Source organism: Marichromatium sp. PS1, assembly GCF_041155115.1.
GTDB lineage: Bacteria > Pseudomonadota > Gammaproteobacteria > Chromatiales > Chromatiaceae > Marichromatium > Marichromatium gracile.
Map to the genome: position 1 here is coordinate 279,930 of NZ_BAAFHB010000004.1, position 115,343 is coordinate 395,272.

Here is a 115,343-nt window from a genome sequence, read left to right on the forward strand (position 1 = left end):
GAGCGCTTCGCCAGCGGCATCGAGCAGGGTGTGCTTGCGTCCCTTGCGGCGGACACAGTGGAGTTGCTCACCCGTGGCGCCGAGCAACAGCGCACCGACCCTCAGCTCGCGCGCAGGATGGAGAAAATCGTCACTGGTGCGTTCGGGGATACCGTAGAAGAGTCCGTGCAACGCACGCAGCGCCGAACTCTTGCCCGCCTCGTTGGGACCATGGATCAGGTGCACGCCGGCATCACCCGCGCTGAGATCCAGCACCCGATCGGTGAAGGGACCGAATGCGCGCAACTCCAGTCTCAGCACCCTCATCGCGGATCGCTCTCGAGCAGGCGTGCGCGTAACAGTGCGCGCACATCATCGAGACAGGCGCGCAGCACCGCCGGGTCGGTGGGGTCGTCCTCGCCTCGCCGGAGACCGGCCGGGAGACGTGCGGCGAGCGGTTCGAAGCCCTCGGCCAGACGCGCCAGCGCCTCGGGGTCGAGTTCGAGCGTCTCGATCGCCGCGAGCAGACCACCGAGGGTCTCGTCGGCCTCGCCCCTCCTCACCTGCTGACGGGTCTGCAGACGGACCTGCTCGAGCCAGAGCCGGTCGCCGTGGACGCTGGCGAGCCCGCGACAATCGTTGACCAGCTGTTCGTGTTCGGCACGCAGCCAGGCATCGAGCGCAGTCGCACCACTCAGCGCCAGCCGCACGGCAAGCAGCCGTCCCTCGGCCTGGTCGATGACACGCTCCAGCGCACACCCGATGCGGGCATGGACGGCATCGAGATCGGTACAGCCCTCGATCTCGACAGCGAGCAGGTGCCAGCGCACCACGTCCAGCGCACGATGCTCCAGACAGACCCCTCCTGCGCGATCGATCTCCACCAGGGTCGCACCCTTGGCGCCGCACTCGCGGATATGGCGCCCCTGCAGATTGCCGGGAAAGACGATCCAGGGGGATTCGGCGAGGACCTCGCGAGCATGGACGTGTCCCAGGGCCCAGTAGTCATAGCCGTGACTGCGCAGCGCCTCGAGCCTGCAGGGCGCATAGGGGGCATGACCGGGACGCCCGTCGAGCGAGGTGTGCAGCAGACCGATGTTGAACAGACCGGAGACCGGCGGTGGATAGGCCCGACTGAGATCGGTGGTGACCGCCCGGGTGGCGAACCCCTGACCATGCACGGCCACGCCGAGCGTCTCGAAGAGCCGGGTCTCGGGGCGCTCGGTGGCGAAGACATGGACGTTGTCGGGCAGACGCAGGGTCCGGGTGATCTGGCTGGCGGCATCGTGATTGCCAGCGATCAGACAGACCGGAATGCCGGCGGCATGCAGGCGCTGTATCTGAGCGATGAAGAACAGCCCGGTGTTGTAGTCCTTCCAATCGCCGTCGTAGAGATCGCCGGCGAGCAGCAGCAGGTCAACCGACTCGGCAAGCGCCAGCTCCACCAGGTTGACGAAGGCGCGTCGGGTAGCGCCGCGCAGCGCCTCGAGCGGTGCGCCGGGATAACGCTCGAGCCCCTGTAACGGGCTGTCGAGATGAATATCGGCGGCGTGCAGGAATCTCACGCGTCCATCCCCTCCATGCGGGTACGAGTCCATCGATTTCGGGGCATTCTCGCCCTGCTCCGCGAGCAGTGTCCAACACCGTTGTCATGTTCCCCGCGATCGCGCCGTTATTCGAGGTCGGCGGATGCCCTCGAAACTTCGGCACGTTATCCTAACCATATTGAGAAAGCGCAACAGCACCGACACAACCACCCGGGGAATCCCATGATGAGCAATCCCACGCCCACCCTTCGCACCCTGGCACGCCCCCGGACCCTCTGGTTATGCGCCCTGGCCCTGACTACCCTGAGCGGTTGCACCGAATGGCCACGACTTGCCGCCAAGCCGGAACCACAGCCGGCCCCGCCTGAGCCGGCGGAGCAACAGCCGCCACAGCCACAGTCGACGCCCGTGATCCCCAAGGAACCCTCGCTCTACGAGTGGCGTGGCGAGGGACGACGGGTCTCGCACATCGTCGTCGACACCGACGACCAGAAGGCCAGGTTCTATGACGGCGACGTGGAGGTCGGCTGGGCGACCGTGGCCACCGGGGTGTCGCGTCACCCCACACCGACCGGCAGCTTCACGGTGATGGAGAAGGTCGAGAACAAGCGCTCCAACCTCTACGGTCGCTACTACGGCTCCGGGGGCAAGTTGATCCAGTCGAACGTCAAGGTCGGGCGCGACCCACTGCCCGACGGCGCCCGCTTCGTCGGCGCCAAGATGCCCTATTTCATGCGTCTGACCTATGACGGCATCGGCCTGCACGCCGGCCCCATCCCGCGTCCGGGCAGACCCGCCTCGCACGGCTGTATCCGCATGCCCGCCGAGGTTGCACCCTTGCTGTTCGCCAAGGTCGACCAGGGCACGGCGGTGACCATCGTCGGGCGAGGCCCCAGCTACGGCAACTATGCCAAGCGCCAGCGTCAACTCGCCGCAGAGCGCGCGGCCAGCGCACGGCGCGAACAGGCCGCCCGGGCGCAGAGCGCACCCGAGCCGTCGCCGCCGCAACCGGCACCGATCACCACGACGACGCCCAGGGTCACGGACACCACCGCGCCGACACCGCTCGTGCCCGCCCAGCAGCAACCGGACCAGCCGACCGCACCCGACGACGCCCCGGCGACGGTGGCGGACACGCCACAGACCGTCGCTCGTGACGAGCCTGCCCCCGCCACCGTGCAGGACATCCGTCAACCGCTCGGTAGCTCGGCGTTGCGTCTGCCCGAATCGGGCATGGTCCAGCGCCTCTCGCCCGAACCCACGACACCGACGCCGGAGGCCAACGAGGGATGAGCCTGCGCCAGCACCCACTCGCCGAGGAGTTCCCACTGGCCCCCGAGCTGTGTCACCTCAATCACGCCGCCGTCGGCCCCTGGCCGCGACGCAGCGTCGAGGTGGTGCGCCGCTTCGCCGAGGACAATGCCGCGCACGGCTCGCTGGCCTATCTCGACTGGCTGCAGGTCGAGACACGTCTGCGCGAGCGGCTCGCGCGACTCGTCGGCAGCGCCGACACGGGCAGCATCGCACTGCTCAAGAACACCTCCGAGGCGCTCTCGGTGATCGCCCACGGCCTGCCCTGGAGCGCCGGGGACAATATCGTCGGAATCGCTCAGGAGTTTCCCTCCAACCGGATCGTCTGGGAGTCACTGGCACCACGCGGGGTGGATTGGCGGGCGCTCGATCTGGAGCAGAGCAGCGATCCGGAGAGCGACCTCTGCGCCCTGTGCGACGAGCGCACCCGTCTGATCGCGGTGAGCTGGGTACAGTACGCCCGCGGCCTGCAGCTCGACCTGGCACGGATCGGCGCCTTCTGTCGCGAGCGTGACATCCTCTTCTGTGTCGATGCCATCCAGGGACTCGGCGCGCTGCCCTTCTCGCTCGCTGATAGTGGCGCCGATTTCGTCGTCGCCGACGGCCACAAGTGGATGCTCGGCCCGGAGGGGCTGGCGCTGCTCCATATCGCCCCGACCCAACTCGAGCGCCTCGCGCTGCACCAGTTCGGCTGGCACATGGTCGCCAACCCGGGGGACTTCGAACAGCGCGACTGGAGTCCGGCGCCCGACGCCAGACGCTTCGAATGCGGCAGCCCCAACCTGCTCGCCGCGCACGCGCTGGAGTCGAGTCTGTCGCTGCTCGAGGAGGTCGGCACGACAACGGTCGAGACCCTGATCAGACAGCGGACCGATTGGCTGATCGCGGCGATCGATCGTCACGGCCTCGAACTCTTGACCCCCCGCCCCCCCGAACGGCGCGCCGGGATCGTCACCTTCCGGGTCCCCGGCGTGGCGAGCGAGCATCTCTACCCGGCACTGATGCGCCATCAGGTGCTCTGTGCCCAGCGCGGCGGCGGGATCCGCTTCTCGCCACACTTCCACACCACCGAGGAGACGCTCGAGCGCGCCATCGACGCGGTCATACGGCTCTCGAGCACCCTGTAATCGCCATCGCCCTTGCCCGCTCCGGCGGGCTCGGCGCACAATGTCGCGCATTCGGTCCAACCCCGCTCAACCCCAGGAGTCGCAACGGCGTGAAGTGGTACGGAATCCTGCTGGGCGCCCTGCTCGGAACCCTCTTCGGGACCATCATCGGCTATCTGCTCGTGCCCGCCATGCTGCCCTGACTCGCCCCCGGCGTGCTGCCGTCCCCGGCGAGCGGCAACAAAGCGTGATCGACTTGCGCTTGCTCAAGGCGCAGGGTTCGGCTTTCGTGTTTATTTACCAGCCCTAAGCGGGCAATCCTCATCGGCTCGATCAGGTCCGCGAACGCCTTCCCCATCCAATCCGAGGTGCGAGATGTTCATCACCACCACACGACTGGTCGCCGTGGGCCTGATGCTGGTCGCCTGCTCGTCGTCGGCATCGCCCCACACGACGCCGCAGGAGACGACAGCGCAGGACACGCCGAGTCAGCAACGCCCCCAACGCTCCGGTCCACTCACCGGCGGCACTGCCGATCATGCCAAGTTCGAGGTGCTGCAGCAGGCCTTTGAGTCCGGCCCCGAGGTCACCGAAGCGTGTCTGAGCTGTCACACCGAGACCGGTGAGCACTTCATGCGCAACGTCCACTGGACCTGGGACTATGTCGACCCGGATACCGGTCAGCAGCTCGGCAAGCGTCACCTGATCAACAACTTCTGCACCAACGCCCGTGGCAACGAGGGGATGTGCGCCCAGTGTCACGCCGGCTACGGCTGGAAGGACGAGGATTTCGACTTCACCGACGAGACCAGGATCGACTGTCTGGTCTGTCACGACGGCACCGGTACCTATTACAAGACCCCGAACAACGAGGGCCACTCGGCCTGTTCGGTGATGTTCGAGGACATGGCCCCGCTCGATCTCGGCGAGATCGCGCGCAACGTCGCGCTACCGAGTCGGGAGAACTGCGGGACCTGTCACTTCAACGGCGGTGGCGGCGACAACGTCAAGCACGGCGATCTCTCCACCGCACTGATCGATCCTTCCCACGATCTCGACGTGCATATGGACGCTGCGGGACTCAACTTCTCCTGCACCGCCTGTCACATCACCAAGCAGCACGTCTGGGCGGGCAGCCGCTACAAGGTCGTCTCGCGCGACACCGAGGGCACCGGCCAGCCCGGCGAGCGCCGCGACGTCGCCACCTGCGAGTCCTGCCACGGCCTCTCGCCCCACCCGATCGACTCGATCCGCGCCTTCAAGCTCAACGACCATGTCTCGAGCGTGGCCTGTCAGACCTGCCACATCCCCGAGTTCGCCCGCGGCGGCGTGGCCACCATCACCGATTGGGACTGGCGCACCGCCGGCAGGACGCGCGACGGCGAGGGCTATCACGAGCACGGCTATACCCAGGGCAACGGCGAGCATCGCTACACCTACAAGTCGATCAAGGGCGATTTCGTCTATGACGAGGACATCGTGCCCGAGTACGCCTGGTTCGATGGCCAGATGCACTACACCACCATCGATACCAAGTTCGACGACAGCCAGCAGCCGATCGAGATCAACGGTTTCGACGGCTCGCGCGAGGACGCCGACTCACGCATCTGGCCGTTCAAGCGGATGCGCACCTGGATGCCCTACGACGCCGGCAACGCCACCCTGGTCTACACCCATCTCTGGGGCGTCGATGACGCCGCCTACTGGGGCAATTACGACATGGGACGGGCCATCGCCCGCGGCATGGCCGATTTCGGGCTCGACTACTCGGGCGAGTTCGGCTTCGTCGAGACCCTCTCCTGGTGGCCGATCACCCACATGGTCGCCCCCAAGGAAGATGCACTCGCCTGTCGCGACTGCCATGCCGCCGAGGGCCGTCTCGCCGGACTCGAAGGGGTCTATCTGCCCGGCCGCGACCACAGCCGCTGGCTCGACATCATCGGCATCATCGCCGTCGGCGCAACCCTGCTCGGCATCCTCATCCACGCCCTGATCCGGCTCTTCTCGAAGGGGGAACAACACTGATGGCCATGCGCAAGGTTCTGATCTTCGGACGCTTCGAGCGCTTCTGGCACTGGAGCCAGATGGCGCTGATCGTGATCCTGATGCTCACCGGCTTCGGTCTGCACGGTTTCCACGACCTGTTCGACTTCGAGGTCGCGGTGACCATCCACATGTATGCCGCGAGCGCCCTGCTGATCCTCTGGATGTTCAGCGTGTTCTGGCTCTTCACCACCGAGACCTGGCGCCACTTCCTGCCGACCGGACACGGGCTCTGGCAGGTGCTGCGCTTCTACAGCTTCGGCATCTTCAGGGGGGAGCGCCACCCCTACCGCAAGGCTTTCTGGCGCAAGCACAACCCCCTGCAGGCGCTGGCCTATCTGATGCTCAAGGTGGTGCTCTTCCCGCTGATCTGGGTCACCGGGCTGCTCTATATCTTCTACTTCCTGTGGCGCGACATCCCCCACGCCACCGGCTGGCTGGAGGCCGTGGCGATGATCCACACCGGCGCGGCCTTCGCGATCCTCGCCTTCGCCTTCATCCATGTCTACATGCTCACCACCGGACATTCCTTCCGCGAGCATGTCACCCCGATGATCACCGGCTTCGACCTGGTCGAACTCACCCCCGAGGAAGAGGCCTATCTGGAGAAGGATCAGCCGGCGATGATCCGCTGACCCGATGACGGCCAGGGATGGCCACCAATAACGCACTGATGAGGATCAGCACGACACCGCCCCACTGCGTCGGCGAGAACCGCTCGCCGAGACAGAGCACGGCACCGAGCACCGCCACCACCGGCTCGACGGTAGCCAACACCGCCGCGCGCGAGGCGTTGACCCGTCTCAGTCCACGGGTGAACAGGGCATAGGCGAGCAGGGTCCCGAGCAGGCCCATCGCCAGCAAGGCGCCCCAGATCGCCCACTCCCCCCGGTGAACAGCCACTCCTCCGAGCGCCTGCCAGGTCACGGGCAACAGGATCAGGATCAGGGCGCTGAGGATGAATCCACTGGCCATCACCGGATCCGGCCCGAGCCGTGCAATCAGGCCGCGTCCGAGCACCGGATAGAGCGCATAGCACAGGCCCGCGGCGAGCCCGAACAACACCCCGGAGAGCGCCCCCGTTCCGGTCGACAGGGTCTGGCCGAGCAACACCACCACCCCGCACAGGGCGCCGAGCGCGGCGGCGACCCCGCGTACCGTCACCGACTCGCCATCGAACAACACCGCAAAGACCAGCGCCCAGAGCGGTGCGGTATAGAGCAGCACCACCGCCACACCGACCCCGACCTTATCGATCGCCTGGAAGTAGCAGAGGTTGTAGCCGAGCACCCCGATCAGGCCATGGACCACCAACCGCGGGGACTGCGCCGCCAACACCCGCAGATCGACGCCACGCAGCAGCCAGCGCGCGCCGACGACGAGCAGCAGTGCGGCACAGAGGATCCTCAGGATGGCGACCTGCTGACCGTCGAACCCGGCGGCATTGAGGGTCACGGCGAACAGGCCGAGGAGGCCCCAGAGCGCCGCGGCGGCAAGGATCATCGACATCGCGAATCCTGGTCGTTGACGATAAAGCGCGACAGCCTAGTGCAGCAGCGCCTGCGGTGTCGTTCGGCAAACCGCGCAAAGGATTCGGAAATCGCTCACCCTGCTCCAGCCGCTGCGCGTCGGTAATCGCTCGGGGTCATCCCGAGATGCTCTTTGAACAGGCTGCAGAAGGAAGACGGATTGCGATAGCCGAGCAGGTGGGCGATGGTCGCGACCGAGTGATCGGTCTCGCGCAGCAGCCGAGTGGCGCGTGCGAGTCGCTCAGCGATCTGAGCCTGCTTGGGAGAGCGTCCATGACGGGCCCGATACAGCCGATTGAGCTGACTGACCGAGAGTCCGACGCTGGCTGCAATCTCGGCCACATTCGGCCCATCGGCACCCTCTCCGGCGAGCAGGCGTTCAGCACGCAGCAAGCGCGAGGGCGGCCTGATCTCGCCGTCGATGGCCTCGGCAGCAGGCTCGGCGAGCAATTCGCACGCCGTAGTGATCGCCGCGCGCGAGCAGAGGCGCCGTCCGCCCTGTTCCAGCTCACCGGCGAGCAGGGCGAGATAACGCGAAGCCGTGGAGCCCAGGGTTCGCACCGGCGCCGCATCATCGTCCAGACAGCGTTCGATCAACAGCGGATCGGCGAGGTCGAACACCAGGAATCGATTGCGTGCGCTGCCGCTGAAATCATGCCGGGTGCCGGGCGCGAGCACCGCGACCATACCGACGGCGAGCCGGGTCTCACGGCTGGCGATAGCGAGATCCATGGTGCCCTGCAACGGGATCACCACCTGGGCATGGGGATGGTGGTGGCGTGTCTGGCGGGGGGCGTAGTGACGCAGCTCGATCAGATAGGGTTGATCATCGCGCATGGTGTCGGGACACACCGGAGGGTCGATGAGAAACGGGCACCGTGAGGATCACGATGCCCGTCGAGCGGTCTCAGCTGGAGACTGCGACCTGCAGGGAGGGCGCGCTGGCATCGTCGTCATCGACAACGTCGGCCTGCGCGGCCCGGTCCCGCTGGAATGCCTGGTTGACGCGATCCCGGAGTTCCTTGCCTGGCTTGAAGTGCGGGACGTGCTTGCCGGCCAGGGCCACCGATTCCCCGGTCTTCGGGTTGCGACCGATACGGGGTGGACGGTAATGGAGCGAAAAGCTTCCGAAGCCACGAATCTCGATTCGTTCACCGGAGGCGAGCGCGCTGCTCATGCGCTCGAGGATCTTTCGAACCGCCTCTTCGACATCTTTGTAGGGAAGATGATCCTGCTCGGCGGCCAGAACGTCGATCAGCTCGGATTTCGTCATGGTATCGACTCCTGGAAAAGCATGCGGGGCCCGCCAGACGACGGGCCCCGGAGGGTCATGGAAGCGTCAAGCCGGCATTAGTTGCCGCGCTGGGCCTCTTCCATCTGCTCCTTGAGGATGTCGCCGAGGGTGGCGGTGCCACTGGAGGACTCGCGGGCATAACCCTTGATTGCCGCCTGCTCTTCTTCGACGTCCTTCGCCTTCATCGACAGCGACAGGGTGCGGTTCTTGCGATCGACACCGAGGAACTTGGCCTCGATCTCCTCGCCGGCCTTGAGCACGGTGCGCGCATCCTCGACGCGGTCACGCGAGATCTCGGAGGCGCGGAGGTAGCCCTCGACACCGTCGGCCAGCGCGATGGTCGCGCCCTTGGGATCGACCTCGGTGATCACGCCGGTGACGATGCTGCCCTTGTCGTGCAGCGCCACGAAGCTGGAGAAGGGATCCTTGTCGAGCTGCTTGACGCCGAGCGAGATGCGCTCGCGCTCGGGGTCGACCGAGAGCACCACGGTCTCGAGCTCGTCGCCCTTCTTGTAGCGACGCAGGGCCTGCTCGCCGGACTCGTCCCAGGAGATGTCGGAGAGGTGCACCAGACCGTCGATGCCGCCCTCGAGACCGATGAAGATACCGAAGTCGGTGATCGACTTGATCTTGCCGGTGACGTGGTCGCCCTTCTTGTGGGTCGCGGCGAACTCGTCCCAGGGGTTGAGCGCGCACTGCTTGATGCCGAGCGAGATGCGACGACGCTCCTCGTCGATGTCGAGCACCATGACCTCGACCTCGTCGCCGAGCGCGACGACCTTGCTCGGGTGGATGTTCTTGTTGGTCCAGTCCATCTCGGAGACGTGGACCAGACCCTCGACGCCCTCTTCGATCTCGACGAAGCAGCCGTAGTCGGCGATGTTGGTCACCTTACCGAAGACGCGGGTGCTCTCGGGGTAGCGACGCGAGATGTTGACCCACGGATCCTCGCCCATCTGCTTGAGGCCGAGGGAGACGCGCTGACGCTCACGATCGAACTTGAGCACCTTGACGCTGATCTCGTCACCGATCTCGACCACCTCGGAGGGGTGCTTGACGCGACGCCAGGCCATGTCGGTGATGTGCAGCAGGCCGTCGATACCGCCGAGATCCAGGAACGCACCGTAATCGGTGAGGTTCTTGACGATACCCTTGATCTCCATGCCCTCTTCGAGGTTCTTGAGCAGCGCCTCGCGCTCGGCGCTGTACTCTTCCTCGACCACCGCACGGCGCGACACCACGACGTTGTTGCGCTTGCGGTCGAGCTTGATGACCTTGAATTCCTGCTCCTTGCCTTCGAGGTAGGTGGTGTCACGCACCGGACGCACGTCGACCAGGGAGCCCGGCAGGAAGGCACGCACGGTACCGAGGTCGACGGTGAAGCCGCCCTTGACCTTGCCGTTGATCATGCCCTTGACGGTCTCGGCGGCCTCGAAGGCCTTCTCCAGGTGATCCCAGGCCGCGAAACGCTTGGCCTTCTCGCGCGACAGACGAGTGACGCCGAAACCGTCCTCGACCGCGTCCAGGGCGACCTCGACCTCGTCGCCGACGGCGACCTCGAGCTCGCCTTCGGCGCTGATGAACTGGCTGCGCGGGATCACGCCCTCGGACTTCAGCCCGGCGTTCACCATCACGTTGTCGGACGTGATTTCGATCACGGTACCAATGACGATGGTGCCCGGCTGGAGCTGGGTGGTGTTCAGACTCTGTTCAAAAAGTTCGGCAAAGCTTTCGGTCATGAGATCCAATTATCCTGAAGAACGGCGCGCGTTCCACTCCGTCCGGAGCGGTGGGTGATGAATTAAACGACAAGGCCGATGCAGCGCGCACCGACCCGACCAAGTGTCGACCCGTCCCGAGAGACGGGATCGACGTCAAGAGACCAGCTCCGGGAAGACGCGCCTTACCTCTTCCAAGACCCGATCGAGCACTTCCTGAATGGACATCGCGGTCGAATCCAGCGTCACGGCGTCCGTTGCCGGACGCAGCGGCGCGACCGCGCGGTTGCGGTCGCGCTGATCGCGCTCGCGAATATCCTTTATGAGGTCCGGGAGACTAGCATCCAACCCCTTTTCTTTCAACTGTTTATAACGCCGTTCGGCGCGCACCTCGGGGCTGGCATCGAGAAAGACTTTCAATGGAGCCTGAGGGAAGACCACGGTGCCCATGTCGCGACCATCGGCGATCAGCCCGGGCTCGCGCGCCATGCGTCGCTGCCATTCGAGCAACGCCTCACGCACCGGGGCGTGCGCGGCGGCGCGTGAGGCGGCCATGCCGGCCTGCTCGGTGCGGATCAGGTCACTGACGTCCTCGTCGGCGAGCAGCACCCGGCGCTCGACGAAGCGTAGCTCGAGTCCGGCGGCGAGCGCCGCCAGTCCATCGGCATCCTCGAGGTCCACCCCGGCGCGCCCGGCGGCGAGCCCGAGCACCCGGTAGAGTGCCCCGCTGTCGAGACAGTGCCAGCCGAGCCGTTCGCCGAGCAGCGCGGTCAGGGTCCCCTTGCCGGTCCCCGAGGGACCATCGACGGTAATTACCGGAATCATGCGCGTTGTTGCTCCTCGATCTGCAACCCGGCGCTCGCCGCCAGCCGTGGGAAGCCGGGGAAGGAGGTCTCGACGTTGGCGCAGTCGTGGATCTCCACCGGCCCGGCGGCGCGCAGTGCGGCGATGGCGAAGGACATGGCGATGCGGTGATCGCCGTGGGCCTGGATCGGCGCTCGCCCGAGGTTCGAGCCGAGCGCGCCGCCACGGATGCGGATGCCGTCGGGCAGCGGCTCGGCCTCGATGCCGAGCGTGGCCAGACCATCGGCCATCACCTGGATGCGATCGCTCTCCTTGACCCGCAGCTCCTCGGCGCCGCCGAGCCGGGTCTCGCCCTCGGCACAGGCGGCGGCGATGAACAGCGCCGGGAACTCGTCGATGGCCAGGGGGACCTGGTCGCGCGGGATCTCGATCCCGTGGAGCGGCGCATGACGCACGCGGATATCGGCCACCGGCTCGCCGCCGGCCATGCGCTCGTCGCGCAGCTCGATGTCACCGCCCATGGCGCGCAGGATGTTGATCACGCCGATCCGGGTGGGGTTGATACCGACCCCCTCGAGCAGCAGATCCGAGCCCGGCGCGATACTCGCACCGACGAGGAAGAAGGCCGCCGAGGAGATATCGGCCGGCACCACCAGCTCACAGCCCTGCAGCCGTCCGCCACCGCTCAGACAGACCCGAGCGCCGTCGCGACGCAGCCGATAGCCGAAGGCGCTGAGCATGCGCTCGGTGTGATCGCGCGTCGGCGCAGGCTCGGTCACACAGGTCTCGCCTGCGGCGAAGAGCCCGGCGAGCAGCAGGCTCGATTTGATCTGGGCGCTGGCCACCGGCAGTGCGTAATCGATCCCGGCGAGTGTCTCGACCGGGGTGATGCGCAACGGCGCGGTGCCGGTCTCCGAGGTCTCGATCCGCGCGCCCATCCGCACCAGCGGTTCGGTCACTCGGCGCATCGGACGCCGCGTCAGCGAGGCGTCGCCGACCAGGGTGGTGGCGAAACGCTGACCGGCGAGCAAACCGGCGAGCAACCGCATCGAGGTCCCTGAGTTGCCCATGTCGAGCACCGCGCCCGGGGCCTCGAGCCCATGCAGACCGACCCCGCGCACCCGGACCCTGCCCGCCTCCGGGCCTTCGATCTCGACGCCCATGCGGCGAAAGGCCGCGAGCGTGGCGAGGGCATCGGCGCCCTCGAGAAAACCGCTGATCCGGGTCTCGCCCTCGGCCAGGGCCGCGAGCATGATCGAGCGATGCGAGATCGACTTGTCGCCCGGTACGCGCAACCGCCCGGTGAGCGCCCCGCCGGGGCCGACCAGATAACGGATATCCTCAAGCTCTGCCAAGTGTCCCTCCGCGTCGTGTCGACCGGGTTTTTATGGATAAACGGTTAATTTTACGCGCCCGAGCGCAACCGGGTAAACCGCCATGTCGGGTTGAACGCGTCCCGAATCACCACTCTCAGTCGAGCAGGCGGTCGATCTCCTCGACCAGACGACGCATCTCGGCATCGGTACCGATCGAGATGCGCAGGTGCTCATGCAGACGTGGCCGATCGAAATAACGCACCAGCACCCCGACCTCGCGCAGCTGCTCGAAGAGCGCGCGGGCCCGGCCGTTCGGCACCCGCGCCAGCACGAAGTTGGTCTGCGAGGGCAGCACCGCAAAGCCGCGCCGGGTGAGTTCGGCGACCGTCCACTCGCGCGTGGCCATCACTCGCGCGATGCAGTCGCGGAAGTAGTCCTCGTCCTCCAGCGCAGCGAGCGCGCCGGCCTGCGCCAGCCGATCGAGCGGATAGGAGTTGAAGGAGTCCTTGACCCGCTCCAGACCCGCGATCAGCTCGGCCGATCCATAGGCGAAGCCGACCCGCAGCCCGGCCAGCGAGCGCGACTTGGAGAAGGTCTGCACCACCAAGAGCTGCGGGTGCTCGGCGAGCAGCGCCACCGCGCTCTCGGCGCCGAAGTCGACATAGGCCTCGTCGATCAGCACCACCCGCTCGCGGTTGGCCGCGAGCAGGCGCTCGAGCTGTTCGAGCGGCAGCGCCCGACCGGTCGGGGCATTGGGGTTGGGGAGCACGATCGGACCGCTCTCGGCGGCATAGTCGGCCGGATCGACCTCGAAGGCGGCATTGAGCGGGACGATCCGCGAGGCGATCCCAAAGAGCTTGCAATAGACCGGATAGAAACCGTAGGTCAGATCCGGGAAGCGTAGCGGCTCGGGCTGTTTGAAGAAGGCCATGAAGGCGAGCGCCAACACGTCATCCGAACCGTTGCCGATGAAGACGTTCTCCGGCGCCAGCCCCGCACGCGCGGCGAGCGCCGCCTTGAGCGCGCCACTGTCGGGGTCGGGATAGAGTCGGAGCGCGTCGACCGCCGCGTCATCGAGCACCGCACGCACCCGCGGCGAGGGCGGATAGGGGTTCTCGTTGGTGTTGAGCTTGGTCAGCTCGACATGCCTGGGCTGCTCACCGGGGACATAGGGCTGCAGGGTGTGGACCAGGTCGCTCCAGTATTGACTCATGTTCGGCGGATCGCGGGATTGGATGGACAATCGCTCAGTTTATCCGCTGGGCCGGCTCACTGTCAGGCTCACCCTGTCAATCACCGACCAACGCCCATAGCCTGGGGACCAGGGACGTCACGAGGACAAGACCATGCCGAGATCGAACATCCGGCGCGCGACGCTCGCCGCCCTGGCGCTCGCGCTGATCTTGGGCAGCATCGGAGGAGTGCTGATGGCCACCGAACAACCCGCCTATACCCTGATCGAACAACACCGCGGCTTCGAGCTGCGCCGCTATCCGCCATTGCTGGTCGCCGAGGTCGAGGTCGAGGGCACCTTCGATGCCGTCGGCGGTCGCGCCTTTCGCGTGCTCGCCGACTACATCTTCGGTAACAACCAGGGGTCACGGAAGATCGCCATGACCGCACCGGTCAACCAGCAACCGCTGGGGCGCGGCGAGCGCATCGCCATGACCGCACCGGTGACCCAGCAGCCGAGCGGTGAAGCACGCTATCGCATCAGCTTCATCATGCCCGCACACTTCACCCGCGACACCCTGCCCCGCCCCAACGACGGGCGCGTCCACATCCGCGAGATCCCGGCACGACTGCTCGCCGCGCACCGTTACTCCGGCGGCTGGGGCGAGGGACGCTATCGCGAGCATGAGTCGCAGCTGCTCGCCGCCGTGCAGGGCGCCGGCCTGAGCCCGGTCGGCACGCCGATCTATGCCCGCTACAACTCGCCCTTCTCGCTGCCGTTCCTGCGTCGCAACGAGGTGCTGGTCGAGGTCGAGCGCGCACCGACAGCGCTCGGGGACTGAGCCGATCCGAGGCGGCAGAGCGCCGCCGGGACTGCTATCATCGCCCCCCCATCGGGGCCGGTCCTGCACCGGCCCCGACCCGTTTCGCACAACACAGCCAAGGCCTTCATGAGCATCACCGAAAAACAGAAACGCTGGCTCAAGCAGCAAGCGCATCATCTCAAGCCCGTCGTCATCGTCGGTCAGCACGGCATCACCGATGGGGTGATCGCCGAGCTCGAGATCGCGCTCGATCATCACGAGCTGCTCAAGACCAAGATCAGCGCCGGCGATCGTGAGCTGCGCGACGCGGCCATCGCCGAGCTCATCGAGCGCACCGGGGCGATGCTGGTCAATCGCATCGGCAACATCGCCATCCTCTATCGCGCCAACCCGCGCAAGCGCGACCCGCTCGCCCTGCCCCGGATCTGATCAGCCGCGCCGGCGCTCGAGCAGCGCCAGCGCCGCGCGACCGACCGCGCGATCGGTCGCGCGCAGGATCGCCACCCGATCCGGGGTGTGCCGATCCTCGCTCACGCTGACCCCGAGCGCGGCCAGCGCCTCGCTCTCCTCCCCGCTCAGCGCTCGCCGACCGAACACCGAGATCACCATGCCACCGGGGACCGGCGGTGGCGGCACGAAGGGCGCGCCGTCGACCAGCGTCACCCAGGCGGGGACGAACCCCGGGCCATAGAGATCGAAGAAGCCGTTGGAGCCGCGCAGATGGATCTCCACCGGCCGCCCCCCGATCAGCTCGATGTTGCACAGCCCGGTGTAGTCGGCGAGATGGCGATCGACCAGTTGCGCCAGCTCCGGCTCGATCTCCGGAATCGCGACCCCGACCTCCCAGACGCAGGGTCGTCCCTGGTCACGCCACTGGCCGGCACGGGTGTGCGCCTGCCAGCGGATGCGTCCGGACTCGAGCAGCAGATCGCTGCTGGTCTGCTCGCCCTCCAGCCGCTCGCACCAGAAGCTCCCGGGACGCACCGGCACGGCATCGGCGCGAGACACCCCGGCCTCGAGCGCCATCCCCGCAAGGTTGACGATCGGCTTGACGAACACCGGCGTCTCCGGCGCGAGCCCGAGATCCATCGGCACGACCCCGCAGGGCGCGGCCAGCAGCCCCTCGGCCAGCGCCAGGGCGAGCTTATCGTAGACTCGACGGTGCGCCGGGTTGAGTCGCCAGGCGGCGGCATCACTCACCGCCACCGCCCGGCGCGGCTGGGGCCGGAACAGTGATTCGCGCTCGGGGAGAACACCGATAAAGGGCACGGCCTGACCTCAATCGAGCGGTCGGATCTCGCACAGCCCCGACTTGAACGGCGGGAAACCGCTGATCGGGTCGAGGTGCACATCATCGGTGAGCAGATTGACGTTGGCCTCGTTCCAGCCGTGCACACAGTGCACCACGCCCGGCTTGATGCGCTCGGTCACCTGGGCATAGAAGCGCACCTCGCCACGGGGCGAGCCGACCATCACCGCATCGCCATCGTCGATGCCGCGCACCATGGCATCCTCGGGGTGGATCTCGACCAGCGGACGGGGAATGGCCCGACGCATCCGCGCGCTGTGCTGGTGTTGCGAGTGGGTGTCGAACTTGGTGCGCGCGCCGCTGGTCAGCACCAGCGGGAAACGGCGGGCCAGCGCCGGGGTGGAGACCGGCCCCTCGGCCGGTTCGCGATAGACCGGGAGACCGTCGTGACCGGCAGCGCGCAACGCGTCCGAGTCGAACTCCACCTTGCCGCTGTCGGTGGGGAAGCCACGCAGCCGATAGAGCCGGTCGGCGTCCATGAAACCATGATCGACCAGGTCGTCGATCGCATCGGCATAGACGGTCACCCCCTCGGGGCTGGCATAGATCGCCTCGCGTACCGCCTCGGGCAGCCCCTCGGCGGCCTCCGCCCAGGAGGCCTCGAGGTCCCCGTCCCAGAACAGCGCCCCCATCCCCAGACGCACCCCGAGCTGGAGGAAGATCTCGCCGTCCGCACGGGCCTCGCCCCGCGGGGCGAGCAACGCGCGCCGATAGCGCACCTCGCCCTGATAGGCGCAGCCGGGATAGGCGATCAGCGCCGGGCGTTCCAGGTTGGTCGCCGCCGGCAACACGATATCGGCCTGACGGGTCGCAGGGTTGTGGAAGAAGTCGCTGGCGGCGAAGAAATCGAGCGCGCCGAGCGCCCGCTCCATCCGCGCCGAGTTCGGCCACATCGCGGTATTGATCCCCATCGCCAGCAGCGCGCGGATCGGCTGCGGATCGCCCTCGAGGATGCAATCGGGCAGCAGCATGCTCTGCGCCGCCGGCCAGTAGCGGGTCCAGATCGGGAAGCGCTCGCTGCCGACACGCGGCGGCAAGGCCGCCAGACAGTGATCGAAGCGCTCGATCGGCCGGGGCAGCGCCTTGTCGTTGAAGAAGCGGTTGCCGCCCTCGCGATCGAGGTTGCCGGTCACCGCGCTGAGCAGGATCAGCGCACGATGGTTCTGGAAGCCGTTGCTGTGCTGCACGGTCGCAGTCGGCGACAGGGTGATCTGCGCCGGGGCGGTGGTGGCGTAGCACTCGGCGGCGCGCTCGATGTCGGCGGCCGCCACCCCGCAGATCGCCGCCACCCGACGCGGGTCGAAGTCGCGGACATAGTCGCGGAAGGCATCCACGCCCTGCCCCCACTGATCGAGAAAGACCTGATCCTGCCAGCCGTTGGCGAAGATCAGATGATGGAAGCCGAGGGCAAGCGCCCCATCGGTGCCGGGGCGGATCTGCAGATGGACATTGGCGCGCTCGGCCAGCGGCGTGCGCCTGGGATCGACCACGATCAGCGCCCGCTCGGGGCGTGGACTGGCCAGCGGGTGCTGGTCGAAGGGCGGGATCGAGCCGCGCGGATTGGTCGACCAGATGAGATGACAGCGCGTCTTCGGCGAGACCACAGTCGAGGTGGTCTTGATCTTGTAGCCGAGGGTGAGCTTCTCGGCGACCATGGTGGCCGAGAAACAGCAGCCGCTCTCGGTCATGTAATTGGGTGAGCCGAAGCTGTGGGCGAGTCGCTGCAGCTGCGGTCGCGCCTCCTTGGTATAGCCGGCGAAGAAGCCCACCGCCGGCGCACCGTGACGTTCACGGGCACGCGTCAGCTCGGCGGCGATGGTGTCGAGCGCCTCGTCCCAGCCGATCCGCTCGAAGCGTCCACTGCCTCGTGGACCGATCCGGCGCAGCGGATGGAGCAGTCGTTCGGGGTGATCGCGCCGTTCGAGCTGGACATAACAGCGCGGGCAGTCGGGCCCGCGGACCTTTACCGGCTCGCCGGCGGTATCGAGCTCGACCTCGATCGGACAGTTGGCGTCACACTCGTAACAGGTCGTCTGCGCGCTCGGCATCTCCTTCGTCCCCGCTCGGGCTGGCATGATCCGGGGATGTGCGCCGGGCGCGGCGAATTCAACCCGAGGCCTCCTCCGGCGCGGCCAGCGCGCGCTCGATCCGCCCGCCCAGCCGGGGCGCGGCGCGCTCGATATAGCGCAGCGCCGAGCGCGCGTCACGCCAGCCGACATAGTCCATCAGCTCGCGCAGCTGCCACTGACTGGCGCTCGCCCAAGAGGCGAAGCCCCGTCTGAGCGAGTGGGCGCTGTAGCTCGCCGCATCCGCCACCCCGGCCTCCTCGAGCAATCGGCGCAGCAGCGGGATCAGGCTGTTGGGGTGCAGCCCCTGCTCGCGCACCCGCCCCCAGCGATCGATGCCACGAAACACTGCGCCGCGCTCGATCCCGGCGCAGCCGACCCAATCGGCATAGGCCGCGACCGGACACAGCCTGGAGAGCCGGGGCAGCGGATAGTCGCGGGTCTCGCCGCGCGAGGTCTTGGTGCGCGCGAGCCGGATCAACAACCCGCCGTCGTGTTCCCGGCGAACGTCCTCGACCGCAAGCCTCAGCAGCTCATCGCCACGGAAGGCCCGCCAGAAGCCGACCAGCAGCAGCGCCCGATCGCGCCGCGCGCGCAATGCCTCACTGATCCCAGCCTCGCGGATCCGCGCCTCCAGCATGGTGTCGACCCGCACCAGGTCCTCCAGCCGCAGCGCCCGCGCCTGACGCTCGCGTGCCGGGTGCAGCTCACTGATACCGCGCATCACCTGACGCACCACCGGCGCCTTGGTCGGGTCGGGGAAGCCCTGGTCACGATGCCAGCGCGCCAGTGCCGCCAGGTGCAGCCGCAGGGTATTGAGCGCGAGCTGCTCGGCGTGATCGGCCAGATAGCGGGCGACGGACTCGGCAGTCGCCGGCAACAACCCGCCCCAGGTCTCCTCGTAATGACGGATCGCCGCGCGATAGCCGCGTCTGGTGTTGTCGCGGGTGGCCGCCTCGATATAGCGCTCGATCCGCTGCATGCCCGATGTGCTCCTTCTCTTCATCGTCTCTGACGGCCCGTCTTCGATACCGGGTCCGTACCGCTTGTACCCAGCCTGCTCGGAGAGGGCCTGATTGCGGCCCTCATCTCGGTCTGACATGGGATAAGTCATATTATCCCGCCTTTTATTTTTCCTGAACACAAAAATTGACCCTCAAAAATAATACGTATATACATACTACGTAATACAGTACAAAATAAACCGGAGAACCACCCCATGGCACGCGGCGGCATCACCAAGGCACTGGTCAAACAGGCGCGCGACACCCTGCTCGCACAGGACCGACACCCCTCGATCGACGCCGTCCGCGTCGCCCTCGGCAACACCGGCTCAAAGAGCACGATTCATCGTTATCTCAAGGAGTTGGAAGAAGAAGAGGCACGCCGGATCGGCGACACCAAGGGCCTGAGCGAGCCGATCCAACAGCTCGTCGCCGAGCTCGCCCGCACCCTCGAGGGCGAGGCCGAAGAGATCGTCGCCGCCGCCGAACGCCGTCATCAGGCGCAGATACAGACTCAGCGTCAGCAGCTCGAAGAGATCGAGACAGCCCGCGATGGACTCGCGACAGAGGTCGAGGGATTGCGCCAGGGAATCGCCGCGCGCGAGACGACCCTCGCCGAGCAGGCCGCGCGCATCATTGAACTGGAGCAACGGGGTCAGGGACAGGCGATCGCCTTGGCGACCCTGGAGCAGGAAAAACTGGGACTACAGGAACGGCTCGAGGTCCAGGCGCAGCATCTCGCCTCGATCGAGGAGAAGCACCGTCATGCCCGCGAGGCGCTCGAACACTATCGCGAGGCCAGTCGCCTTCAGCGCGAACAGGATCAACGCCGCCACGACCAACAGGTTCAGCAATTACAGGCGGAACTACGCCAGCAGGCGCAGACCCTGATCGTCAAGCAGGACGAGATCACCCGGCTCAACCGTGACAACGCCACCCTCGCCGGCGAGCTGCGCGAGCGCGAACGGGACAATCAACAACAAGCGCAGGCGTTGGCGAAGCTGCACGAGACGCAGCAGAGAGGCGAACGGATACGTAATCAGCTGGAGACACAACTCGCACACAGCGAGGAGACGCGCGCAGCGCTCGACGCGCAGCACCGTCAGCTCACCGAGGCGCACGCCCAGCTCGAGGCACGACTAGGGCGCAGCGAACGGGGACGCGAACGACTCCAGACCCGACTGCTCGCCGAGCACGCGCGACGTCGCACCCTCGAACAGCAGCTCGAGCGCTTGGTTGCGCGCACGACGACCTCGGGCCAGGACGCTGAGACATCCGATCAACCCGTGTCGGACGCCGATTCACCGAGCAGGCAAAAAACGGATGAATGATGAAGGATGCGCCTGAATCAGCAGGCAGCGGGAGGAGTCGTCAGGGAGAGGGATCTTGCTGGACGAGACGACACCAGCGAGAGGGTCGATCGGCGGCGTCTCTTCGCACGGCGATCGGGGCCGGGGCCGAACGGCCCCGGCGCCCCCATGCTCAGCCCGAGAGCATCTCGACACGAATGCGGATGATCTCGCCCTGCACCGAGTCGAGCGCCTCGATCTGGGCGAGCGCGGCGTTCATCTGGCGTTCGAGCACCCGGTGGGTGAGCATCACCAGCGGCACATGGGTCTCGCCCTCGCCCGGCTCCTGCTGCTTGATCGCCTCGATGCTGATGCCGTGCTCGCCGAGGATGCTGGCGATGCGCGCCATCACCCCGGGCTGGTCGAGCGCCGAGAGACGCAGGTAGTAGGCGGTCTCGACCGCCTCCATCTCGAGCACCGGCGTATCGGCCAGCTCGTCGGGTTGGAAGGCGAGATGCGGCACCCGGTTGCTCGGGTCGGTGGTCAGCGTGCGCACCACGTCGACCAGATCGGCGACCACCGCCGAGGCCGTCGGCAGGGCGCCGGCGCCAGCACCGTAATAGAGCGTCGGGCCGACCGCATCGCCCTTGACCAGCACCGCGTTCATCACCCCGTCGACATTGGCCAGCAGGCGACGCTCGGGGATCAGCGTCGGGTGGACGCGCAGCTCGATGCCCTGCTCGCCGCGACGCGCGATCCCCAGGTGCTTGATGCGATAGCCGAGCTCGGCGGCATAGGCGACGTCGAGCGCGCCGATCTTCGAGATCCCCTCGGTGAAGCAGCGCTCGAACTGCAGCGGGATGCCGAAGGCGAGCGAGCCGAGGATGGTGAGCTTGTGCGCCGCATCGATCCCCTCGACATCGAAGGTCGGATCGGCCTCGGCATAGCCGAGCGCCTGTGCCTCCGCGAGCACGTCGGCGAAGTCGCGACCCTTGTCGCGCATCTCGGTGAGGATGAAGTTTCCGGTGCCGTTGATGATGCCGGCCACCCACTCGATGTGGTTCGCGGCCAGTCCCTCGCGCACCGCCTTGATGATCGGGATGCCGCCGGCCACCGCCGCCTCGAAACCGACCGTCACCCCGTGTTCGCGGGCGGCGGCGAAGATCTCGTTGCCGTGCAGTGCGATCAGCGCCTTGTTGGCGGTGACCACGTGCTTGCCGTTCTCGATCGCGCGCAGCACCAGCTCGCGGGCCGGCGAATAGCCGCCGATCAGCTCGATGACCACCTCGACCTCGGGGTCCTCGACCACCGCGAAGGCATCGTCGCCGATGCGTCCGACCCGCTCCAGCCCATCGATGGCATCGGCGTCATAGGCACGCGCTGCGGCATGCGCGATCTGGATCTCGCGACCGGCGCGGCGCGCAATCTCCGCGGCATTGTTGGCCAGCACGCTGACCGTGCCGCCACCGACGGTTCCCAAGCCCAAGAGTCCGATTTTCACCGGTTTCATCATAGTACCTCTTCGTCGCCCGCCCGCCGGACGGGGCGCTGTGTCCTGGTTGGAATCGGTCCGGACGCGCCCATCCATGATGGGCGCGTCACCGTGAACGGCTCAGGCGCCGGCCTGGGCGTCGTGGCGGAACATCTCCTTGATGCCACGGATCGCCTGACGAGTGCGATGCTCGTTCTCGATCAGGCCGAAGCGGACATGGGTGTCGCCGTACTCGCCGAAGCCGATACCGGGGGCCACGGCCACCTTGGCCTCGCGCAGGAGCTTTTTCGAGAACTCCAGCGACCCCATCTCGCGATAAGGCTCGGGGATCGGCGCCCACACGAACATCGTCGCCTTGGGCGGCTCGACCGCCCAGCCGGCGGCGTTGAGACCGCTGCAGAGCACGTCGCGCCGACTCTGATACATGTCGCTGATCTCGCGCACGCACTCCTGCGGCCCCTCCAGCGCGGCGATCGCCGCGACCTGGATCGGGGTGAAGGTGCCATAGTCGAGATAGGACTTGATCCGCGCCAGCGCGGAGACCAGAGTCGGGTTGCCGCACATGAAGCCGACGCGCCAGCCGGGCATGTTGTAGCTCTTGGACATCGAGAAGAACTCGACGGCGATGTCCTTGGCACCGGGTACCTGGAGGATCGAGGGGGCCTTGTAGCCGTCGAAGACGATGTCGGCATAGGCGATGTCGTGCACCACCCAGATGCCGTGCTCGCGGGCGATCTCGATGACCTTTTCGAAGAACTCGAGATCGACACACTGCCCGGTGGGGTTGCCGGGAAAGTTGAGCACCAGCATCTTGGGCTTGGGCCAGGACTCCTGGATACCGCGCCGCAGCTCCTCGAAGAAGTCCACGTCCGGGGTCAGGCGCACATGGCGCACGTCGGCACCGGCGATGATGAAGCCATAGGGATGGATCGGATAGGCCGGGTTGGGCACCAGCACCGTATCACCGGCATCCATGGTCGCCAGCGCGAGGTGGGCGAGCCCCTCCTTGGAACCGATGGTGACGATGGCCTCGGTCTCGGGATCGAGATGGACGTCGAAGCGATCGCGATACCAGTGACAGATGGCGCGACGCAGCCGCGGGATGCCGCGCGAGACCGAATAACGGTGGGTGTTGCCGCGCTCCGAGACCTCGATCAGCTTGTCGACGATGTGCTGCGGCGTCGGCTGATCGGGGTTGCCCATGCCGAAATCGATGATGTCCTCGCCCCGCGCTCGCGCCGCGGCCTTCAACTCGTTGACGATGTTGAAGACATAGGGCGGCAAGCGCTTGATGCGATGGAAATCTGACTCGGGGGCGACCACGGGGGGACCTCGTTGAAGATGAAGTTGGAAAAAGGTTCAGAGTGTACAGCCAGCGGGGAAAGAAGCAAGCCAAACGGCGCAGCCCCCCTCTGGACACCCGGCACATCGACACCGCCCTCCCCCTCGACCGACGGGCAGGATGCGGCGCTCGACAGTGCCAGCGCGATCTTCAAGGCCGTGGGTCTCGCCGCCGAGTACTTCGGTTGCGCGAACTGGGGGGAATACGTACCACGGATGCTCGAACACCTGGCGCGAGCGGCCCATGCCAGCCGCGCCTATGTCTTCGAGAACCATCTCGGTATCGACGGGATACTCTACACCAGTCAGCGTCACGAGTTCTCGGCACCCGGCGTCGCGAGCCAGATCAGCAACAGCCAACTGCAGAGCTTCCCCATCGAGACCGGCTTCGGCCGCTGGTGCCAGACCCTGCGTGGCGGCGGCGTGGTGCAGGGCTGTGTCGAGAGCCTCCCCGAGGGTGAGCGCGAGATCCTCCAGGCCCAGGGGATCAGCTCATTGGTCGTGGTGCCGGTCTTCGTCGCCAAGCACTGGTGGGGGTTCATCGGTTTCGACGACTGCACTCGCAGGCGCCACTGGAGCGAGGTCGAGATCCAGGCGCTGCGCGCGGCGGCCAACGTCCTCGGCGCCTCGGTCCAGAGCGAGCGGCTGAGTCGGCTCGAACAGCGCATGTTCCAGATGGCCACCCATGACGAACTCACCGGCCTGCCCAACCGACGCGCGCTCAACGGCTATCTGCGACTCGAGCAGGCGCGCAGCGAACGCTCGGGCAGCCCCTACTGTCTCGCGCTGTTCGACATCGACCGCTTCAAGCTGATCAACGACATCCACGGTCACAGCGCCGGCGACCACATCCTCAAGCAGGTCGCCATCGCGCTCAGACGCAGCATCCGTCAGGGCGACTGGGTGGGCCGCTGGGGCGGCGAGGAGTTCCTGGTGGTGCTGCCTGCCACCCGCATCGAGCAGGCCTACCAGGGTATCGAACGGATGCGCCAGGCCGTCGAGCGCGCGCGCCCCGAGTTCGCCGAGCGCCGCTTCGAGGTGACGGTGAGCGCCGGGGTGGCCGAGTGCACCGCCGGCCACGACAGCCTCGACGACGTCCTCGCCCGCGCCGACGCGGGTCTCTACGAAGCCAAGCTGCGCGGACGCAACCGCACCTGTGTCACCAACGCCGAGCAGGCCCACAACCTCTCCACCGCGGCCCTGGTGCAACGGGCCATCCGCGATGGCCAGCTCCACCCGGCCTATCAGAGCATCGTCGATCTCGCCAGTCGCACCCAGGTCGCCGAAGAAGCACTCGCCCGCATCGTTGCCGGCACCGAGCAGGTACTCTGCGCCCAGGAGTTCGTCGAGATCGCCGATCGACTCAACCTGCTCCACCGTATCGACGACATCCTCGGACGCCGCGCCATCGCCCGCTGCGCCGTCGAGGGCGGTCAGCGCCCCGCCATCAAGCGCTTCATCAACCTCTCCGGTGACCTGTTGCGCCGCCCCGAGCGGGTCGCCGCACTCGCCCAGCACGCCGCGGCACTGTGCCCCCGGCTCGGCCCCGGGCGACGCACCCGCGCGCTGGTCCTGCAGATCACCGAGCGCGAACCGCTCGGCCAAGCCCATCAGCTCCGCTCCACCCTCGCGCCCTTTCTCGACCAGGGCTTCCGGCTCGCCATCGACGACTTCGGCGGCGGCTATTCCTCGCTCGGCTATCTCGCCGAGCTGCCGATCTCCTTCATCAAGATCGATCGTGAACTGATCGCCCAGGTCCGCACCAGACCCAAGTCGCGCGCCCTGGTGGCCAGCATCCAGTACACCGCCGACTCGCTCGGCATCACCACCATCGCCGAATGCGTCGAGGACGAACCCACCGCCCAGGTCCTCGGCGAGCTCGGCGTGCACTGGGCGCAGGGGTATCTGTTCGCCGCACCGACGCTCGAACTGGAGCAGGCCGGATGAGTCGTCACCTCGGGATCATGGTGCTGGTCGCACTCGGTCTGCTCGGCGCCGGCTGCAGCCGGGTCTCGCTGGTCTACGACAATGCCCCCTTCCTCACCGGGGTCTATGTCGATCACCGCATCGACCTCGCGCCGCAACAGCTGCGCGGTTGGACGCGCGCACTGCAGGAGGTCCAGACACGCCATCGGCGCGAGGCGCTACCCCGGCTCATCGCCCTGCTCGACGGATTGATCCTGACGAGCGAGCGCGGCTTCGTCCGTGACGATCTCGCCTGTCTGATGCGCGCCGCCGAGCCGGTCTATCGCCAGCATGCCGAACTCTTCGTCGACGCGACAGCGCCGCTGCTCGTCACCCTCACTCCGACACAACGCCAGCGGCTCGAACGACTGTGGCGCGAGCGCGACGCCGAGCGCGCCGCACCCGCCGACCCCAAACGCGAGCGGCGCAAGCGCGCCCGGCGCTATATCCGCAACCTCGGCGACTGGACCGGACCGCTCAACGCGAGCCAGCAGCAGCTGGTACGCGAGCTGACCGCGGCGATGCCGCGCAGCCAGCCCGCACTCGACGCCTATCGCGCCAGCCAGCGCACCCGGCTGATGACACTGCTCGACGAGGGCGCCGGAGAGGCACGGATCGCCGCCTTCCTCCATGGCTGGCTGGTCGAGTTCGACGCCATGCCGGCGGCGCTGCGCCGCGACGGCGAGCGCCTGACCGAGCAGCTCGTCACCCTCGCCGCCCGGTTCGGCGCCAGCCTCGATGCGACCCAGCGCACGCGGCTGCTTGAGCGTCTCGGCGAGCTGCGCGAGACCCTGCAGCGACTGCAACGCGAACAGCGCGCGATCGTCCCCTTGCCCTGCGCCGGCTGAGCCGACGCCTCAGAACAGCTCGTCGAGCACCCGCGGCGAGCTGTCCTCGACCACCGGCGCGGGCGCCGCGCGGATCGGGTCCGGGCCGAGCAACATCAGGCGATACTCCTCGCGCACCAGCTCGGCGATACTGCCCGGCCCTCGCGACTCGATCCCGCGCGCCGGGTCGATCCGCACCCGCACCATCCCCGGCGGCGGCTTCAGCGTCGCCACCGGGCGCTCGGCGAGCGCCTGGCGCATGAACTCGACCCACATCCCCAACGCCGCCACGCCGCCGTACTCGCCGCGACCGAGCTCGGAGAAGTCGTCGAAGCCCATCCAGGCGATGGTGACGAAATCGGCCTGATAGCCGGCAAACCAGGAGTCGCGCAGGTCGTTGGTGGTGCCGGTCTTGCCGACCACGTCGGCGCGCCCGAGGGCGCGGGCACGCCGCCCGGTGCCGACCTCGATGACGTCGCGCAACATCGAGGTCATCTGATAGGCGATGCGCGGGTCGATCACCCGCTCGGCCGCGCCGCCGGTGGCGGCGAGCGCCCGGGTGCGGGTCTCGCCGCCACCACGCCGGTACCAGCAGTCGTCGCAGGCGCGCGGTGGCGCGGCGACGAAGACCTCCCGACCCTCGCCGTCCTCGATCCGGCTGATGAAGTGCGGGCGCACGTGATAGCCGCCATTGGCGAATACCGCATAGCCCTCGGCCAGACTCACCGGAGAGAGCTCCACGGTGCCGAGCGCCAGCGACAGTCCGACGGGGTTGTCGATCAGGGCGAAGCCGAAGCGCTCGAGATAGCGCTTGGCGTCCTCCAACCCGACGCTCTGCAGCAGATTGATGGTGGCGAGGTTGCGCGAGCGCGCCAGCGCCGGACGCAACCGGATCGGACCGAGCGCGCGGCGATCGGCGTTCTGCGGGTTCCAGCGCGAGCCGCGCGGCAGCTCCACCGGACCGTCGCGCACCAGGCTCGCCGGGGTCCAGCCCTCGGCGAGCGCGGCGGCATAGATGAAGGGCTTGAAGCTCGAACCGGGCTGGCGACGCATGTCGAGCGCGCGGTTGAATTTGCTCGCGGCGAAGTCGTAGCCCCCGACCAGCGCCAGCACCGCGCCGTCGCGCGGATCGATCGAGACCAACGCACCGGCGACCGCCGGGAGCTGATCGAGTCGCCAGTCGCCGTCCTCGGCGCGCGAGAGTCGCACCAGGTCGCCGACGGCGAGCACGTCGCTGACACGTCGAGGACGGCGCCCGCGCCGGTTCTCGTCGATCAGGGGCCGCGCCCAGGCGACCGCCCCGAGATCGAGCCGCGCACGCTCGCCCCGCCCGAGATAGAGTTCGGCCGCGCGCGCCGAGACCGCGGTGACCAGCGCCGCGCGCAACCCACCGAGCGGCGGGTGAGCGGCGAGCAGCGCATCGAGCGCCGACTCGGTGCGCCCGGCAAGCTCGATGCGCGCCTCGGCGCCGCGATAGCCGTGACGCCGGTCGTAGTCGTGCAGCGCCTCGCGCACCGCACCCTGCGCGGCGCGCTGCAACCGGGTGTCGATGGTGGTGAAGACCCGATAGCCGTGCCCGAGCGCGGCCTCGCCGTAGTGCTCGATGATCTCCTGGCGCGCCATCTCGGCGACGTGTCCGGCCTCCAGGTCGGGCAGGCGGCGATGCAACCGCGCCCGGTCGGGGGTGCGGATCGCCTGCTCGTAGCGCGGCGTGTCGATATAGCCGAGTGCGTGCATCCGCCCGAGCACATGGTTGCGCCGCTCGAGCGCCCGCGCCGGGTCGGTCACCGGGTTGTTGCTCGAGGGCGCCTGGGGGATGCCGGCGAGCATCGCCACCTCGGGCAGGGTCAGCGCATCGAGCGACTTGTCGTAATAGAGCGCCGCGGCCGCCGAGATGCCGTAGGCGCGATGACCGAAGAAGATCTTGTTGAGATAGAGCTCGAGGATCTGCTGCTTGGTCAGGGTACGCTCGACACGCAGGGTCAGCAGCACCTCGGCGAGCTTGCGCGCGAAGGTCTTCTCCGGCGAGAGGAAGAAGTTGCGGGTGAGCTGCATGCTGATGGTGCTGCCGCCCTGCGCCTTTTCGCCGGTCAGGGCATAGCTCAGCGAGGCGCGCGCCAGCCCCACCAGATCGACGCCACGGTGCTGGAAGAAACGGCTGTCCTCGGTGGCGAGCACCGCCTGCACCACCAGCGCCGGGACATCGCGATAGCGCACCGGACGGCGCCGCTGCACGCCGAACTCGCCGATCAGCGCGCCATCGGCGCTGTAGACCCGTAACGGCTCCTGGAGCTGGACGTCGCGCAGCTGCTCGACATCGGGCAGCTCGGGCAGGGTGAAGTGGACGAAGGCCGCGGCACCGAGCAGCCCCAGCAGCATGAGCTGCAACCCGGCGCCGAGCAGCGCGCTCGACAGGCGCAACACCCCCCCCCCTGGCGCAAGACGCCGGCGGGTGGGCGAGGCGGGTTGTTCCGGGTCGGGCTCGTTCCCGGCGGGCTGATCGGCTGCGTGTTCCAAGGGCGACTCCAGGGCGCGCGCGCCGGGCACGCCTCATCCCGATACCTCATCAGCGCGGCACCGGCGGCGACATCCTGCGCGATCGCATCGCGCCTCGCAAGGCCGCGCTCAGCGCAGCCGCTCGAGATAGGCGATACCGCCGAGCTGGCGCATCTGGGCGAGGATCCAGCCCACACGCCGCTCCCGCCGCTCGCTGGGGCGATCGAGCCGATAGCCGCGTGGATCGGGCAGCACCGCCGCGAGCCGGGCGGCGCGAGACCGCCCGAGGTTGGCCGCGGAACGGTCGAAATAGCGGCGGCTGGCGGCCTCGGCGCCATAGACCTCGGGGCCGAACTGGGCGATGTTGAGATAGACCTCGAGGATCCGCCGTTTCGGCCACAGCGTCTCGATCAACACCGTGAACCAGGCCTCGATGCCCTTGCGCAGATAGTCCCGCCCCGGCCACAGGAAGAGGTTCTTCGCCGTCTGCTGGGTCAGCGTGCTCGCACCCCGGCTGGGACCCCCCTCGCCCAGCTCGGCGAGCACCTGGCGCAGCTCGACCAGGTCGAAGCCGTGGTGCTCGGGGAAGCGCTGGTCCTCGGCGGCGATCACCGCCAGCGCCAGCTCCGGGTCGATGTCGTCGAGATCGACCCAGCGATACGCCAGTCGCGGCGCGCGGCCCTCGGTCCACAGCCCGGCGAGCCGGTGCTCGAGCATGAACGCCGAGCTCGGCGGATCGAGCCAGCGCAGCGCCCCGACCAGCACCACCGAGAGCGCCGCCAGCACCAGCGGCACCAGCACCAGCAGTCGCAACAGCCCCGAACTGCCGCGCCCTGTCGTCTTGCGGGCACTCCCCTTGCTCGTACGCCTGCGCGTTTTCCGTGCGCTCATGACCGGGCCAAGACCTCCATCATCGCGAAACCGCTGCCGATCGTCACCGACGCGCCCCTCGCGGAACCCGCCGCTGCTCCGGTCATCCATTCTGACACAGCACCAGCCTCCCGCGTATCGCACCGGCGGGGATCTCAACACCGGTTACGTCTGGACATCGACTACAGGTGCCCCGACCATGGGGACACAAGGGACAACCTGGTGCCAACGAGGAGAACAAGATGCCGACCCGAATCTATCTGGTGCGCCACGGCGCCACCGAACTCACCGCCGAGGACCGCTTCGCCGGCTCCACCGACGTGCCGCTCTCCGAGCAGGGCCGCAACCAGGTCCGGGCGCTCGCCGCACGACTGCGCTGCGACAGCCTCGATGCGGTCTTCGCCAGCCCGATGGGGCGCACCATGGAGACGGCGCGGATCATCGCCGAGTCACACGGTCTCGAACCCACCCCCGAGCCAGGGCTGCGCGAGATCGACTACGGCCACTGGGAGGGACTGACCCGCGAGCAGGTCGCCGCCGACTTCGCCGAGGAATACAGCGCCTGGCAGGAAGACCCGCTGACCAGCGCGCCCAAGGGCGGCGAGTCGGGGATCGACGTGCTCGCCCGCGCCCTGCCGGTGATGCGCCGCATCGTCCACGACCACCACGACCGCTCGGTGCTGGTGGTCGCGCACAAGGGCACCAACCGGCTGCTGGTGAGCAGTCTGCTCGGCTTCGATGCGCGAGGCTACCGCGACCGGCTCGACCAGAGCCCGGCGGGGCTGACCATCCTCGACTTCGCCAGCGAGGTGCGCGCCCGGTTGCGGCTGTTCAACGACATCTCCCACTACGAGGGGCTGCCGGCGCGGGAACTCGAACAGCGGCTCTCGCACTGGTGGAGCGACCCCTGCCACTGAGCGCGCTCAGCGCCAGCCCGTCAGCACGCGCCACCCCGCCTGGAGCGCGCTCGCGCCCCAGGCCAGCAACACCAGCACCGCCACCAGCACCGGGCCGAACGGCTGATCGAGCGCCAGCGCCAGCACGAAGGCGCCGAGATAACCAGCGACCCCGATCAGCCCCGCCACCACCCAGGTCGCGCGCCAGCCGCGCGCCACCCGGAAAGCGACCCAGGCCGGCACGAACACCAGCGCAAAGGCCCCCATCAACCCCAACGTGGCGGTGCCCACCGCCATGCCGAGCGCGGCGACGAGATCCATCCCCAGGTGGGTGCGCCAGGCCGCGCGACCATTGGCGCGGTCGAGCCGGGGCAGCAGGCGCGCGCGCAACAGCGGCCAGGCCAGCCGGGGCAACGACCACAGCAGCGCGAGCGCCAGCACCAGGGCCGCGATCAGCTCGGGCCAGCGGGCGAAGTAGAGCTGGCCGTCGATCAGCGCCTGCCCCAGCCCCTCGCCCACCGCGCTGTTGGCCGCAATCAGCAGCAGCAACGCCCAGCCGATCAGGATCATGAAGCCGTAGACACCGTTGCCACGCCGGCCCAGCGCGCCCTTGACCAGACCACCGCCGAGTGCACCGAACCCGGCGCCTGCAAGCCCCGGCGCGCCGAGCGCGAGCCCACCGAGGGCACCGGCGGCCGCCAGATGCGCCAGCCCCAGCGCCGCCAGCCACTCGTCGCGGAGCATCAACAACACCCCGATCGGCGCGAGCGCGAGGCTCGCCGCCAGCCCGGTGAGCAGCGGTACCCGGAACAACGGATCGACGAGCAGCGCGAGCCCCTCGTTCATGACCACCCCCCGGCATCGAGCGCCAGCACCCGGGTGCTCACCGCGTCGAGAAAGGCGCGCTCGTGACTGACCAGCAACACCGCCCGGTCTGCGCGCGCCGTCTCCAGCAGCGCGCGCAACGACCGCTCGGCGCCGGGATCGAGATTGTTGGTCGGCTCGTCGAGCAGCACCAGATCGACCTCGGCGCCGAGCGCGCACCACACGCAGAGCAGCTGGTACTGCCCCCCGCTGAGCCGATCGAGCCGCTGCCCGAGCAGCGCACCGAGGGGCGCCGGTGCACGGCGCGGGTCGAGCCCGGCGGCACGCAGCAGGTCGGCGCCGGTCATCGGCATGGGCTCGAGGCGCACCGGGCGCTGCTCCTGATAGCTCAGGCGCAACCCGGGCGCGCGCCGGATCGTCCCGGCGAACACCCGCGCGGCGCGGGCGATGGCGTTGAGCAGGGTCGACTTGCCGCTGCCGTTGCCGCCCCACAGCCCCAGCACCTCGCCACGCCCCAGGGCGAACGAGAGCGGACCGACCACGGGCGCGCGATGGCCCGCGACCAGTCCGTCGAGCCGCAACAGCGACTCGGTCATCGCCGCCCCGCCCCGGCGAGCGCCTCGACCCAGCGGTCGATGTGCGCCAGATAGGCCGCGCCGTCGGCCTCTCGCGCCGGCTCCAGCGCCAGCACCGCCACCGGCCAGTCGAGCGCGGCGGCGACCCGCTCGGCCGGGCGCGCCGGTTGATAGGGGGTGTGGATCACCACCCCGGCGCGGCCCCGCAACCGCTCGGTGAGCGCGCTCAGCTGCCGACCGCTCGGCGGCACCCCGGGCACCGGCTCGATGGTGCCGAGCAGCGGCACGCCGAAGCGATCGAGCAGATAGACGCCGTCGCGGTGGTGGAGCACCGCGCCCGGCGCGCCGTCGAGCCGCGCCGACCACGCCGGCAGCCGCCGCTCGACGGCGGCGGCAAAGCGCGCGGCGCCGGCGCGATAGCCGGGGCCACCGGCCGGATCGAGCCCGGCCATGCGCTCGGCCAGCGCCCGCGCCACCGTCGCCATGCGCAGCGGATCGAGGTTGAGGTGCGGGTTGCCGAGCGGGTGGACGTCACCGAGCGCGCGATCGGCCGGGGTGCCGACATCGAGCAGCGCGACCTGGGCGGCGGCCTCGAAATAGCCCGGGGTCTCGGGGCGGATCGCCGGGTTGGCGGCGCTGGCGATCGCCAGCGGCAACCAGCCGATCTCCAACTCGGCGCCGACCGCCACCACCAGGTCGGCGCGACGCAGCGCGCCGATCATGCTCGGGCGCGCCTGCAACCGGTGCAGGTCGCGCTCGGGCCCGGAGAGCACCGTCAGCGCGGTGTCCGCGCCGCCGACCGCGCGCACCAGCGCACCCATGCTCGGGCTGGTGGCCACCACCTCGAGCGCCTGCGCCGGCAGCGCGACCAGGGCCGCGAGCAGCACGCCCGCGCGGATCATCAGGGATCTGTTCATGGCGTTCCTCCGGGGCATCAGAAGGCGTGGGCGCCGTGGCTGCCCATGCTCATCAGGAACTGCAGATAGAAGGCGTCGAAGCGCTCGCGCGTGTCCTCGGCCACCAGGATGTCGTTGCGGGCGTACTGCGCGCGCAACTGGGAGAACTCCGTCAACCCCCAGGTCAGCCCCAGGGTCCAGCGCTCGGAGCTGCCATAGTCGGCATCGGCGTCGCCGCCGACGCTGTTGGTCAGGCCGAGCACGTCATAGCGCAGCCCCAGGGTCCAGCGCGGCGCGATCCCGTAGGTGAGCTGGGCGTAGAGCCCGTCGGTGGTGAAGGTGCGCCGATCGCCGAGCTGCTCGGGATGGGCGCTGGCGATGATGTCGAGGTCCTTGATCGAACGCAGATACTCGCTCTGCAGCCGCAGGTCGCCCTTGCCGCCGTAGCCGGGCGCGTCATAGGCGTAGACCAGATCGACACCCCAGAGATCGGCGTCGCCGTCGAGCGCGGTCTGGTGCACCTCGGCGTCGTGGTCGTGGGTATGGGCGTGCAGCTCCTGCTGACGGTCGCCATGGGCGAAGGAGACGCCGAACTGCAGCGCGTGCTGGTCGCCGAGGTCGGGGGCGATCTTGGCGAAGGCGGTCCACAGCCGCGGGCCGTCGCCGGCCTCGTCGAGCCCGAGCGATTCCAGGGTCTCGTCGCCGAAGGTGGCGCCGAAGCGCTCCTGATCGCCCTGCAGCGCCTCGACCCCGACCAGGGTGTAGACCGGCAGCGCCGGCAGCCAGGTCAGCTGCACCCCGGTGTCCTGCAGACCGTGCACCCCGAGCAGATTGAGATAGGGCAGGTTCTGGTCGACGAAGGCCCACTGGTGCGGGTGCTGGGCGTTGGCATAGCCGAAGCCGCTGAGGAAGCGTCCGGCCTTGACCCGCAGCCCGTGCGGCAGCGCGCGGGTCTGCAGATAGGCCTCCTCGAGTTCGACGTTGCCGTCGCTGTCGACGGCCATGTGCATGGCGGCATCGAAATAGGGGTCGATGGTCGCGGCGAAGCTCAGCTCGGCCTCACGCATGTTGAAGCCGTTGTCGAAGGTGCCGTGGCTGTGACCGGCGTGGTCGTGATCGTGATGATCACCACCGGAGGGCTGGAAGGCCTGGCCGACCAGGCCCGAACCCTCGCCGTCGAGGTCGTCGTGATAGTAGTTGCCGTCGAGGATCACCGAGATCTGCGGATTGAAGGCATTGGCCGCGCTCAGCGCGCCACGGGTCGGCGCGGGTGTCGGCGCCTGGTGCACCACGGGCGCGCGCATCGGACGCGAGCCGGTGTCACCGGGGGGGAGGGCCGCCCGTGGCGGCGTGCGCGACTCGGCCTCGGCGAGACGGCGTTCGAGCGACTGGATACGGGTCTCGTACTGGTCCTTCATCGCCTCGATCATCGCGCGCAGCTCGGCGATCTCGGCATCATCGGTCGTGGCTGTGGCACACAGCGGCAGCAGCAGCGCGAGCGCGCCCGCCCCGCCACGCAGCAGGTTCGGTGTGGACATGGCTTCGGTTCCTGATCATTGGGTGGAGCACAAGGACGCCAACGGTCACCAGCGGGTGATCGAAAACGTCACAGCGATCAACAGCGAACCGAACCGGGGGGCGCGCGAGCGCGCTGAGGCAGGAAGGAGCATGCGCCCGGCCAGACGAGTGGCGCCGAGCACAGCCGCCCGATCTCACGCGGGCGGACCTGATACAGCGACGGCGGCGCGGCCCCGAGCGGCGAGCCGATCCCGACACCCCCCAGACAGATCAGGCAGGGGCCATCGTGATCGTGGACCAGGTGCTCGAGCTGATGCGCCGCCAGCGCCGTCTGCGTCCACAGCAACACAACACCGAGCAGCAACGCAGCCAATGGGGCACGCGCACGACGGGGTTGTGGATGGACCGGAGACGGCATGGAAGAGGCGTTGACAAATCGCAAGACAGAACGCGGGACGTTATAGCATTACACTCACTGCGTGCAAGTCGGTGCGGAGATTCAAGCCGCCAGGAGATTGAACCGCAAAGCCGCAAAGGACGCGAAGAAAGCGACCAGCCTCCAGCAAGCAGCCTCCAGTGTCGGTGTGCGGTCGACCGCAACGCGACAAGACAACCCTGCCCCATCGCTGGCGGCTGGCGGCTGGAAGCCTTTCTCCATCTTCGCGCTCTTGGCGTCTTGGCAGTTCAATGAAGATAGAACCGCAAAGACTCAAAGGACACGAAGAGAGCGACCAGCCTCCAGCAAGCAGCCCCCAGTGTCGGTGTGCGGTCGACCGCAACGCGACAAGACAGCCCCGCCCCATCACTGGTGGCTGGCGGCTGGAAGCCTTTCTCCATCTTCGCGCTCTTGGCGGCTTTGCGGTTCAATCCCGCTGGTCGCTGGTCGCTGGTCGCTGGTCGCTGGTCGCTGGTCGACAGCTAGATACACGTTTCGCGACGATTGACAACCCGCAATCGAAGGGAAGATAATTAACTGTTTTTAAAGACGGTTTCCATGTCTTCCCAGCGTGCAACCGCTCAACGCGTCCGCGTCGAGTTCCTCGCCTTGATCGCCCTGGCCTGGCCGATCCTCATCACCCAGCTCTCGCACACCGCGATGGGTTTCGTCGACACCCTGATGGCCGGTCGGGTCGGGGCGCGCGATCTCGCCGCGGTGGCGCTCGGCAACTCGGTGTGGATCCCGGTCTTCCTGCTGATGAACGGGGTGCTGATGGCCACCACCCCCAAGGTCGCCCACCTCGTCGGCGCCGGGCGACTGGGCGCGACCGGGCCGCTGGTGCGCCAGGCGCTGTGGCTGGCGCTCGCGCTGGGAGCACTCGCCGCCGCGGTGCTGGCCTCGGCGCAACCTCTGCTGGAGGTGATGCGAATCGACCCCGAGCTGATCGCCCCGACCATGGGCTATCTGCAGGCGGTCGCGTTCGGCTTCCCGGCGGCGGCGCTGTTTCAGGTGCTGCGCGGCTTCTGCGACGGGCTCGGACAGCCGCGTCCCTACATGGTGCTCGGACTGCTCGGGCTGCTGCTCAACATCCCGGCCAACCATGTCTTCATCCACGGTGGCTGGTTCGGGCTGCCGGCGCTCGGCGGCGTCGGCTGCGGCTGGGCCACGGCGCTGGTGATGTGGTTCATGCTCGCCGGTTTGGCGCTCTGGATCGCGCTCGCGCCGCGCTATCATCGCTACGCCCCCTTCGCCCGGATCGAGCGCCCCGACCCCGCCACCCTCGGCGCGCTGCTCGCGCTCGGTGTGCCGATCGGCATCGCGGTATTCGCCGAGGCCAGCATCTTCGCCGTCATCGCCTTGCTCATCGGTGGTCTCGGACCGGTGGTGGTGGCCGGACACCAGGTCGCGCTCAACTTCTCCACCCTGATCTTCATGGTGCCCCTGTCGCTGTCGATGGCGACCACGGTGCGAGTCGGTCAGGCGCTCGGACGCGGCTCGATCCGGGAGGCGCGCTTCAGCACCCGGGTCGCGCTGGGCACGGCGCTGACCCTGGCCTGCTGCTCGGCCGTGCTGATCCTGCTCGGGCGCGACTGGGTCGCACGGCTCTACACCCCGGACCCGGCGGTGATCGCCGTGGCCACCCAGCTGATCGTCTATGCCGCGCTCTACCAGCTCTCCGACGCCGTCCAGGTGACCGCCGCCGGCGCCCTGCGCGGCTACCAGAACACCCGCACGCCGATGATCATCACCCTGATCGCCTACTGGGCCATCGGCCTGCCGATCGGCTACAGCCTCGCGCTCACCGATCTGTTCGGCCCGGCACGCGGACCGGCCGGTCTGTGGCTGGGACTACTCGCCGGCCTGACCGCCGCGGCGGTAATGCTCGGCATCACCCTGGTCGCCACCGCACGACGACGACAGCGGTTGGTCCCGGCCCTGCAGTAGCCGACAGCCGACAGCCGACAGCCGACAGCCGACAGCCGACAGCCGACAGGACATTGAACCGCAAAGCCGCAAAAGTGCACGAAGATGAAGAAAGGCTTTCAGTTGCCAGCCTCCAGTGAGGGGGTTGGGTTGTCTCGTCGCGTCGCGGTTGACCGTACGCCGACACTGGAGGCTGTTTGCTGGATGCTGGTCGCTTTCTTCGCGTCCTTTGCGGCTTAGCGGTTCAATCCCGCTGGTCGCTGGCCCCCCTTCTCGCCCATGCTTGTCCTGGATCACTGGTGAGTGTGATCTTTCTGGACTACGCTTAGAAATTAGCCTCTGGTGGACAGGATTCGACCAATCCGTCTCACGGGCTTGTATCTCAGTGACCTAGCGCAACTCGTCACAACTTATCCACAGGACGAACCACAGGGTCTGGGGACAAGCCCCGCGCCGCCCCCGCCCGCGCATCGAGGAGGCACCGCGCATGACCTGGAAGACGCGACACCGCTCCTTCTACTACGCCAAGGCGCCCGCACCGGAACTCCCGCCGCTCACCCCCGAGGAGACCGCGCTGCTCTGCATCGACGTGCAGAACTACGGCATGGTGCTCGCCGACGACCCCGAAGAACGCGCCCGCTGGGCCCCCTTCCAGCAACGCATGCGCGAGACCCTGATCCCCAACCTTCGCGCCCTCCAGCAACGCTTCCGCACCGCCGGGATCGACGTCATCCACGCCCGCATCGCCTGTCTGCTCGAGGACGGTCGCGATCGCTCGCTGAGCCAAAAGCTGCCGGGCTGGAACAACCTGCTGATGCCGCTCGACACCGAGGCCTCGCAGATCGTCCCCGAGCTGGCCCCGGAACCGGGCGAGATCGTCGTCACCAAGACCACCGACAGCGCCCTCACCGGGACCAACCTGCGTCTGGTGCTCAACAACATGGGCATCCGCAACGTCATCGTCACCGGCGTCTACACCGACCAGTGCGTCTCCTCGACGGTGCGCAGCCTCGCCGACGAGAGCTTCCACGTCATCCTCCTCGAGGACTGCTGCGCCGCCGGCACCGACAGCCTGCACCAGCACGAGCTGGAGATCCTCAACATGATCTACTGCCAGGTGATGCGCAGCGACGAGCTGCTCGAGGAGATGGGGCTCGGCTGAACCGCCGGCCGAAGAGATTGAACCGCAAAGGACGCGAAGGGATAAAGCGGTAAGCATCCAGTCGTCAGCTACCAGCGGGACGTCTTCTCTCGCCATCGCGGCAGTATGCACGCCACTGTCGCCAAATCATGACGTTGGCCCTCCCCACTGGAGGCTGTCAGCTGGCCGCTGGAGGCTGAAAAATGAGCGATCAGCTTTCAGCGGTCAGCCACGCTTCTCCACTGGAGGCTGTCGGCTGGCCGCTGGAGGCTGATCCAGGACGAGACGGTGCTGTCCTCAGTTACACACCATCGCCTTCTGCTCGACGGGGTCGCCGTCGTTGAAGCTGTACTTGAAGGTGCCGGGCGAGCCCCAGTTGGTCGCCACCAGCATGCCGTCCAGCCCCTCGCCGGAGAAGTCGAAGCGGATCGAGCAGGCGTCCATGGTGCACATGTAGTACCAAGGGCCGCTGATCTCGGTCTCGATCGGCGCGGAGCCCTGCACCGAGCCCCAGGTCACCTTGCCCGTGCCCATCGCCTTGTGCTCGGGCTGGGAGTCGACCACCACCTCGATGGTCAGCTCCGGCGCACCGGTCATCCCCGGCGGGATGTCGCTGCCATAGCAGGCGCGAAAGGCGTTCACCCCCTTCTCCATGTCCTCGGCGAGCGCCGCCCCCGAGGCGGTACAGACCAGGGCCATCGCCGCCACTGTGCTGAAGGTCTTCATCCCGGTTCCTCCATTGCGATCGTCGTGAGCGCCGGGACGATCCCGGACGCTGGTTGCACGGTGACAGGCCGATGGCCGTGCATCAACCCACGGGAACCGACCTGACCTGACCGGTTCTGACCAAGGCCTCAGGCCCGCATCAACGGGGTGGCGAAGGCATAGCCTACACCATGCTGGGTGAGGATGGGGCTCGGCCCAGGATGGTGGCCGGCGATCTTGCGACGGGTACGGCGCACCAGGGTCTCGAGCGCGCGCTCGGCGCTCTCGTCGCGCCGCGCATAGAGCCGGTCGAGCAGCTCACAGCGCCGCACCGCGGCACCCGCCCCGGGCGAGAGCAGGTCGAGCAGCTGACACTCGCGCGGACTGAGTTCCAGGGTGCCGGCACCGGGGATCGCCAGCGCCCGCCGATGCACCAGCAGACGCCAGCCGACGAGACGCTGCGCCGCGGCACGAAGCTGGGCATGACGCCGCGCCAGGCTGGAGACGGCGACGGCCAGCTCCTGTGCATCGACCGGCGTCTGCAGGAACAGATCGGCCCCGGCCTGATAGCAATCGACCCGGATATCGACCCCGCTGCGCGCGCCGATGGCAACGATGGCGCTGGTGGTCTGGCGTCTGGCGTAATCGATCAACACCTGTCCCGGCTGATCCGGCAACGCGAGGTCGACGACCACCACGGCGAAGCTCTGCTCGCTGAGTTGACGATAGAAGGACAGTCCGTCGGGCGCGGTTGCGACCGTACAGCCGGCGTCCCCGAGGGCATTGGCGAGGGAGGTCCGCAGCTCGGCGTCCCCCTCGACCAGGATCACGCAAGTCGGCTCAGTCATCTCGATCCTCCCTGTGTTCGATCCGTCCCGGGTACTGATACAGCTCACGGAGACTGATTGGTGATGAGGTGATCATTCATGGGGCCAGTCCCCTGATCCTCAAGCACTATCTGACCAATGACCAGACCCCGGCGCCGGCCCCGGCGAGTGGACGCAGACGCTGTCGCGCCGTCGGCGCGCTGTCGTGACGCATCAGCTCGAAGAGATCGTGCAGCAACGCCTCGGCCTGGGCGAAATAACCGTGACCGAGCAGGTCGAGGTCGAAGTCGGGCACGGCCACCGTGTCCACCCCGGGTACCACCGTATAGGGCTCGAAATAGCCCGCACGCGGCGCGCCGTGGAGTCGGGAGGAGAGGTGCACCGCACGATCGGCGGCGGAGGCATAGAGCGTGGTGCGCTCGCTGTGACGCGGATAGAGCCTGGCGAGATCGATGAAGAGATCGCGATCGACGTCGGGCGCGGCGAGGAACACCTGCGCGAAGCGCACCCCCGCCTCCCCGGCCTCTGCCGCGATCCGCTGCAACGCCCGCAACAGACCACGATTGCCCATGCTGTGCGCGACCAGATGCACCCGGTCGGTACCGCAGTCGCGGGCGAACGCGACGAGGAAGTCGGCGATCAGTCGCTCGCTCGCCTCGATCGCCGCCTCGTCGGCGGGATAGGCCGCGAGCGTACCCTGCGAGGGCCAGCTGAAGAAGGCGGTGGCCGGCACCTTGAGGTCATAGCCGATCTGCGCGGCGCGGATCGCCGCCTCCTCGAAGCTGGTGTTGTAGCCGTGCAGATAGACCATTGCCTGGGCCTGCTCGCCGGCCTCGCGCGCCGCCGCCACGGTCGCCGCGACCTCGGCGAGGCAGGCCGCGGGCGTGCGCGACTCGACGGCGCGCAGCCGCAGCCGGTCGTCGCGCAGGTCGAGACGCAGCAACCGCGTCCAGAAGCCACTACCGCTCTCGCCGAAGCGATGCGCCTCGGGGACCTGGACCAGCGCCCGACCGTAGTGGACCCGGGTGTCGCGCTCGCCGCCATAGCCGCCCGCCCCGTCCGGGCGGCGGTTGGTACCGAACCACACCGGATAGACCTCGCCGCTAGCCGGGGCGGCCGTGGTCATGGACCACGCCGGGATGCCGGCGCGCTGGGGCGCCTCCCCCCTGTCGACGACGAAGTGTCTGTCATCGGTCGCAAGCGGCCATGACGACGCGCCGAGATCACCCACCAGTCGCACGATGATGGGCGACTGTCGATCGAGGGCGGCCAGCAGCGCGCCGACCTGGCGCTCGGCCTCATCGAGCCACGCCGACTCGGCCATCAGCCGCTGACGGATCTCGAGCGCCAGGGCCTGCGCCCGCGCTCGATCGCCCCGACCGACGGCATCGGTCAGGGCCGCGAGCAATTCGGTGAGCGAGGGTTCGAGGGACGAGGGTTCCTGGTTCATGACGACCTCCTGATGCTGCCGATCCGCTGCGACACACCCCTGCACCAAGAAGCATAGTCGGACAGCGCCCGGCGACAGTCGTCAAGGCGTCGAGTCGCCACCCCGTGCTAGGGTCGCCCGTCCCTGCCAGCAACCGACGGAGCCGCCATGCATACCCATCTCGACTGTTATCCCTGCTTCCTGCGCCAGGCGCTGAGCGCGGCGCGGCGCGCCGGCGCCGATCAGGCGCTGCAGCACGCGATCCTGGTCGAGACCATGGCCGAGTTGCAGCGGCTGCCGCTCGACACCACACCGCCACGGATGGCCGAGACCATCCACCGTCTGGTGCGCACCCGCACCGGCGCCGTCGATCCCTATCTCGCGGCCAAGCAGGAGGCGACGCGCCGCGCCCTCGACCTCTACCCACGGCTGATCGCCGCCATCGCCGCCTCGGCCGATCCGCTGGAGACGGCGGTGCGCGGCGCGATCGCGGGCAACATCATCGACTTCGGGGTGTTCGAGCACTACGACCTCGAGGCCACCCTCGATCGGGTGCTGCGCCAGCCCTTCGCCATCGACGACCTGGCGGTGCTGCGCGCCGCGCTCGCGCGCGTCGACCGGGTGCTCTATCTCGGCGACAACGCCGGCGAGACGGTGTTCGACCGCGCCCTGATCGAGCAGCTCGACCAGCCGGTGACCTATGTCTGCAAGGGCGGCCCGGCGATCAACGACGCCACCCTGGAGGACGCGCGCGCTGCCGGGCTCGACGGCTGCGCCAGCCTCGTCGACAACGGCTCGGACGCCGTCGGCACCCTGCTCGATCGCTGCTCGGACGAATTCCGCGCACGCTTCGCCGCCGCGCCCCTGATCATCGCCAAGGGTCAGGCCAACTACGAGAGCCTGAGCGAGGTCGAGGCGCCCATCGTCTTCCTGCTCCAGGCCAAGTGCGGGGTGATCGCCGACGACATCGGGGTGCCGACCGGCGGGTTGATCGTCAAGGCCGCGCCCGGGCTCGCGCGCTAGGCGCCCCGGACGCGGCCCCGCTCAGCGCAGCCCGCGCCGGTACCAGAGGGCGTAGGCCGCCGGCAGCAACAGCAGGCTGAGCAGCGGCGCGGTGATCATGCCGCCGACCATGGGCGCGGCGATGCGGCGCATCACCTCCGAGCCGACCCCGGCGCCGAGCATGATCGGCAGCAACCCGGCGAAGATGGTCGCCACCGTCATCGCCTTGGGACGGATGCGCAGCACCGCGCCCTCGATCAGCCCGGCGTGGAGCGCCGCGCGGTCATCGAGCCGTCCCTCGGCGCGGCGACGCGCGAGCGCCGCGTCGAGATAGACCAGCATCACCACGCCGAACTCCGCCGCCACCCCGGCCAGGGCGATGAAGCCCACCGCGACCGCCACCGAGAGGTTGTAGTCGAGCAGATAGATCAGCCACAGCCCGCCGACCAGCGCCAGCGGCAGCGAGCCGAGCACCAGCAGCGCCCGCCCGAGCGAGCCGAAGGCAAGATAGAGCAGCACCAGGATGATCGCCAGGGTCAGCGGCAGCACCTGCGCCAGCCGCGCCTGGGCGCGCTCCATCGACTCGTACTGGCCCGACCAGTCGAGCGAATAGCCCGGCGGCAGCGCCAGCGCCTCCTGCACCCGCGCCCGCGCCTCGGCGACATAGCCGCCGAGATCACGGCCGCGGATGTCGACGAAGGTCCAGCCGGTGAGCCGCGCGTTCTCGCTCTTGAGCAGCGGCGGTCCGTCGACGATCACCACCTCGGCGACCTGCCCGAGCGCGACCTGCGCCCCGCTCGGGGTGACGATCGGAAGCTCCCGCAGCGCCTCGAGATCGGCGCGCCGATCGCGCGGGAAGCGCAGATTGACCGGATAGCGCTCCAGCCCCTCGACGGTGCGGGTGACCTCGATGCCGCCGATCCCGGCGGCCACCACCTGGTTGATGTCGTCGATGTTCAGCCCGAAGCGTGCTGCGGCCAGGCGGTCGGGGCGGATCTCGATATAGCGCCCCCCGGCGACGCGCTCGGAATAGGCCGAGACCGTGCCCTCGATCCCCATCAGGATCGGCTCCAGCGCCCGTCCCAGCCGCTCGATCTCGGCCAGATCCGGCCCCGAGATCTTCACCCCGATCGGGGTCTTGATGCCGGTGGCGAGCATGTCGATGCGGGTCTTGATCGGCATCACCCAGGCGTTGGTCACGCCGGGCACCTGGACGCGTTCGTCGAGTTCGTCGATCAGCCGCGCGAGCGTCATCCCCTCGCGCCACGCCTCGCGCGGCTTGAGATGGATGAAGGTCTCGATCATGGTCAGCGGCGCCGGGTCGGTGGCGGTCTCGGCGCGCCCGACCTTGCCGAACACCCGCTCGACCTCGGGCACCGAGGCGATCAGCCGATCGGTCTGCTGCAACAGCTCGCGCGCCTTGCCGATCGAGATCCCGGGCAGCGTGGTCGGCATGTACATCAGATCGCCCTCGTCGAGCTCGGGCATGAACTCCGAGCCCAGCCCGCGATCCCAGCCGCCGATCACCGGCAGCGCGCCGAGATGCGCGCGCCAGCCCTCGGCGAGCGCCTGTTGCCACTGCCCAACCCGGGCCTCGGCGCGTTCGGCGAGCGGGGTCTCGACCACCGCCGAGACGAGCTGGAAGGGCCATTTGAGCGGCGCGAGCAGCCCGCCCACCCCGCCGAGCGGGATCAGACAGCTGTAGAGCAGCACGCCGGCGGCCACCAGCGTCGAGCGCGGGCGGCGCAGCACCGCGCCGAGCACGGGCCGGTAGCCGGCGATCAGCGCGCGGTTGAGCGGATTGGCCTGCTCGCGCGGGATGCGGCCACGCACCAGATAGCCCATCAGCACCGGCACCAGGGTGACGGCGAGCCCCGCCGCGGCGGCCATCGCATAGGTCTTGGTATAGGCCAGGGGCGCGAACAGCCGTCCCTCCTGCGCCTCGAGCGCGAACACCGGCAGGAAGCTCAGGGTGATGATCAACAGCGAGAAGAACAGCGCCGGTCCGACCTCGGTGGCCGCCTCGCCGATCACCCGCCAGTGGGTGGCGCGGTCGATCCCGGGGCCGGCGCGTTCGAGGTGCTTGTGGGCGTTCTCCACCATCACGATGGCGGCATCGACCATGGCGCCGATGGCGATGGCGATGCCGCCGAGCGACATGATGTTGGCGTTGATCCCCTGCGCGTTCATCACCAGGAAGGCGGCCAGCACCCCCAGCGGCAGGCTGACGATGGCCACCAGCGCCGAGCGCAGATGGACGAGGAAGAGCACGCAGACCAGGGCGACGACGACGAACTCCTCAACGAGCTTGTCGCCGAGGTTGTCGACGGCGGCGCGGATCAGCCGCGAGCGGTCGTAGGTCTCGACGATCTCCACGCCCTCGGGGAGCCCGGCGGCGAGCGCATCGAGCCGCGCCTCGACGGCGGCGATGGTGGCCAGCGCGTTCTCGCCCGAGCGCATCACCACGATCCCCCCGGTGACCTCGCCCTCGCCGTCGAGATCGGCCACCGCGCGGCGCATCTGCGGCCCGATCCGCACCCGCGCCAGATCGCGCAGCAGGATCGGGGTGCCGCCCTCGGTGGCGCCCAACGGAATGGTCTCGATGTCCTCGACCCCGCGCAGATAGCCGCGGGTGCGGATCATGTACTCGGCCTCGGCCAGCTCCAGCACCGAGCCGCCGACCTCGGCATTGGCCGCGCGCAGCGCCTCGGCCACCCGCGACAGCGGGATGCCGTAGGCACGCAACCGATCGGGATCGACCACCACCTGGTACTGGCGCACCATGCCGCCGACCGTGGCCACCTCGGCCACCCCCGGGACCGCCTGCAGCTCGAACTTGAGGAACCAGTCCTGGAGGCTGCGCAGCTCGGCGATGTCGTGCCGTCCGCTGCGATCGACCAGGGCATAGCTGTAGATCCAGCCGACCCCGGAGGCATCCGGTCCGAGCCGGGGCTGGACGCCCTCGGGGAGGCTCGCGGCGGCCTGGTTGAGATACTCGAGCACCCGCGAGCGGGCCCAGTAGAGATCGGTGCCGTCCTCGAACAGCACATAGACATAGCTGTCGCCGAAGAAGCTGTAACCGCGCACCACCTTGGCGCCGGGGACGGCCAGCATGGTGGTGGTGAGCGGATAGGTGACCTGCTCCTCGACCACCCGCGGCGACTGGCCGGGGAAGCTGGTGCGCACGATCACCTGCACGTCGGAGAGGTCGGGGATGGCATCGAGCGGGATGGTACGCAGCGCCTGCGCGCCCCAGACGGCGAGCGCCAGCGCGCCGAGCAGCACCAGCATCCGCCGGCGGATCGACCAGAGGATCACGGCCTTCATCGCGACACCTCCGGGCGGTGACGGGGATCAGTGACCGGCATGATCGTGCCCTCCCTGCGTCTGGCCCGAGAGCCGGTCGAGTCCGGCGCGCAGGCTCGATTCGGAGTCGAGCAGGAACTGCCCCGAGGTCACCACGCGATCGCCCGCGTCGAGCCCGGAGAGGATCTCGACCTCGCCCTCGCGTCGCATCCCCGCCACCACCTCGACCGGGGCGAAGCGCCCGTCGTCGAGCGCGCGCACCACGCGGGTGGCGGTGCCGGTCTCGATCAGCGCCTCGGCGGGGATCTTCAGCACATCGCGCCTGGGACCGCCGTAGATCACCACCTCGGCGAACATGTTGGGGCGCAGCAGACCCTCGGGGTTGTCGAACACCAACCGCACCCGCAGGGTGCGCGTCTGCGGATCGAGCGCCGGGTAGAGATAGTCGACCTCGCCCTCCCAACTGCGTCCGGGATAGGCCGGGACCCGGATCTCGGCGCCCTGGCCGGGGGCGATCCAGTCGATCTGGTGCTCGAAGACGTCGACCAGCACCCACACCCGGCTGAGATCGGCGATGGTGTACATGGCATCGGCGGCGGTGACGTACATCCCCTCGCGCGCCTTCATCTCGGTGACCACGCCGTCGATCGGCGCCAGCACCGGCACCGTCTGGCGGGTCTCGCCGCTGCGCTCGATGGCGCGGATGTCGGCCTCGGGGACATCGAGCAGACGGAGGATGTTGCGCGCCTGATCGACCCGCACCCGGGCCACGCCCTCGGGCTGGGGCGCGAGCGCGAGCAGGAAGTCGACCTGCGCGGAGAGGATCTCCGGGGCATAGAGCTCGGCAAGCTCCTGCCCGGCGCTGACCGGCTCGCCGAGGGCGCGCACGCTCAACCCCTCGATCCAGCCCGGCGCGCGCGGGTGGAGATGCGCCAGCCGGGTCTCGTCATAGCTGATCCGGCCCGGGGTGCGGACGTACTTCCACAGGGTGCCGCGCTCGACCGTGGCGGTGCGGACCCCGAGCGTCTGCGCCAGCCCCGGGGCGAGCCGCACCTCGGGTCCGCGCCCGGCCAGGGGATCGAGCGCCTTCTCCACCAGATCCATGCCGCAGATCGGGCAGGTGCCGGGGGCATCGCGCACGATCTGCGGGTGCATCGGGCAGACATAGCGGGTTTCGAACGGTCGCGCGGCAGGCGCCTCCTCAGCGCCGTGGTCGTGCTCGGCTTGCGCCGGCGGCGGCGTGGTCGTGGGGGCGGCGTCGCAACCGGCAAGCACCACCACCAATAGCGAGATCCAGAGACCGCGCGTCGGCGCGCCGCCTCCGCGGGATGGATGACGTCGATACATGGGTCACACCTCGAGGGACACGCACCGGGCGTGCCCCGCAAACACAGAACTGAATCGGCACGGGGTCGACGGGACCCCGCGATGGATCGGGTCGGTGTCAGTCGGTCCGCGGTGGACGCAGCAGGTGTTCGGGGTCGTGCAGATAGAAATGCGCGGGGGGGCGCGGCCGATGTACCGCGCCACGGTCGGCGAGCAGCAGCGGCGGGGTCGCCGGTGGCGCCTGCAGTACGCCGAGGGTGAGCGCCAGCGCGCACTTGGCGCAGTCGAAGGGGGAGCCCCCGCCCCCGGGCGCTGCGGGTTGTCGGTCGATCCCGCCCGCAGGCTGGATGTGGCCGGGACAGGCGACCTCGGTGACGGACGCACCGAGATGGAGACAATCGAGCGCGCGCGCGGCCACCGTCTGCGCCTGGAAGGCGAGCAGACAGAGCACCAGCAGCAGGGGGAGCGCGCGTCTGGATCGGTTCATGTCGCCTAACGTATCGCTCAGGCTCGTCTTTTTCAATCTGTCCCTTTCGTATTGAGCGAACTTCGTCTGCAGGGTCTAGACTTCAAGACGCCGCCCCGATCAATCGGGACGGGTTGCGATGACCGCAGGATGCCGAACGAAAACGCAGGGAGATGGCGTTGGTGACCGGGCCCACACGCGCCGCGGTCGAAGTACACACAGACGGCCAGCAGCCGTCGCGCCGATGACGACCAGAAGGGGGCGAACAGCGGCGATCATGAGCAGGAGCCGTACCATGACGCGACAGAGATCTTCCGTGCAGCCCGGTGTCTGGGACAACACCGGCGCAACCCCTATGGAGGGCGGCGTCAACTTCTGCGTCTTCTCGCGCTACGCCGAGTCCATGGAGCTGCTGCTGTTCGAGCGCGCCGACGACACCGAGCCCGACGAGGTCATCGCGCTCGACCCCAGGGTCAACCGGACCTTCTTCTTCTGGCACGTCTTCGTCGAGGACCTGCCCGACGGCACCTATTACAACTGGCGGGTACGCGGACGCTGCGACACCCGCGAGACCGGCTGTCGGCTAGATGGCGACAAGGCGCTGCTCGACCCCTGGGCGACCACCGTCAGCGACCTGCTGTGGGATCGCACCACCGCCTGCCGACCGGGCGACAACACCGCCACCGCGATGCGCGCGCAGGTGGTGCGCGACGGCTATGACTGGGAGGGCGACCATCCGCTGCACATCCCGCTCAATGCCTCGGTGATCTACGAGATGCACGTCGGCGGCTTCACCCGTCACCCCAGCGCCGAGGTCGCGCACCCGGGCAGCTTCCTCGGTGTGATCGAGAAGATTCCCTATCTGCAGTCACTCGGCATTACCCACGTCGAGCTGATGCCGGTGATGGCCTTCGACACCCAGGATGTGCCTCCGGCGACCGCCGCGCGCGGGCTGGAGAACTTCTGGGGTTACAGCACCCACAGCTATTTCGCCCCCCACCCGGGCTTTGCCGTCGATGTCAGTCAGGCCCGCGACGAGTTCCGCAACCTGGTCAAGGCGCTGCATCGCGCCGGCATCGGGGTGATCATGGACGTGGTCTTCAACCACACCGCCGAGGGCGGCGAGGACGGCCCGGTCATCAGCTTCAAGGCGCTCGGCAACGAGATGTACTACCACCTCGACTTCATCGATCGGCGCCGCTATCGCGACTACACCGGTTGCGGCAACACCCTCAACTGCAACCACCCGATCGTCACCCGCTTTCTCATCGACTCGCTGCTCTACTGGAGTCGCGAGATGCACGTCGACGGCTTCCGCTTCGATCTCGCCAGCGCCCTGGCCCGGGGCGAGGACGGCAACCCGCAGTACCACGCGCCGGTACTCTGGGCCATCGAGCTCTCCCCGGCGCTCAATCGCGCGCACATCATCGCCGAGGCCTGGGACGCCGCCGGGCTCTATCAGGTCGGCGACTTCCCCGGCTACCGCTGGGCGGAATGGAACGGACGCTATCGCGACGTGATCCGCGGCTTCGTGCGCGGCGACCCCGGACTGGTGGCCGAGGTCGCCACCCGCATCGCCGGCTCCAGCGATCTCTACGAGAGCCGCGCCCGGCTGCCGACCAACAGCATCAACTTCGTCTCCTGTCACGACGGCTTCAGCCTCTACGACCTGGTCAGCTACGACCACAAGCACAACGAGGCCAACGGCGAGGACAACCGCGACGGCCATGACCACAACCTGAGCTGGAACTGCGGCGTCGAGGGCCCCACCGACGACCCCGCCATCCTCGCCCTGCGTCGGCGTCAGGCGCGCAACTTCATCGCCATCCTGATGCTCAGCCAGGGGGTGCCGATGCTCCACGCCGGCGACGAACTGCTGCGCACCAAGCAGGGCAACAACAACACCTACTGCCAGAACAACCCGCTCGGCTGGATCGACTGGCGCATGCACGACGACAGCGCCGCCATGCTCGACTTCGTGCGTGCCATGATCGCGCTGCGCCGCCGTCACCCGGCGCTGTGTCGCAACCGCTTCTTCACCGGCGAGCGCGCACCCGGACACGCCCTGCCCGACATCCGCTGGCATGGGGTCGGACTCGAACAGCCGAACTGGGACGCGCCCGGCAACCACGCCCTCGCCTTCACCCTCGACGGACTTGAAGAGGGCGAGTCGCCCCTGCATGTCATGCTCAACATGGGCAGTGAGCCGCTCGAGTTCGCGCTGCCGCCGATCGCCGGCATGACCTGGTACCTGGCGTTGGACACCGCCCGCGAACCCTGGGTGTTCGACCCCGGCGCACAACCGCCGATCGAACAACCGCGGCTGCGTGTGGAGGCGCACGCGGTGGTGGTGCTCGAAGGCTTCTTCCACTGATCACGACTGCCAACGGAGGCGCAACGATGCAACTCGGAATGATCGGACTCGGCCGCATGGGCGCGAACATGGTGCAGCGCCTGCTCGCCGCCGGCCACCAGTGCGTGGTCTACGATCGCGACCCGGCGGCGGTCGCCGCCCTGGTCGAGCACGGCGCGAGCGGCGCGGCGGACATCGCCGAGCTGTGCGCCCAACTCGCCGCCCCCCGCCATGTCTGGATCATGGTCCCGGCGAGCGTGGTCGACTCGGTGATCGACGTGCTCGAACCCCAGCTCGAGACGGGGGACGCGATCATCGACGGCGGCAACTCCAACTACCGCGACGACATCGCCCATGCCGCACGGCTCGCGCCTGCGGGCATCCACTTCATCGACTGCGGCACCAGCGGCGGGGTGTGGGGACGCGAGCGCGGCTACTGCCTGATGGTCGGCGGCGCCACCGAGGCCGTCGCCCGACTCGAACCCATCCTCGCCGATCTCGCCCCCGGCGTCGGCGACATCCCCCGCACCGCCGGGCGCGAGGGTCCGCCGCGCGGCGCCGAGCTGGGGTATCTCCACTGCGGACCGAGCGGCGCCGGACACTTCGTCAAGATGGTCCACAACGGTATCGAATACGCCCTCATGGCCGCCTATGCCGAGGGCTTCAACCTGCTGCGTCACGCCGGCGCCGGGCGCGCCGAGCGCGCCACCGACGCCGAGACCGCGCCCCTGGCCAACCCCGAGCACTACCAGTACGACATCGACCTGGCCGAGGTCGCCGAGCTGTGGCGGCGCGGCAGCGTGGTCTCCTCCTGGCTGCTCGATCTCACCGCCAACGCGCTCGCCGAGGACGCCGAACTCGGCAACTTCAGCGGACGGGTGTCGGACTCCGGCGAGGGACGCTGGACCAGCATCGCCGCGATCGAGACCGGCACCCCGACCCCGCTGCTCACCACCGCGCTCTACGAGCGCTTCAACTCCCAGGGCGAGGCCGAGTTCGCCAATCGCATCCTCTCGGCGATGCGCTACCAGTTCGGCGGTCACCACGAGAAGTCCGCCTGAGCGCCCGCCCATCAAGGAGCGATCCCCATGCAACAACGACTGACCTCCGACAACGCCCCGCCGGCGCCGCCGAACGTGATGATCATCTTCGGCGCCGGTGGCGACCTCACCCGGCGCAAGCTGGTCCCGGCGCTCTATCACCTCTCGCGCGGCGGGCTGCTGCCCGAGACCTTCGCGGTGCTCGGGGTCGACCGCCTCGAACTCGACGACGCGGCCTTCCGCGACCGCATGGCCGAGGCGGTGCGCAATCATGTCGGCGCGGCCTGGGACCAGGACGTCTGGGAGCGGCTGTGCGAGCGCATCCACTACATGCGCTGCAACATCACCGAGCGCGAAAGCTATGTCGCGCTCTGCGAGCGCCTCACCCGGATCGACGCCGAGCGCGGCACCGACGGCAACTATCTGTTCTATCTCGCGGTGCCGCCGGCGCTGTTCGGCGACATCACCCGGCTGCTCGGCGCCGTCGGCCTCACCACCGAGACCCCGGACGACTGGCGCCGGGTGATCATCGAGAAGCCCTTCGGCGACGACCTGGAGTCGGCCCGGGCGCTCAACCGGCTGCTCCACCAGAACCTCGACGAGGAGCAGATCTATCGCATCGATCACTACCTCGGCAAGGAAACCGTGCAGAACATCATGGTGTTCCGCTTCGCCAACGCCTTCATCGAGCCGCTGTGGAACCGCCAGCACATTGATCACGTGCAGATCACCGTCGCCGAGTCCGTCGGGGTCGAACACCGCGGCGAGTACTACGAAAAGGCCGGCGCGCTGCGCGACATGATCCCCAACCACCTGCTGGTGCTGCTCGGCTTCCTGGCGATGGAACCGCCCAACTCGTTCGACTCCGAGGCGGTACGCGACGAGATCAACAAGGTGCTCGACGCACTCCAGCCGCTCACCCCCGAGCAGGTCCTCACCCACGCCGTGCGCGGTCAGTACGGCGAGGGGCGGATGCCGAGCGGCGAACAAGTCCAGGCCTACCGCACCTCGCCCGGGGTGGCGCCCAACTCGCGCACCGAGACCTTCGCTGCGCTCAAGCTCAGCATGGACAACTGGCGCTGGGCCGGGGTGCCCTTCTATCTGCGCACCGGCAAGCGGCTCAACGCCCAGTACACCGAGGTCGTCATCCAGTTCAAGCGCGCCCCCAAGATCATGTTCAAGGACACCGATGTCGACCAGCTCGATCCCGACATGCTGGTGCTGCGCATCCAGCCCAACGAGGGCATCCAGATGAGCTTCGGCGCCAAGGTCCCCGGACCCAAGATGCGCGTCGGCACCGTCAACATGGACTTCTGCTACGCCGACTATTTCGGCAACGCCCCGGCCACCGGCTACGAGACCCTGATCTACGACTGCATGCACGGTGACGCTACCCTGTTCAAGCACGCCGACACCGTCGAGAAGGGCTGGGAGATCGTCGAGTCGGTACAGGACGTGTGGTCGGCGCTACCGGCGCGCGACTTCCCCAACTACGCCGCCGGCACCTGGGGCCCCGCCGCCGCCGGCGACCTGCTGCGCAACGACGGCCGACGCTGGCGCCGCATCCTCACGCCCGGGGCGGATCAAACGAGTTGAGCGCCAGCGCCGTAGGTTGGGCTGCCCACCGATACGCCGTTCCTGCGATGGCGCGATAGCCGTTGACCGGTGGGCAAACCAACACCCGTGCCGATCTTCTCAAGCATCGACGTCCGTCCTGAGCGCCGTAGGTTGGACTGCCCACCGATACGCCGTCCCTGCGATGGCGCGATGGCCGTTGACCGGTGGGCAACCCAACATCCGTGCCGATCTTCTCAAGCATCGACGTCCGTCCTGAGCGCCGTAGGTTGGGCTGCCCACCGATACGCCGTCCCTGCGATGGCGCGATAGCCATTGAGCGGTGGGCAACCCAACATCCGTGCCGATCTTCTCAGGCATCGACGCCCATCCTGAGCGCCGTAGGTTGGGTTGCCCACCGATACGCCGTTCCTGCGATGGCGCGATAGCCATTGAGCGGTGGGCAACCCAACACCCGTGCCGATCTTCTCAAGCATCGACGTCCGTCCTGAGCGCCGTAGGTTGGGCTGCCCACCGATACGCCGTCCCTGCGGTGGCGCGATGGCCGTTGACCGGTGGGCAACCCAACATCCGCGCCGATCTTCTCAGGCATCGACGTCCGTCCTGAGCGCCGTAGGTTGATCGGATTGGCGACGACGGTATCAGGCTCGGGCCAGGGCCTGTCACTATCGAGTGCGTGGAGCTGGACCGCCATGAGGATATGCGGCTGTAGTAAGAGGGAAATATTGCACCTGACACGGCGACCTCCGCTGTGCGTCTCGTTCGCGTCAAGAACGCAAGCAGAAGGGCCGCCTTAAAATATAAATTATTTAATATCAGTCACTTAAACACCAAACACAACGCCTTGCGGAGCAGCACACGGCACTCCTCACGCCCCACTGTTATCTCCCGGCATTGGCTCGGGTATCATCGCTTGTCAGGTCACAGAGCACACTCCAAGGAAACGCAGGATGCACCAGAGTCATCACCCCTTCGCCGCCATTGCCACCGCCGAAGCTGTCGCCGTCTGGCTCGACGGGCTCGAGCTCGGCGGGTACGCCAATGCATTCCGCGAACGCGAGTGGCACGGGGAGGCACTGCTCGATGCGTTGGACGAGCCAGGCCTCGCTGAGGTCATCGCCGATGCGGCCGACCGCGAGCGCCTGTCGGTGGCCGTCCGGCGCCTGTTACGCCAGGCCATGCGGTCTGAGCCGGCGATGAGTGCCGCACAGCTGAACGCCCCGGCCGCCGCTTGCCGCCAGCTCGGTGCCGACTGGTCGCGACAGCCTTGGCTGGCCACGCTCGTCGACACCTGGCCCGGCCCCATCGCGCACGAGGCCCACGCCCTCGGGCAGCTCCTCGCCACCGGCAATGCTGCCGCCGCACTATGGCAGTTGCGGGACCTTGCCGAGGTGCTGATCAAGCTGCCGACCGCCATCCTGGCCGCCGAGGCCGAGCGGCGAGATCCGGACGGCGCCCTCGCCGCCATCGTGCACGACACGCTGTACGGCCGCATGCCGGCCATGGGCACCTGGCGCACCCTGCTTTGCGACGAGTTGGCGCCAGGCTTGCTCGACGCCGCATACTCATCATCGGCACCGCCGGCACTGCGCCTGGTCCGGTTGGTCCTGGATGCCAAGGGCAAGCCCACACCCTTCGCCCAGGCACTGAGAGACCAGGTAGCGCTGCGCAACCGTGAGGGCCATGGCGCCTGGCGCCATGACCAGACCGAAATCGTCGCGGCCCTGCGCCACTGGCTCTTGGGTGACCTGCCCAGACAGGAGTGGGCCCGCATCGGCATGGACAAGCATCCCAAGCCGATGCCGCTGGCCGAGGGCCTGAGATTTGCCGTCGCCGAGGCTCCCTGGAGCGACCTGACCCTCGCCGTACGCATGCCGGACAGCGACAACGTTCCGCTGGTGGGCGCCCCGAGCATTCCAGACCACCGCGACGACGCGGCCGAGAACGGACTCGAGCCGGCACCGGTGCTGCTCCAACAGCGCGGCGCCGAGCCCCTGGACCTCGCGCCCCACCTTGCCGCGCGCATCTGTGCCCTGTGCGGGTATCGCGACATCTTCTTCGTCAACGGCCATGATCGCCGCGCCCACCGCTTCGACCTGCTCGACTACCGGCGCGGCCACCGCATGTCGCGCCACTGGCACCAGGTGCCGGACCTGCACCGCCACGCCGCTCGCCGCCCGCTACCACCGCTGCCCGCGGCCGACACCGGGCCACTCGCCCTCGGCCGCGCCAGCACCCTGGCCCTGTTCGACACCCTGGCCTTCGAGGCCCGCTACCTCTCCCCGGACTGGCTGCGCGCACCCCTGCGCGACTTCATCGCCGCTAACGACCGCGGCGTGCTCTGGCTGCAGGCCCCGGGCCATGTGGGCAAGAGCCTGTTCGTGCATGGTCTGCAGGCCAATCTGGACGACCAGCCATTGCTGCCCGGCGAGCCCCTGCGCGTCGCCGCCGTCTTCATCCGCCGCGAATACAGCTACGGCCCCGCTCGCCTGCTGCCGCTGCTCGAGGCGGAGCTCAAGCGCAGCCTGGATCTGGCCGACGACAACGAGAGACGCCTGCCGCGCATCGACGAGCAGGCCACAGACAAACCCGCCACCCTGGCCGCCGGGCTCGCCGCCTATCGCCAGCTCGCCCGGGCACGCACCGGCTTCGATGGGCCGCTGCTGATCTGCCTCGACGGCCTCGACGAACTGCGCCCGCCGGACGCCGATGGCAGCCTGCTGGACTTCATCCCCAGCTCGGACACCCTGCCAGAGCGCACCTACCTGCTGCTGACCTCCCGCCCCCTCGACGCGGAGGGCTGCCCGCGCTGGGTCCGCGAGCGCACCGACCAACTGCGCCGCAGTGGCCTCGAGTCGCGAGCCGCAGACCTGAACGACCCCGGCTATCGGGGGCTGCTGCGCGCCTACTTCGACCGCGAGTTCGCCACCGTCGCGGCGCACCTCGAAGCCGCGGCCCTGGCGACCGGCACCAACCCGACAGCGGCTCGCGCCACGGCCGCCGAGCGGCTCGACGCCCTCTACCAAGCCATCGTCGAGAAGGCGAACGGGCTGTTCCTCTATCTCGCCTTCCTGATCGATCGTATCCACGATCAGAGCATCCCCGCCGACCCCGCCGCAATCCACGCCCTGCCAGCACGCAGCGCGCTGTTTCACGGCTACCTCGAGCAGCTTCAGGACGAGCTCGGCCCCAAGCACGCCGACCTGGCCCTGACGCTACTGCTGACCCTCGCCGCGACCGAGCGCGCCCATGCCTGGCTCATCGCCCAGCCCGAGTGGCCGCCGGAGCTGGATCAGACCTGGCACGGCCTGGCGCTCGATGTCTTGGCGCGCCTCACCCACCAGACTGGCGCCGAGGCCGAACTACTCTACGTGGTGCTGCGCCTGCGCTCGGTGCTCGGCACCTGGCGCGCCGGGACCAGCGCCTCCGCCCACTATCGGCTCGGGGTACGGGGCTTGACCGAAGCGGTGAAGGAGCATCCGGAGTTCGGACCGCGGCTCATGGCGACGCATCGGCGCCTCGCCGACGAGGCGCTGGCGTTGGCGGCCGACGCGCCGGCGACCGTGAGCGGGGAGGCCCAGCAAGCCGTGCCAATCGAGCAATCAGAGGCCATGACCAAGGTCGAAGATGAGCCGGTCCGCACACTGCTGCTGCGACAGGCCCTCGCCCATGCCAGCCTCGGCGGCGATACGGATCAGGGCGATGCCGTGGCCGGAAACCGGCGGCTGATCGGGTTCATCCACGCCGAGGCCGAAACGAGGCACCGGGCCATGGAGCTGCCCGCCGCCATCGTCAGCAACACCTGCTGTCTGCTGCATGCACGCCACATGGCCCGTACGGGGGATGTCGTCTGGCGCAACGACCTCGCCAGCGCCTACAACAACCGCGGTAACGCCAAGCGGTCTGCCAGCGGCCACGGCCCCGCCGCCGCCATCGCCGACTATGACGCCGCCATCGCGATCGGTGAGGCCGTGCGCCAACTGCTCGAGCCCGCGGGGCACTGGGAAGTCAGTCTGCGCAACGCCCTCGCCACCGCCTACATGAACCGCGGCGTCGCCAAGCAGTCCGCCAGCGGCCACGGCCCCGCCGCCGCCATCGCCGACTATGACGCCGCCATTGCGATCATGGAGGCCGTGCGCCAACTGCTCGAGCCCGAGGGGCGCTGGGAAGTCGGTCTGCGCAACAACCTCGCCCGCGCCTACATGAACCGCGGCAACGCCAAGCAGTCCGCCAGCGGCCACGGCCCCGCCGCCGCCCTCGCCGACTATGACGCCGCCATCGCGATCGGTGAGGCCGTGCGCCAACTGCTCGAGCCCGAGGGGCGCTGGGAAGTCAATCTGCGCAACGACCTCGCCCACGCTTACAACAACCGCGGCAACGCCAAGCAGTCCGCCAGCGGCCACGGCCCCGCCGCCGCCCTCGCCGACTATGACGCCGCCATCGCGATCCGTGAGGCCGTGCGCCAACTGCTCGAGCCCGAGGGGCGCTGGGAAGTCGACCTGCGCAACGACCTCGCCAGCGCCTACATGAACCGCGGCAACGCCAAGCAGTCGGCCAGCGGCCACGGCCCCGCCGCCGCCATCGCCGACTATGACGCCGCCATCGCGATCGGTGAGGCCGTGCGCCAACTGCTCGAGCCCGAGGGGCGCTGGGAAGTCGACCTGCGCAACGACCTCGCTCGCGCCTACGTGAACCGCGGCAACGCCAAGCAGTCCGCCAGCGGCCACGGCCCCGCCGCCGCCATCGCCGACTATGACGCCGCCATCGCGATCATGGAGGCCGTGCGCCAACTGCTCGAGCCCGAGGGGCGCTGGGAAGTCGACCTGCGCAACGACCTCGCCAGCGCCTACAACAACCGCGGCACCGCCAAGCAGTCCGCCAGCGGCCACGGCCCCGCCGCCGCCATCGCCGACTATGACGCCGCCATCGCGATCGGTGAGGCCGTGCGCCAACTGCTCGAGCCCGAGGGGCGCTGGGAAGTCGACCTGCGCAACGACCTCGCTCGCGCCTACAACAACCGCGGCCTCGCCAAGCAGTCCGCCAGCGGCCACGGCCCCGCCGCCGCCCTCGCCGACTATGACGCCGCCATCGCGATCCGTGAGGCCGTGCGCCAACTGCTCGAGCCCGAGGGGCGCTGGGAAGTCGACCTGCGCAACGACCTCGCCGGCGCCTACAGCAACCGCGGCAACGCCAAGCAGTCCGCCAGCGGCCACGGCCCCGCCGCCGCCGCCCTCGCCGACTATGACGCCGCCATCGCGATCGGTGAGGCCGTGCGCCAACTGCTCGAGCCCGCGGGGCACTGGGAAGTCAGTCTGCGCAACGCCCTCGCCACCGCCTACATGAACCGCGGCGTCGCCAAGCGGTCCGCCAGCGGCCACGGCCCCGCCGCCGCCCTCGCCGACTATGACGCCGCCATCGCGATCGGTGAGGCCGTGCGCCAACTGCTCGAGCCCGAGGGGCGCTGGGAAGTCGACCTGCGCAACGACCTCGCTCGCGCCTACGTGAACCGCGGCAACGCCAAGCAGTCCGCCAGCGGCCACGGCCCCGCCGCCGCCATCGCCGACTATGACGCCGCCATCGCGATCGGTGAGGCCGTGCGCCAACTGCTCGAGCCCGAGGGGCGCTGGGAAGTCGACCTGCGCAACGACCTCGCCAGCGCCTACATGAACCGCGGCAACGCCAAGCAGTCGGCCAGCGGCCACGGCCCCGCCGCCGCCATCGCCGACTATGACGCCGCCATCGCAATCCGTGAGGCCGTGCGCCAACTGCTCGAGCCCGAGGGGCGCTGGGAAGTTGACCTGCGCAACGCCCTCGCCAACGCCTACATGAACCGCGGCATCGCCAAGCGGTCCGCCAGCGGCCACGGCCCCGCCGCCGCCCTCGCCGACTATGACGCCGCCATCGCGATCGGTGAGGCCGTGCGCCAACTGCTCGCGCCCGAGGGGCGCTGGGAAGTTGACCTGCGCAACGACCTCGCCAACGCCTACATGAGCCGCGGCATCGCCAAGCGGTCCGCCAGCGGCCACGGCCCCGCCGCCGCCATCGCCGACCATGACGCCGCCATCGCAATCGGTGAGGCCGTGCGCCAACTGCTCGAGCCCGAGGGGCGCTGGGAAGTCGGTCTGCGCAACGACCTCGCCAACGCCTACATGAGCCGCGGCAACGCCAAGCAGTCCGCCAGCGGCCACGGCCCCGCCGCCGCCATCGCCGACTATGACGCCGCCATCGCAATCGGTGAGGCCGTGCGCCAACTGCTCGAGCCCGAGGGGCGCTGGGAAGTCGAGCTGCGCAACGCCCTCGCCAACGCCTACATGAACCGCGGCACCGCCAAGCAGTCCGCCAGCGGCCACGGCCCCGCCGCCGCCATCGCCGACTATGACGCCGCCATTGCGATCATGGAGGCCGTGCGCCAACTGCTCGAGCCCGAGGGGCGCTGGGAAGTCGAGCTGCGCAACGCCCTCGCCAACGCCTACATGAACCGCGGCAACGCCAAGCAGTCGGCCAGCGGCCACGGCCCCGCCGCCGCCATCGCCGACCATGACGCCGCCATCGCAATCCGTGAGGCCGTGCGCCAACTGCTCGAGCCCGCGGGGCGCTGGGAAGTCGGTCTGCGTAACGACCTCGCCAACGCCTACATGAACCGCGGCAACGCCAAGCAGTCCGCCAGCGGCCACGGCCCCGCCGCCGCCATCGCCGACTATGACGCCGCCATCGCGATCGGTGAGGCCGTGCGCCAACTGCTCGAGCCCGCGGGGCACTGGGAAGTCAGTCTGCGCAACGCCCTCGCCACCGCCTACATGAACCGCGGCGTCGCCAAGCAGTCCGCCAGCGGCCACGGCCCCGCCGCCGCCATCGCCGACTATGACGCCGCCATTGCGATCATGGAGGCCGTGCGCCAACTGCTCGAGCCCGAGGGGCGCTGGGAAGTCGGTCTGCGCAACAACCTCGCCCGCGCCTACAGCAACCGCGGCGGCGCCAAGCAGTCCGCCAGCGGCCACGGCCCCGCCGCCGCCCTCGCCGACTATGACGCCGCCATCGCGATCGGTGAGGCCGTGCGCCAACTGCTCGAGCCCGAGGGGCGCTGGGAAGTCAATCTGCGCAACGACCTCGCTCGCGCCTACGTGAACCGCGGCAACGCCAAGCAGTCCGCCAGCGGCCACGGCCCCGCCGCCGCCATCGCCGACCATGACGCCGCCATCGCGATCATGGAGGCCGTGCGCCAACTGCTCGAGCCCGCGGGGCGCTGGGAAGTCGGTCTGCGTAACGACCTCGCTCGCGCCTACGTGAACCGCGGCAACGCCAAGCAGTCCGCCAGCGGCCACGGCCCCGCCGCCGCCATCGCCGACTATGACGCCGCCATCGCGATCGGTGAGGGCATTCGAGACCTGTTGCTGAGCCTTGGGGGCAAGCCGCCCCTCTGGTCCCCTTGGGCGCAAGTCGAGCTTGCACAATGGTATCTAGCCCGCATCCGGCTCAAGGGCGCGGGACACAGCATTCAGGATCAGGACGCGGTGCGATCCATCGCCGATGACTTGGCCGCAACCGGGCAGCAACCGCTCGCCACCGGGCTGATTTATAGGCTGGCCATGGCCAAGCTGCCGCGCCCGGTGCTGTGGGCAATCGAGCGACTGCTGCGGCCCTTCGCCGGACGGATATAGCGATGGCAGCAGCGATTGCAGTCCGAGGTCATATCGTGGAAGCGCCGAGGGTGCGGATCTGCTTCAGCGACTGCCGCCATCGATTCACCGGTCCAGCAGGCCAAACAGGTATACACGCTGGATTTCAAGCAGCAGGCGCTCAAGCGGGTGCAGTCGGGGCTCTCGCAGTATCGCCTCGGTGGCACGTGAGATGGGCCTGGTGGAGCAGACGGTACGTCACTAGGTGCGGCGCAGCCTGGTCATCGCCCCAACCGAGAGCTGGCTCAACAGCTTCAAGCACGAGTGCGTCTTCGGCGAGCGCTTCCCGACCCGCGAGGCAATGCGCGCGACGGCCTTCGAGTCCATCGAGGTCTTCTACAACCGCAAGCGATTGCACTCGACACTTGGCTATCGCTCCCCCCGTCGAGTTCATGCAACAGTGAGCGGCGAACCAGCGCCGCGACCAGACGGTCGCATGAGACCAACCCCTTGGGGGACGAAATACGTGGGAACCTCACGAATGGATTGGACCGACTTTCTGTCCGCGCTCGACACCGGCCTGAGCGTCCTGGAGCGGCGGCTTCAGGACCTGAGAGAGGGGGAGCCCGAGGCATCCCACCTCATTCCACCCGTGTGCTTCAAGACCCGTCAGGGGAGCGCGGGTGCCGATCGGTGCTATATCGGCTGCGGTGAACCGGCAGCGGGGGAAGACACGGGCCTCTATCTGAACAACAAGCTGTACGACCGCGATGCGGTGACCCGGCTGGTGCTGGATCCGGATCGCGAGCGACAGGATCGATGGCGCAGTCTGCTGGGCGCGGATGCGCCACCGGATCGTTTCTTCGACCGCTTCACCCTGGTAGTCGAGGACGCCTCGCCGGATAGCTGCCTGGGCTTGATCCTCTTTCTTGCCAGGCAAAATGGGGTGGCGGCCGACGACCTGCCCGGCGACTGGATCCGCTACACATTGCAATGGGAGCGTGGCGCCTCGCGCGTCTCCGACCCCTTGCGCGCCTGGGGGCCGCTGCTCTCGGCGCTCGCCCATGGTCATTGGTCGGTGGAATCGCTCCAGGCAGCGGCGCTCGAGGGGCGGCCAAAGAGCGTGCCGGAGGCCCTGGCTCCAGGGCAGGCGTGGCTCTCCTGTCTGCGCTTCACCCTCGCGCTCTTGCTCGCCGGTCAGGCCCCGGATCGCATCGACGAGCTGCCGAACTGCGAGGAGAGCGAGCGTGCCTATGCCTTCTTGCGCTACGAATGGCAGGTGTATCTGCAGGCCCTGGAGCACGCGGAGCGGCTCCAGCTGCTGCTGCCCATGCAGGGCGACGGCCGACGCTACAAGGTCGTGGATGCCTGTCTGCTCGACGAGATGGCCTTGTGCGGCGCCAAGAAGATCTTTCTGCGCAACGATCGCACCCACACCTATCTGGGCGACGGCTTCGGTCTGATGGCGCTCTACCGACCCGCCGAGACGGGGACGGGCAACGATATGACGATCTCGGTCGATCCGATCGCGGGTGTGCATCTGCGCGATCTCTGGGAGCGGCTGGAGCATCTGGAAGACGAGCGGTGGGAAGGCCAGCGGCCCAACGATGCCCCCAGGGCGCTCAAGAGCTATCCCGGTGGCCGCAGACCCGATGGCGCGCCGAGCCCGAATCAGCCCTGGTGGGATGATCATGGTCGCCATACCCTCATCGGCGCCCCTCGTCGCTTGGCCGACGGGCGTCTCGGGTCGCGTCTGGAGTGGTCTCCGCATGTTCTGGAGGCGCTCTGGGACTGCTACGAGCCGACTCGAAGCCAGCGCTTCATCGATGGGTCCGATGAGCTCAAGGCGCTGGCGGACTGCGTGGCCGAGCCGGTCGCCGATACCGGCAAGCGTAAGTTGAGCCTCAAATGGCCCCGCAGCGGACAGGACGGCCCCGAGGCGGGGCTCTCGCCCCAGGGATACGAACCCGCGCTCATCACCCCGACCTTCCAGCGCTGTCTCGCCGCCTGTCTCCAGCCGGGAGGGCGGGAGGCACGGCGCCTGGCGAATCTACCCTGCATCGACAGCTTCGATTTCCTTCAGGTCCCCGGTGGCTATGTGCTCATCCATGCCGAAGGGGTCCTGGTGCTGGACGATTGGCGCTCCATGCCCTTGTGCGGGGAGGCCGTCGATGCCGAGATCACCAAGGTCGCCGAGCGGCTGCACCTGCTGCGCGAGACCGGCAAGAGCGCGCGGGGTCTGTTCGAGCAGATCAACAGGCATCTGATCAAGCGGCGCTGGCGCAAGCTCGGGAGCATGACCACCCTGGACCGGCTCGTCGAGATCAAGCTGCGGATGCGCGCTGGGCTGAACCGTACCGCCCCGGTCACCGACGATGCCCACATCACCGCCTTTCGTCAGGCGCTTGAATGTCGCTGGGCGATCGCGAGCGAGATCGAGACCATCGACCGCACCATCGACGATCTGGAGCAGAGCCTGCGCAGCTACACCGAGCTACGCTCGGGCCGGCTGATCAACTTCCTGACCTTCATCGGCTTCCCGCTCGCCTTGTTCGCCAGTTTCTTCCCGTTCATCTTCGAGGGCATGCCGCGCGACTGGACGGCCCTGCTGAGCTGGATCGGGGTCGAGGACCAAGCGCCCGACACCAAGATCGTCAGCCCGCACTGGGTCGCGCTCTGGATCTATCTGGGGGTATCGATCGCCTCTATGCTGGTCATCGGCGCCGGCTGGAAGCTGTGGCGCTTATGGGAGCATCGGCAGGCCGATCGGCGTGGGTCCATGCCGTCATAAGCCCCTCCGGGACACAACAGCTATACGGCAGCCCAACCTACGGGTTCAGGTAGTTGAAGGCTGGCGGCTCGCGGACGCCGCGTGGACAATCGGGCGATCGTCCAGCCAAGGAGTTCGATACATGTCCGATCCCACCCGCCCCCGTCGCGCCCAGCGGCGTGTTCCCGCCGTGTGGATGCGCGGCGGCACCAGCAAAGGGGTGTTTTTCCACGCCGCCGACCTGCCCGCCGATCCTGCCGAGCGCGACGCCTTGCTGCTGCGCGCGCTCGGTAGCCCCGATCCCTACGGCCAGCAGATCGACGGGCTCGGCGGTGCCACCTCGAGCACCAGCAAGGTCGTGCTGATCGCCCCTTCCGAGCGCCCGGACTGCGATGTCGACTACCGCTTCGGCCATGTCTCGATCACCGACCCGGTGATCGACTACAGCGGCAACTGCGGCAACCTCACCGCCGCCGTCGGTCCCTTTGCGATCGAGGAGGGGCTGGTCCGCGCCCAGGAGGGGATGACCGAGGTGCGTATCTGGCAGGCCAATATCGGCAAGCGGATCATCGCCCGGGTGCCGGTGCGCGACGGCGAACCCGTGGTCGACGGCGACTTCCGGCTCGACGGCGTGCCCTGGCCGGGCGCGGCGGTGGAGCTGAGCTTTCTCGACCCCGGTGGCTCGGCCGAGGCACCGCTGTTGCCCACCGGTCAGGCGTGCGAGCAGATCGAGGTCCCCGGAGTCGGCGTCCTTGCGGTCAGTCTGATCAACGCCGGAAACCCCACGGTATTCGTGCGCGCGGCCGATCTCGGGCTCGACGGACGCGAGCAGCGCGCGACGATCGACGGCGACCCCGCGCTGCTCGACCGGCTCGAACGCATCCGCGCCCACTGCGCGGTACGCATGGGGTTGGGCGAGACACCCGAGGCGGTGAGCCGCGCGCGACCGGCCACCCCCAAGCTCGCCTGGGTCGCGCCCGCCGCCGATTATCGCGACTCGACCGGCGTCAGCGTTCCGGCCACGCGCTGCGACCTGCTCGCCCGCATCCTCTCGATGGGGCGGTTGCACCACGCCTTCACCGGCACCGGCGCGGTGGCGCTGGCGGTCGCCGCCGCCCTTCCCGGCACCCTGGTCAACGCCCTCACCCCCTGGGCCGGAGAGCACGGCGTGCGCCATGTGCGCATCGGGCACCCCGCCGGGGTGCTGGAGGTCGGTGCCGAGGTGGTGCCCGCGGACGCGGGTTGGACGGCGCGCCGCGCGATCATGCGACGCAGCGCGCGGCGGTTGATGGAGGGCCGGGTGCTGGTGCCCTGGTGATGGGCCAGGGCCAGTCGGGGGCTGCAGCGGCTTGGTTCGCCTCGACGGCGGGGCCGGATTCGATTGATTTGCCAGGCGCCGCTCACCGGCGCCAGCGACGGACCGAACTGCTTTCGATGGTTTCGCGCCCGATTGGTTCCGTTGCGTCCACGATCATGCGAGAACCCTTGCGGATACCGGGTCGATTGCGGTGAAATCCATGCCCTGCCGCCAGCGCGCGGCACCCATCTTCGCAACTCCATCACCGAGGTTTGACCATGATCGAGGTTCGCGAGCTCAGTCGCAATTACGGCGAGCTGCAAGCGGTCAGGGAGGTGTCGTTCTCCATCGACCGTGGCGAGATCGTCGGGCTGCTCGGCCACAACGGCGCGGGCAAGACCACCATCATGAAGATGCTGACCGGCTTCCTTGAGCCGAGCGCGGGACGGATCCGCGTCGACGGGCTCGACATCGCCGAGCAGCGTCGCGCGATCCAGCGGCGCATCGGCTATCTCCCCGAGAACTGTCCGCTGCCGCCCGAGCTGACGGTGATCGAGGCGCTCGACTACCAGGCCGCGCTGCGCGGCATCGCCACCGCCGAGCGCCCGCGGATGATTCGCCGCGCGATCGAGCGCACCGCGCTCGGCGCCAAGGCGGAGGCGACCATCGCCACCCTCTCGCGCGGCTATCGCCAGCGTCTCGGCGTCGCCCAGGCGATCCTCCACGAGCCGGGCATCCTCATCCTCGACGAGCCGACCAACGGGCTCGACCCGGCGCAGATCCAGCACATGCGCGATCTGGTGCGCGAACTCGCCCGCGAGGCGACGGTGATCCTCTCGACCCACATCCTCCAGGAGGTCGAGGCGGTCTGTCATCGGGTGCTGATCATGCACGGTGGCCGGCTCGCGCTCGACCGGCCGCTCGCCGGCATCGGCGGCGCGCCGCGTCTGATGGTCACCCTCGACCGGGGCCCCGACGAGGCGCGCCCGGCGCTCGTCGAGCTGGCCGGGGTCGAGGCGGTCGAGCACCTCGGCGGCGAGGGCGGACGCCATCGCTACGCCCTCACCACCGCCGATCCCGACGCCACCGCGCCGAGCGTCGCCGCCGCCATCACCGCGCGCGACTGGCCGCTCCACGCGCTCGCCCCCGAACGTCACGACCTCGAGGCGCTGTTCGGCGCCGTCACCCAGCGGCCCGTGGAGGTGCATCATGGCTGAGACCCTGCGCGTGGCCCGGCGCGAGCTGGCGGCCTTCTTCGGCTCGCCGGTGGCCTATCTCTTCATCGGCGGCTTCCTCGCCGTCTGTCTGTTCGTCTTCTTCTGGGTCGACGCCTTCTTCGCCCGCAACATCGCCGACGTGCGGCCGCTGTTCGAGTGGATGCCGATCCTGCTGATCTTCCTCAGCGCCGCGCTGACCATGCGGCTGTGGAGCGAGGAGCGCCGCGCCGGCACGCTCGAGACCCTGCTCACTCTGCCGGTGCCGCTCTACCGGCTGGTGCTCGGCAAGTTCCTCGCCGCGCTCGCGCTGGTCGCCGTGGCCCTGGCGCTGACCCTGCCGCTGCCGCTCACCGTCGCGCTGCTCGGCCCGCTCGACTGGGGCCCGGTGTTCGGCGCCTATCTCGCCACCCTGCTGCTGGCGGCGGCCTATCTCGCGATCGGGCTGTTCGTCTCGGCGCGCACCGACAACCCGATCGTCGCGCTGATCGGCGCGACCCTGATCTGCGCCCTCTTCTACCTGATCGGCGCCGAGACCCTGACCGGGTTGTTCGGCCACGGCGGCGGCGAGCTGCTGCGCCTGCTCGGCACCGGGGCGCGCTTCGACTCCATCACCCGCGGGGTGATCGATCTGCGCGATCTCGCCTACTACCTGAGCATCGTCGGCATCTTCCTCGCCCTCACCGTCCACAGCCTGGAGCGGCTGCGTTGGGCCGAGGACGAGGCCAACCCGCGTCATCACCGGCGCTGGCGACTCGTCACCCTGCTGGTGGTGGCCAACCTGGTGGCCGCCAACCTGTGGCTCAACGCCATCGGCAACGCCCGCGTCGACCTCACCGAGGGGCGGATCTACTCGATCTCCGAGCCCACCCGCAACTATCTCGCCCAGCTCCAGGAGCCGTTGCTGATCCGCGGCTACTTCAGCGCCGAGACCCATCCGCTGCTCGCCCCGCTGGTGCCGCAACTGCGCGACCTGCTGCGCGAGATCGAGATCGCCGGCGGCGATCGGGTGCGAGTCGAATTCGTCGATCCCAAGGACCACCCCGAACTCGAACGCGAGGCCGGCGAGCGCTACGGCATCCACCCGGTCGCCTTCCAGAGCGCCGATCGCTACCAGACCTCGGTGGTCAACTCCTACTTCGACCTGCTGGTACAGTACGGCGATCAGTACGAGACGCTCAGCTTCAAGGACCTGATCGAGGTGAAGGTGCGCGGCGAGTCCGACCTGGAGGTGCGGCTGCGCAACCCCGAGTACGACATCGCCCGCACCATCAAGAAGGTGCTCTACGGCTATCGCGGCGGCGCCGACGTGTTCGCCGGGCTGACCACGCCGGTGACGCTCGAGGCCTTCGTCTCCGCCCCAGAGCGCCTGCCCGAGCCGCTGCCGGCGCTGCGCGATGATCTGGAATCGGTGCTCGCCGAGTTCGCCGAGCGTGCCGACGGGCGCTTCGACTACCGCATCAGCGACCCGGACGCCGGCGACGGCGCCCTGGCCGAGCGCATCGCCAGCGAGTACGGCTTCGAGCCGCTGGTGGTCAGCCTGCTCGACCCGACGCCCTTCTACTTCTACATGATCGTGCGCGCCGGCGAGCAGGTGATCCCGGTGCCGCTGCCCGAGTCGCTCGACCGTGCCGGGCTCGACCGCACCATCACCGCCGCGGTCAAGCGCTTCGCCCCGGGGATGCTGCGCACCCTGGCGCTCTACACCCCGCAGCAGGGCCCCAACCGCTTCGGCATGCCCGGTGCCGGCGGCCCCGGTTACAGCCTGCTGCGCGAGCGGCTGCGCGAGGGCTTCAACCTGGTCGATACCGATCTCGGCAGCGGCCAGGTCCCCGACACCACCGATCTGCTGCTGGTGATCGCCCCCGAGTCGCTCGATGAGCGCCAGCGTTTCGCCATCGACCAGTTCCTGATGCAGGGCGGCACCGTGATCCTCGCCGCCTCGCGCTTCGACGTCGATCTCGGCGGCGGCTCGATCGGCGCCCGGCGCATCGACACCGGGCTGGAGGACTGGCTCGCCCATCACGGCATCACCCTGGAGCCGAGCCTGGTGCTCGACCCGCGCAACACCCCCTTCCCGATCCCGGTACAGCGCGATATCGGCGGCTTCCTGGTCGAGGAGATCCAGACCCTCGACTATCCCTACTTCCCCGACGTGCGCGACGACGGACTCGATGCCGACTCCGGCATCACCGCCAACCTCGGCTGGATCACCATGAACTGGACCTCGCCGATCACCCTCGATGCCGAGGCCGCGACCGGGCGGCGGGTGACGCGCCTGCTGGAGAGTTCGGACCGGGCCTGGAGCAGCGACTCGGAGGAGATGCAGCCCGACTTCGACGCCCACGGCGCGCTCGGCTTCGCCCGCGGCGAGGACCGCGGCCGCAAGCTCCTCGCCGTCGCCCTCGAGGGTCGCTTCGACTCGCCCTTCGCCGGTCGGCCCTCGCCGCTGCTCGAAGGCAGCGACGACGACACGGCGGCCGACGAGGCCGAGACCGAGGACGCCGCGCCGGTGATCTCGGGCGTGGTCGACAGCTCGCCGGCCTCGGCACGGCTGATCCTGATCGGCTCGTCGAGCTTCCTCACCGACACCGCCATCGGGCTCGCCACCGACGCCACCCAGACCCACTACCTCAAGCCGGTCGAGCTGATCCAGAACGCCGTCGAGTGGTCGCTGGAGGACCGGGGGCTGCTCGCGCTGCGCGGTCGCGGCCAGTTCAGCCGCACCCTGGCGCCGCTCGACCAGCAGGCACGGGTGTTCTGGGAGGCCATCAACTATCTCGCCGCCCTCGCCGGGTTGGCACTGGTCTATTGGCTGCATCGGATGGCCCGGCGGCGGCGCGCCCGCGCCGCGGCGGCCATCCTCGCCAGCGGAGGTGAAGCACGATGACAACGGCCATCGACATGCGTTGGCGCGCCGATCTGCGCGCGCCCGTGGTGATCGCGCTGGGCGCGTTCCTGGCGCTCCAACTGCTCCTCGCCCTGATCCTCGGGCTCGGCGGCGCCGGGGTCGGCACCCCCGCCCCGAGCGGCGCGGCGCTCTTCGACCTCGACCCCGAGACGGTCGCGCGGGTGACCATCGCAGGCCCCGACGACAGCGAGCCACTGGTGCTCGAACGCGGCGAGGACGGCTGGACCCTCGCCAGCCTCGGCGGCGTGCCGGTGCGCGAGGGTCAGGTCGCGCGCCTGCTCGACACCCTGGGCGCACTGCGCCGCACCCCGCCGATCGCCACCAGCGACGCGGCCCTGGCACGCTTCCGCGTCGCCGACGACGCCTTCGAGCGGCGGCTGGTGCTCGCCGACCAAGGCGGCGAGCCGCTCGCCACCCTCTATGCCGGCGACTCGCCCGGCTACCGTCGGCTGTTCGCCCGCCCCGCCGGGGAGACGGCGGTGCTCGACCTGCCGCTCGCCCTCGCCGATCTCTCCAACCGCGCCGAGGACTGGATCGACACCGGGCTGCTGCGTGTCGACCCGGAGCAGATCACCGCCATCGCCGGTGACGGCTGGCGGGTCGCGCGCGACGGCGAGGGCTGGCAACTGGAGGGCGCGACCGAGGGCCGCAGCGCCGACCAGCACGCCATCGACACCCTGGTGCGCAGCGTCGCCAACCTCGGCTACCGCACCCTGCTCGATGCCGGGACCGAGTCCGCGCACGGGCTCGACCAGCCGGTGCTCGAACTCGACATCAGTCTGGAGACGGGCACGCGCCACTACCGCATCGGCGCGCTCGACGACGGCGACTATGCGCTACAGAGCGACCACCTGCCCCATGTCTTCCGGCTCTCGCGCTACGACCTCGGCGAGCTGCTCGAGCTGGAGGCCGATGACCTGACGGTCGCGCCGGCAGCGCCGACACCGGCGGAGGAGCCCGCGAGCCCGGCAGCGCCGGACAGCGCGCCGCCAGAGACGCCCGCCGACCGGAGAGATTGAACCGCAAAGGCGCCAAGGGCGCTAAGAGGGCGAGACGTAGGATGGGATGAGTGACCGGGCGCGGACGCCGATCATCGGCATCGGGCCGGTCGGTCACTCACCCCATCGATCCACGCGAGAGCGCCATCCATCCTGCGGCACGCCGCACCTTGGCCAACCAGCGAGCTGGCCGATCGCTCTTTTTCCCTGCCCGAGTCAGGACCACAAGCGCCGGGGCACCATCCACCGCCCCCGCCCGTCACACCGGCATACCCTTCGGGTCGCTCACCCCGAACGAGCGACTTGCGAATGAGTCTTTTACACCCAAAGTGTAAAACCCAACAGCAACCGACCTCGACCGCCATTCCGCCGACCGACCCCGAAGGGCGACGCCCCAAGCCCCAGCGATGGCGACACCTCCCCGAGCGGGTTCGACGTCCGACTCGCTCACTCGACTGATGACGCGACATCGGGCACTGCCCCCGGGGTCGCTGACGGATCCCGGGCGGGCGTTCGTCCCTCGTCCGGCGCACGCGCGCGCAACGCAAGACCAACCAGAGGAGATTGCAGATGGCTCGATCGCAACATCCGAGGTCGTATCGCACGCATCCGAGGGGACGCCATCGGCGCGGCGCCCTGGGGCTGGGGCTGACGGCGCTGCTCGCGGTCTCGACTGCCGGTGCCGCCGAGCCGCCCAACATCCTGGTGATCTGGGGCGACGACATCGGTCAGTCGAACATCAGCGCCTACACCCACGGGCTGGTCGGCTACCAGACGCCCAACATCGACCGCATCGCCGACGAGGGCCTGACCTTCACCGACTACTACGGCGAGCAGTCCTGCACCGCCGGGCGCTCGTCGTTCATCACCGGCCAAAGCGTGTTCCGCACCGGGCTCTCGAAGGTCGGGCTGCCGGGGGCCGAGGAAGGCATGCACGAGGCCGACCCGACCATCGCCGGGCTGCTCAAGGCGCAGGGTTACGCCACCGGCCAGTTCGGCAAGAACCACCTCGGCGACCGCGACGAGCACCTGCCGACCAACCACGGCTTCGACGAGTTCCTCGGCAATCTCTACCACCTCAACGCCGAGGAGGAGCCGGAGAACCTCGACTATCCCAAGGACCCGGCCTTTCGCGAGCGCTTCGGGCCACGCGGCGTGATCCACGCCTGGGCCCTGCCCGACGGCACCCAGAAGATCGAGGACACCGGCCCGCTGACCAAGGCGCGGATGGAGACCATCGACGACGAGACCGTCGCCCGCGCGCTCGGCTTCATCGAGGAGCAGACCAAGGCGGGCAAGCCCTGGTTCGTGTGGTGGAACGGCACCCGCATGCACTTTCGCACCCACGTCAAGGACGAGCTGCGCGGCATCTCCGGGCAGGACGAGTACGCCGACGGCATGGTCGAGCACGACATGCACGTCGGCCAGCTGCTCGACAAGCTCGACGAACTGGGCATCGCCGACAACACCCTGGTGTTCTACTCCACCGACAACGGCCCGCACTACAACACCTGGCCGGACGCGGCGGCGACCCCCTTCCGCGGCGAGAAGAACACCAACTGGGAGGGCGGCTGGCGGGTGCCGGCGATGGTGCGCTGGCCGGGCCGGATCGAGCCCGGAACCTGGAGCAACGCCATCGTCCATCACATGGACTGGCTGCCGACGCTGCTCGCGATCGCCGGCGAGCCCGGCATCAAGGAGCAGCTGCTCGAGGGCTATCAGGCGATCGGGCGCGACTACCGGGTCCATCTCGACGGCTACGACATCCTGCCGCTGCTCACCGGCGAGACCGCGGACACGCCGCGCCACGAGATCTTCTACTTCTCCGACGACGGCGACCTGACCGCGCTGCGCTACGACGACTGGAAGATCCTCTTCATGGAGCAGAAGAGCCCGGGCACGCTGCGGGTGTGGATGGAGCCCTTCGTGCCGCTGCGGGTGCCGCTGATCGAGAACCTGCGGCGTGATCCGTACGAGCGCGCGACCATCACCTCCAACACCTATCACGACTGGCAGCTCGACCGCGCCTTCCTGCTGGTGCCGGCACAGGCCTATGTGGCGAACTTCCTGGAGACCTTCCAGGAGTTCCCGCCACGCCAGGAGGCGGCGAGCTTCAGTCTCGACAAGGTGATGGAGACCATGCTGACCCCGGGCGCACACTAGGCGTCGCACCGGCGCGCGGGGACCGAGGCGTCCCCGCGCGCCGATCCCTCTCGACCCGAGGAGCCACGGATGTCCCCAATTCGTCCCCGGATCACCACCGCCCTGCTGACCGGCTGCGTCCTCGCCAGCGCCTCCAGCACCGCCGAGGAGACCCACTACCGCGCCAGCCTCTATCTCTGGGGCGCCGGCATCGAGGGCGAGACCGCCCGCGGCGCCGAGCTCGACGTCGGCTTCGACACCCTGATCCGCAACCTCGATCTCGCCTTCATGGGCGCCCTGGAGGCCAGACGCGGACCCTGGACGCTGATCGGCGACGTCGTCTATCTCAACGTCAGCGCCGAGGGTGGCGCGACCCTGCCGATCGGCGGCGGTCCTCGGGTCGATGCCGAACTCGGCACCAAGGGCTGGATCCTCGACCTGAGCGGCGCATACCGTCTGGTCGAGCGCGAGCGCCTTCAGCTCGACTTGCTCGCCGGGGTGCGGCGGCTCGATCTGGAGATCGACTTCTCGAGCACGATTCCCGGAACCCGCGAGCGCCGGGCCTCGCAGGGCGCCTGGGACCTGATCGGCGGGTTGCGCGGACGGATCGTGCTCGATCAGCGCTGGTCACTGCCCTGGCGGGTCGATCTCGGCGCCGGCCAGTCGGACCTCGCCTGGCAGGCGCTCGGCGGGATCAGCTATCGCCGCGAGGCGCTCGCCGTCTCGCTGCTCTATCGCCATCTCGCCTGGTCGTTCGACGACGACGAGCGGCTCGACCACATCCGCTTCAGCGGTCCGATGCTCGCCGCGAGCTGGCACTTCTGACCCGACACCACACAGGAAGGATCCCCACCATGCGTCCGCGCCTGCTACTCGTCTGCCTGCTCCTGCCCACGCTCGCGCTCGCCGACCCGCTGCCCTCGTGGCGGGCGGGCGCGCTCAAGACCTCGATCATCGGGTTCGTCGATGCCGTCACCACCCCGGGAGCGGACTTCGTCCCGGCCGAGGCGCGCATCGCGGTCTTCGACAACGACGGCACCCTGTGGGTCGAGCAACCGGTCTACACCCAGCTGGTGTTCGCCGCCGACCGGGTGCGGGCACTCGCCCCGTCACACCCGCAGTGGTCGACCCAGCCGCCCTTCGACGCGGTCCTCGCGGACGATCTCGACGCACTCGCCGAGGCAGGGCACCACGCCATCCTCGAACTGGTCGCCGCCACCCACACCGGGCTGTCCAGCGCCGAGTTCTCCGCACTGGTGAGCGCCTGGATCGCCGAGGCGCACCACCCGCGCTTCGACCGGCGCTACACCGACCTCGTCTACCAACCGATGCTGGAGCTGCTCGCCTATCTGCGCGCCGAAGGCTTCAAGACCTTCATCGTCTCCGGCGGCGGCATCGACTTCATGCGCCCCTGGACCGAGGCCGTCTACGGCATCCCGCCCGAGCAGGTGATCGGCTCGCAGATCGAGCTGGTCTACGAGATCGGCGACGACGGCCAGCCCCGGTTGATGCGCCGACCCGAGATCGGCTTCGTCGACGACAAGGCCGGCAAGCCGGTCGGCATCGCCCGTCACATCGGTCGCCGCCCGATCCTCGCCGTCGGCAACTCCGACGGCGACTACCAGATGCTCGACTGGACCACCAGCGGCGACGGCCCCCGGCTCGGCCTGCTGATCCACCACGACGACCCCGAGCGCGAATACGCCTATGACCGCGACAGCGCCATCGGTCGGCTCGACCAGGCGCTCGACGACGCCGAGGGCAAGGGCTGGCGACTGGTGTCGATGCGTGAGGACTGGCTGCGGGTGTTCCCGGCGGCGCCGAGCACGCCGCGCTGATGTCGCCGACGCGCGCGCTCGCGCTGTTCGTCGTGCTGCTCGCGCCGACGGCGAGCGCGGCGCGCTCGCCCGGGCATGTCGGCGTCGCCGTCTGCGCCGAGTGCCACCCCGCCGAGACCGCGCGCTGGCGCGGCTCGCACCACGATCTGGCGATGACCGAGGCGAGCGAGCAGACGGTGCTCGGCGACTTCGCCGACGCCCGCATCGAGGTGCACGGCGTCACCAGCCGCTTCTTCCGTCGCGATGGCGGCTTCTACGTCGACACCGAGGGGCCGGACGGCGCGATCCACACCTACCGCATCGACTACACCTTCGGCTGGTGGCCGCTGCAGCAATACCTCATCGCCTTCCCCGGCGGTCGTCTCCAGCCCCTCGGCATCGCTTGGGACGCGCGCGCGCCAGAGGACGGCGGCCAGCGCTGGTTCCATCTCTACCCCGACACCCCGCTCACCCCCGAGCACCCGCTGCACTGGACCAGCCGCGACCAGACCTGGAACCATCAGTGCGCCGAGTGTCACTCGACCGGCCTGCGCAAGGGCTACGACCTCGCCGAGGACCGCTACCACACCACTTGGTCGGAGATCGACGTCGCCTGCGAGGCCTGTCACGGCGCGGGCGCGACACACGTCGCCGAGGCCCGCGCGGTCGCCGCCGGGCCCGGCCAGTGGAGCGCAACCAAGGGGCTGCGCGTCGACCTCCGCGACCGCGACGGCGGGCACTGGGTGATCGACCGCGAGCACGGTCTGCCCAGACGCACGGTGGCGCGCACCGCGCAGCGCGAACTCGACACCTGCGCCCGCTGTCACGCCCGGCGCGGGCTGATCCACGAGGACCCGACGCCCGGCCAGCCGCTCGGCCAGACCCACCGTCTCGCCCTGCTCGAACCCGGGCGCTACCACGCCGACGGCCAGATCCTCGACGAGGTCTTCGTCCACGGCTCCTTCATCCAGAGCCGCATGTACCGGCACGGCGTGACCTGCAGCGACTGTCACGACCCGCACGACCTCCAGCCACGCGCGCCGGGCAACGCGGTCTGCGCCCGCTGCCACACGGCGACGCGCTACGATGCCCCGGCGCACCATCATCACCCCGCAGGCTCCAGCGGCGCGGCCTGCGTCGCCTGTCACATGCCGCAGCGCCGCTACATGGTGATCGACGAGCGCGCCGACCACAGCCTGCGCATCCCCCGCCCCGACCTCAGCCACACCCTCGGCACCCCCAACGCCTGCAACCAGTGTCATCAGGACCGCGACCCGGCCTGGGCCGAGGCGGCGCTGGCGCGCTGGTACGGCACGCGGCCCGAGCGAGCGTCCCACTTCGGCGAGATCCTCCACGCCGGTCGCCACGACCCGCGCGCCGCCGAGCCGCGCCTGCTCCGGCTCGCCGCCAACCGCGACCAACCGGCGATCGCCCGGGCCAGCGCGCTCGACCTGCTGCGCGGCGCACCCGATCCAGGGCGCGAGCTGACCCTGCGCCGCCTGCTCGACGACCCCGAGCCCCTGGTGCGCGCAGCGGCACTGGACGCACTCGCCGGCGCCGATGCCACGACCCTGCGCGCCCTGGCGCTGCCCCGGCTCGACGACCCGGTGCGCGCGGTGCGCATGATCGCCGCGCGCCGCGTCGCGCCGCTCGCCGCCACGCCCCGCGACGCCGCCGAGGCACGACGGCTGGAACAGGCGCTCGACGACTATCGCGCCACCCAACTGGCCACCGCCGAGCGACCCGAGTCACACCTCAACATCGGCCTGCTCGAACTCGATGCGCGCCGCCCCGAGGCCGCCGAACGCGCCTATCGCACCGCGCTGCGGCTCGATCCCGGATTCGTCCCAGGTTATGTCAACTTGGCCGACCTCCAGCGCGCACTCGGTCGGGACGCAGAGGCCGAGCGCACCCTCCGCCAGGGGCTCGCCCAACGCCCCGAGGCCGCCACCCTGCACCACGCGCTCGGCCTCGCGCTGATCCGCCAACAGCGCTGGCCCGCCGCGGTCGAGGCACTCGGCCACGCCGCCCGCCTCGCCCCCGACAACGCACGCCATGCCTATGTCCTCGGGCTCGCCCAGGCCCGCGCCAGCGAGCCGGAGACCGCGCTCGCCACCCTGCGCGCCGCCCAGCGTCGTCACCCGGAGGATCGCGACCTGCTGGTCGCCATCGTCGACCTCGCCCGCCGTCACGGCGAGCAGCAACTGGCGCTCGACTATGCGACCAAGCTGCAGCGGCTCGGGCCGCCCTGAGCCGAGCCGTACACACAGGGCTTCCACTGCACCAAAAGGGTGGTATAGACTCGGGTGGAAGCCACCTCCAGGGCCCGCGAAGATCGCCGGACCGCGTCGGTCAGCAACCTGGGCGTGCAAGGACCGAAGCGCCGTGGACGCCGAGAACACCCACCAGGTCTTCGACTGGCTCTGGACCTCAGGCCAGCTCTCCGAGGCCGACATCGCCACCCTGCCCCGGCTGGGTGTCGACACCGTCATCAACCTCGCCCCACCCACCGCCCACAACGCCCTCCCCGGCGAGGCCGAACGCATCACCGCGCTCGGGCTGAGCTACATCCAGATCCCCGTCGACTGGGAACAACCGCAGGTCTCCGACTACCAGACCTTCTCCGTCTTGCTGCGCGCGTTGCAGCGAGAGGGCCGACGCGTCTGGGTGCACTGCGCGCGGAACATGCGGGTGAGTGCGTTTGTTTATCTGTATCGGCAGATTGAGTTGGGAGAGGCTGAGGAGGTGGCGAGGTTTCCGATGCGGGAGGTTTGGGTGGGTAATGGGGTTTGGGGGGAGTTTATTGCGGTCTGCATGGAAAGCGTTGACTGATCGCAGTCGTGTCGGCGTCATAGCCCTTTTCGGCGAGCAGTTGACGGCAGCGGTGCGTACTGGGCTAGCGGACTTGATCGAGAAGCGGTTGGGCATGGCGAGTGCCGCTGTGCTGGCCTGGGGAAAGCAGAAAGCTCAAGGGAACGCCCTTGGCATCGCAGAGCAGGTGGATCTTGGTCATCAGGCCGCCGCGACTGCGCCCGAGTGCATGGCTCATGCGATTCCTGCGCCTCTCCTTTTTACGCCGCTAGCAGCAGCGTAGACGCGCGTAGCACGGATCGAGATCGAGTCGATCATCAATCCGTCCTCGCGTAACCCGTGAGCACAGCACCCAGAAGGTGTCGTTGAACATCAGGCGGCCTTCCCGGCGCGGACGACCCGTGCGTTGCGGACGGGAAAACAGATCGGCGATCAGCTCCCAGGCATCTTCTGGGAGTTCGTAACGTCTCGACATCTGCCCTCTTATCCTGAAAGAACGAGGTCAGTATGACAAGCAGGGTTTTCGTACAAAATGTAGGCTGCTGTCAGCCTAGCACTGCATATGCGAACGCCAGCCAATTTAAATGTTAGGCTTCACACAATACAAACCAATGCATGGATAACGAATTATGCACATAGATGATTTAATCAATAAAATCCGGCCACTCATTCCGTTTGGCTCCGAACAAGCCGCTCAAGCATTTATTGACTCTTTAGGGGAAAACGACCCAATAGCTCTTATCTCAGCTATGTACATTGGGCGCAGCCATATAAACTCAAATGAAATTAACGATGACTATAAAGAACTTTTATTTTCGGGTAAAATTGATAGATTCTGGGATGAAGATACTGTTCCCGAAAATGAAATCGCTAGAGTTCTCCATGAAAAAAACAAAAACTTAAATATCTACTATGATGCATTTATGCGTTGCACCACAAATTCAAATTTTGATCGCAGTAATTTTTAATATCGCGAAAGCAACCTAAAAAATATGTCAACCGGACAGTTTTTTGCTGCGCGCTTTTGTGCATTTCGCTTCGCTGCATTTTTTGCACAAAAGCACTCCACAAAAACTGCCGGTTACATGGAAAGAGAGGGGAAGAGAGGAACACCCACTTACCGTTGAATGCCTGAATTCATTAATGCGCTTGCGCTCTGACAATAGGCGAGGTACCAGAGATTCTGGCGATTCAGAGAATAAAGGGGTACCGATGTGCCAGAGATGGTTGGTCCCAAACCGACGGGGGACTGACCTCGGTACGGGCTGGGGCATCTGATGTTATCGGCGTTTAGTGTCTGCGCATTGCGGTTGGCCAGTATTGCGCTAGGCCGCTGTCAGTCTGGCGTTTAATATGCTGACGTCAGCCTATTTCACTGTTATGCGCGGCAAAAGGAGCCGATAGTGTTAGGATTGCAAGAATATTTCGATCAACTTATTCAAGAGCAATTCGAGCCACATAGGCTTGGCGTCAAGATCCTTGAATGCGAACTTGAAAGAAACGGGGTGCACATAACCAGCGAACAACGTAAAGATCTCGAAGAACAATTTAAACGTATTGGTCAAAATGAGTTAAACTTCGATTTTAGTGACAGCCAATTAGAGAAAGCAGGCTTTTCATCTAAAGTAGAGTCAAAACAAAAACTACAAGAGATTATTGACAATTTCCCCAAATACATCGACGCTTTTTCAGGCAAGATCGATGGCATAATGGAAAGCTTGTTACCTAGCGTCGTCGATAAAATGGCGGAGTCTGTAAGCAAGACGCTACAAAGCCGCATGGAAGAAATGCTCGAAGACCAATATGCGATCCAAAGTGAGTTTGACGATAACTTGTATAACATTTGGGGAGAGGCACTCGAGCTGCTTCAGGGGCTAATAGTCATCTCTGATGAGGCGGCACAGGGTTATTTGCAACGCTCCGATAAATACTCAGAAAACGATATCACCCAGCACTTACTCGTTCGACTCCATGCAAAAGCGAATCAAATATCAAAAGAGATATTGCACTTAATAACTCACGGTTTTGCCGATGGCGCTCAAGCACGATGGCGGTCTCTACATGAATTGGCAGTTGTTTGTAGTTTTATTGCAGAGCACGGTGATTCAGTTGCAGAAAGATACGCTCAGCACGAGTCAGTAGAGATTTACAAGGCCGCAAAGCAATACAATCAATATTGCTCCAGATTGGGTGCAGAGAAGATTAACGATTCAGAAATGGCAGTTATTGAAAGAGAATATCTGGAGCTAATAGAAAGATATGGGAGAAGTTACGCATCTGATTACGGCTGGGCCGCAGCAACCCTTAATTTATCGAGACCTACTTTTAGATGCCTTGAGGTATCTGTAGAGTTAGATCACATACGCCCATATTATAAAGCTGCTAGCGCAAACATACATGCCAATCCAGCGGGTGTATTTAGAAGGCTTGGGCTTTTTCCAGAAGAAGATGCTCTATTAGCAGGACCGAGTAACATTGGCTTGTCGGATCCGGCACAATCAACTGCGATCTCTTTGACTCAAATAACCACATCTGTTTTAATATATGGTGCAAACATAGATTTTTTGGTTGTCTGCAAAGCCATGGCTGAATATAGCAAAAGCGTAGAGAGCAAGTTTATTGAAATCGAAAATGAAGTTCACAAGCAAAGAAACGCATAACAAATGGCTAAACAGGTAAAGGACACCCACTTATCAGTTTGAAGCCGCTCTTCCCCCTCCCGACCCTGGCTGCTAGAGTCCAGACGCGACCGGTCGCGAAGCCGACAGGTCGCGGGCCTTGCGGCCCACGGCTGTCGCCCCGTCGCTGCTTGCGCGCCCGATGCGCCCTCACGATCAAGGATCCCCCGCTTGATGAACGCACCTCGAAGCCAGACCATCGCCGCACGCGTTTTCGTGGACTCCGGAATGGGACTCCAGGCTCTGACTGACGTGCCGGGCTAGCGCGGCGATGGCGGCCCCCTGGACGGTTGAGCAGGTCAGCGGCATGGCGCCCGACACCGCGTCCATCGCCGCGGGTCGCAAGCTGGCGAGCGCCGCGAAGTGGCAGCGCCTCGGCCAGACGGATCGGCTGATCTGGGGCGAGATCAGGGGCAGCGGCAGCACGCCTTATCAGACCTGCATCGACACCGCAGGCCCGGCCTTCAAGTGCTCCTGCCCGAGCCGCAAGTTCCCCTGCAAGCACAGCCTTGGGCTCGCCCTGGCCCATGCCGCGTCCGCCTCGGCCTTCGCCACGGATGCCCCACCGCAGTGGGTCGCCGAATGGCTGGACAAGCGCGAGGCGCGCTCGGAGCGTGAGGCGCGAGGCAAGACCAAGACGGCCGAGCCGGTCGACCCGGCCACCGCGCAGCGCCGTGCCGCCGCACAGGCGAAGCGCCGCGATCAGCGCGAGGAGAAGATGCAGGCGGGTCTCGACGAGCTGCAGCGCTGGCTCGCCGATACCCTGCGCCAGGGCCTGGCTCGCGCCATGGAGCAGCAGTCCTGGGATCACATGGCGGCGCGTCTGGTCGACGCACAGATCCCGGGCCTGGCGCGCTGGCTCCGCCGCTGCCAGGAGGCGCGCTATGGCTCCGAGCAGTGGCAGGGCACCGCCCTGCAGGCCTTGTCGCGTCTCCAGTTGATTCTGGACGCCTATCAGCGCCGCGAGACGCTGCCGGAGCCGGTCCGGGCGGATCTCGATGAGCTGCTTGGCATCCCCCTGGCCAAGGAGACGGTCCTGACCCAGCCCGGCGTCGCCGATATCTGGCGGGTCATGGGCAAGTGGACCAGCGACACGGATCGTCTCCAGGTCCAGCGCACCTGGCTGCGCGGCGAGCGCACCCAACGCTGGGCGCTGCTGCTGGATTTCGCGGTTGCCGGCGCCGTGCTGCCGATCACCCCGGCGGAGGGCGTCGGTATCGAGGGTGAGCTGGCCTTTTATCCGGCGACCTGGCCGGTTCGCGCGCTCTTGAAGACACAGCAGGGGATCGAACCGGCGCAGCCGAACGCCATGATGGCCGCAGGCGACGGGATCGACGGACTCTACCGCACCTACGCTGAGCGTCTGGCCACGACCCCCTGGCTGGAGCGGATTCCGGCCGCGCTGCGCGACCTGACCCCGGTCAAGGTGGACGAGCACTGGCTGCTGATCGACGCGGAGCACAGACAGATCCCGCTCGCGCCCCACTTCCCCTTGCGCTGGGAGCTGCTGGCCATGGGCGGCGGCGCGCCCGTGCAACTGTTCGGCGAATGGGATGGAGAGGCCTTCTTCCCCCTGACCATCGCGGACGGGTCGCGTCTCCAGGGCTTTCACGCACTGCACATGGAGCTTTCGTGATCGAGCTCTGGAACGACCTCACGCGCACCGCGCTGCTCGGCACCGAGCGCGGCACCCGGACCTGGGATGCGCCCGAGGCACTCGGGACGCTCTTGTCCGGCCTGCAAGCCCAAGAGACGGACGCCCCGGTCCAGCTGCTGCGCTGCTCGGCGGTCGTGGGCAATTTCGTCCAAGCCGGGCGCTTGCCGGCTCGGCTCGCATCGGCTGCGCCATCGCCGGCCGCGCCGGACCCACGCCCCGCCCTCGGCAGCGCCCGGCATCTGCGTCTCCTGCTCCAGGACGATCGGCTCAAGTCGCTGTTTCCCGAATGGCTGGCGCTGCTCGCCGAGCACGGGCTGCGTGCCCCGGAGTCCAGCATTCCGACGCTCCTGGGCCTGGCCTCGCGGAGTCCCGATCTGCGGCGGGCGATCATCGCCGTCATCGGCGCGAAGGGCCTGTGGCTGGCGGGACAGAGCCCGGAGTGGGCGCCGCTGCTGAGCGTCGCGGATCTCGGGCGGCTCGACGCGGCGCTATGGGAGACCGGCACACCGGAGCAGCGACTGGCCTATCTGGTCCAGACGCGCCGCGAGGCTCCCGCACAGGCCGTCGAGTTGCTGGCCGCCGTCTGGTCACAGGAAGGTGCCCGTGAGCGACGCAAGTTGCTGGGGGTCTTGAGCGACGCATCGGGACCGGCGGATGTGGCCTTCCTGGAGTCCGCCCTCGCGGATCGCAGCAAGGACGTGCGCGGCGATGCGGCTGGACTCCTGGCCCGAATCCCCGGCTCGACGGTGCGGACACGGGCGGTGGAGCTGCTGGATGGCTGGCTCGGGGTCGAGTCCGGGACCGGGCTGATGGGGCGGCTCAAGGGCCGCAAGGGCGAGCTGAGCGTCACCCTGCCCGAGGACTGGGACAGCGCCTGGACGACAATCGGCATCCACGAGAAACCACCCAAGGGGATGGGACGCAAGGCCTGGTGGCTGGAGCAGTTGCTGGGGCTGGTCGATCCCGACCATTGGGTCGAACGCTGGCAGCTTTCCGCCCCCGAGATCCTCCGCATGGTCGAGGGGCACGCGTGGCAGGGCACGCTGCTGGCGGGCTGGCGGCGCGCCACCCGGCATTTCGGCAATGGCGCATGGGCGCGTGCGCTGATCGCGGGGACGGTCGACGCCGACGCCGATGCCGCGTTGTGGGCGATCCTGCCCCCCTCGGAGCAGGAGGACGCGCTGACCCCGTCGCTCGCCATGCCGAGCACGGACGAGCCGTTCAAGCGGGCCTTCGATCGGCTCGGTCATCTCGGGCACCGCTGGAGTCCGCCCTTTTCGTCGGTCGTGCGCCAGGCCTGTCTCACGCTGTTCCGCGAGCAGACGCCGGACGCCAACTATGCCCGCTACGCCATCCTCCGTCAGGTTGCGGCGCACCTCGATCCGGGCGGCTATCAGGCCATGGAACAGGGCCTTGGGCCGTACCTTCAGGCGTCCTCCCCCTGGCAGAGGATCGCCACCGAGATGCTCGACACCCTGAGGTTTCGCAACGATATGATCCAGGCCATCGAGTCTGCGCGCATCGAATCAGACCAACGAGGTACGCCTTGAGCACCCAAAGCCCCAACGAAGCCATCCTGCGCCAGCACGCCGAGCAGGAGTTCGCCCACGAGATCGAGGCGCTCAAGGCGGTCGACGAGCATCCCAGGCCGCCCAACTGGGCGCTCTCGCCCTGGGCCGTGCGCACCTACCTGATGGGCGGCACGCTGAGCAATGGGGTCGAGATCAGCCCCAAGTACATTGGTCAGGCCCGGCTGATGGAGATCGCCATCTCGACGCTGGCGACCGATCGTGCCCTCTTGCTCTATGGGCTCCCGGGGACCGCCAAGTCCTGGGTCTCCGAGCACCTGGCCGCGGCGATCTCAGGCGATTCCACCCTGGTGGTTCAGGGCACGGCGGGGATTGGCGAGGAGGCGCTGCGCTACGGCTGGAACTATGCGCGACTGATCGCGGACGGTCCGTCGCGGGCCGCGCTGGTGCCGAGCCCGGTCATGCACGCCCTCGAGCACGGCGCCCTGGTCCGGGTCGAGGAGCTGACCCGCGTCCCGGCGGACGTGCAGGACAGCCTGATCACCATCCTGTCCGAGAAGACGCTCCCCGTGCCGGAACTCAATACCGAGGTCCAGGCGCGCAAGGGCTTCAACGTCATCGCCACCGCCAACAACCGCGACAAGGGCGTCAACGAGCTGTCGAGCGCCCTGAAGCGCCGCTTCAATACCGTGGTGCTGCCGGTGCCGGCGACCCTGGAGGAAGAGACCGAGATCGTCGAGCAGCGCGTCGAGCGGCTCGGGCGCGCGCTCGAGCTGCCGGTCGAGAAGCCCGCGCTGCAGGAGATCCAGCGCATCGTCAGCGTCTTCCGCGAGCTGCGCCAGGGCATGACCGCCGACGGCAAGACCAAGCTCAAGACGCCCTCCGGCACCCTGAGCACGGCCGAGGCGATCTCGGTCGTCAACAGCGGCATGGCCCTGGCCGCGCACTTCGGCGACGGCCAGATGCGCGCGGGCGACGTGGCCTCCGGGCTGCTCGGCGCGATCGTCAAGGACCCGGTGCAGGACAAGGTCGTCTGGCAGGAGTACCTGGAGACCGTCGTCAAGGAACGCTCGGACTGGAAGGATCTCTATCGGGCCTGTCGCGAGGTGCTATGAGCACCCATGTCTTCGGGGTCCGACACCATGGTCCGGGCTCCGCGCGCAGTCTGCTCGACGCCCTTGAGCGTCTGGCGCCCGACATCGTCCTGATCGAGGGCCCGCCGGAAGGCGATGCGCTGGTCGCGCTGGCCAGTGACGCCCGGATGCGCCCGCCGGTCGCCATGCTCGTCTATGCGCCGGACGACCCGAGCGACGCCTCCTACTATCCCTTCGCCCGCTTCTCGCCCGAGTGGCAGGCGATCCACTACGCCCTGGGGCGCGACCTCCCGATCCGCTTCATGGACCTGCCGCTCGCCAATCGCATTGCGCTCCGGCGCCGGGAACGTGAGAAGGCTGCGGAGCGTGCCGTACCGGACGCGGCGCCCTCAGCGGATGACGGGGCCGAGCCCAGCGCCGAGCCAGCAGAGCCCTGGCGCGGCGATCCACTCGCGCTGATCGCGCAGGCCGCCGGTTACGAGGACAGCGAGCGCTGGTGGGAGCACATGGTCGAGGAGCGTCGCGACACCGAGTCGCTCTTCGACGGCATCCGCACCGTCATGACCGCGCTGCGCGAGCAGGTCGAGGGGGAGCTTGCGCAAGATCCGCCGATCCTGGAGCGCTATCGCGAGGCCGCCATGCGCAAGATCCTGCGCGCGACCGAGAAGGAGGGCTTTGCACGCATCGCCGTCGTCTGCGGCGCCTGGCACGTCCCGGCGCTGGAGCAGCGCCCCAAGCAGAGCGAGGACAACCGGCTCCTCAAGGGGTTGCCCAAGGTCAAGACGACCGCGACCTGGGTTCCCTGGACCTACGGGCGCCTGAGCTACCACAGCGGTTACGGTGCCGGGATCGGGTCGCCCGGCTGGTACGATCACCTCTGGTCCCGGTCCGGCGACGTCGCCACCCCCTGGCTGATCAAGGTCGCCCAGGCGTTCCGGGCCGAGGGGCTCGACATCTCCAGCGCCCATGTCATCGAGTCCGTGCGTCTCGCCGAGACGCTGGCGGCCATGCGTGCTCGTCCCCTGCCCTCGCTCGCCGAACTCAACGACGCGACCCAGACCGTCATGCTCTTCGGTGAATCGGCGCCGATGCAACTCATCCAGGCGCGTCTCATCGTCGGCGAGCGGTTGGGACAGGTGCCCGACTCGACGCCCGCGACGCCGCTGCAGGAGGATCTGCGCGCCCAGCAGCGGCGTCTGCGGCTCAAGCCGAGCGCGAGCGATCAGTCACTGGTGCTCGATCTGCGCAAGCCGAACGATCTGGCCCGCAGCCATCTCCTGCATCGGCTGCGGCTCCTCGATGTCCCCTGGGGCCGCAACGGCGGACGCGAAGCGGGCAAGGGCACCTTCAAGGAGTCCTGGCGGCTCAAGTGGGAGCCGGACTTCGAGGTGGCGCTGATCGAGGCCGGGCGCTGGGGCAACAGCATCGCGCAGGCGGCGACGACGGCGGTCGTTCAGGAGGCGCATCGGCGCGAGGACATCGGCCAGTTGGCGGCCTTGGCGCGGCAGGCGCTGCTCGCCGAGCTGGGCGAGGCCATCGAGCCCGTCATCGAACAGCTCCAGGCCCGAGCGGCGCTCGCCGCCGACGTGCTGGTGCTGATGCAGGCCGTCCCGGAGCTGGCCCGGCTGGCCCGCTACGGGGATGTCCGCAAGACGGCGCTCGAGCGCGTCGACACGCTCCTGGACGGCCTCCTGGCGCGCATCTTCATCGGCCTCCCCAATGCCTGCAGCGGCCTCAACGAGGAGGCGGCGGAGACCCTCTTCGAGCACATCCAGGGCGTCCACGAGGGGCTCCGGCTCCTCGACGACACGCGCCTCCAAGCCCAGTGGCAGCACACCCTGAACCAGCTTGCCGACACCCAGAGCCTGCAGGGCATCATTCGCGGGCGCTGTTGCCGACTGCTGCTCGACACCGGCGCGATGGACGAGGAAGACGCCGCCCGCCAGCTCGGTCTGGCCTTGTCGAGGGGGAGCGCGTCCGGCCAGTCCGCCGCCTGGCTGGACGGCTTTCTGCGCGACAGCGGTCAGCTCCTGATCCACGACCACGCCCTCTGGCAGCTCGTCGACCAATGGGTGTGCCAGCTCCCCGAGGAGACCTTCATGCAGGTCATCCCGCTGCTGCGGCGGACCTTTTCGAGCTTCGAGACCGCCGAGCGGCGGCAGATGGGCGAGCGCGTGAAACGCGGACCCGTAGCGCTCGGTTCGACGCACGACCATCCCGTCGAGTTCGATCGCGCGCGGGCAGAGGCGACGCTGCCGCTCTTGTCTCGGCTGCTCGGTCTGGAGGACGGCGAATGAGTCAAGACGCACGCGAGCGGCGCTGGCGCCTGATCCTGGGCGGTGAGCCATCCGACGGCATCGGGCTGGCCCTGCAAGGCGAGGATGTCCGCATCGATCAATGCCTCAACGCCGTCTACGGTCAGGCGGGGCGGCGCGGTAGCCTGGCGGGCTCCTCGCCGAACGTGGCCCGCTGGCTCGGCGACATCCGTCAGTATTTCCCGTCCTCGATCGTACAGGTCATGCAGAAGGACGCCATCGAGCGACTCGGGCTGGAACAGCTCCTGCTAGAGCCCGAGGTGCTGGAGGCGGTCGAGGCCGATGTCCATCTGATCGCAACCCTCATCACCCTCAAGCACGTCGTCCCCGCCCGCACCAAGGACACCGCGCGTCAGGTCGTCCGCCGCGTGGTCGAGGACCTGATGCGCCGACTCGAGCAGCCCATGCGTCAGGCCGTGACCGGCGCGCTCAACCGCGCCGTGCGCAACCGTCGGCCCAGGCTCAGGGAGATCGACTGGCACCGCACCATCAAGGCCAATCTCAAGCACTACCAGCCCGCGCAACGCACCATCGTCCCGGAGGTGCGCATCGGCTTCGGGCGCAAGCGCTCTTCACTGCGGGACGTGGTGCTCTGTGTCGACCAGAGCGGCTCCATGGCCACCTCGGTCGTCTACTCCAGCATCTTCGCGGCCGTCATGGCCTCGCTGCCGGCCTTGAGCACCCGACTGGTGGTGTTCGACACCGCCGTCGTCGACATGAGCGACGCCCTTCAGGACGACCCCGTCGACCTGCTCTTCGGCGTGCAACTCGGCGGCGGGACCGACATCAACCGGGCGCTCGCCTACAGCCAGGGCCTCATTCGACGCCCAAGCGACACAGTCTTCGTCCTCATCAGCGACCTCTACGAAGGCGGCGATCAGACCGAGATGCTCAAGCGCGCCGCCAGCATCAAGGCGTCCGGCGTCGAATTCATCACCCTGCTGGCCCTGAGCGACGAGGGGGCGCCCTTCTACGATCACCAGATAGCCGGCCAATACGCCGCCATGGGCATCCCGACCTTCGCCTGCACTCCGGATCAGTTTCCGGCGTTGATGGCTGCCGCGATTGGGCATGAGGATGTTAATGTTTGGGGGGCGCGGGAGGGGATTGTGGCTACGCGGGGAGGAGGTTGAACGGCGAGTAAAGGTTTGCTCAGGCTTCTGATGCCGAATTGCTCGGTGGGGTGGTATGAGGCGCCTAGCAGCAGTGCTGGCGAGGAATTTCTGGAGTATCGTCGGGCCGCTTGGGCGGACGGAGTTGGCATGGGGGCGGTGCTAGATAGAAGCTGTCTAGCACGGAAATTAGAGAATCCGTCTAGCGCCATATTTAGGGATTCTGTCTAATCAACTGTTATGCATAAAAGGGAGACCAATGGCCCGTGAAGTCTATAGGGAAGTACGGAGAATACCGAGTCCTCGCATGTCTACTCGAACGAGACATCGAGGCTTACCAAGCTATCAATATCAACCAGAATGATTTCGATCTAACTGTTGTATTGAGTCAAAGGCGCGTTGTCCGAGTGCAGGTTAAGTCTACTGATCTCAACAACAAGGCAACAAACAACGCAATTGATCGAATAGATAAGCGATATGACTATTTGATCATCGTGATTTTTGAGGGCCAAGGCCAAGCGCGTTTCTTCGTGATGTCAAAAGCTGAAGCGATGCAGCTGAAAAGTACTTCTAAGCAACTCGGAGTGACTCAGATTCGGAACAAAAAATCTGAAGTCAAGCCAGCTCTCTTACCCTTCGAAGATCAATGGGCCAAAATCCAGTAATGCATAATCGGGTAAGGGCGGGTATTTATACCGCTCTCATTTGAGTTTTTCGCCGACAAGCCTTTTGTGACACATCAACTAGATCTGTAGAATCTTCGCCATGTCTGACTACAGCCTCACTGACAAGCAACTCGCGGAGCTGCGTGCCGCCCACCGAGGCACGCGCGATAAGTAATGATTCAAAAATAAGCCGTACATCTCAATTGCAGAAGCCGTTGGCATCGACAACGTAATTCCATTGTCCGAGCCTTTCGTCATGGCAAATGAATCGATCCTTGATCTCGCGAAAGGTGTCAGAGCACCGACGCCCGATTTCATAGACTGTATCAAGGATGCAGGCAGTCACTCTCAGTCCTGTGTCGGTGCGCGTGCGCTCGACGGCTTTGAGAGCCGTTTCGGGCGCATCGAAGATCAGCCCCTGCCAGGTACGCTCGATGTGACAGAACAGCCGATGTTCGATTGGATTCCACTTCGATGTGTAGGGCGGATAATGGGCGATGCGCAGTCGCAACCCCAATCGTTGCGAGAGCGCGATCAGGTCTTCCTTGAAGCGCAGCGAGCGGGCCGCGTTGGCCCCACCGGCATCGAACAACACCAGGATCTCGCTCGCGCGGGGATAGCACTTGGCGAAGTGCCTCTCCCAGGCCAGGGCGATGGCATCGCAGACGAAGGCGCTCGTCTCGCGCGAGGTCCCCAAGGTGATAAATCCCTCGTTGCGATGGAGATCGTAGACGCCGTGCGGGATGAGTCGACCGGTGGCCAGGTGCGGGAAATCGTGATCATAGACCGGTTGCGGGGCGCTGCTGTAACAGCGACCGGGGCGATACAAGGACCCGAGAGGCTCCTTCTTTTTGGTGTCGACACTGAACACCGGCAAGCCCTGCGCGAGCGCCAGGCGCCGCCGGGTGTCGATGGAGCGAAATTGCTCATCGCGCTCGACCGAATCGACGACACCGGTGATCAACTCCTTGCGCAGCTTCCGGCGGCGAAAACCGGCCCCCTCAAGCAAAATCGCCGCGGTGTTGCGACCGCAAATAAAGGGACACCCATTTACTGCAGCAGCAAAGAAAAAGAAAGGGACACCCACTTACCGCATCTCCTGCGGCAACATCTCCCACGGGATCCCGCTCTTGAGCACGAACAGGATCCCGGTCAGCGCCCGGCGATTGTCGATCGGCTTGCGGCCAGGGTAGCGATATCGGCGCGGCTTGGGCGCCGGCAGCAAGGGTTCGATTTCGGCCCACAAGTCATCGGGCAGCAACGGCTTGGCCATGGCTATCCTCCGTCAATGTGTGCGTGATCTCGACGCCTCTGACAACGCGAACGGCTTTTTGATAGAGCCTTTTAGGGATTCTGTCTAATCACCTCTTAGGGATTCTGTCTAATCAACTGTTATGTAGAAAAGGAGTTCGACTAATGAGCAGTTGGGAGCTTTCAGAGTCATATGACTACGATGGGAGAAAAGTTCGTTTTGGGCGGCTGGGTGAAGGTCCACCAATGGTCCTGGTGCATGGCACCCCTTGGTCATCATTCAATCTGCGACATTTGATTCAGAAGCTGTCCGAAGAGTACACAGTCTACTTCTTTGACTTGCTGGGGTATGGCCAGTCGTGTGTGACGGAAGGCGATGTGTCGTTGGGTGTGCAAAATAAGGTTTTGGATGGCTTGCTTGCCCATTGGGAACTGGATGACCCGATTATTGTCGGTCATGACTTTGGCGGCGCAACTGCCCTCAGAGTTCACCTTCTCAATGAGCGGTCTTTTAAGAAGATCGTTCTGATTGATCCGGTTGCGGTCTCTCCTTGGGGCTCGCCGTTTTTCCGCCATGTGAACAGTTATGAAGCCGCTTTTTCAGGGCTGCCCGACTATATTCACGAAGCTGTGGTCCGGTCCTATGTGCAAACGGCTGCTTTTAAGCCACTTGATGAGGCAACACTAGAGGGAATCGTTTCGTCGTGGGCTGGCGAGCAAGGTAAGACTGCTTTCTATCGTCAGATGGCTCAAGCAGACTCCAAATATACCGACGAGGTCCAGCCTCTTTACCCTACGATTACTACACCCACCTTGATTTTGTGGGGGCGGGAGGATAGCTGGATACCGCTGGAGCGTGGAGAAGAGCTCCATGGCATGATCCCGGGATCGGTTCTGCGTGTGATAGATGATGCAGGCCACCTCGTCATTGAGGAGAGGCCTGATGAGTTGGTGAAGGAAATTTTGGATTTTGCTCAGGCCTAAAAACTACATAACCAGGCGCGTCGGAGAAGAAAAGAGAAAAGGGACACCCATTTACCGTTGACGCTCGCGAGACGCTCTCCTACGCTTCTCCCAACACCCCCAGCGGAGATGCCCCATGACTCGTCCCCGCGCCTCGCTCGTCTCCCTCTCCGATACGCCCTGGTATCACGTCGTCACGCGGTGCGTGCGCCGGGCGTATCTGTGTGGCTTCGATCGGTTGACCGGACGGAGCTTCGAGCATCGACGCGGCTGGGTGGAGTTGCGGCTGCGCCAGCTCGCGGGGGTGTTCGCGATCGATGTGGCGGCCTATGCGGTGATGAGCAATCACGTGCATCTGGTGGTGCGGCTCGATGCGGAGCGTGCTTCTCAGTGGTCGGATGAGGAGGTGTTACGGCGCTGGCGATGTCTGTTCCGGGGACCGGTGGTGGTGGAGCGGTTCTTGTCGCCGGCAACGCGAACGGAGATGACCGAGGCGGAGCTGGATCTGGTCGCGAGGCTGGTCGCAACCTACCGGGCGCGGTTGGCAGATCTCTCCTGGTTCATGCGGGTGCTCAACGAGTCGATCGCGCGGGCGGCGAATCGGGAGGACGGGGTACGCGGGCGGTTCTGGGAGGGGCGCTTTCGCTCGCAAGCGATCCTCGACGAGACGGCACTGTTGGCGGTGATGGCCTATGTCGACCTCAACCCGATCCGCGCCGGGATCGCGGAGACGCCGGAGGCGAGCGCACACACCGGGATCGCGGCACGGATTGCCGACTTGCAAGGGGATGGGGATGACGCAAAAGCGGTGCCACAGACCCGGCAAGGCTCATCGCATCTACCCTCCTCTCCAGCAGCAGCATCCACGGAACCCACGACAGACGTGCACGAGAAAAGGGACACCCACTTACCGTTGACGCTCCCGAGGCCCTCTCCTACGCTTCTCCCAACACATCCAGCGGAGATGCCCCATGACCCGTCCCCGCGCCTCGCTCGTCTCCTTGTCCGATACGCCCTGGTATCACGTCGTCACGCGGTGCGTGCGCCGGGCGTATCTCTGCGGCTTCGATCGGTTGACGGGGCGGAGTTTCGAGCATCGGCGCGGGTGGGTGGAGTTGCGGTTGCGCCAGCTCGCCGGAGTGTTCGCAATCGATGTCGCGGCCTACGCGGTGATGAGCAATCACGGGAGAGAAAAGGACACCCACTTACCGTTGACGCTCCCAAGGCCCTCTCCTACGCTTCTCCCAACACCCCCGGCGGAGATGCCCCATGACTCGTCCCCGCGCCGCGCTCGTCTCCTTGGTCGATACGCCCTGGTATCACGTCGTCACGCGGTGCGTGCGCCGGGCGTATCTGTGTGGCTTCGATCGGCTGACGGGGCGGAGTTTTGAGCATCGGCGCGGCTGGGTGGAGTTGCGGTTGCGTCAGCTCGCGGGGGTGTTCGCGATCGATGTCGCGGCCTATGCGGTGATGAGCAATCACGTGCATCTGGTGGTGCGGGTGGATGCGGATCGAGCGGCGGGGTGGTCGGATACCGAGGTGTTGCGGCGCTGGCGGTGTCTGTTCCGGGGGCCGGTGGTGGTGGAGCGGTTCCTGTCGCCTGCGACGCGGGCGGGGATGACCGCGGCGGAGCTGGATGGGGTCGCGGGGTTGGTTGCAACCTATCGGGCGCGGCTGGCGGATCTCTCGTGGTTCATGCGGGTGCTCAACGAGTCGATCGCGCGGGCGGCGAACCGGGAGGAGGGGGTGCAAGGTCGGTTCTGGGAGGGACGTTTTCGCTCGCAGGCGATCCTCGACGAGACGGCGCTGCTGGCGGTGATGGCCTATGTCGACCTCAACCCGATTCGGGCCGGGATCGCGGAGACGCCGGAGGAGAGCGCACATACCGGGATCGCAGCGCGGATTGCGGGCTTGCGGGCGGGCGACGAGGGCACGATGACCGGACAGCAGCTCGACATAGCGCACGGCTCAGCTGCTGAACAGCAACCACCACCACCAGACGTCCATCCCGACTTGCAACGACCGATTCCCCAGCTAAAGACGATCACGCCCCCCGAGGCTGACGGCGCCTCTCCAGCCAGTCACATATCCACATCGCCTGAGACCGCAGACAACGCCTCACCGAATCCAGACGCCCGCAGCGCTCACCTTTGGGAGACTGTCCTCAATCGCCTGCCCCCTGCCCCACTACTGCCCTTCGGCAACCCCGCCGAGGTCCCCGCGTCGATCCCCTTCACCTTCGACGACTATCTGACCCTCGTCGACTCGCTCGGTCGCGCCCTGCATCCACGCAAGCGCGGGTCGATCCCGGCAGATCTGCCCGAGATCCTCACCCGGCTCGGCATCGCCCCCGAGCGCTTCGTCGAGCACGCCGGTTTCCTGCTCAAGGGTTTCGGTGCCGCGATCGGCGCGCCGCAGCGGCTGACGGCGCTCGCGGCACGGCGCGAATGTCGCTATCTGCGTGGGGTCCGACGTGCTCGGGCGCTCTTCGCCGGCAACAGCGCACCATCCCTGACGGCTGCTTGAGGGCGCTCGTCCTCGCCCGCGGGAGCATCGGCCTGAACGACCGGCAACCGCGCGCGTCCGGGGGCGCCCCTTCGACACCAATCCAACGACGACGGCCAGGTTTCGATCCCGATGGCGTTCGGCTATCGCTCCACCGTCTCGGTCTCGACCGAGCGCGCCAGACGCAGTCCGAAGCCATAGTGGCGGATGGCCGGGCCGTAGCGGAAGCGGAAGGCGGAGCGGGCGCCGTTGGGATAGAGATACCAGGCCCCGCCGCGCGCGATGCGCATCGGCGTGCCGTCGCGCATGCGCTGACAGTCCTGGGTCCAGGCGCTGCCGTCGCTCGGGGCGCCGACATAGTCTGGGTGGGCGCAGTCGGCGACCCACTCCCAGACGTTTCCGTGCACCTCGTAGAGTCCCCAGGGGTTGGCCGGCTTGCTGGCCACCGGATGGGGCTGCTCGTGCGAGGAGAAGAGATGCCAGACGTGGCGGCTCAGCGCTCGCTCATCCTCGCCGTCGCCGAACCAGTAGTCGGTCTGGGTGCCGGCGCGGGTGGCGTATTCCCACTCGGCCTCGCTCGGCAGACGATAGCCGCCGCCCAGGTCCGGGCGCTGGTTGAGCGCGCGCACGAAGGCCTGGGCGTCCTCCCAGGAGATCTGCTCGACCGGGTTGTCCGGGTCCTTGAAGTGGGACGGGTTCTCGCCCATCACCGCCTGCCATTGCCGCTGGGTGACCTCGGTCTCGGCCAGATAGAAGGGTTGGGCAATGGTGACGCGGTGCACGGGCTGCTCGCCCTTGTCGCAGCGCTGGCGGGTCGTGTCGCAGCCCATCTGGAAGCTGCCGGCCGGGATCAGGCGAAAGGTCATGCCCAGCGCGTTGGTGTCGGTGGCCGGCGGCGCGGCGAGGCTCGCGCCGGTGAGCAACAGGCCGACGAGCAACACGCCGAGCGGGAGGACAGACGGGGGCATCCTGGGGGTCATGGGTGAGACTGCGCGGGTACGAGGTTGGTGAGGGGGCCGATGCGGATCGGGCAAGCGGACCCAAGCGGGTACGACTTCAAGCGCGACCTGCCTGCTGGCGCGCTCGACCATAGGGCGAGCAGCGGCCGCTTCGCGGAGCAATGATTCTTGTCGGGATTATCGGCGCTTCTCGGGCGGGCTTACGCTGAGGTTTCGCAATCGGGCGCTGCCCTGCCCCGCTCGATCTGGCGCCGCGATCAGCGGATCACGGCGCCAGCAGCGAATCTCACCGCGCGGCTCACCCGATCGAGGCCCGCGCCCCATCGGATGAACCGCGCGCTTGGTGACGGGATCGCGCGTCAGGCGGCGGCCCCCTGCTGCTTGATCCGTTCACGCGCGTGGTGAACCTCCGACTCCCGCATCCGCTCGGCGGCATTGGCGATGTCAAAGAGGAAGTAGGCCCCGCCCTCGTAGAGCACGTCATTCTTCAGGGCGCTGCCGATCTCCTCATAGTTGGGGAAGCCGCGCATCACCGCGCGCTTTCCCACCCGGTGCGCCAGGGCCTCGGTGTGGAAGTTGCCGATGATGATGTCGTAGTCGTCGCGCAGCTGCTCGGCATCCTCGAGGTCTCCGACGATCACCCGATCGGCCTCGATGGCGCCGAGGACCGGTGAGTCGACCGTGGCGATCGCCAGGGCGACCTTGCCGCCCACCTCGCGCAAGGAGGCTGCCATGGCCGCCAGGTGATCGGGCTCGGCGACCAGCAGGAAGCGGGTCTGTCCGATGGAGAAATGGCTGTCGAGCATGGCGTCCTGAAGGCGCTTGCGCCAGCGCTCCACCACCGCCGGAGGGGTGTCCCGAGCGCTCGTCTCGAGCAGCCAGGCGACCAGCTCGTCGGTCCCGACCAGACCGCTCACATGGTCGAAGTGTCGATGCCGGATGGCCGGATTCTTCTTCTGCAGGGTCGCGCCGACGGGCTTGACCGAGGCCCCGACGGTGACGACCGCACCCGCGTCCGCCAACCCCTCGAGTTCGGCGACCGTCACCCCGCCACCGCTCAGCGACGCCTGCTTCTCCCCCAGGTGATTGTCGAGGGAAGAGGACAGATCGGGCACGGCGACGACCTCGAAGCCGAATGCCTCGATGAACTCACGCAGCTTCTCCACCTCGATCGGCTGCATGCTGACGTGGGGGACCAGGACGACCTTGCGCGCGTCGGTGCGCTCGCACGGCTCGGTGAGCTGGTCGATCAGCGCCTGGACGGTCAGCGTCCAGCCGCTCTCCAGCCCGCCCTGGTAGTCGGGGGTATTCACATAGACCAGGGGCACCTCGATCTTGCTGGCGACGCCCCGGAGATCGTCCCCCTTGGTCTCGGTCAGCCCGGTGGTATGCACGCCGATCAACGCCGGGGAGACCTTGTCCCCGATGTTCTTGATCGACTCGGTGATGCTGTAGTCGCCGCCATCCAGCACCGCCGTCACATCGGTCACGGCGGTCGTCTGCAGAGCGATGGGCTCGCAGAAATGACGGGTGAACATCACCTTGGTGAAGCTCGCGCAGCCCTGGGCGCCGTGCATCAGCGGCATGCAGCGGTCGACCCCGAGGAACGCCAGGGTCGCGCCCATCGGCTGCGAGAGTTTATGCGGGTTGACCTGCAACGGTTTGCCCGTCTTGCGTCTTACTTCTGCCATGGTGCCTTCCTGTCGACCAGTTCGAAGACCGGATTCTGCAGTGAGTTCTTGAGATCCTCGGCGAGGACCAGGAGCCCGTCGTAACCGCCGTAGCTCTTCTTCTTCTCCTGATTGACGTCGGTGAAGGCGATCCGCTTCTTGATCGCGGTATAGAGCGAGCGACCGCCGGCCAGGAGCAGATGGGCCCCGGTGTCGTCGATCACCTGCGCCTGCTGACTCGCCGGGCTGGTCATCAGGATGGCGTCCTCGCCGAGGTATTGACGCGCCTTGGCCTTGTCGGCCTCGGTCGACTTGCGCACCGAGGTCGCCACCACCTCGATGCCCAGATCCTGCAACGCCGAGGCGATCGACCAGGACTTGTTGCCGCCGGTGTTGAGCACCGCCTTCTTGCCGGCGAAGACCGCCCGGTAGGGGATCAGCTTCTCCTCCAGTCGCGCCTCCTCGCGGGCGATCAGCGCGCGGGTGCGGGCGATCAGGTCGGCATCGCCCAGCGCCTCGGCGATGGCCAGGATGCTGTTCGAGGTATCGGTCATGCCGTAGAAGGAGCAGGAGATCCAGGGAATCCCATATTGTTCCTCCATCTTGCGGGTCATGGAGATCAGCGACTTGGCGCAGACGATCACATTGAGCTTGGCGCGATGGGCGGTGCGGATGCTGGCGATGCGACCGTCGCCGCTGAAGGTCGAGCGCACGCGGATGCCGAGCTCTTCGAGCAGATGACGGTAACGCCACAGCTCGCCGGTGTTGTTGTGCTCGCCGATCAGGTTGATGTCGAAGGGGGTGGTGTCCTCCGGCTCCTTGGTCCCGATCAGGTGGCGCAGCACCGCCTCCCCGGCGATGCGGCTGCCCAGATTCTTGGCACCGACGAAGCCGGGGGCATGCACCGGCACGCAGGGCGTGCCGTGTCTCTCGCTGCCCTGCCTGCAGACGGCGTCGATGTCATCCCCGGTCAGCGCGGTGACACAGGTCGAGTAGACGAAGACGGCCTCGGGCGCATAGTGCGTGATGACATGGTCGATCGCCTCGGCCAGCTTCTTCTCGCCGCTGAAGACGACATCGTTGGTGTTGATGTCGGTGGCGAAGCCGGTCTGGGTCAGGTCGCGACCGGGCCAGCTCGTCGGGGTCAGACGCGTCTCCCAGGCCCCGCCGACGCAGGACATGGGACCATGGATCAGGTGGGCGGCATCGGCGAAGGGAAACAGGGCGATCTGGGCGCCGTCGAGGGCGCAACCGCCGGTGGTGGCCCCGGGCGTGGGCGTGTTGCAAGGCCCTTTCTTGTGGCCCTTGTTGTGTTCGCAGGCGCTCTCGACGAGCAACTCTTTGATTTTCGGTTTTGACGACACGAGCAGGCCTTCCATTCAGAGGGTTCCGGATCGGCAGAATGGCCCTGACGGCGCTTCCCCCGCTTCTTCATCCATCGGTTCGAGAAAGTTGTGAGAAAAGGGACATTCTTCGATGAGAGAAAAGCGACAATCGATCATCAATTTCCCCAGTGACGGCATTGAACGGCCCCGCATGTGAGTCTGCGTGCACGATCAATGCCATTTTCAGCTCCTGCTCGATATCGATGGCCCTTGGGGACCGGCGCAGGGATCCCGCCCCGATCCGATCGGGACAGCCCCCACCGCACACCTAGCCGATCTCTGCCCGTTCACCGGGCGACGAAAGGTGTCGCCGCACGGTTTCATTTCTCCTCGTCACACGCACATCGACCGGCAGGCCGTCCGGCTCGTAACCCCCCGGGTTCGAGCAGACGACCTGGAGCGGCCGTTCTCCCCACCACAGATGACATTCAATGGATGGAAGACACCGATGAAACCGACCCCCATGTTGCGACGACTCTCCACTCCCGGCGCCCTGGCGCTGATGCTCTCGGCGCCGCTGCAGGCGACCACCGAGCACGACAACGAGGTCTTCTTCGCCATCACCGGGGTGAAGAGCTTCGAGTTCACCGAGACCGGTCACTCGGTGAGCAAAGGTCAGCCCTACAGCGGCGTCACCTCCGGGGTGAGCAAGGACGGGGAAGAGGCGCGGATCGTGGTCAAGGCGGGACGCCACAAGACGAAGGCGGTGGCGCAATGGTTCAAGGACGCGGTGAACGCGGGACCGGGGCAGACCCTGGCGTGTGACAGCAAGGGCAACTTCCCCGACGAGCTGAACTTCGCCGTCGAGGGCACACTGGAGATGCAGATCGGCGACAAGCAGATCACCTGCAAGGACATCCTCATCGCCCAGGGCAGTTTCACCACAACCAACAACTGGTGGATGGGTGGACCGCAGATGCAGGGCGCTCACGTCTCGCTGAGCGGCGCCACGCTCCAGACCTGCTCGGCCAAGGGATCGCTGCTGCCGGTGGCGGTGCTCTTCAGCCCACAGACGCCCTGCGCCAATCACTTCAACATCAGCATCGGATCACTCTGAGGGGACGGACACGTCCCGCCTCGGCATCGAGGCGGGACGCGCTCATGCGTCCGGCTTGGCCGTACTGAGTAAAGGGGGAAGAAAAAAAGAAAGAAAAGGAGAAAAAAAGGACACCCAGTTACTAAGGGACACCCCGGGGGAAAAGAAAAGATTTAAGGGACAACCAGTTACCGAGTTATCGCGAGGAAGGGGGCAGGGCAAAGGGAGGGCAAAGGGGGAAAAGGGGAGAAAAGGACACCCAAGAAGAGCTAAGAGAGTTAAGGGACACCCAGTTACCGAGTTACCGCGAAGCCCCCCACCCTACGGCACCACCTCGGCCATGTTGTACCATCGGGGTCGGCCCGAGTCAGGACACCCGGTCAGCGCATGCCGTTACGCAAGCCCCCCGAGAAGGACACCATCTCCATGCAGCTGGTTCGCGAGGCGCTGCAACAGTGCTGCGAACCGGGCGCGCCCACCGATGCGCTGCTGGCCGCGGCCGGTATCGATCCCGCGCGCTGGACGTGCAACGACGCCCGCGTCTCGGCCGCCGCCTATGGCCGGCTGTGGCGGCTGCTCGCGCGTCGTCTCGACGACGAGTTCTTCAGCATGAACCCGCGTCGGTTGAAGTGCGGCAGCCTCGCCTTCCTCTGTCGCTCGTCGATGGCGCAGGAGACGCTCGAGGCGGCGCTGGCCTCGGCGCTGGCCTTCCTGTCGCTGATGCTCGATGCGATGTCGGCGCGGCTGGTGCGCCAGCAGGGGTTGGCGGAGATCGTGCTGCACGAGGGGGACGCCCCTCCCCGCCGGGCCTTCACTTATTTCACCTATTGGATGATCGTGCACGGCGCGGCCTGCTGGCTGTCGGGGCGACGGATCCCGATCCTGGCGATCGATCTGCGCTGCCCGGCGCCGGCGTTCTGCGACGACTACCGGGTGATGTTCTCGGAGAACCTGCGTTTCGACCAGCCGCGCACGCGGATGATCGTCTCGGCCGACTGTCTGGACCTGCCGGTCAGGCGCAGCGAGGCCGAACTCGCGCACTTCCTCGCCCAGGCCCCGGCCAACATCCTGGTCAAGTACCGCGACCCGCAGAGCCTGGCGAGCCGGATCCGCAACGATCTGCGCCAGCTGCCCGCCGAGCAGTGGCCGCGGGCCGAGGTCCTGGCGCAGCGGCTGCACATGTCGACCTCGACCCTGCGGCGGCGTCTCGCCGAGGAGGGACAGACCTATCAGGGGCTCAAGGACGGCGTGCGCAAGGAGCTGGCCATCGGCTGGCTGGCCGAGCCGCAGCTCGGTTTCGCCGAGATCGCCGAGCGGCTGGGCTTTGCCGATGTCAGCTCCTTCTACAAGGCCTTCCGCAAGTGGTGTGGCTCGAACCCGGGACACTATCGCAGCCTGATCCTCGACGCCACGGACTGATCCCGGCCACCAGCCCGCACCCAGCGCGCCCGACGCCCGCCCATCGACCCGAGCGCGCCCCAGCCCATCAGCATATTCGAATAATCGACAACTCCATCCCCTTTGTTCAAATCGCTCAGACAACTTGAGCCCTTCGACCATTGTCCGCCAACCCGCGCCACGCCAGTATCACGACGGCATGACCGCATGCTCCATGCGGATCGATCCCAATCACCAAAAGGACGCGGGGGACACCGGCGATGCGCGACTACCAAGCAGCGATCACGCAGTTCGATCATCGAGGGGCCGCCGAGGCGGCGCTCTCGGGCAGCCTCAGGGCGCTCAATGCCTGTATCGAGTGCTGCGACCGACATGCCGACTCCGACGACATCGCCCTGTTCTGGGAGGGCGAGGACGGCCGCAGCGCGACCCATACCTTCGCCGAACTCAGGGACCGCGCCGCACGGCTGGCCAACTTCCTGCGCGCGCAGGGCGTCGACCAGGGCGACACCGTCGCCGGGCTGCTGCCGCGCCGGGTCGAGCTGCTGATCACCGTGCTCGCCACCTGGCGTCTTGGCGCCGTCTACCAGCCGCTCTTTACCGCCTTCGGGCCCAAGGCGATCGACTACCGGTTGACCACCTCGGGGGCCAGGGTGGTGATCACCGACGGCCACAACCGCGCCAAGCTCGAGGGTATCGAGGCCACGCCCCAGGTCGTCACCATCGACACCCCCGCGAACCGACGGGATCACGACTTCTGGACCGTGCTCGAACAGCACTCGAGCGACTGCGCACCGGTGATGCTCGACGGCGAGGCCCCCTTCCTGCTGATGTTCACCTCCGGCACCACCGGACCGGCCAAGGCGCTGCACGTGCCGCTGAAGGCGATCGTCGCCTTCCAGGGCTATATGCGCGACGCAGTGGACCTGCGCCCCGACGACGCCTTCTGGAACATCGCCGATCCGGGCTGGGCCTATGGCGTCTACTTCGGCGTCACCGGTCCGCTGTCGCTGGGGCACGCGACGACCTTCTACGAGGGCCCCTTCACGGTCGAGAGCACCAGCCGGGTGATCGAGAAGTACGGCATCACCAACCTCGCCGGCTCCCCCACCGCCTATCGGCTGCTGATCGCCGGGGGCGAGACCTTCGCCGCGGCGGCGCACGGTCGGCTGCGCGTGGTCAGCAGCGCCGGCGAGCCGCTGAACCCGGAGGTGATCCGCTGGTTCGCGCGCCAGCTCGATGTGGTCATCCACGACCACTACGGCCAGACCGAACTCGGCATGGTGCTGTGCAACCACCACGCGCTGCGCCATCCGGTGCATCTCGGCTCGGCCGGGTTCGCCTCGCCGGGACATCGCATCGTCGTGCTCGACGAACAGCAACGCGAGCTGCCGCCGGGCCAGCCGGGCATCCTCGCGCTCGATCGCAGCCAGTCGCCGCTGTTCTGGTTCGGCGGCTATCTCAACGCGCCGACCAACGCCTTCATCGGCGACTACTACCTCAGCGGCGACACCGTGGAACTCAACCCGGACGGCAGCATCAGCTTCGTCGGGCGCAGCGACGACGTCATCACCACCTCGGGCTATCGCGTCGGGCCCTTCGACATCGAGAGCGCGCTGATCGAGCATCCGGCGGTGGTCGAGGCGGCGGTGGTCGGCAAACCCGACCCGGAGCGCACCGAGGTGGTCAAGGCCTTCGTGGTGCTCGGCCCGGACCATGAACCGGCGCCCGAGCTGAGCCTGGCAGAGGTCGAGGCCCAAACCGCGGCGCTGGCCGAGGAGCTGCGCCAACACGTGCGCGAGCGCCTGGCCGCGCACGCCTATCCGCGCGAGATCGAGTTCGTCGCCGAGCTGCCCAAGACCTCCAGCGGCAAGCTGCAGCGCTTCATCCTGCGCAACCAGGAGATCGCCAGGATGCGCGAGGCGACCACCGGGCACCCCGCCGAGGCGCACGCCGCCTCGGCCTGAAGGAAAGAAGGAGAGCAGGATGCAGATCGAAGACAAGGTCTTTCTCGTCAGCGGCGGGGCCTCCGGGCTGGGCGCGGCCACCGCCGAGATGCTGATCGGTGCCGGCGCGCGGGTGATGCTGGTCGACATCGACGCCGCGGCGCTGGCCGAGCAGGCCGAGCAACTCGGCTGTCGCGTCAGCCGCGCCGACATCCGTGACGAGGCCGCGGTCGAGGCCGCGCTCCAGGACACCCTCGCCGCCCACGGCGCCCTGCACGGGCTGATCAACTGCGCCGGGGTCGCGCACGGCGAGAAGATCCTCGGTCGCCGGGGCCCGCACGCCCTGGACGGGTTCCGTCGGGTGATCGACATCAACCTCATCGGCAGCTTCAACCTGATGCGCCTGGCCGCGCCGCTGATCGCCGAGAACGCGCCCGACGCCGACGGCGAGCGCGGGCTGATCGTCAACACCGGCTCGATCGCCGCCGCCGACGGCCAGATCGGCCAGGCCGCCTATGCCGCCTCCAAGGGCGCCGTCGCCAGCCTCACCCTGCCGGCGGCGCGCGAGCTGGCGCGCTTCGGCATCCGCGTGATGACCATCGCCCCGGGCATCTTCGAGACCCCGATGATGGCCGGGATGAGCGAGGAGGTGCGCGCCTCGCTCGCCGCCGGCGTGCCCTTCCCGCCCCGGCTCGGGCGCCCGGCCGAGTACGCCGCGCTGGTCCGCACGATCGTCACCAACCCTATGCTCAACGGCGAGGTGATCCGTCTCGACGGCGCCTTGCGCATGGCCGCCAGATAGAGGAGTCGTCATGATGGACCAGGACCCGATCGTCATCGTCAGCGCCGCCCGCACCCCGATGGGCGGCTTCCAGGGCGTGCTCGGCGGGCTCACCGCCCCGCAGCTCGGCAGCGCCGCGATCGGCGCCGCCGTCGAGCGCGCTGGCATCAGCGCCGACAGCATCGACGAGGTGCTGTTCGGCTGCGTGCTGCCCGCCGGGCTGGGCCAGGCACCGGCGCGTCAGGCCGCGCTCGGCGCCGGGCTGGATCAGTCGACGCGCTGCACCACCATCAACAAGATGTGCGGCTCGGGCATGGCGGCGGCCATCCACGGCCACGACATGCTGCTCGCCGGCAGCGCCGAGGTGGTGGTCGCCGGGGGCATGGAGAGCATGTCCAACGCCCCCTATCTGCTCGATCGCGCCCGCGGCGGCTATCGCATGGGGCATGGCCGGGTGCTCGACCACATGTTCCTCGACGGCTTGGAAGACGCCTACGACAAGGGCCGGCTGATGGGCACCTTCGCCGAGGACTGCGCCGCGGCCAACGGGCTCGACCGCGAGACCCAGGACGCCTTCGCCATCGAGTCGCTGACCCGCGCCCAGCGGGCGATCGACGACGGGCGCTTCGGCGACGAGATCACCCCGCTGCAGGTGCGCATCGGCAAGGAACAGCGGCTGATCGTCGACGACGAGCAACCGCCGCGCGCCCGGCTCGACAAGATCCCCGGGTTGCGACCGGCGTTTCGCGAGGGTGGCACCGTCACCGCCGCCAATTCGAGTTCGATCTCCGACGGCGCCGCCGCGCTGATCCTGATGCGCCGCGCCGAGGCCGAGCGCCGCGGGCTGGCGCCGCTGGCGGTGATCCACGGCCACGCCGCCTTCGCCGACGCCCCGGCGCGCTTCCCGGAGGCGCCGATCGGCGCGATCGAGCGGCTGATGCACAAGACCGGCTGGTCGCTCGACACGGTCGACCTGTTCGAGATCAACGAGGCCTTCGCGGTGGTCACCCTGGTGGCGATGCAGAAACTCGCCATCCCCCACGACAAGGTCAACGTCCACGGCGGCGCCTGCGCCCTCGGTCACCCGATCGGCGCCTCGGGCGCGCGCATCCTGGTCACCCTGCTCGCGGCACTGCGCCAGCGCGGTCTGAGGCGCGGCGTGGCGAGTCTGTGCATCGGCGGCGGCGAGGCCACCGCGATGGCCATCGAGTGTCTGTAGGAGGATCCGGCCCATGCTGCCCAACGAAGAACAACGCCTGCTCGGCGAGGCCGCGCGTCAGTTCGCGCAGAAGCGTCTCGCCCCCTTCGCCGCCGAGTGGGACCGCGAGCACCGCTTCCCCGAGGCGGCCATCGCCGAGATGGGAGCACTCGGCTTTCTCGGCATGCTGGTGCCCGAGCAGTGGGGCGGCAGCGACACCGGCTATCTCGCCTATGCCATGGCGCTCGAGGAGATCGCCGCCGGCGACGGCGCCTGCTCGACCATCATGAGCGTGCACAACTCGGTGAGCTGCATGCCGATCCTGCGCTTCGGCGACGCTGCCCAGAAAGACCGCTTCCTCACCCCCATGGCCAGCGGCGAGCTGCTCGGCGCCTTCGCCCTGAGCGAGCCCCAGGCCGGCTCCGACGCGCGCCAGCTCAAGACCCGGGCGCGTCGCGAGGGCGATCACTACGTGCTCGACGGCTGCAAGCAGTTCATCACCTCGGGGCGTAGCGCCGGGGTGGTGATCATCTTCGCCGTCACCGACGCGGCGGCCGGCAAGCGCGGCATCAGCGCCTTCATCGTGCCCACCGACAGCCCCGGCTACAGCGTCAGCCGGGTCGAGGACAAGCTCGGCCAGCGCGCCTCGGACACCTGTCAGATCCTGCTCGAGGGGGTGCGGGTCCCGGTCGAGAATCGGCTCGGCGCCGAGGGCGAGGGCTACCGCATCGCCCTGGCCAACCTCGAGGGCGGGCGCATCGGCATCGCCGCGCAGTCCGTCGGCATGGCGCGCGCCGCCTTCGAGGCCGCGCGCGACTACGCCCGCGAGCGCGAGAGCTTCGGCAAGCCGATCATCGAGCACCAGGCGGTGGCCTTCCGGCTCGCCGACATGGCCACCCAGATCGCCGTCGCCCGCCAGATGGTGCACCACGCCGCGGCCCTGCGCGATGCCGATCAACCGGCGCTGGTGGAGGCCTCGATGGCCAAGCTGTTCGCCTCGGAGATGGCCGAGCGGGTCTGCTCCTCGGCGCTGCAGACGCTCGGCGGCTACGGCTATCTCAGCGACTTCCCGATCGAGCGCATCTATCGCGACGTCCGTGTCTGTCAGATCTACGAGGGCACCAGCGACATCCAGCGTCTGGTGATCTCGCGCAATCTCTGAGCAGGAGCCGCCCCATGAGCGACCGTCCCATCCAGCTGCAGATCCACGACCGCGTCGGTCTGATCACCCTCGAGCGCCCGGAGGCGCTCAACGCACTCGACGCCCGCTTGATCCGCGAACTCAACCACGCGCTCGACGACCTGGAGGCCAACCCGCGGATCGGCTGTATCGTCATCACCGGCTCGGAGCGGGCCTTCGCTGCCGGCGCCGACGTCAAGGAGATCGCCGATCTCGGCTATCCCCAGACCTATGTCGACGACCTCTGCGGCGACAGCGACCGCATCGCCGCCCGGCGCAAGCCGATCATCGCCGCGGTCAACGGCTTCGCCCTCGGCGGCGGCTTCGAGCTGGCGCTGATGTGCGACATCATCCTCGCCGGCGAGGGCGCGCGGTTCGGCCTGCCGGAGACCAACCTGGGGGTGCTGCCGGGGATGGGCGGCACCCAGCGCCTGACCCGCGCCGTGGGCAAGTCCAGGGCGATGGAGATGTGTCTCACCGGACGGCTGATCGACGCCGCCGAGGCCGAGCGCTACGGTCTGGTCGCGCGCGTCGTGCCCGCCGCCCGGCTGCTCGACGAGGCGCTCGACACCGCGCGGCTGATCGCCGCCAAGTCGATCCCGATCAGCATGATGCTCAAGGAGAGCGTCAATCGCGCCTTCGAGGTCGGGCTCACCGAGGGCGTGCGCTTCGAGCGGCGGGTGTTTCACGCCGCCTTCGCCACCCACGACCGGCGCGAGGGCATGGCCGCCTTCATCGCCAAGCGCGAGGCGCGCTTCGAGGACCGCTGAGCCGCCACCACTGCCTGCTACGGGGGGGGCAGCGGTCCCGCCCCCCCCTCTCCCGCCGCAGCCCCGCCCGTGGCCAATCCGCGCCCGAGCGGCCCGCGCGATTCGCGCATCAACACAAATCACAAAGACCAACCTGATCGCTATTGCCGATGAATCGCATGCGGCCAAACGATTAGCGCCCGATCGCCCCGCCTCCTACGCTGATGCCATACCGCACCCGCCGCGACGGCGGTGCATTCCAATCGACGCATCCACGAACGGAGAGCCGCGATGAACCAGCAGACGACCCAGGGGACCGGCACGTGTCCGGTGATGCACGGCGCGAACACCACCGTGGGCGCCACCAACATGGACTGGTGGCCGAAGGCGCTCAATCTCGACATCCTCCACCAGCACGACCGCAAGAGCGACCCGATGGGCGCGGACTTCGACTATCGCAAGGCGCTCGAACAGCTCGACGTCGAGGGCCTCAAGCGCGACCTGCACGCGCTGATGACCGACAGCCAGGCGTGGTGGCCCGCCGACTGGGGACACTATGGCGGGCTGATGATCCGCATGGCCTGGCACGCCGCCGGCAGCTATCGCATCGCCGACGGGCGCGGCGGCGCCGGCACCGGCAACCAGCGCTTCGCCCCGCTCAACAGCTGGCCGGACAACGTCAACCTCGACAAGGCGCGCCGCCTGCTGTGGCCGATCAAGAAGAAGTACGGCAACCGCGTGAGCTGGGCCGACCTGATCGTGCTCGCCGGCACCATCGCCTATGAGTCGATGGGGCTCAAGACCTTCGGCTTCGCCTTCGGGCGCGAGGACATCTGGCACCCCGAGCAGGACATCTACTGGGGCTCGGAGAAGGACTGGCTGGCCCCCACGGACAACCCCGAGAGCCGCTACTCCGGCGAACGCGACCTGGAGAATCCGCTGGCGGCGGTGATGATGGGGCTGATCTACGTCAACCCCGAGGGGGTCGACGGCAACCCCGACCCGCTGCGCACCGCGCAGGACGTGCGCGAGACCTTCGCCCGCATGGCGATGGACGACGAGGAGACCGTCGCCCTCACCGCCGGCGGTCACACCGTCGGCAAGTGTCACGGCAACGGTGATGCCGCCCTGCTCGGCCCCGAGCCCGAGGCCGCCGCGCCCGAGGACCAGGGGCTCGGCTGGATCAACAAGACCACCCGGGGGATCGGTCGCGACGCGGTCACCAGCGGCATCGAGGGCGCCTGGACGACCCACCCGACGCGCTGGGACGAGGGCTACTTCGCCATGCTGCTGGGTCACGAGTGGGCGCTGGCGAAGAGCCCGGCCGGGGCCTGGCAGTGGCAGCCGGTCGAGATCGCCGAGGCCGACCGTCCGGTCGACGTCGAGGACCCGTCGATCCGACGCACCCCGATCATGACCGACGCCGACATGGCGATGAAGATGGACCCGGCCTATCGCAAGATCGCCGAGCGCTTCCACCAGGACCCGGCGTACTTCTCCGAGGTCTTCGCCCGCGCCTGGTTCAAGCTCACCCATCGCGACATGGGTCCCAAGGCGCGCTATATCGGCCCCGACGTCCCCGCCGAGGACCTGATCTGGCAGGACCCGATCCCCGCCGGCCCGACCGACTACGACGTCGAGGAGGTCAAGGCGCGGATCGCCGAGAGCGGCCTCGGGATCGGCGAGCTGGTTGCCACCGCCTGGGACAGCGCCCGCACCTTCCGCGGCTCCGACCTGCGCGGCGGCGCCAATGGCGCGCGCATCCGGCTCGCGCCGCAGAAGGACTGGCCGGGTAACGAGCCCGAGCGCCTGGGCCGGGTGCTCGGGGTGCTCGAGGGCATCGCCAAGGCGTCCGGCGCGAGCCTCGCCGACACCATCGTGCTCGCCGGCAACGTCGGGGTCGAGCAGGCGGCGCGCGCCGCCGGGTTCGAGATCCACGTGCCCTTCGCCCGCGGTCGCGGCGACGCCAGCGCGGAGATGACCGACGCCGACTCCTTCGCGCCACTCGAACCCGTCCACGACGGCTACCGCAACTGGCTCAAGCAGGACGACACCGTCAGCCCCGAGGAGCTGCTGCTCGACCGCACCCAGCTGATGGGCCTCACCGCCCCCGAGATGACGGTGCTGATCGGCGGCATGCGGGTGCTCGGCACCAACCACGGCGGCACCCGCCACGGGGTGTTCACCGATCGCGTCGGGGTGTTGAGCAACGACTTCTTCGTCAATCTCACCGACATGGCCTATCGCTGGGAGCCGGCGGGCGAGAACCGCTACGAGATCCGTGAGCGCGCCAGCGGCGAGCTGCGCTGGACCGCGACCCGGGTCGACCTGGTGTTCGGCTCCAACGCCATCCTGCGCGCCTATGCCGAGGTCTACGCCCAGGACGACAACCGCGAGAAGTTCGTCCACGACTTCGTCGCCGCCTGGACCAAGGTGATGAACGCCGATCGTTTCGATCTGGTCTGACACGCCCCCGCCGCGCCGCGCCGTCGCCGCGGCGCGGGGTGGCGCGTGATCTCAGAAGCGATAGCTCAGGGTCGCCTTGAGGTTGCGCCCCGGTCCCTCGAGCGCGGAGAGATAGGGCAGATAATCCTCGTCGAACAGGTTGTCGATGCCGAGATCGAGGGTGAGATCGCGGTGCGGGCGCCAGGTCAGCCACAGGTCGTGGAGCTGATAGGCGTCGGCGGGCGTGCCGTCGACCGGCACCCGGTCCTGCTCGGCGACGAAGCGCGCGCGCCAGCCCAGCTCGACCCGCTGCTCGGGCAGTCGCAGCCCGGTCTCGAACTGCCAGGTGTCGGGCTGCACGCTCGAGAGCGGCTCGCCACTGGTCTTGTCCTCGCCCCGGGTGCGGGCGAAGAAGGCGTTGGCGAACCAGCGCCCGGCGTCGTACCCGGCCTCCAGCTCGAAGCCCTCGAGCCTGGCCGAATCGACGTTGCGGAAGCTCGTCACCCCACCGCGCTGCGGGTTGCCCGGCACCGGATAGAAGACGAACTGCACGATCTGGTCGATGAAGTCGTCGACGTCGTTGCGGAAGGCGCGCGCCTGGAAGCGGGCATGATCGCCCGGTGCGAACAGGTCGTCGCGATGCAGCCGGATGCCGATCTCCTTGTTGTGCGCCTTCTCGGGTTCGAGATCGGGGTTGGGCACGAACAGGTTCTGGCAGCCGCGACCACAGCTGAAATGGGTCCCGGAGACATAGAGCTCGGAGACACCGGGGGCACGGAAGGCCTCGTTGTAGCTCGCCTGCAGCGACAGCCAGTCGGTGACGGCGATATCCACCCCGAGCTTGGCCGAGAAGGCGCTGTCGTCGTGATCCTCCAGCGTCGCATCGTCGCTCTCGCGGGTGTAGCGGTCCCAGCGCACCCCGGGGATCAGCGTCCAGCGCTCGCCGATCATGATCTCGTCCTGGAGAAAGAGCCCGAGCACCTCGCCCTCGCCGTCGGGGTAGCTGGTGCGCGGCGCGCCGTCGCGGCGGGCCTCGACGCTGTCGCGATGCCACTCGAGGCCGTAGCTCACCAGCTGCGCCAGGGCGCCCTCGCCGGAGAAGTGCATCTGGTTGCGCAGGTCGCCCCCCAGGGTCTCGATCTCGGTCTCGTCCTCGCGACCGTCGTGCAGCCGGGTCTCGTCGATGTCGGTGAGGTTGCGATAGAGGGTCAGCGACGGGTTGAACCAGGGCTGATCCGGCGAGGCGTGACGATAGCGCAGCGCCAGATTGGTCTGCTGGATGTCGCGATCGAGCAGATCCTCGGCGGTGGCGGCGATCTGGGCGTTCGACGGCACCTCGCCGGAGAGCGCGCCGCCCATCAGCGAGAGCCCGAAGTGGTTGACCCCATCCGGGGTCCAGTTGAGCTTGCCGAGCCCGGAGAGGCGTTCGTAGCCGGAGTGATCGAGATCCTCGCCGTTGCCGAGGGCAACGTCACCGGCCTCGCGGTAGGAGAGATTGAGCAGGTAGTCGAGCCCGTCGGTCGGCGCGCCATAGACCGCCGCCGCCCCCAGCCACTCGTCGTTGACGTCCTGATAGCCGGTCTTGACCAGTCCGCCGATGCGCTGCCCCGGGCGCAGCAGATCGGCCGCCTCCCGGGTCTGCAACGCCACCACCCCGCCGATCGCGCCGCTGCCCCAGAGCGCCGAGGCCGGGCCACGCAGCACCTCGACGCGTTCGAGCAGCTCGGGCTCGACGAAGATCCGCGCGCTGTGCGAGCGCGAGAAGTTCTGCCGCACCCCGTCGATCAGATAGAGCAGCCGGCTGTCGCCGATGCCGCGGATGGTCAGCTGCTGCCCGGCCGGGCGCGGACCGCCGCCGAGGGCGACGTTGGGCAGGGTCTCGAGCACCTCGCCGACGGTGCTCGGCTGGTTGCGCTCGAGCTGGTCGCGCTCGACCACGCTGACCGACTCGGGCAGGGTGTCGACGGCGCGCTCGGTGCCGGTGGCCACCACCGAGATGGTCGGCAGGCGGGGCTCGGCGGCCAGCGGCTGGGCGAGCGCGGCCAGCGCGCAGCAACCGACCAGCCGCGGGAGCGATGCGGATTGGGACATCATGGATCACCTCGAAGACAGGGCCGACATCGCTGGCGTGGAGGCTGGCGTCGGGATGGATCAGGATCTCTCGGACAGCGTCTGCGGCACGGGCGCGGCAACCCGCACCCCGGCGCCACGGCGCGACGGACGCACCGCGCGCGCGACCAGATCGAGCACCGCACCGGTCGGACAGAGCAGCCGACACCACAGCATCGGCACCCAGGCCGCGACCCGCAGCACCAGGAAGAGCGCGAGCAGGAACCACGGTGACGCGACATCGAGCGCGAACAGGTCGGGGAACAGCTCGAACCCGCTCCAGCGCTCGACACCGAGCACCACCCCGCCGATCAGCACCGCCGCCAGCACCAGCCGCAGCCAGTACATCGTGCGAGCGCCGAGCGGCCAGCGACGCCAGCGCGAGCGCCGGTCGAGACGCGCCACCAGCCGTTGTGCCTGACCGAAGGGACAGAGGTGACGACAATAGGTGTTGTCGTCCCAGATCGCGCCGAGCAGCACCAGCACGGCATAGCCACCGACCAGCGCCGAGACCGAGACACCGAGCAGCGGATGGAGCAGGTTGAGATAGGTGAAGCCGAGGTTGAACAGGAAGCCGAGCGTCACCAGGCTGATCAACCCGAGCAGGGTTCGCTCGGTCCGCTCCAGCCGCCAGCGCCGCTGCCAGACGAGCGCGAACAGCACCAGGAGCAGCGCCAGCTGCCAGACCCAGCGATCGGAGAGCGGCGCCTCCAGCGCGAAGCCCCGGGCCGGACGGTCGAGATGCTCGTCGAGCACCGGCGCGGCGCTGTCGATCAGCTCGTCGAGGGCGCGCGCCAGCGCCTGCGAGGTCAGGGTCGCGCCGCTCACCGCGTCGATCCGTTGCAACCCCGGGGCGATCTCGACGGCGCGGGCGCGATCGTAGAACCCGGCGCGCTCGACCCGGTGCAGATAGCTCGGGGTCTCGCGCGACTCCAGTAGCACCAGCTCGCGCACCCCGCCCTCGGCATCGAGATAGACGCCGATGTGCAGCGGCCCGGCGAAGCCGCGCACCCGGCTGTCGAGCCCGAGGTTGTCGAGATAGACCCCGCGATGGCGCCCGGCGCGATCGCGCCGCTCGGCGAGCGGCAGCCCCTCGGTGGCCTGCGCCAGCGCGCGATAGCCGTCCGGGTCGCCGGCCTCGGCGCGCGCGGCCAACGCGGCGGCGGCCTCGCCCGGAGCAACGCGTGCCGGATCATCGCCGCCGAGCAGGCCGAAGCCGCTCGGCGCCGACTCGGCGGCACCGAGCAGCGCATAGCCGTGTCCCCGGGTGGGGACCGCGCCGCTCATCAGCCCGAACCCCGTGCTCGCCGCCTCGCCCGTCCGGCCGATCAGCCGCGGCTGCGCGTGTGCCGGATCGACGGGGTCGATGCGGAAGGCCGGGCCGGTCTCGACCGGCTCGGCGCGCGCCCACAGCACGGCGATGAGCACAACGAGCAGCAGGGTCGCGGCGACCCGACGGCGGCCGAGCCGCTCAAGCGCCACCATCGAGGGTCTGCCTCACGATCTCGACCACCCAGTCGTTGAGACCGGCGTCGGGCAGGATGGCGTCGCCGGCATAGCGTATCCGGCTGCCCTCCGGACTCTGCGCCACCGCCTCGCCGATGATGTCGTCCTGGAAGGCGGGGTCGACGGCGACCAGCACCGGCAGCACCGCCGCCCGGTCCTCCAGCTCCAGCACCTGCTCGATCGCGCGCAGGGTCGGCTCGGGCGAGTAGTCGACCAGGTGCCCGCACCAGGCATAGGCGACGGTGTCGATGCCCGCCTTGAGCTTGAGATAACGCCCGATGTCGCCGACCAGGGCCTCCCACTGCTGGTTGTAACTGGCATCGCCGTAGGCCACCAGCACCACCCCGGTGTCCTCGGTCTCGCCGACGAGCGCCTGGGTGCGGCGCAGCAGGTTCTTCTTCAGCAGCGAGGAGAAGTCGAGCATCGGGGTCAGGGTGACACGCGCCCGGGGACGATAGAGTTCGATCTCCTCCTCGGCGAGCCTGGTCATGACCTTGGGGTCGGCCTTCATGCCGAGGATGGTGGGGATGTCGTCGAGCGAGTGCGAGCTGACGGTGAGAAACAGCGGCACCACGATCACCTCGTCGAACCCGGCCTCGTCGAAGGCGCGCATCTGGGTGCCGATCGAGGGTTCGTTGTACTCCATGAAGGCGGTACGCACCTCGGCGATCCGGCCATCGGCCATGATGCGATCGCGCACCGATTCCTCGACATCGACCAGCATGTCGCGCCAGTTCTTCGAGTGCGAGCCGTGGTTGACCAGCAGCACCCCGACCTTGGCCCCCTGCCCCTCCTCGGGGACCGGTTCGCCGCAGCCGCCCAGCAGCAGCGGCAACAGCACCAGGACGGCGAGGGCCCGTTTCAGCAATCGTCTGTTCATGGCGGTGGATCGACTCCTCAATCGCGCGAGTCCCCTGTACACGATTCTCGGGGACGATGATTCCGGCCAGGGATGATATTGGCTTCGAGAATCATTATCAATTGAGAACTGTCAATCCGCTGTCGGCAACTCCTCGCCCGCCCGCTCATCGGTCCCCTCCCCCGCCCCCGTCTCGAACAGCCAGCGACCCAGCGCGTCCTCGATCAGAGCGATACGTGTGCGCACCGTCGCCAGTCGCTGTTCGGCACCCTCGGTCAGCGCCCGCGCCTCGGTCAGCTCGACCTCCAGCGCATGTGCCCGTTCGCGCGCACGTCGGGCACGGCGCGAGCCCGGGCTCGTCGCCACCGCCGCAAGCTGCTCGCCGATCTCGTCGAGCGCGCGCTCGAGCCCCACCACCCGCGCCCGCGCTGCTGACAGGCGCTCGCGCTCGACCGCCTCGCGCTCACCGAGCCGGTCCAGTACCCCCTGTACCCGCGCCAGCCGTGCCTCGGCCTCCTCGCGTCGGGCCCGCCCGGCACGACTGAGCGCGGCCTCGTGTCCCTCGCGCTCCAGGGTGTGCATGCGCTGCTGGTGCAGCACCTCGATCTCGCGCTCGCGCAGTCGTTGCTCCTCGCCGAGCTGGCGCAACTCGTCGTCGAAACGCGCCCGACGCTGTCGCAAGGCCTCGCGCTCGCCCTCCTGGTGCAGCGCCCACTCGGCCTCGGCGCGTGCGCGCCGTTGCGCGCGTTCCTCGCGCAGCGCCTCCTCCAGCGAGGCGTTGCGCAGTTCGAGTTCACGCGCATGGGCCTCCAACTCGCGCGCGCGCCGCTCCCGCGCCAGCGCCTGCTCCTCGGCGAGCTCGGCGTGCCGGGCACGCTCCCGCGCCGCCTCCAGACGCTGCTCGCGCTCGGCGGACTCCACCGGCGCCGCGGCCTCGAGCAGTGCCAGTCGGGCCGACTGGAAGGTGCCGGGATCGCGCTCGTGCGCGCGCCAGGCGGTGGCGAACTCGTGCGGCGAGAGCCGCCGCGCCGGGTCCTCCCAGTGCTCGAAGCCGGGGATCGTGGCGAGACCGCCGCGCAGATACTTGCGGTACTGCCCTTGCAGACGATCGTCGAAATAGGCGCGCACCGCCCCCGGCTCGAACAGCTTGAGCGCGAGCAGCGCGCAGAAGAGGATGGCGAGCAGCGCCTGGGCGAAGCCCTCGACGGTCTCGAAGTGCGGTACGCCGCGCTCGTCGGGGCGCGCGCGCAGCGCCTCGAGCGCCTTGGAGCGGGCGGCGAAGGTCAGGCGCGGGGGCTCGGCCGGGGGCTGCTCGGCGGCGAGTTCGGCGCGGAGGCGTTCGCGCTCGGCCGCGCCCGAGGCACGCAGCGCGTCGAGCCGCGCAGCGAGCGCGCGCAGCCGCTGCTCGGTCTCCGCGATCTCGGTGCCGGTCCCGCCGAGCCGAGCGCCGAGCGCGGCCTCGGCACGCTCGACCTCGGTCTCCAGTTCGGCGGCCTGACGTTCCCAGCGTCTGGCCTCGGGACCATAGCCGGGCGGGCGCCCGGCGCGACCGTGCAACTCGTCGCCGAGCCGCAGACGGGCGGCGGCCAACTCCTCGCGCAGCAGTTCGAGTCCGGGGGCGGCGGCCGACTCGATCCGCGCGCGGCGCGCCCGCGCGGCCTCGAGCGTCTCGGTGAGGCGCGCGCGCTCGGCCTCCAGGGCCGCGATCCGTGCGCCGGTCTCGCGTGCCAGCGGCGCCAGACGCTCGGCGAGCCGGGCCTCCAGCCGCGCGGCACGCTCGGCCTGATAGCGCTCGACCTGGCGCTGGTGATGGAGGGCGATGTCGTCGGCGCGGATCAGCCGCGCCAGCAGGGGCGCGGTGACATAGAGCGAGAGCGCGACGATGAGCACGCGCACCAGCACCCCGACGAACCAGCGCGTGCGCGCGCCGAGACCGCCGCGCGGTCGCTCCGAGAGCATCAGCGAGGCATCGACCACCCAGATCACGGTGAACATCAGCAGGAAGAAGAAGATCCCCGCCGGCCAGCGCAGCCAGGGGCTCGCCTCGGGCACCAGCGAGGCGCCGACCAGCCCCCAGACGACGCCCTCGAGCAGCGCCATCAGCAGGATCAACAGGGTCGCGAAGCCGAGCCAGATGCGCACGGCCGGGGTGAGCAACGCGGCGCCGTAGGGACGCAGCCGCAAGCGGTCGAGCAGGAGACGCCCGGGGCCCGGGCGCGACCATCCATTCGCCATCTCGAGACCTCGACAGGAACGGCGGCACACAGACGCCGACCAGGGAGAGATGGGGATGGGAGATGACGGGCACAAAAAAACCGGCATCTTTCGATACCGGTTTTCTTGAGTGTTTGGAGCGGGAAACGAGACTCGAACTCGCGACCCCAACCTTGGCAAGGTTGTGCTCTACCAACTGAGCTATTCCCGCTTTATTTTTTGAATTTTAACGTCTTTCGTGACGATGTTCAAGTGCCTTCTTGAACCGGTCGGTGGCGCCGATGCAGCCTGCCGACCAAAAAGCCCGATCGCCTCAAACCCGCGAAGCGGTCGTTCTTTCGGAATTTGGAGCGGGAAACGAGACTCGAACTCGCGACCCCAACCTTGGCAAGGTTGTGCTCTACCAACTGAGCTATTCCCGCCGAAAGAGATGCCCATTATAGACGACATCTCCGGGGCGTCAACCCCTATCGTCATATTTTTTTTCAGTCGCCCTGCTTGGCGCCGCTCAGGCTCGGCCAGGCCGCGCGCAGATAGAGCACCATCGACCACAGGGTCAGGATGGCGGCGACATAGAGCAGCGCCACGCCGAGACCGTAGAGCCAGGGGCCGAAGATCGACTCGCGCAGGATGAGGATGGCGATCGAGATCATCTGCACCGTGGTCTTGATCTTGCCGAGCATGGAGACGGCCACCGCCGCGCGGTCGCCGATCTCGGCCATCCACTCACGCACCGCGGAGACGGCGATCTCGCGCCCGATGATCACCATCACCGGTAGCGCCATCAGCACCCGCGGGTCGGCCTGCACGGCGACCACCAGGGCCACGGCCACCATCAGCTTGTCGGCCACCGGGTCGAGGAAGGCGCCGAGCGGCGAGGTCTGGCTCCAGCGGCGCGCCAGATAACCATCGAGCCAGTCGGTCAGCGCCGCGGCACCGAACACGGCGGCGGCGGCATAGGCGGCCCAGGGGGCATCGACATAGAAGACGGCGACGAACACCGGGATCAGCAGGATCCGCAGCAACGTCAGCAGATTGGGGAGGTTCCACATAAGGTCAGGGTCCAGCGGCCTCGCGGTGGAGGGCATCGTAGATCTGTTGGGCCAGGTGCCGGCTGATCCCCTCGACCCCGGCGATGTCCTCGACACCGGCCCGGATCAGGCCGCGCATGCCGCCAAATTGCCTGAGGAGTCGCTGTCGGCGCTTGGGACCGATTCCGTCGATGCCTTCCAGCACCGAGGTGGTGCGGGCCTTGGCTCGCCGCTGGCGGTGGGCCGTGATCGCAAAACGATGGGCTTCGTCACGGATCTGCTCGATGAGATGCATGGCCGGCGAATCGCTCGGCAGTATAACGGGCGCCTCCCGCCCCAACAACCAGAGCTGTTCGGTGCCGGGGCGTCGGTCCGGCCCCTTGGAGACGCCGACCAGACAGTCGAGCCGCATCCCCAGCTCGGTCAGCGCGGCGGCCGCGGCGTTGAGCTGACCGCGCCCGCCGTCGATGAAGAGCACGTCGGGTTCGGGCGCCTCGCCGCGCTGCACCCGGGTGTAGCGACGGGTCAGCGCCTGGGCCATGGCGGCATAGTCGTCGCCCGGGGTGATACCCTCGATGTTGAAGCGACGGTAGTCGGACTTGCGCGGCCCCTCGCCGTCGAACACCACGCAGGAGGCCACCGTGCGCTCACCCCGGGTATGGCTGATGTCGAAGCACTCCATCCGGCGCGGCACGGCATCGAGCGCCAGCGCCTCGCGCAGCGACTCCAACCTCAGCCCGTAGCCGGCGCGACTGCCGAGCCGCGCGCGCAGCGCCACCTCGGCGTTGGCGCGCACCATCTCCAGCCAGCGCGCGCGCTCGGCGCGCACCCGCGACTTGATCCGCACCCGGTGACCGGCGTGCTCGCCGAGCGCCTGCTCGAGCAGCCCCTGCTCCTCGACCGACTCGCCGACGACCAGCTCCCCCGGGACCTCGTGCCCGGCATAGAACTGAGCGAGGAAGGCCGCGAGCACCCCGTCCGTCGCCGTCTCCTCGGGCACGCGCGGGAAGAACGCGCGGGTGCCGAGGCTGCGCCCGCCGCGCACGAACATCACCGCCACGCAGCTCTGCCCCCCGTCCTGCACGCAGGCGAGCAGATCGAGATCGCCGCCCTCGCCGCTGACGTACTGACGCTGCAGCACCTGACGCAGCTGCTCGATGCGGTCGCGCAGCTCGGCGGCGCGTTCGAACTCGAGCGCGGCGGCGGCGGCCTCCATCTCGGCGACCAGCTCGTCGATCAGCTCGGGCGCCCGCCCCTCCAGGAACTTGACGGTACGCGCCACGTCGGCGGCATAGCTCGCCTCGTCGACCAGCCCGACACAGGGACCGCTGCAGCGCTTGATCTGGTACTGCAGACAGGGGCGCGAGCGGTTGCGGAAGACGGCCTCCTCGCACTGGCGCAGGGGGAAGACCTTCTGCAGCAGCTGCAGCGTCTCGCGCACCGCCCAGACGTTCGGATAGGGGCCGAACAGCCGCCCCGCGCGCGGGCGCGCACCGCGGTGGAAGGTCAACCGGGGGAAACGGTCCTGGGTGGTGAGGAGGATGTGCGGATAGCCCTTGTCATCGCGCAACAGCACGTTGAAACGCGGCTGCAGCGACTTGATGAGATTGCTCTCGAGCAGCAGCGCCTCGCCCTCGGTCCGGGTGACGGTGATGGCGATGTCGGCGATCAGGCTCACCATCAACTGAATACGACGGTTGAGCTGACGGCTGCGACTGAAGTAGCTTGCCACCCGGCGTCGGAGATTCTTCGCCTTGCCGACGTAGAGCACCGTGCCCTCGGCGTCGAGCATGCGATAGACCCCGGGTGACTGGGGGATGCCCTGGAGCAGGCTCCGGGGATCGGATCGATTGGCGTCTGCTGCGACACTCATGCAAGGATTCGTCTCGTCGGCCCCGCCGAACGGGGCGGCATCGATTGATTGTGCGCGTCCTTGTCCCTGGGCCAGGCTCGACTCCAACATGGGGGCGATCCAGGCGATTGCGCG

81 protein-coding genes, 2 tRNA genes and 3 pseudogenes (1 of these 86 only partly in view) are annotated in these 115,343 nt (G+C 68.0%); 46 read left to right on the top strand and 40 right to left on the bottom strand.

All coding sequences use genetic code 11. The features are described from left to right. Both ACAM26_RS10450 and ACAM26_RS10455 read right to left on the bottom strand, forming a co-directional pair. Window positions 1–306: the 5' end (the start) of an AAA family ATPase gene (locus ACAM26_RS10450; RefSeq protein WP_369613581.1), read on the bottom strand. It extends 3,195 nt beyond the left edge of the window; only the first 306 of its 3,501 coding nucleotides appear in the window; the start codon lies at window positions 304–306; its stop codon lies off the left edge, out of view. Beyond that, complete coding sequence (locus ACAM26_RS10455) at window positions 303–1,544, bottom strand: exonuclease SbcCD subunit D (RefSeq protein ID WP_369613582.1); 1,242 nt, start codon at window positions 1,542–1,544, stop codon at window positions 303–305. Before ACAM26_RS10455 ends, ACAM26_RS10450 begins: the two co-directional genes overlap by 4 nt. A gap of 390 nt (window positions 1,545–1,934) precedes the next feature. Between ACAM26_RS10455 and ACAM26_RS10460 the strand changes: the two genes are divergently transcribed. The 4 genes from ACAM26_RS10460 to ACAM26_RS10475 all read left to right on the top strand — a co-directional run bounded on the left by ACAM26_RS10460 (window position 1,935) and on the right by ACAM26_RS10475 (window position 6,621). Continuing rightward, entirely contained in the window at window positions 1,935–2,819 is an 885-nt protein-coding gene (locus tag ACAM26_RS10460; RefSeq protein WP_369613583.1) for a L,D-transpeptidase, read from the top strand. Beyond that, window positions 2,816–3,964, top strand: a complete 1,149-nt coding sequence (locus ACAM26_RS10465; protein WP_369613584.1) for an aminotransferase class V-fold PLP-dependent enzyme — start codon at window positions 2,816–2,818, stop codon at window positions 3,962–3,964. The genes ACAM26_RS10460 and ACAM26_RS10465 overlap by 4 nt, the downstream gene beginning before the upstream one ends. Before the next feature lie 354 nt (window positions 3,965–4,318). Beyond that, window positions 4,319–5,968 (top strand): tetrathionate reductase family octaheme c-type cytochrome, encoded by a 1,650-nt coding sequence (locus ACAM26_RS10470; RefSeq protein ID WP_369613585.1) that lies wholly within the window; start codon window positions 4,319–4,321, stop codon window positions 5,966–5,968. Then, a complete protein-coding gene (locus ACAM26_RS10475) occupies window positions 5,968–6,621 on the top strand; it encodes a cytochrome b/b6 domain-containing protein (protein ID WP_062276155.1) in 654 nt (217 codons plus the stop codon). Before ACAM26_RS10470 ends, ACAM26_RS10475 begins: the two co-directional genes overlap by 1 nt. Here ACAM26_RS10475 and ACAM26_RS10480 read toward each other — a convergent pair. From ACAM26_RS10480 to hisC, 7 genes are all read right to left on the bottom strand, one after another. Then, a complete protein-coding gene (locus ACAM26_RS10480; RefSeq protein WP_123140277.1) occupies window positions 6,566–7,495 on the bottom strand; it encodes a DMT family transporter in 930 nt (309 codons plus the stop codon). The two genes, ACAM26_RS10475 and ACAM26_RS10480, sit on opposite strands and share 56 nt — an antisense overlap. Before the next feature lie 95 nt (window positions 7,496–7,590). Next, entirely contained in the window at window positions 7,591–8,352 is a 762-nt protein-coding gene (locus ACAM26_RS10485; protein ID WP_369613586.1) for an AraC family transcriptional regulator, read from the bottom strand. A gap of 70 nt (window positions 8,353–8,422) precedes the next feature. Next, on the bottom strand, window positions 8,423–8,788 hold the full coding sequence (gene ihfB / locus ACAM26_RS10490) for an integration host factor subunit beta (RefSeq protein ID WP_005223924.1): 366 nt from the start codon (window positions 8,786–8,788) through the stop codon (window positions 8,423–8,425). A 77-nt stretch (window positions 8,789–8,865) separates the two neighbouring features. Continuing rightward, entirely contained in the window at window positions 8,866–10,548 is a 1,683-nt protein-coding gene (rpsA, locus tag ACAM26_RS10495) for a 30S ribosomal protein S1 (RefSeq protein WP_062276163.1), read from the bottom strand. A 135-nt stretch (window positions 10,549–10,683) separates the two neighbouring features. Continuing rightward, entirely contained in the window at window positions 10,684–11,352 is a 669-nt protein-coding gene (cmk, locus tag ACAM26_RS10500; RefSeq protein ID WP_369613587.1) for a (d)CMP kinase, read from the bottom strand. After that, window positions 11,349–12,686 carry a 3-phosphoshikimate 1-carboxyvinyltransferase gene (aroA, locus tag ACAM26_RS10505; protein ID WP_369613588.1) on the bottom strand — a complete coding sequence of 446 codons (1,338 nt, stop codon included), beginning with the start codon at window positions 12,684–12,686 and terminating at the stop codon, window positions 11,349–11,351. The genes cmk and aroA overlap by 4 nt, the downstream gene beginning before the upstream one ends. 115 nt (window positions 12,687–12,801) lie before the next feature. Continuing rightward, the gene (hisC, locus tag ACAM26_RS10510) at window positions 12,802–13,860 is read right to left on the bottom strand and encodes a histidinol-phosphate transaminase (protein WP_062276168.1); all 1,059 of its coding nucleotides are present in this window, start codon (window positions 13,858–13,860) and stop codon (window positions 12,802–12,804) included. A gap of 133 nt (window positions 13,861–13,993) precedes the next feature. Here hisC and ACAM26_RS10515 point away from each other — a divergent pair, with 133 nt between their 5' ends. Together ACAM26_RS10515 and yhbY are read left to right on the top strand one after the other, a co-directional pair. Next, window positions 13,994–14,662, top strand: coding sequence for a heme-binding protein (locus ACAM26_RS10515; RefSeq protein ID WP_132229650.1), 669 nt, complete (start codon window positions 13,994–13,996; stop codon window positions 14,660–14,662). 108 nt (window positions 14,663–14,770) lie between these two features. After that, window positions 14,771–15,073, top strand: a complete 303-nt coding sequence (gene yhbY, locus ACAM26_RS10520; RefSeq protein ID WP_062276170.1) for a ribosome assembly RNA-binding protein YhbY — start codon at window positions 14,771–14,773, stop codon at window positions 15,071–15,073. Here the strand turns inward: yhbY and ACAM26_RS10525 are convergent, their stop codons facing one another. From ACAM26_RS10525 to ACAM26_RS10535, 3 genes are read right to left on the bottom strand one after another with little or no spacing between them, the layout of a single operon-like run. Beyond that, window positions 15,074–15,913, bottom strand: coding sequence for a hypothetical protein (locus ACAM26_RS10525; protein WP_369613589.1), 840 nt, complete (start codon window positions 15,911–15,913; stop codon window positions 15,074–15,076). A 9-nt stretch (window positions 15,914–15,922) separates the two neighbouring features. Next, window positions 15,923–18,001: a molybdopterin-dependent oxidoreductase gene (locus ACAM26_RS10530; protein ID WP_369613590.1), complete on the bottom strand. Its 2,079-nt coding sequence runs from the start codon at window positions 17,999–18,001 to the stop codon at window positions 15,923–15,925. 58 nt (window positions 18,002–18,059) lie between these two features. Further along, window positions 18,060–19,001: a site-specific integrase gene (locus ACAM26_RS10535; protein ID WP_369613591.1), complete on the bottom strand. Its 942-nt coding sequence runs from the start codon at window positions 18,999–19,001 to the stop codon at window positions 18,060–18,062. A 237-nt stretch (window positions 19,002–19,238) separates the two neighbouring features. On the opposite strand from ACAM26_RS10535, the gene ACAM26_RS10540 reads away from it, so the two are divergent. After that, window positions 19,239–20,354, top strand: a complete 1,116-nt coding sequence (locus tag ACAM26_RS10540) for a DNA-binding protein (RefSeq protein ID WP_369613592.1) — start codon at window positions 19,239–19,241, stop codon at window positions 20,352–20,354. Between the two features lie 151 nt (window positions 20,355–20,505). On the opposite strand, the gene ACAM26_RS10545 is transcribed toward ACAM26_RS10540, so the two are convergent. Both ACAM26_RS10545 and alaC read right to left on the bottom strand, forming a co-directional pair. After that, the gene (locus tag ACAM26_RS10545) at window positions 20,506–21,822 is read right to left on the bottom strand and encodes a homoserine dehydrogenase (protein ID WP_369613593.1); all 1,317 of its coding nucleotides are present in this window, start codon (window positions 21,820–21,822) and stop codon (window positions 20,506–20,508) included. A 102-nt stretch (window positions 21,823–21,924) separates the two neighbouring features. After that, a complete protein-coding gene (gene alaC / locus ACAM26_RS10550; protein ID WP_123140288.1) occupies window positions 21,925–23,127 on the bottom strand; it encodes an alanine transaminase in 1,203 nt (400 codons plus the stop codon). Between the two features lie 177 nt (window positions 23,128–23,304). On the opposite strand from alaC, the gene ACAM26_RS10555 reads away from it, so the two are divergent. After that, window positions 23,305–25,092, top strand: coding sequence for a bifunctional diguanylate cyclase/phosphodiesterase (locus ACAM26_RS10555; protein WP_165913484.1), 1,788 nt, complete (start codon window positions 23,305–23,307; stop codon window positions 25,090–25,092). Next, the gene (locus tag ACAM26_RS10560) at window positions 25,089–25,958 is read left to right on the top strand and encodes a DUF6279 family lipoprotein (RefSeq protein ID WP_369613594.1); all 870 of its coding nucleotides are present in this window, start codon (window positions 25,089–25,091) and stop codon (window positions 25,956–25,958) included. Before ACAM26_RS10555 ends, ACAM26_RS10560 begins: the two co-directional genes overlap by 4 nt. 9 nt (window positions 25,959–25,967) lie before the next feature. On the opposite strand, the gene ACAM26_RS10565 is transcribed toward ACAM26_RS10560, so the two are convergent. Both ACAM26_RS10565 and mtgA read right to left on the bottom strand, forming a co-directional pair. Further along, window positions 25,968–28,454, bottom strand: coding sequence for a penicillin-binding protein 1A (locus ACAM26_RS10565; protein WP_369613595.1), 2,487 nt, complete (start codon window positions 28,452–28,454; stop codon window positions 25,968–25,970). A 108-nt stretch (window positions 28,455–28,562) separates the two neighbouring features. Then, entirely contained in the window at window positions 28,563–29,324 is a 762-nt protein-coding gene (gene mtgA, locus ACAM26_RS10570; protein ID WP_123140292.1) for a monofunctional biosynthetic peptidoglycan transglycosylase, read from the bottom strand. A gap of 221 nt (window positions 29,325–29,545) precedes the next feature. Here mtgA and ACAM26_RS10575 point away from each other — a divergent pair, with 221 nt between their 5' ends. Beyond that, the gene (locus tag ACAM26_RS10575) at window positions 29,546–30,220 is read left to right on the top strand and encodes a histidine phosphatase family protein (protein ID WP_132229666.1); all 675 of its coding nucleotides are present in this window, start codon (window positions 29,546–29,548) and stop codon (window positions 30,218–30,220) included. 6 nt (window positions 30,221–30,226) lie between these two features. On the opposite strand, the gene ACAM26_RS10580 is transcribed toward ACAM26_RS10575, so the two are convergent. Genes ACAM26_RS10580 through ACAM26_RS10595 form a run of 4 tightly spaced genes read right to left on the bottom strand, consistent with a single transcriptional unit; the run spans window position 30,227 to window position 34,033 of the window. Next, the gene (locus tag ACAM26_RS10580) at window positions 30,227–31,045 is read right to left on the bottom strand and encodes a metal ABC transporter permease (protein ID WP_369613596.1); all 819 of its coding nucleotides are present in this window, start codon (window positions 31,043–31,045) and stop codon (window positions 30,227–30,229) included. After that, window positions 31,042–31,620: an ATP-binding cassette domain-containing protein gene (locus tag ACAM26_RS10585; protein ID WP_369613597.1), complete on the bottom strand. Its 579-nt coding sequence runs from the start codon at window positions 31,618–31,620 to the stop codon at window positions 31,042–31,044. Before ACAM26_RS10585 ends, ACAM26_RS10580 begins: the two co-directional genes overlap by 4 nt. After that, window positions 31,617–32,516, bottom strand: a complete 900-nt coding sequence (locus tag ACAM26_RS10590; protein ID WP_369613598.1) for a metal ABC transporter substrate-binding protein — start codon at window positions 32,514–32,516, stop codon at window positions 31,617–31,619. The genes ACAM26_RS10585 and ACAM26_RS10590 overlap by 4 nt, the downstream gene beginning before the upstream one ends. Before the next feature lie 17 nt (window positions 32,517–32,533). Next, window positions 32,534–34,033, bottom strand: a complete 1,500-nt coding sequence (locus tag ACAM26_RS10595; RefSeq protein WP_369613599.1) for a TonB-dependent receptor — start codon at window positions 34,031–34,033, stop codon at window positions 32,534–32,536. 974 nt (window positions 34,034–35,007) lie between these two features. On the opposite strand from ACAM26_RS10595, the gene ACAM26_RS10600 reads away from it, so the two are divergent. Both ACAM26_RS10600 and ACAM26_RS10605 read left to right on the top strand, forming a co-directional pair. Continuing rightward, on the top strand, window positions 35,008–36,396 hold the full coding sequence (locus ACAM26_RS10600) for an MATE family efflux transporter (protein ID WP_123143134.1): 1,389 nt from the start codon (window positions 35,008–35,010) through the stop codon (window positions 36,394–36,396). A 466-nt stretch (window positions 36,397–36,862) separates the two neighbouring features. Further along, window positions 36,863–37,537 carry a cysteine hydrolase family protein gene (locus ACAM26_RS10605; protein WP_123141610.1) on the top strand — a complete coding sequence of 225 codons (675 nt, stop codon included), beginning with the start codon at window positions 36,863–36,865 and terminating at the stop codon, window positions 37,535–37,537. A gap of 276 nt (window positions 37,538–37,813) precedes the next feature. Here the strand turns inward: ACAM26_RS10605 and ACAM26_RS10610 are convergent, their stop codons facing one another. From ACAM26_RS10610 to ACAM26_RS10620, 3 genes are all read right to left on the bottom strand, one after another. Continuing rightward, the gene (locus ACAM26_RS10610) at window positions 37,814–38,242 is read right to left on the bottom strand and encodes a hypothetical protein (protein ID WP_369613600.1); all 429 of its coding nucleotides are present in this window, start codon (window positions 38,240–38,242) and stop codon (window positions 37,814–37,816) included. Between the two features lie 128 nt (window positions 38,243–38,370). Then, window positions 38,371–39,069, bottom strand: coding sequence for a response regulator transcription factor (locus tag ACAM26_RS10615; RefSeq protein WP_369613601.1), 699 nt, complete (start codon window positions 39,067–39,069; stop codon window positions 38,371–38,373). Window positions 39,070–39,175: 106 nt separating this feature from the next. Continuing rightward, entirely contained in the window at window positions 39,176–40,498 is a 1,323-nt protein-coding gene (locus tag ACAM26_RS10620; RefSeq protein ID WP_369613602.1) for an alpha/beta hydrolase, read from the bottom strand. Window positions 40,499–40,645: 147 nt separating this feature from the next. Here ACAM26_RS10620 and ACAM26_RS10625 point away from each other — a divergent pair, with 147 nt between their 5' ends. After that, window positions 40,646–41,500, top strand: coding sequence for a DUF89 domain-containing protein (locus tag ACAM26_RS10625; RefSeq protein ID WP_123141606.1), 855 nt, complete (start codon window positions 40,646–40,648; stop codon window positions 41,498–41,500). Window positions 41,501–41,521: 21 nt separating this feature from the next. Here the strand turns inward: ACAM26_RS10625 and ACAM26_RS10630 are convergent, their stop codons facing one another. The 3 genes from ACAM26_RS10630 to ACAM26_RS10640 form a co-directional block, all read right to left on the bottom strand. Then, window positions 41,522–44,806 (bottom strand): efflux RND transporter permease subunit, encoded by a 3,285-nt coding sequence (locus ACAM26_RS10630; protein ID WP_369613603.1) that lies wholly within the window; start codon window positions 44,804–44,806, stop codon window positions 41,522–41,524. Between the two features lie 27 nt (window positions 44,807–44,833). After that, window positions 44,834–46,132, bottom strand: coding sequence for an efflux RND transporter periplasmic adaptor subunit (locus ACAM26_RS10635; protein ID WP_369613604.1), 1,299 nt, complete (start codon window positions 46,130–46,132; stop codon window positions 44,834–44,836). Between the two features lie 97 nt (window positions 46,133–46,229). Then, complete coding sequence (locus tag ACAM26_RS10640) at window positions 46,230–46,598, bottom strand: hypothetical protein (RefSeq protein WP_369613605.1); 369 nt, start codon at window positions 46,596–46,598, stop codon at window positions 46,230–46,232. A 274-nt stretch (window positions 46,599–46,872) separates the two neighbouring features. On the opposite strand from ACAM26_RS10640, the gene glgX reads away from it, so the two are divergent. From glgX to ACAM26_RS10710, 14 genes and pseudogenes are all read left to right on the top strand, one after another. Next, window positions 46,873–48,951: a glycogen debranching protein GlgX gene (glgX, locus tag ACAM26_RS10645; RefSeq protein ID WP_123141602.1), complete on the top strand. Its 2,079-nt coding sequence runs from the start codon at window positions 46,873–46,875 to the stop codon at window positions 48,949–48,951. Window positions 48,952–48,977: 26 nt separating this feature from the next. Further along, window positions 48,978–49,991 carry a phosphogluconate dehydrogenase (NAD(+)-dependent, decarboxylating) gene (gnd, locus tag ACAM26_RS10650; protein ID WP_369613606.1) on the top strand — a complete coding sequence of 338 codons (1,014 nt, stop codon included), beginning with the start codon at window positions 48,978–48,980 and terminating at the stop codon, window positions 49,989–49,991. A 27-nt stretch (window positions 49,992–50,018) separates the two neighbouring features. Beyond that, window positions 50,019–51,566 (top strand): glucose-6-phosphate dehydrogenase, encoded by a 1,548-nt coding sequence (zwf, locus tag ACAM26_RS10655; protein ID WP_123141600.1) that lies wholly within the window; start codon window positions 50,019–50,021, stop codon window positions 51,564–51,566. A 929-nt stretch (window positions 51,567–52,495) separates the two neighbouring features. Further along, a complete protein-coding gene (locus ACAM26_RS10660) occupies window positions 52,496–59,203 on the top strand; it encodes a hypothetical protein (protein WP_369613607.1) in 6,708 nt (2,235 codons plus the stop codon). Between the two features lie 253 nt (window positions 59,204–59,456). Next, a pseudogene (locus ACAM26_RS10665) lies at window positions 59,457–59,603 on the top strand (IS3 family transposase); the annotation flags it as partial. Between the two features lie 2,470 nt (window positions 59,604–62,073). Then, window positions 62,074–63,249 (top strand): 2-methylaconitate cis-trans isomerase PrpF, encoded by a 1,176-nt coding sequence (gene prpF / locus ACAM26_RS10670; protein ID WP_369613608.1) that lies wholly within the window; start codon window positions 62,074–62,076, stop codon window positions 63,247–63,249. A 257-nt stretch (window positions 63,250–63,506) separates the two neighbouring features. Next, complete coding sequence (locus ACAM26_RS10675) at window positions 63,507–64,445, top strand: ABC transporter ATP-binding protein (RefSeq protein WP_369613609.1); 939 nt, start codon at window positions 63,507–63,509, stop codon at window positions 64,443–64,445. Then, entirely contained in the window at window positions 64,438–67,332 is a 2,895-nt protein-coding gene (locus tag ACAM26_RS10680; protein WP_369613610.1) for a Gldg family protein, read from the top strand. The genes ACAM26_RS10675 and ACAM26_RS10680 overlap by 8 nt, the downstream gene beginning before the upstream one ends. Continuing rightward, window positions 67,329–68,372, top strand: a complete 1,044-nt coding sequence (locus tag ACAM26_RS10685; RefSeq protein ID WP_369613611.1) for a DUF4340 domain-containing protein — start codon at window positions 67,329–67,331, stop codon at window positions 68,370–68,372. Before ACAM26_RS10680 ends, ACAM26_RS10685 begins: the two co-directional genes overlap by 4 nt. Window positions 68,373–68,921: 549 nt before the next feature. Further along, the gene (locus ACAM26_RS10690; protein ID WP_190288045.1) at window positions 68,922–70,514 is read left to right on the top strand and encodes an arylsulfatase; all 1,593 of its coding nucleotides are present in this window, start codon (window positions 68,922–68,924) and stop codon (window positions 70,512–70,514) included. A 69-nt stretch (window positions 70,515–70,583) separates the two neighbouring features. Continuing rightward, window positions 70,584–71,318 carry a hypothetical protein gene (locus ACAM26_RS10695; RefSeq protein ID WP_369613612.1) on the top strand — a complete coding sequence of 245 codons (735 nt, stop codon included), beginning with the start codon at window positions 70,584–70,586 and terminating at the stop codon, window positions 71,316–71,318. Window positions 71,319–71,347: 29 nt separating this feature from the next. Then, window positions 71,348–72,331, top strand: a complete 984-nt coding sequence (locus ACAM26_RS10700) for an HAD family hydrolase (RefSeq protein ID WP_369613613.1) — start codon at window positions 71,348–71,350, stop codon at window positions 72,329–72,331. Beyond that, on the top strand, window positions 72,331–74,562 hold the full coding sequence (locus ACAM26_RS10705; protein ID WP_369613614.1) for a multiheme c-type cytochrome: 2,232 nt from the start codon (window positions 72,331–72,333) through the stop codon (window positions 74,560–74,562). The genes ACAM26_RS10700 and ACAM26_RS10705 overlap by 1 nt, the downstream gene beginning before the upstream one ends. Before the next feature lie 133 nt (window positions 74,563–74,695). After that, window positions 74,696–75,142: a protein tyrosine phosphatase family protein gene (locus ACAM26_RS10710; RefSeq protein ID WP_369613615.1), complete on the top strand. Its 447-nt coding sequence runs from the start codon at window positions 74,696–74,698 to the stop codon at window positions 75,140–75,142. 67 nt (window positions 75,143–75,209) lie between these two features. Here ACAM26_RS10710 and ACAM26_RS10715 read toward each other — a convergent pair. Next, a pseudogene (locus ACAM26_RS10715) lies at window positions 75,210–75,596 on the bottom strand (IS5/IS1182 family transposase); the annotation flags it as partial. A 154-nt stretch (window positions 75,597–75,750) separates the two neighbouring features. On the opposite strand from ACAM26_RS10715, the gene ACAM26_RS10720 reads away from it, so the two are divergent. The 8 genes from ACAM26_RS10720 to ACAM26_RS10755 all read left to right on the top strand — a co-directional run bounded on the left by ACAM26_RS10720 (window position 75,751) and on the right by ACAM26_RS10755 (window position 86,171). Continuing rightward, window positions 75,751–76,089, top strand: a complete 339-nt coding sequence (locus tag ACAM26_RS10720) for a hypothetical protein (protein WP_369613616.1) — start codon at window positions 75,751–75,753, stop codon at window positions 76,087–76,089. A gap of 435 nt (window positions 76,090–76,524) precedes the next feature. Beyond that, on the top strand, window positions 76,525–77,781 hold the full coding sequence (locus tag ACAM26_RS10725) for a DUF5677 domain-containing protein (protein WP_369613617.1): 1,257 nt from the start codon (window positions 76,525–76,527) through the stop codon (window positions 77,779–77,781). 325 nt (window positions 77,782–78,106) lie between these two features. Beyond that, window positions 78,107–79,435 (top strand): hypothetical protein, encoded by a 1,329-nt coding sequence (locus ACAM26_RS10730; protein ID WP_369613618.1) that lies wholly within the window; start codon window positions 78,107–78,109, stop codon window positions 79,433–79,435. Further along, entirely contained in the window at window positions 79,432–81,006 is a 1,575-nt protein-coding gene (locus ACAM26_RS10735; protein WP_369613619.1) for a DUF5691 domain-containing protein, read from the top strand. The genes ACAM26_RS10730 and ACAM26_RS10735 overlap by 4 nt, the downstream gene beginning before the upstream one ends. After that, complete coding sequence (locus ACAM26_RS10740; RefSeq protein ID WP_123142398.1) at window positions 81,003–82,100, top strand: AAA family ATPase; 1,098 nt, start codon at window positions 81,003–81,005, stop codon at window positions 82,098–82,100. The genes ACAM26_RS10735 and ACAM26_RS10740 overlap by 4 nt, the downstream gene beginning before the upstream one ends. Beyond that, window positions 82,097–84,376, top strand: a complete 2,280-nt coding sequence (locus tag ACAM26_RS10745; protein WP_369613620.1) for a DUF5682 family protein — start codon at window positions 82,097–82,099, stop codon at window positions 84,374–84,376. Before ACAM26_RS10740 ends, ACAM26_RS10745 begins: the two co-directional genes overlap by 4 nt. After that, complete coding sequence (locus ACAM26_RS10750; RefSeq protein WP_369613621.1) at window positions 84,373–85,527, top strand: VWA domain-containing protein; 1,155 nt, start codon at window positions 84,373–84,375, stop codon at window positions 85,525–85,527. Before ACAM26_RS10745 ends, ACAM26_RS10750 begins: the two co-directional genes overlap by 4 nt. Window positions 85,528–85,772: 245 nt before the next feature. Beyond that, window positions 85,773–86,171, top strand: coding sequence for a hypothetical protein (locus ACAM26_RS10755; RefSeq protein WP_369613622.1), 399 nt, complete (start codon window positions 85,773–85,775; stop codon window positions 86,169–86,171). A gap of 199 nt (window positions 86,172–86,370) precedes the next feature. Here the strand turns inward: ACAM26_RS10755 and ACAM26_RS10760 are convergent, their stop codons facing one another. Next, window positions 86,371–87,258 (bottom strand): ISAzo13 family transposase, encoded by an 888-nt coding sequence (locus ACAM26_RS10760; protein WP_369613623.1) that lies wholly within the window; start codon window positions 87,256–87,258, stop codon window positions 86,371–86,373. A 6-nt stretch (window positions 87,259–87,264) separates the two neighbouring features. Beyond that, a pseudogene (locus tag ACAM26_RS10765) lies at window positions 87,265–87,444 on the bottom strand (transposase); the annotation flags it as partial. 143 nt (window positions 87,445–87,587) lie between these two features. Here ACAM26_RS10765 and ACAM26_RS10770 point away from each other — a divergent pair. From ACAM26_RS10770 to ACAM26_RS10780, 3 genes are all read left to right on the top strand, one after another. Then, on the top strand, window positions 87,588–88,406 hold the full coding sequence (locus ACAM26_RS10770; RefSeq protein WP_369613624.1) for an alpha/beta fold hydrolase: 819 nt from the start codon (window positions 87,588–87,590) through the stop codon (window positions 88,404–88,406). A gap of 115 nt (window positions 88,407–88,521) precedes the next feature. Continuing rightward, on the top strand, window positions 88,522–89,658 hold the full coding sequence (locus ACAM26_RS10775) for a transposase (RefSeq protein ID WP_369613625.1): 1,137 nt from the start codon (window positions 88,522–88,524) through the stop codon (window positions 89,656–89,658). Then, window positions 89,655–90,911 (top strand): transposase, encoded by a 1,257-nt coding sequence (locus ACAM26_RS10780; RefSeq protein WP_369613626.1) that lies wholly within the window; start codon window positions 89,655–89,657, stop codon window positions 90,909–90,911. The genes ACAM26_RS10775 and ACAM26_RS10780 overlap by 4 nt, the downstream gene beginning before the upstream one ends. Window positions 90,912–91,033: 122 nt before the next feature. Here ACAM26_RS10780 and ACAM26_RS10785 read toward each other — a convergent pair whose 3' ends face one another. From ACAM26_RS10785 to nifE, 3 genes are all read right to left on the bottom strand, one after another. Next, window positions 91,034–91,858 carry a formylglycine-generating enzyme family protein gene (locus tag ACAM26_RS10785; RefSeq protein ID WP_369613627.1) on the bottom strand — a complete coding sequence of 275 codons (825 nt, stop codon included), beginning with the start codon at window positions 91,856–91,858 and terminating at the stop codon, window positions 91,034–91,036. A gap of 350 nt (window positions 91,859–92,208) precedes the next feature. Further along, window positions 92,209–93,540 (bottom strand): nitrogenase iron-molybdenum cofactor biosynthesis protein NifN, encoded by a 1,332-nt coding sequence (gene nifN, locus ACAM26_RS10790; protein ID WP_369613628.1) that lies wholly within the window; start codon window positions 93,538–93,540, stop codon window positions 92,209–92,211. Then, complete coding sequence (gene nifE, locus ACAM26_RS10795) at window positions 93,528–94,856, bottom strand: nitrogenase iron-molybdenum cofactor biosynthesis protein NifE (protein ID WP_255420156.1); 1,329 nt, start codon at window positions 94,854–94,856, stop codon at window positions 93,528–93,530. The genes nifN and nifE overlap by 13 nt, the downstream gene beginning before the upstream one ends. Window positions 94,857–95,352: 496 nt before the next feature. Between nifE and ACAM26_RS10800 the strand changes: the two genes are divergently transcribed. From ACAM26_RS10800 to katG, 8 genes are all read left to right on the top strand, one after another. Continuing rightward, window positions 95,353–95,961: a hypothetical protein gene (locus tag ACAM26_RS10800; protein WP_234526516.1), complete on the top strand. Its 609-nt coding sequence runs from the start codon at window positions 95,353–95,355 to the stop codon at window positions 95,959–95,961. A 366-nt stretch (window positions 95,962–96,327) separates the two neighbouring features. Further along, the gene (locus ACAM26_RS10805; RefSeq protein WP_369613629.1) at window positions 96,328–97,359 is read left to right on the top strand and encodes an AraC family transcriptional regulator ligand-binding domain-containing protein; all 1,032 of its coding nucleotides are present in this window, start codon (window positions 96,328–96,330) and stop codon (window positions 97,357–97,359) included. A gap of 239 nt (window positions 97,360–97,598) precedes the next feature. Then, window positions 97,599–99,305 (top strand): AMP-binding protein, encoded by a 1,707-nt coding sequence (locus tag ACAM26_RS10810; RefSeq protein ID WP_369613630.1) that lies wholly within the window; start codon window positions 97,599–97,601, stop codon window positions 99,303–99,305. 19 nt (window positions 99,306–99,324) lie between these two features. Beyond that, window positions 99,325–100,086 carry an SDR family NAD(P)-dependent oxidoreductase gene (locus ACAM26_RS10815; RefSeq protein ID WP_369613631.1) on the top strand — a complete coding sequence of 254 codons (762 nt, stop codon included), beginning with the start codon at window positions 99,325–99,327 and terminating at the stop codon, window positions 100,084–100,086. 13 nt (window positions 100,087–100,099) lie between these two features. Further along, on the top strand, window positions 100,100–101,284 hold the full coding sequence (locus ACAM26_RS10820; protein WP_123140944.1) for an acetyl-CoA C-acyltransferase: 1,185 nt from the start codon (window positions 100,100–100,102) through the stop codon (window positions 101,282–101,284). A gap of 13 nt (window positions 101,285–101,297) precedes the next feature. Then, a complete protein-coding gene (locus ACAM26_RS10825; RefSeq protein ID WP_369613632.1) occupies window positions 101,298–102,425 on the top strand; it encodes an acyl-CoA dehydrogenase in 1,128 nt (375 codons plus the stop codon). A gap of 14 nt (window positions 102,426–102,439) precedes the next feature. Beyond that, window positions 102,440–103,213, top strand: a complete 774-nt coding sequence (locus ACAM26_RS10830; protein ID WP_123142409.1) for an enoyl-CoA hydratase-related protein — start codon at window positions 102,440–102,442, stop codon at window positions 103,211–103,213. 270 nt (window positions 103,214–103,483) lie between these two features. Further along, complete coding sequence (gene katG, locus ACAM26_RS10835) at window positions 103,484–105,658, top strand: catalase/peroxidase HPI (RefSeq protein WP_369613633.1); 2,175 nt, start codon at window positions 103,484–103,486, stop codon at window positions 105,656–105,658. A gap of 51 nt (window positions 105,659–105,709) precedes the next feature. Here the strand turns inward: katG and ACAM26_RS10840 are convergent, their stop codons facing one another. From ACAM26_RS10840 to uvrC, 8 genes are all read right to left on the bottom strand, one after another. Further along, on the bottom strand, window positions 105,710–107,728 hold the full coding sequence (locus ACAM26_RS10840) for a TonB-dependent hemoglobin/transferrin/lactoferrin family receptor (RefSeq protein WP_369613634.1): 2,019 nt from the start codon (window positions 107,726–107,728) through the stop codon (window positions 105,710–105,712). A 60-nt stretch (window positions 107,729–107,788) separates the two neighbouring features. Continuing rightward, window positions 107,789–109,231, bottom strand: a complete 1,443-nt coding sequence (locus ACAM26_RS10845) for an FMN-binding protein (RefSeq protein ID WP_369613635.1) — start codon at window positions 109,229–109,231, stop codon at window positions 107,789–107,791. Continuing rightward, on the bottom strand, window positions 109,218–110,132 hold the full coding sequence (locus tag ACAM26_RS10850; protein ID WP_369613636.1) for a sirohydrochlorin chelatase: 915 nt from the start codon (window positions 110,130–110,132) through the stop codon (window positions 109,218–109,220). Before ACAM26_RS10850 ends, ACAM26_RS10845 begins: the two co-directional genes overlap by 14 nt. A gap of 111 nt (window positions 110,133–110,243) precedes the next feature. Continuing rightward, window positions 110,244–112,346, bottom strand: a complete 2,103-nt coding sequence (locus ACAM26_RS10855; protein ID WP_369613637.1) for a DUF4407 domain-containing protein — start codon at window positions 112,344–112,346, stop codon at window positions 110,244–110,246. Between the two features lie 114 nt (window positions 112,347–112,460). Further along, window positions 112,461–112,536: transfer RNA gene (locus tag ACAM26_RS10860), tRNA-Gly, on the bottom strand. Window positions 112,537–112,671: 135 nt separating this feature from the next. Continuing rightward, window positions 112,672–112,747: transfer RNA gene (locus tag ACAM26_RS10865), tRNA-Gly, on the bottom strand. A gap of 63 nt (window positions 112,748–112,810) precedes the next feature. Further along, window positions 112,811–113,377, bottom strand: coding sequence for a CDP-diacylglycerol--glycerol-3-phosphate 3-phosphatidyltransferase (gene pgsA / locus ACAM26_RS10870; RefSeq protein WP_132230063.1), 567 nt, complete (start codon window positions 113,375–113,377; stop codon window positions 112,811–112,813). Window positions 113,378–113,381: 4 nt separating this feature from the next. Further along, entirely contained in the window at window positions 113,382–115,229 is a 1,848-nt protein-coding gene (gene uvrC, locus ACAM26_RS10875) for an excinuclease ABC subunit UvrC (RefSeq protein ID WP_123140936.1), read from the bottom strand. Between the last annotated feature and the right edge of the window lie 114 nt (window positions 115,230–115,343).

Coding starts and splice junctions, on each gene's coding strand:
- ACAM26_RS10480 (WP_123140277.1), bottom strand. CDS start 7,495: ATGTCGATGATCCTTGCCGCCGCGGCGCTCTGGGGCCTCCTCGGCCTG.
- ACAM26_RS10595 (WP_369613599.1), bottom strand. CDS start 34,033: ATGTCCACACCGAACCTGCTGCGTGGCGGGGCGGGCGCGCTCGCGCTG.
- ACAM26_RS10700 (WP_369613613.1), top strand. CDS start 71,348: ATGCGTCCGCGCCTGCTACTCGTCTGCCTGCTCCTGCCCACGCTCGCG.
- ACAM26_RS10780 (WP_369613626.1), top strand. CDS start 89,655: ATGACTCGTCCCCGCGCCGCGCTCGTCTCCTTGGTCGATACGCCCTGG.
- ACAM26_RS10825 (WP_369613632.1), top strand. CDS start 101,298: ATGCTGCCCAACGAAGAACAACGCCTGCTCGGCGAGGCCGCGCGTCAG.
- ACAM26_RS10695 (WP_369613612.1), top strand. CDS start 70,584: ATGTCCCCAATTCGTCCCCGGATCACCACCGCCCTGCTGACCGGCTGC.
- ACAM26_RS10850 (WP_369613636.1), bottom strand. CDS start 110,132: ATGAACAGACGATTGCTGAAACGGGCCCTCGCCGTCCTGGTGCTGTTG.
- uvrC (WP_123140936.1), bottom strand. CDS start 115,229: ATGAGTGTCGCAGCAGACGCCAATCGATCCGATCCCCGGAGCCTGCTC.
- ACAM26_RS10600 (WP_123143134.1), top strand. CDS start 35,008: ATGTCTTCCCAGCGTGCAACCGCTCAACGCGTCCGCGTCGAGTTCCTC.
- ACAM26_RS10590 (WP_369613598.1), bottom strand. CDS start 32,516: ATGAACAGATCCCTGATGATCCGCGCGGGCGTGCTGCTCGCGGCCCTG.
- ACAM26_RS10815 (WP_369613631.1), top strand. CDS start 99,325: ATGCAGATCGAAGACAAGGTCTTTCTCGTCAGCGGCGGGGCCTCCGGG.
- nifN (WP_369613628.1), bottom strand. CDS start 93,540: ATGGCAGAAGTAAGACGCAAGACGGGCAAACCGTTGCAGGTCAACCCG.
- ACAM26_RS10625 (WP_123141606.1), top strand. CDS start 40,646: ATGCATACCCATCTCGACTGTTATCCCTGCTTCCTGCGCCAGGCGCTG.
- ACAM26_RS10855 (WP_369613637.1), bottom strand. CDS start 112,346: ATGGCGAATGGATGGTCGCGCCCGGGCCCCGGGCGTCTCCTGCTCGAC.
- ACAM26_RS10820 (WP_123140944.1), top strand. CDS start 100,100: ATGGACCAGGACCCGATCGTCATCGTCAGCGCCGCCCGCACCCCGATG.
- ACAM26_RS10470 (WP_369613585.1), top strand. CDS start 4,319: ATGTTCATCACCACCACACGACTGGTCGCCGTGGGCCTGATGCTGGTC.
- ACAM26_RS10845 (WP_369613635.1), bottom strand. CDS start 109,231: ATGGTGGCGCTTGAGCGGCTCGGCCGCCGTCGGGTCGCCGCGACCCTG.
- ACAM26_RS10730 (WP_369613618.1), top strand. CDS start 78,107: ATGGCGCCCGACACCGCGTCCATCGCCGCGGGTCGCAAGCTGGCGAGC.
- ACAM26_RS10685 (WP_369613611.1), top strand. CDS start 67,329: ATGACAACGGCCATCGACATGCGTTGGCGCGCCGATCTGCGCGCGCCC.
- zwf (WP_123141600.1), top strand. CDS start 50,019: ATGCAACAACGACTGACCTCCGACAACGCCCCGCCGGCGCCGCCGAAC.
- ACAM26_RS10810 (WP_369613630.1), top strand. CDS start 97,599: ATGCGCGACTACCAAGCAGCGATCACGCAGTTCGATCATCGAGGGGCC.
- ACAM26_RS10615 (WP_369613601.1), bottom strand. CDS start 39,069: ATGACTGAGCCGACTTGCGTGATCCTGGTCGAGGGGGACGCCGAGCTG.
- ACAM26_RS10580 (WP_369613596.1), bottom strand. CDS start 31,045: ATGAACGAGGGGCTCGCGCTGCTCGTCGATCCGTTGTTCCGGGTACCG.
- ACAM26_RS10800 (WP_234526516.1), top strand. CDS start 95,353: ATGAAACCGACCCCCATGTTGCGACGACTCTCCACTCCCGGCGCCCTG.
- mtgA (WP_123140292.1), bottom strand. CDS start 29,324: ATGAGCGCACGGAAAACGCGCAGGCGTACGAGCAAGGGGAGTGCCCGC.
- ACAM26_RS10530 (WP_369613590.1), bottom strand. CDS start 18,001: ATGCCGAGCGCGCAGACGACCTGTTACGAGTGTGACGCCAACTGTCCG.
- ACAM26_RS10840 (WP_369613634.1), bottom strand. CDS start 107,728: ATGTCCCAATCCGCATCGCTCCCGCGGCTGGTCGGTTGCTGCGCGCTG.
- ACAM26_RS10575 (WP_132229666.1), top strand. CDS start 29,546: ATGCCGACCCGAATCTATCTGGTGCGCCACGGCGCCACCGAACTCACC.
- ACAM26_RS10690 (WP_190288045.1), top strand. CDS start 68,922: ATGGCTCGATCGCAACATCCGAGGTCGTATCGCACGCATCCGAGGGGA.
- ACAM26_RS10805 (WP_369613629.1), top strand. CDS start 96,328: ATGCCGTTACGCAAGCCCCCCGAGAAGGACACCATCTCCATGCAGCTG.
- ACAM26_RS10465 (WP_369613584.1), top strand. CDS start 2,816: ATGAGCCTGCGCCAGCACCCACTCGCCGAGGAGTTCCCACTGGCCCCC.
- ACAM26_RS10560 (WP_369613594.1), top strand. CDS start 25,089: ATGAGTCGTCACCTCGGGATCATGGTGCTGGTCGCACTCGGTCTGCTC.
- ACAM26_RS10675 (WP_369613609.1), top strand. CDS start 63,507: ATGATCGAGGTTCGCGAGCTCAGTCGCAATTACGGCGAGCTGCAAGCG.
- ACAM26_RS10535 (WP_369613591.1), bottom strand. CDS start 19,001: ATGCAGCGGATCGAGCGCTATATCGAGGCGGCCACCCGCGACAACACC.
- ACAM26_RS10545 (WP_369613593.1), bottom strand. CDS start 21,822: ATGAAACCGGTGAAAATCGGACTCTTGGGCTTGGGAACCGTCGGTGGC.
- ACAM26_RS10750 (WP_369613621.1), top strand. CDS start 84,373: ATGAGTCAAGACGCACGCGAGCGGCGCTGGCGCCTGATCCTGGGCGGT.
- ACAM26_RS10485 (WP_369613586.1), bottom strand. CDS start 8,352: ATGCGCGATGATCAACCCTATCTGATCGAGCTGCGTCACTACGCCCCC.
- ACAM26_RS10630 (WP_369613603.1), bottom strand. CDS start 44,806: ATGAAGGCCGTGATCCTCTGGTCGATCCGCCGGCGGATGCTGGTGCTG.
- ACAM26_RS10635 (WP_369613604.1), bottom strand. CDS start 46,132: ATGTATCGACGTCATCCATCCCGCGGAGGCGGCGCGCCGACGCGCGGT.
- ACAM26_RS10705 (WP_369613614.1), top strand. CDS start 72,331: ATGTCGCCGACGCGCGCGCTCGCGCTGTTCGTCGTGCTGCTCGCGCCG.
- ACAM26_RS10745 (WP_369613620.1), top strand. CDS start 82,097: ATGAGCACCCATGTCTTCGGGGTCCGACACCATGGTCCGGGCTCCGCG.
- ihfB (WP_005223924.1), bottom strand. CDS start 8,788: ATGACGAAATCCGAGCTGATCGACGTTCTGGCCGCCGAGCAGGATCAT.
- yhbY (WP_062276170.1), top strand. CDS start 14,771: ATGAGCATCACCGAAAAACAGAAACGCTGGCTCAAGCAGCAAGCGCAT.
- ACAM26_RS10585 (WP_369613597.1), bottom strand. CDS start 31,620: ATGACCGAGTCGCTGTTGCGGCTCGACGGACTGGTCGCGGGCCATCGC.
- ACAM26_RS10770 (WP_369613624.1), top strand. CDS start 87,588: ATGAGCAGTTGGGAGCTTTCAGAGTCATATGACTACGATGGGAGAAAA.
- ACAM26_RS10660 (WP_369613607.1), top strand. CDS start 52,496: ATGCACCAGAGTCATCACCCCTTCGCCGCCATTGCCACCGCCGAAGCT.
- pgsA (WP_132230063.1), bottom strand. CDS start 113,377: ATGTGGAACCTCCCCAATCTGCTGACGTTGCTGCGGATCCTGCTGATC.
- ACAM26_RS10830 (WP_123142409.1), top strand. CDS start 102,440: ATGAGCGACCGTCCCATCCAGCTGCAGATCCACGACCGCGTCGGTCTG.
- glgX (WP_123141602.1), top strand. CDS start 46,873: ATGACGCGACAGAGATCTTCCGTGCAGCCCGGTGTCTGGGACAACACC.
- rpsA (WP_062276163.1), bottom strand. CDS start 10,548: ATGACCGAAAGCTTTGCCGAACTTTTTGAACAGAGTCTGAACACCACC.
- katG (WP_369613633.1), top strand. CDS start 103,484: ATGAACCAGCAGACGACCCAGGGGACCGGCACGTGTCCGGTGATGCAC.
- ACAM26_RS10785 (WP_369613627.1), bottom strand. CDS start 91,858: ATGCCCCCGTCTGTCCTCCCGCTCGGCGTGTTGCTCGTCGGCCTGTTG.
- ACAM26_RS10640 (WP_369613605.1), bottom strand. CDS start 46,598: ATGAACCGATCCAGACGCGCGCTCCCCCTGCTGCTGGTGCTCTGTCTG.
- ACAM26_RS10515 (WP_132229650.1), top strand. CDS start 13,994: ATGCCGAGATCGAACATCCGGCGCGCGACGCTCGCCGCCCTGGCGCTC.
- gnd (WP_369613606.1), top strand. CDS start 48,978: ATGCAACTCGGAATGATCGGACTCGGCCGCATGGGCGCGAACATGGTG.
- cmk (WP_369613587.1), bottom strand. CDS start 11,352: ATGATTCCGGTAATTACCGTCGATGGTCCCTCGGGGACCGGCAAGGGG.
- ACAM26_RS10605 (WP_123141610.1), top strand. CDS start 36,863: ATGACCTGGAAGACGCGACACCGCTCCTTCTACTACGCCAAGGCGCCC.
- ACAM26_RS10620 (WP_369613602.1), bottom strand. CDS start 40,498: ATGAACCAGGAACCCTCGTCCCTCGAACCCTCGCTCACCGAATTGCTC.
- hisC (WP_062276168.1), bottom strand. CDS start 13,860: ATGAGTCAATACTGGAGCGACCTGGTCCACACCCTGCAGCCCTATGTC.
- ACAM26_RS10540 (WP_369613592.1), top strand. CDS start 19,239: ATGGCACGCGGCGGCATCACCAAGGCACTGGTCAAACAGGCGCGCGAC.
- ACAM26_RS10680 (WP_369613610.1), top strand. CDS start 64,438: ATGGCTGAGACCCTGCGCGTGGCCCGGCGCGAGCTGGCGGCCTTCTTC.
- ACAM26_RS10720 (WP_369613616.1), top strand. CDS start 75,751: ATGCACATAGATGATTTAATCAATAAAATCCGGCCACTCATTCCGTTT.
- ACAM26_RS10610 (WP_369613600.1), bottom strand. CDS start 38,242: ATGAAGACCTTCAGCACAGTGGCGGCGATGGCCCTGGTCTGTACCGCC.
- ACAM26_RS10475 (WP_062276155.1), top strand. CDS start 5,968: ATGGCCATGCGCAAGGTTCTGATCTTCGGACGCTTCGAGCGCTTCTGG.
- ACAM26_RS10775 (WP_369613625.1), top strand. CDS start 88,522: ATGACTCGTCCCCGCGCCTCGCTCGTCTCCCTCTCCGATACGCCCTGG.
- prpF (WP_369613608.1), top strand. CDS start 62,074: ATGTCCGATCCCACCCGCCCCCGTCGCGCCCAGCGGCGTGTTCCCGCC.